Annotated in this window: 102 protein-coding genes (2 of these 102 cut by a window edge); 47 read left to right on the top strand and 55 right to left on the bottom strand. The window is 74.5% G+C overall.

What is annotated here, in order from left to right; translation table 11 throughout:
* On the bottom strand, positions 1-18 hold the 5' end (the start) of the coding sequence (locus BUE45_RS03745) for an SDR family NAD(P)-dependent oxidoreductase (protein ID WP_073374871.1). 639 nt of this gene lie to the left of the window's left edge; 18 of the gene's 657 nt are visible here — the first part of the coding sequence; the start codon lies at positions 16-18; the stop codon falls past the left edge of the window.
* Positions 19-318: 300 nt separating this feature from the next.
* On the opposite strand from BUE45_RS03745, the gene BUE45_RS03740 reads away from it, so the two are divergent.
* Positions 319-1,548 carry a multidrug effflux MFS transporter gene (locus tag BUE45_RS03740; protein WP_073374869.1) on the top strand — a complete coding sequence of 410 codons (1,230 nt, stop codon included), beginning with the start codon at positions 319-321 and terminating at the stop codon, positions 1,546-1,548.
* A 268-nt stretch (positions 1,549-1,816) separates the two neighbouring features.
* Here BUE45_RS03740 and BUE45_RS03735 read toward each other — a convergent pair whose 3' ends face one another.
* The 3 genes from BUE45_RS03735 to BUE45_RS03725 form a co-directional block, all read right to left on the bottom strand.
* The gene (locus BUE45_RS03735; protein WP_073374867.1) at positions 1,817-2,950 is read right to left on the bottom strand and encodes an ABC transporter substrate-binding protein; all 1,134 of its coding nucleotides are present in this window, start codon (positions 2,948-2,950) and stop codon (positions 1,817-1,819) included.
* 298 nt (positions 2,951-3,248) lie between these two features.
* Complete coding sequence (locus tag BUE45_RS03730) at positions 3,249-4,256, bottom strand: LysR family transcriptional regulator (RefSeq protein WP_245832753.1); 1,008 nt, start codon at positions 4,254-4,256, stop codon at positions 3,249-3,251.
* A 270-nt stretch (positions 4,257-4,526) separates the two neighbouring features.
* Positions 4,527-6,008, bottom strand: a complete 1,482-nt coding sequence (locus BUE45_RS03725; protein WP_084736841.1) for a nitronate monooxygenase — start codon at positions 6,006-6,008, stop codon at positions 4,527-4,529.
* A gap of 368 nt (positions 6,009-6,376) precedes the next feature.
* On the opposite strand from BUE45_RS03725, the gene BUE45_RS03720 reads away from it, so the two are divergent.
* From BUE45_RS03720 to BUE45_RS03700, 5 genes are all read left to right on the top strand, one after another.
* Entirely contained in the window at positions 6,377-7,282 is a 906-nt protein-coding gene (locus BUE45_RS03720) for a helix-turn-helix transcriptional regulator (protein ID WP_245832751.1), read from the top strand.
* 401 nt (positions 7,283-7,683) lie between these two features.
* Positions 7,684-8,562, top strand: coding sequence for an ABC transporter ATP-binding protein (locus tag BUE45_RS03715; RefSeq protein ID WP_073374863.1), 879 nt, complete (start codon positions 7,684-7,686; stop codon positions 8,560-8,562).
* Positions 8,559-9,614 carry an iron-siderophore ABC transporter substrate-binding protein gene (locus BUE45_RS03710; RefSeq protein WP_073374861.1) on the top strand — a complete coding sequence of 352 codons (1,056 nt, stop codon included), beginning with the start codon at positions 8,559-8,561 and terminating at the stop codon, positions 9,612-9,614. The genes BUE45_RS03715 and BUE45_RS03710 overlap by 4 nt, the downstream gene beginning before the upstream one ends.
* Positions 9,611-11,740, top strand: a complete 2,130-nt coding sequence (locus tag BUE45_RS03705; RefSeq protein WP_084736839.1) for an iron ABC transporter permease — start codon at positions 9,611-9,613, stop codon at positions 11,738-11,740. The genes BUE45_RS03710 and BUE45_RS03705 overlap by 4 nt, the downstream gene beginning before the upstream one ends.
* Positions 11,741-11,915: 175 nt before the next feature.
* Positions 11,916-12,980 carry a peptidase C39 family protein gene (locus BUE45_RS03700; protein WP_073374859.1) on the top strand — a complete coding sequence of 355 codons (1,065 nt, stop codon included), beginning with the start codon at positions 11,916-11,918 and terminating at the stop codon, positions 12,978-12,980.
* A 20-nt stretch (positions 12,981-13,000) separates the two neighbouring features.
* Here BUE45_RS03700 and BUE45_RS03695 read toward each other — a convergent pair whose 3' ends face one another.
* A complete protein-coding gene (locus BUE45_RS03695; protein ID WP_073374857.1) occupies positions 13,001-14,014 on the bottom strand; it encodes a helix-turn-helix domain-containing protein in 1,014 nt (337 codons plus the stop codon).
* A 119-nt stretch (positions 14,015-14,133) separates the two neighbouring features.
* On the opposite strand from BUE45_RS03695, the gene BUE45_RS03690 reads away from it, so the two are divergent.
* The 5 genes from BUE45_RS03690 (at position 14,134) to BUE45_RS03670 (ending at position 18,258) form a co-directional block, all read left to right on the top strand.
* Positions 14,134-14,709 carry a hypothetical protein gene (locus BUE45_RS03690; protein WP_073374855.1) on the top strand — a complete coding sequence of 192 codons (576 nt, stop codon included), beginning with the start codon at positions 14,134-14,136 and terminating at the stop codon, positions 14,707-14,709.
* 252 nt (positions 14,710-14,961) lie between these two features.
* Positions 14,962-15,558 (top strand): RNA polymerase sigma factor, encoded by a 597-nt coding sequence (locus tag BUE45_RS03685; protein ID WP_084736837.1) that lies wholly within the window; start codon positions 14,962-14,964, stop codon positions 15,556-15,558.
* 125 nt (positions 15,559-15,683) lie between these two features.
* Positions 15,684-16,310 (top strand): SCO family protein, encoded by a 627-nt coding sequence (locus BUE45_RS03680; RefSeq protein WP_073374852.1) that lies wholly within the window; start codon positions 15,684-15,686, stop codon positions 16,308-16,310.
* Positions 16,307-17,566, top strand: coding sequence for a Dyp-type peroxidase (locus BUE45_RS03675; protein WP_073374849.1), 1,260 nt, complete (start codon positions 16,307-16,309; stop codon positions 17,564-17,566). The genes BUE45_RS03680 and BUE45_RS03675 overlap by 4 nt, the downstream gene beginning before the upstream one ends.
* Positions 17,567-17,694: 128 nt before the next feature.
* Positions 17,695-18,258 (top strand): copper chaperone PCu(A)C, encoded by a 564-nt coding sequence (locus BUE45_RS03670; protein ID WP_073375399.1) that lies wholly within the window; start codon positions 17,695-17,697, stop codon positions 18,256-18,258.
* A 374-nt stretch (positions 18,259-18,632) separates the two neighbouring features.
* On the opposite strand, the gene BUE45_RS03665 is transcribed toward BUE45_RS03670, so the two are convergent.
* Together BUE45_RS03665 and BUE45_RS03660 are read right to left on the bottom strand one after the other, a co-directional pair.
* Positions 18,633-20,099, bottom strand: a complete 1,467-nt coding sequence (locus tag BUE45_RS03665) for a PepSY-associated TM helix domain-containing protein (RefSeq protein WP_073374847.1) — start codon at positions 20,097-20,099, stop codon at positions 18,633-18,635.
* 98 nt (positions 20,100-20,197) lie between these two features.
* Complete coding sequence (locus BUE45_RS03660; RefSeq protein ID WP_073374844.1) at positions 20,198-21,247, bottom strand: ferric reductase-like transmembrane domain-containing protein; 1,050 nt, start codon at positions 21,245-21,247, stop codon at positions 20,198-20,200.
* Between the two features lie 157 nt (positions 21,248-21,404).
* On the opposite strand from BUE45_RS03660, the gene BUE45_RS03655 reads away from it, so the two are divergent.
* The 4 genes from BUE45_RS03655 (at position 21,405) to BUE45_RS03640 (ending at position 25,271) form a co-directional block, all read left to right on the top strand.
* Positions 21,405-21,983 (top strand): TetR/AcrR family transcriptional regulator, encoded by a 579-nt coding sequence (locus BUE45_RS03655; RefSeq protein WP_073375397.1) that lies wholly within the window; start codon positions 21,405-21,407, stop codon positions 21,981-21,983.
* A gap of 92 nt (positions 21,984-22,075) precedes the next feature.
* Positions 22,076-23,533 carry a hypothetical protein gene (locus tag BUE45_RS03650; RefSeq protein ID WP_073374842.1) on the top strand — a complete coding sequence of 486 codons (1,458 nt, stop codon included), beginning with the start codon at positions 22,076-22,078 and terminating at the stop codon, positions 23,531-23,533.
* A gap of 332 nt (positions 23,534-23,865) precedes the next feature.
* Positions 23,866-24,282, top strand: a complete 417-nt coding sequence (locus tag BUE45_RS03645) for a (R)-mandelonitrile lyase (protein WP_073374840.1) — start codon at positions 23,866-23,868, stop codon at positions 24,280-24,282.
* A gap of 2 nt (positions 24,283-24,284) precedes the next feature.
* A complete protein-coding gene (locus BUE45_RS03640; RefSeq protein ID WP_073374838.1) occupies positions 24,285-25,271 on the top strand; it encodes an aldo/keto reductase in 987 nt (328 codons plus the stop codon).
* Between the two features lie 115 nt (positions 25,272-25,386).
* Here BUE45_RS03640 and BUE45_RS03635 read toward each other — a convergent pair whose 3' ends face one another.
* Positions 25,387-26,139 (bottom strand): SDR family NAD(P)-dependent oxidoreductase, encoded by a 753-nt coding sequence (locus BUE45_RS03635; RefSeq protein WP_073374836.1) that lies wholly within the window; start codon positions 26,137-26,139, stop codon positions 25,387-25,389.
* 168 nt (positions 26,140-26,307) lie between these two features.
* On the opposite strand from BUE45_RS03635, the gene BUE45_RS03630 reads away from it, so the two are divergent.
* Positions 26,308-27,096 carry a helix-turn-helix domain-containing protein gene (locus BUE45_RS03630; RefSeq protein ID WP_084736922.1) on the top strand — a complete coding sequence of 263 codons (789 nt, stop codon included), beginning with the start codon at positions 26,308-26,310 and terminating at the stop codon, positions 27,094-27,096.
* A gap of 40 nt (positions 27,097-27,136) precedes the next feature.
* Here the strand turns inward: BUE45_RS03630 and BUE45_RS03625 are convergent, their stop codons facing one another.
* Both BUE45_RS03625 and BUE45_RS03620 read right to left on the bottom strand, forming a co-directional pair.
* Complete coding sequence (locus BUE45_RS03625; protein ID WP_073374832.1) at positions 27,137-27,562, bottom strand: alpha/beta fold hydrolase; 426 nt, start codon at positions 27,560-27,562, stop codon at positions 27,137-27,139.
* 570 nt (positions 27,563-28,132) lie between these two features.
* Positions 28,133-29,029, bottom strand: a complete 897-nt coding sequence (locus tag BUE45_RS03620; RefSeq protein ID WP_073374829.1) for a helix-turn-helix domain-containing protein — start codon at positions 29,027-29,029, stop codon at positions 28,133-28,135.
* Positions 29,030-29,180: 151 nt separating this feature from the next.
* Between BUE45_RS03620 and BUE45_RS03615 the strand changes: the two genes are divergently transcribed.
* A complete protein-coding gene (locus tag BUE45_RS03615; RefSeq protein WP_073374827.1) occupies positions 29,181-30,038 on the top strand; it encodes an SDR family NAD(P)-dependent oxidoreductase in 858 nt (285 codons plus the stop codon).
* A gap of 286 nt (positions 30,039-30,324) precedes the next feature.
* On the opposite strand, the gene BUE45_RS03610 is transcribed toward BUE45_RS03615, so the two are convergent.
* Entirely contained in the window at positions 30,325-31,233 is a 909-nt protein-coding gene (locus BUE45_RS03610) for an SMP-30/gluconolactonase/LRE family protein (protein ID WP_073374813.1), read from the bottom strand.
* A 244-nt stretch (positions 31,234-31,477) separates the two neighbouring features.
* Entirely contained in the window at positions 31,478-32,332 is an 855-nt protein-coding gene (locus tag BUE45_RS03605; RefSeq protein WP_073374811.1) for an aldo/keto reductase, read from the bottom strand.
* 549 nt (positions 32,333-32,881) lie between these two features.
* Between BUE45_RS03605 and BUE45_RS03600 the strand changes: the two genes are divergently transcribed.
* From BUE45_RS03600 to BUE45_RS03590, 3 genes are read left to right on the top strand one after another with little or no spacing between them, the layout of a single operon-like run.
* Entirely contained in the window at positions 32,882-33,307 is a 426-nt protein-coding gene (locus BUE45_RS03600) for a hypothetical protein (protein WP_073374809.1), read from the top strand.
* A complete protein-coding gene (locus BUE45_RS03595) occupies positions 33,304-33,642 on the top strand; it encodes a transcriptional regulator (RefSeq protein ID WP_073375395.1) in 339 nt (112 codons plus the stop codon). Before BUE45_RS03600 ends, BUE45_RS03595 begins: the two co-directional genes overlap by 4 nt.
* On the top strand, positions 33,639-34,262 hold the full coding sequence (locus BUE45_RS03590; protein WP_073374807.1) for a GNAT family N-acetyltransferase: 624 nt from the start codon (positions 33,639-33,641) through the stop codon (positions 34,260-34,262). The genes BUE45_RS03595 and BUE45_RS03590 overlap by 4 nt, the downstream gene beginning before the upstream one ends.
* A 24-nt stretch (positions 34,263-34,286) precedes the next feature.
* On the opposite strand, the gene BUE45_RS03585 is transcribed toward BUE45_RS03590, so the two are convergent.
* The gene (locus BUE45_RS03585; RefSeq protein WP_143173249.1) at positions 34,287-34,553 is read right to left on the bottom strand and encodes a hypothetical protein; all 267 of its coding nucleotides are present in this window, start codon (positions 34,551-34,553) and stop codon (positions 34,287-34,289) included.
* Between the two features lie 247 nt (positions 34,554-34,800).
* Here BUE45_RS03585 and BUE45_RS03580 point away from each other — a divergent pair, with 247 nt between their 5' ends.
* From BUE45_RS03580 to BUE45_RS03565, 4 genes are all read left to right on the top strand, one after another.
* Positions 34,801-35,805 (top strand): MerR family transcriptional regulator, encoded by a 1,005-nt coding sequence (locus BUE45_RS03580; RefSeq protein ID WP_073374803.1) that lies wholly within the window; start codon positions 34,801-34,803, stop codon positions 35,803-35,805.
* Positions 35,806-35,901: 96 nt separating this feature from the next.
* Positions 35,902-37,071 carry a sensor histidine kinase gene (locus BUE45_RS03575; protein ID WP_245832749.1) on the top strand — a complete coding sequence of 390 codons (1,170 nt, stop codon included), beginning with the start codon at positions 35,902-35,904 and terminating at the stop codon, positions 37,069-37,071.
* Positions 37,068-37,745 carry a response regulator gene (locus BUE45_RS03570; protein ID WP_073374796.1) on the top strand — a complete coding sequence of 226 codons (678 nt, stop codon included), beginning with the start codon at positions 37,068-37,070 and terminating at the stop codon, positions 37,743-37,745. Before BUE45_RS03575 ends, BUE45_RS03570 begins: the two co-directional genes overlap by 4 nt.
* A 184-nt stretch (positions 37,746-37,929) precedes the next feature.
* Positions 37,930-38,790 (top strand): CPBP family intramembrane glutamic endopeptidase, encoded by an 861-nt coding sequence (locus tag BUE45_RS03565; RefSeq protein ID WP_084736836.1) that lies wholly within the window; start codon positions 37,930-37,932, stop codon positions 38,788-38,790.
* Between the two features lie 196 nt (positions 38,791-38,986).
* Here BUE45_RS03565 and BUE45_RS03560 read toward each other — a convergent pair whose 3' ends face one another.
* Positions 38,987-41,752 carry a helix-turn-helix transcriptional regulator gene (locus tag BUE45_RS03560; RefSeq protein ID WP_073374795.1) on the bottom strand — a complete coding sequence of 922 codons (2,766 nt, stop codon included), beginning with the start codon at positions 41,750-41,752 and terminating at the stop codon, positions 38,987-38,989.
* Between the two features lie 87 nt (positions 41,753-41,839).
* On the opposite strand from BUE45_RS03560, the gene BUE45_RS03555 reads away from it, so the two are divergent.
* The 3 genes from BUE45_RS03555 to BUE45_RS03545 all read left to right on the top strand — a co-directional run bounded on the left by BUE45_RS03555 (position 41,840) and on the right by BUE45_RS03545 (position 45,004).
* Positions 41,840-42,259, top strand: a complete 420-nt coding sequence (locus BUE45_RS03555) for a winged helix-turn-helix transcriptional regulator (protein ID WP_073374793.1) — start codon at positions 41,840-41,842, stop codon at positions 42,257-42,259.
* Positions 42,260-42,738: 479 nt separating this feature from the next.
* Complete coding sequence (locus BUE45_RS03550) at positions 42,739-43,860, top strand: NAD(P)-dependent alcohol dehydrogenase (protein WP_073374791.1); 1,122 nt, start codon at positions 42,739-42,741, stop codon at positions 43,858-43,860.
* Between the two features lie 61 nt (positions 43,861-43,921).
* On the top strand, positions 43,922-45,004 hold the full coding sequence (locus BUE45_RS03545; protein WP_084736835.1) for an MBL fold metallo-hydrolase: 1,083 nt from the start codon (positions 43,922-43,924) through the stop codon (positions 45,002-45,004).
* A 714-nt stretch (positions 45,005-45,718) separates the two neighbouring features.
* Here the strand turns inward: BUE45_RS03545 and BUE45_RS03540 are convergent.
* Positions 45,719-46,150, bottom strand: coding sequence for an ArsI/CadI family heavy metal resistance metalloenzyme (locus tag BUE45_RS03540; RefSeq protein WP_073374789.1), 432 nt, complete (start codon positions 46,148-46,150; stop codon positions 45,719-45,721).
* A 77-nt stretch (positions 46,151-46,227) separates the two neighbouring features.
* On the opposite strand from BUE45_RS03540, the gene BUE45_RS03535 reads away from it, so the two are divergent.
* From BUE45_RS03535 to BUE45_RS03520, 4 genes are all read left to right on the top strand, one after another.
* Positions 46,228-46,617 carry an ArsR/SmtB family transcription factor gene (locus tag BUE45_RS03535; protein WP_073374787.1) on the top strand — a complete coding sequence of 130 codons (390 nt, stop codon included), beginning with the start codon at positions 46,228-46,230 and terminating at the stop codon, positions 46,615-46,617.
* Positions 46,614-47,696, top strand: coding sequence for an ACR3 family arsenite efflux transporter (arsB, locus tag BUE45_RS03530; protein WP_073374784.1), 1,083 nt, complete (start codon positions 46,614-46,616; stop codon positions 47,694-47,696). Before BUE45_RS03535 ends, arsB begins: the two co-directional genes overlap by 4 nt.
* The gene (locus tag BUE45_RS03525) at positions 47,683-48,105 is read left to right on the top strand and encodes an arsenate reductase ArsC (RefSeq protein ID WP_073374782.1); all 423 of its coding nucleotides are present in this window, start codon (positions 47,683-47,685) and stop codon (positions 48,103-48,105) included. Before arsB ends, BUE45_RS03525 begins: the two co-directional genes overlap by 14 nt.
* 551 nt (positions 48,106-48,656) lie before the next feature.
* Complete coding sequence (locus BUE45_RS03520; protein ID WP_073374780.1) at positions 48,657-49,070, top strand: hypothetical protein; 414 nt, start codon at positions 48,657-48,659, stop codon at positions 49,068-49,070.
* A gap of 775 nt (positions 49,071-49,845) precedes the next feature.
* Here BUE45_RS03520 and BUE45_RS03515 read toward each other — a convergent pair.
* The 7 genes from BUE45_RS03515 to BUE45_RS33995 form a co-directional block, all read right to left on the bottom strand.
* Entirely contained in the window at positions 49,846-50,079 is a 234-nt protein-coding gene (locus BUE45_RS03515; RefSeq protein WP_073374778.1) for a hypothetical protein, read from the bottom strand.
* Positions 50,076-50,513 carry a hypothetical protein gene (locus BUE45_RS03510; RefSeq protein WP_073374774.1) on the bottom strand — a complete coding sequence of 146 codons (438 nt, stop codon included), beginning with the start codon at positions 50,511-50,513 and terminating at the stop codon, positions 50,076-50,078. Before BUE45_RS03510 ends, BUE45_RS03515 begins: the two co-directional genes overlap by 4 nt.
* Positions 50,514-50,681: 168 nt before the next feature.
* Positions 50,682-50,918, bottom strand: coding sequence for a hypothetical protein (locus tag BUE45_RS03505; protein WP_073374773.1), 237 nt, complete (start codon positions 50,916-50,918; stop codon positions 50,682-50,684).
* A 201-nt stretch (positions 50,919-51,119) separates the two neighbouring features.
* Complete coding sequence (locus BUE45_RS03500; RefSeq protein WP_073374764.1) at positions 51,120-51,485, bottom strand: hypothetical protein; 366 nt, start codon at positions 51,483-51,485, stop codon at positions 51,120-51,122.
* Between the two features lie 482 nt (positions 51,486-51,967).
* A complete protein-coding gene (locus BUE45_RS03495; RefSeq protein WP_073374763.1) occupies positions 51,968-53,074 on the bottom strand; it encodes a hypothetical protein in 1,107 nt (368 codons plus the stop codon).
* A gap of 2 nt (positions 53,075-53,076) precedes the next feature.
* Positions 53,077-53,997: a TIR domain-containing protein gene (locus BUE45_RS31645; RefSeq protein WP_143173248.1), complete on the bottom strand. Its 921-nt coding sequence runs from the start codon at positions 53,995-53,997 to the stop codon at positions 53,077-53,079.
* A 49-nt stretch (positions 53,998-54,046) separates the two neighbouring features.
* Positions 54,047-54,643, bottom strand: coding sequence for a TIR domain-containing protein (locus BUE45_RS33995; protein WP_342745998.1), 597 nt, complete (start codon positions 54,641-54,643; stop codon positions 54,047-54,049).
* Between the two features lie 788 nt (positions 54,644-55,431).
* Here BUE45_RS33995 and BUE45_RS03480 point away from each other — a divergent pair.
* Positions 55,432-56,640 carry an FxsB family cyclophane-forming radical SAM/SPASM peptide maturase gene (locus BUE45_RS03480; RefSeq protein WP_218619479.1) on the top strand — a complete coding sequence of 403 codons (1,209 nt, stop codon included), beginning with the start codon at positions 55,432-55,434 and terminating at the stop codon, positions 56,638-56,640.
* 581 nt (positions 56,641-57,221) lie between these two features.
* Here BUE45_RS03480 and fxsT read toward each other — a convergent pair.
* Positions 57,222-61,103 carry an FxSxx-COOH system tetratricopeptide repeat protein gene (fxsT, locus tag BUE45_RS03475; RefSeq protein WP_073374754.1) on the bottom strand — a complete coding sequence of 1,294 codons (3,882 nt, stop codon included), beginning with the start codon at positions 61,101-61,103 and terminating at the stop codon, positions 57,222-57,224.
* A gap of 1,259 nt (positions 61,104-62,362) precedes the next feature.
* Between fxsT and BUE45_RS03470 the strand changes: the two genes are divergently transcribed.
* Together BUE45_RS03470 and BUE45_RS03465 are read left to right on the top strand one after the other, a co-directional pair.
* Positions 62,363-63,268: a CPBP family intramembrane glutamic endopeptidase gene (locus tag BUE45_RS03470; RefSeq protein WP_073374753.1), complete on the top strand. Its 906-nt coding sequence runs from the start codon at positions 62,363-62,365 to the stop codon at positions 63,266-63,268.
* Positions 63,269-63,532: 264 nt separating this feature from the next.
* Positions 63,533-63,823 (top strand): hypothetical protein, encoded by a 291-nt coding sequence (locus BUE45_RS03465; protein WP_073374749.1) that lies wholly within the window; start codon positions 63,533-63,535, stop codon positions 63,821-63,823.
* Positions 63,824-63,867: 44 nt separating this feature from the next.
* Here the strand turns inward: BUE45_RS03465 and BUE45_RS03460 are convergent, their stop codons facing one another.
* The 10 genes from BUE45_RS03460 to BUE45_RS03415 form a co-directional block, all read right to left on the bottom strand.
* Positions 63,868-64,785, bottom strand: coding sequence for a CPBP family intramembrane glutamic endopeptidase (locus BUE45_RS03460; RefSeq protein ID WP_073375385.1), 918 nt, complete (start codon positions 64,783-64,785; stop codon positions 63,868-63,870).
* Between the two features lie 599 nt (positions 64,786-65,384).
* Positions 65,385-68,309: a beta-ketoacyl synthase N-terminal-like domain-containing protein gene (locus BUE45_RS03455; protein ID WP_073374747.1), complete on the bottom strand. Its 2,925-nt coding sequence runs from the start codon at positions 68,307-68,309 to the stop codon at positions 65,385-65,387.
* Positions 68,306-69,115 carry a class I SAM-dependent methyltransferase gene (locus BUE45_RS03450; protein ID WP_073374745.1) on the bottom strand — a complete coding sequence of 270 codons (810 nt, stop codon included), beginning with the start codon at positions 69,113-69,115 and terminating at the stop codon, positions 68,306-68,308. Before BUE45_RS03450 ends, BUE45_RS03455 begins: the two co-directional genes overlap by 4 nt.
* Positions 69,116-69,201: 86 nt before the next feature.
* Positions 69,202-70,524 carry a hypothetical protein gene (locus tag BUE45_RS03445; protein WP_073374743.1) on the bottom strand — a complete coding sequence of 441 codons (1,323 nt, stop codon included), beginning with the start codon at positions 70,522-70,524 and terminating at the stop codon, positions 69,202-69,204.
* A gap of 2 nt (positions 70,525-70,526) precedes the next feature.
* On the bottom strand, positions 70,527-71,378 hold the full coding sequence (locus tag BUE45_RS03440) for a helix-turn-helix domain-containing protein (RefSeq protein WP_143173246.1): 852 nt from the start codon (positions 71,376-71,378) through the stop codon (positions 70,527-70,529).
* A 2-nt stretch (positions 71,379-71,380) separates the two neighbouring features.
* Positions 71,381-71,872 carry a hypothetical protein gene (locus tag BUE45_RS03435; protein WP_073374739.1) on the bottom strand — a complete coding sequence of 164 codons (492 nt, stop codon included), beginning with the start codon at positions 71,870-71,872 and terminating at the stop codon, positions 71,381-71,383.
* 167 nt (positions 71,873-72,039) lie between these two features.
* Positions 72,040-73,305, bottom strand: a complete 1,266-nt coding sequence (locus tag BUE45_RS03430) for a helix-turn-helix domain-containing protein (RefSeq protein ID WP_073374737.1) — start codon at positions 73,303-73,305, stop codon at positions 72,040-72,042.
* An 897-nt stretch (positions 73,306-74,202) separates the two neighbouring features.
* Complete coding sequence (locus BUE45_RS32880; RefSeq protein WP_143173244.1) at positions 74,203-74,838, bottom strand: Atu4866 domain-containing protein; 636 nt, start codon at positions 74,836-74,838, stop codon at positions 74,203-74,205.
* Positions 74,839-75,023: 185 nt separating this feature from the next.
* Positions 75,024-76,424: an amidohydrolase family protein gene (locus tag BUE45_RS03420; protein ID WP_073374735.1), complete on the bottom strand. Its 1,401-nt coding sequence runs from the start codon at positions 76,422-76,424 to the stop codon at positions 75,024-75,026.
* A complete protein-coding gene (locus tag BUE45_RS03415; protein WP_218619478.1) occupies positions 76,421-77,158 on the bottom strand; it encodes an Atu4866 domain-containing protein in 738 nt (245 codons plus the stop codon). Before BUE45_RS03415 ends, BUE45_RS03420 begins: the two co-directional genes overlap by 4 nt.
* Before the next feature lie 180 nt (positions 77,159-77,338).
* Here BUE45_RS03415 and BUE45_RS03410 point away from each other — a divergent pair, with 180 nt between their 5' ends.
* A complete protein-coding gene (locus BUE45_RS03410) occupies positions 77,339-78,265 on the top strand; it encodes a cation diffusion facilitator family transporter (protein WP_073374733.1) in 927 nt (308 codons plus the stop codon).
* A gap of 213 nt (positions 78,266-78,478) precedes the next feature.
* On the top strand, positions 78,479-78,982 hold the full coding sequence (locus tag BUE45_RS33990) for a hypothetical protein (RefSeq protein ID WP_073374732.1): 504 nt from the start codon (positions 78,479-78,481) through the stop codon (positions 78,980-78,982).
* Positions 78,983-80,823: 1,841 nt separating this feature from the next.
* Here BUE45_RS33990 and BUE45_RS03400 read toward each other — a convergent pair.
* The 13 genes from BUE45_RS03400 to BUE45_RS03340 form a co-directional block, all read right to left on the bottom strand.
* Positions 80,824-81,426 carry a DUF642 domain-containing protein gene (locus tag BUE45_RS03400; protein ID WP_073374731.1) on the bottom strand — a complete coding sequence of 201 codons (603 nt, stop codon included), beginning with the start codon at positions 81,424-81,426 and terminating at the stop codon, positions 80,824-80,826.
* A gap of 276 nt (positions 81,427-81,702) precedes the next feature.
* Positions 81,703-82,074, bottom strand: a complete 372-nt coding sequence (locus BUE45_RS03395; protein ID WP_073374730.1) for a CU044_2847 family protein — start codon at positions 82,072-82,074, stop codon at positions 81,703-81,705.
* Positions 82,075-82,103: 29 nt separating this feature from the next.
* Positions 82,104-82,598, bottom strand: coding sequence for a hypothetical protein (locus tag BUE45_RS03390; protein ID WP_073374727.1), 495 nt, complete (start codon positions 82,596-82,598; stop codon positions 82,104-82,106).
* A gap of 55 nt (positions 82,599-82,653) precedes the next feature.
* Positions 82,654-83,511 (bottom strand): S1 family peptidase, encoded by an 858-nt coding sequence (locus BUE45_RS03385; protein ID WP_178378433.1) that lies wholly within the window; start codon positions 83,509-83,511, stop codon positions 82,654-82,656.
* Positions 83,512-84,263: 752 nt separating this feature from the next.
* A complete protein-coding gene (locus BUE45_RS03380; protein WP_073374723.1) occupies positions 84,264-85,004 on the bottom strand; it encodes a VOC family protein in 741 nt (246 codons plus the stop codon).
* A 259-nt stretch (positions 85,005-85,263) separates the two neighbouring features.
* Positions 85,264-86,001, bottom strand: coding sequence for a GIDE domain-containing protein (locus BUE45_RS03375; RefSeq protein ID WP_073374721.1), 738 nt, complete (start codon positions 85,999-86,001; stop codon positions 85,264-85,266).
* Positions 86,002-86,055: 54 nt separating this feature from the next.
* Positions 86,056-86,409, bottom strand: a complete 354-nt coding sequence (locus BUE45_RS03370; protein ID WP_073374719.1) for a cation:proton antiporter — start codon at positions 86,407-86,409, stop codon at positions 86,056-86,058.
* Positions 86,406-86,663, bottom strand: a complete 258-nt coding sequence (locus BUE45_RS03365; protein ID WP_073374716.1) for an MrpF/PhaF family protein — start codon at positions 86,661-86,663, stop codon at positions 86,406-86,408. Before BUE45_RS03365 ends, BUE45_RS03370 begins: the two co-directional genes overlap by 4 nt.
* The gene (locus BUE45_RS03360) at positions 86,660-87,040 is read right to left on the bottom strand and encodes a Na+/H+ antiporter subunit E (protein WP_073374714.1); all 381 of its coding nucleotides are present in this window, start codon (positions 87,038-87,040) and stop codon (positions 86,660-86,662) included. The genes BUE45_RS03365 and BUE45_RS03360 overlap by 4 nt, the downstream gene beginning before the upstream one ends.
* On the bottom strand, positions 87,037-88,563 hold the full coding sequence (locus tag BUE45_RS03355) for a monovalent cation/H+ antiporter subunit D family protein (RefSeq protein WP_073374713.1): 1,527 nt from the start codon (positions 88,561-88,563) through the stop codon (positions 87,037-87,039). The genes BUE45_RS03360 and BUE45_RS03355 overlap by 4 nt, the downstream gene beginning before the upstream one ends.
* A complete protein-coding gene (locus tag BUE45_RS03350) occupies positions 88,560-88,868 on the bottom strand; it encodes a sodium:proton antiporter (RefSeq protein WP_073374711.1) in 309 nt (102 codons plus the stop codon). Before BUE45_RS03350 ends, BUE45_RS03355 begins: the two co-directional genes overlap by 4 nt.
* Entirely contained in the window at positions 88,865-91,690 is a 2,826-nt protein-coding gene (locus tag BUE45_RS03345) for a DUF4040 family protein (protein ID WP_073374709.1), read from the bottom strand. Before BUE45_RS03345 ends, BUE45_RS03350 begins: the two co-directional genes overlap by 4 nt.
* A gap of 259 nt (positions 91,691-91,949) precedes the next feature.
* The gene (locus BUE45_RS03340) at positions 91,950-92,192 is read right to left on the bottom strand and encodes a hypothetical protein (RefSeq protein WP_073374707.1); all 243 of its coding nucleotides are present in this window, start codon (positions 92,190-92,192) and stop codon (positions 91,950-91,952) included.
* Between the two features lie 349 nt (positions 92,193-92,541).
* Between BUE45_RS03340 and BUE45_RS03335 the strand changes: the two genes are divergently transcribed.
* Positions 92,542-94,122: an SLC13 family permease gene (locus BUE45_RS03335; protein WP_073374705.1), complete on the top strand. Its 1,581-nt coding sequence runs from the start codon at positions 92,542-92,544 to the stop codon at positions 94,120-94,122.
* 340 nt (positions 94,123-94,462) lie between these two features.
* The gene (locus BUE45_RS03330) at positions 94,463-95,923 is read left to right on the top strand and encodes an alanine/glycine:cation symporter family protein (RefSeq protein WP_084736820.1); all 1,461 of its coding nucleotides are present in this window, start codon (positions 94,463-94,465) and stop codon (positions 95,921-95,923) included.
* Between the two features lie 93 nt (positions 95,924-96,016).
* Here BUE45_RS03330 and putP read toward each other — a convergent pair whose 3' ends face one another.
* Positions 96,017-97,588 (bottom strand): sodium/proline symporter PutP, encoded by a 1,572-nt coding sequence (putP, locus tag BUE45_RS03325; protein ID WP_073375379.1) that lies wholly within the window; start codon positions 97,586-97,588, stop codon positions 96,017-96,019.
* 396 nt (positions 97,589-97,984) lie between these two features.
* Between putP and BUE45_RS03320 the strand changes: the two genes are divergently transcribed.
* The 3 genes from BUE45_RS03320 to BUE45_RS03305 all read left to right on the top strand — a co-directional run bounded on the left by BUE45_RS03320 (position 97,985) and on the right by BUE45_RS03305 (position 101,843).
* Positions 97,985-98,572, top strand: coding sequence for a TetR/AcrR family transcriptional regulator (locus tag BUE45_RS03320; RefSeq protein ID WP_073374702.1), 588 nt, complete (start codon positions 97,985-97,987; stop codon positions 98,570-98,572).
* 83 nt (positions 98,573-98,655) lie between these two features.
* Positions 98,656-99,336: a type 1 glutamine amidotransferase domain-containing protein gene (locus tag BUE45_RS03315; protein ID WP_073374701.1), complete on the top strand. Its 681-nt coding sequence runs from the start codon at positions 98,656-98,658 to the stop codon at positions 99,334-99,336.
* A 710-nt stretch (positions 99,337-100,046) separates the two neighbouring features.
* Complete coding sequence (locus tag BUE45_RS03305; protein WP_245832745.1) at positions 100,047-101,843, top strand: carboxylesterase/lipase family protein; 1,797 nt, start codon at positions 100,047-100,049, stop codon at positions 101,841-101,843.
* Positions 101,844-101,976: 133 nt separating this feature from the next.
* On the opposite strand, the gene BUE45_RS03300 is transcribed toward BUE45_RS03305, so the two are convergent.
* The 4 genes from BUE45_RS03300 to BUE45_RS32375 form a co-directional block, all read right to left on the bottom strand.
* Entirely contained in the window at positions 101,977-102,408 is a 432-nt protein-coding gene (locus BUE45_RS03300; protein ID WP_073374693.1) for a hypothetical protein, read from the bottom strand.
* A gap of 302 nt (positions 102,409-102,710) precedes the next feature.
* On the bottom strand, positions 102,711-102,851 hold the full coding sequence (locus tag BUE45_RS32380; RefSeq protein WP_178378432.1) for a transposase: 141 nt from the start codon (positions 102,849-102,851) through the stop codon (positions 102,711-102,713).
* Positions 102,852-104,051: 1,200 nt separating this feature from the next.
* The gene (locus BUE45_RS03290) at positions 104,052-104,918 is read right to left on the bottom strand and encodes an IS5 family transposase (protein ID WP_073374691.1); all 867 of its coding nucleotides are present in this window, start codon (positions 104,916-104,918) and stop codon (positions 104,052-104,054) included.
* 283 nt (positions 104,919-105,201) lie between these two features.
* Complete coding sequence (locus BUE45_RS32375) at positions 105,202-105,378, bottom strand: hypothetical protein (RefSeq protein ID WP_178378431.1); 177 nt, start codon at positions 105,376-105,378, stop codon at positions 105,202-105,204.
* Between the two features lie 279 nt (positions 105,379-105,657).
* Here BUE45_RS32375 and BUE45_RS03285 point away from each other — a divergent pair, with 279 nt between their 5' ends.
* The 3 genes from BUE45_RS03285 to BUE45_RS03275 all read left to right on the top strand — a co-directional run bounded on the left by BUE45_RS03285 (position 105,658) and on the right by BUE45_RS03275 (position 107,816).
* Entirely contained in the window at positions 105,658-106,767 is a 1,110-nt protein-coding gene (locus BUE45_RS03285; protein ID WP_073374689.1) for an LLM class flavin-dependent oxidoreductase, read from the top strand.
* A complete protein-coding gene (locus BUE45_RS03280) occupies positions 106,764-107,384 on the top strand; it encodes an FMN reductase (protein ID WP_073374688.1) in 621 nt (206 codons plus the stop codon). Before BUE45_RS03285 ends, BUE45_RS03280 begins: the two co-directional genes overlap by 4 nt.
* Positions 107,385-107,459: 75 nt before the next feature.
* Positions 107,460-107,816, top strand: a complete 357-nt coding sequence (locus BUE45_RS03275; protein ID WP_073374686.1) for a hypothetical protein — start codon at positions 107,460-107,462, stop codon at positions 107,814-107,816.
* On the opposite strand, the gene BUE45_RS03270 is transcribed toward BUE45_RS03275, so the two are convergent.
* Complete coding sequence (locus BUE45_RS03270; protein WP_073374684.1) at positions 107,783-108,403, bottom strand: TetR/AcrR family transcriptional regulator; 621 nt, start codon at positions 108,401-108,403, stop codon at positions 107,783-107,785. The genes BUE45_RS03275 and BUE45_RS03270 overlap by 34 nt on opposite strands.
* A gap of 75 nt (positions 108,404-108,478) precedes the next feature.
* Here BUE45_RS03270 and BUE45_RS03265 point away from each other — a divergent pair, with 75 nt between their 5' ends.
* Complete coding sequence (locus BUE45_RS03265) at positions 108,479-109,651, top strand: MFS transporter (protein ID WP_073374681.1); 1,173 nt, start codon at positions 108,479-108,481, stop codon at positions 109,649-109,651.
* Between the two features lie 124 nt (positions 109,652-109,775).
* On the top strand, positions 109,776-110,444 hold the full coding sequence (locus tag BUE45_RS03260) for a maleylpyruvate isomerase family mycothiol-dependent enzyme (protein ID WP_073374679.1): 669 nt from the start codon (positions 109,776-109,778) through the stop codon (positions 110,442-110,444).
* Between the two features lie 19 nt (positions 110,445-110,463).
* Here BUE45_RS03260 and BUE45_RS03255 read toward each other — a convergent pair whose 3' ends face one another.
* The gene (locus BUE45_RS03255) at positions 110,464-111,060 is read right to left on the bottom strand and encodes a flavin reductase family protein (RefSeq protein WP_073374677.1); all 597 of its coding nucleotides are present in this window, start codon (positions 111,058-111,060) and stop codon (positions 110,464-110,466) included.
* 69 nt (positions 111,061-111,129) lie between these two features.
* Between BUE45_RS03255 and BUE45_RS03250 the strand changes: the two genes are divergently transcribed.
* Positions 111,130-112,095: a threonine ammonia-lyase gene (locus BUE45_RS03250; protein ID WP_073374675.1), complete on the top strand. Its 966-nt coding sequence runs from the start codon at positions 111,130-111,132 to the stop codon at positions 112,093-112,095.
* A gap of 226 nt (positions 112,096-112,321) precedes the next feature.
* Here the strand turns inward: BUE45_RS03250 and BUE45_RS31635 are convergent, their stop codons facing one another.
* Both BUE45_RS31635 and BUE45_RS03245 read right to left on the bottom strand, forming a co-directional pair.
* Entirely contained in the window at positions 112,322-112,498 is a 177-nt protein-coding gene (locus tag BUE45_RS31635; RefSeq protein ID WP_143173243.1) for a histidine kinase, read from the bottom strand.
* Between the two features lie 191 nt (positions 112,499-112,689).
* Positions 112,690-113,118 carry the 3' end of an alpha/beta fold hydrolase gene (locus tag BUE45_RS03245; protein WP_073374673.1) on the bottom strand. Its footprint extends 1,053 nt past the window's final position, so 429 of the gene's 1,482 nt are visible here — the last part of the coding sequence; its start codon lies beyond the right edge, outside the window; its stop codon occupies positions 112,690-112,692.

The following is a 113,118-nucleotide window of genomic DNA, read 5'->3' as shown; positions in this document are numbered from 1 at the left end:
GATCGCGATGGTGGGCACGGGTCCCCCTCCTCCGGTGGTGTGCCCGTGCGCCCGGCGGGCGCACGGCGGTGCGGTCGGCCGACCGCACCCGGCGCCCCACGGTAGGCGGGCCGGGACCGGCGTGGGAGTCCCTGCCGGTACCCCCATCGACCGGGACTCCCTCGCCCGCTGCGTCCGTGGTCTCGTGGGGACCGGGGCCGGACCGGGGCCCGCCGCGCGCCGTCCCGGGCGCCCGCGGCGCGCATCCGGCCGTGCTCCGCCGCCCCGCCCGTGCCCCGTGCCCCGGGCCCCGCTCCCCGCACCCACGGAGGACCGCACATGACCGAGACCCAGCCCGGACGCCGCGTCGGACCCGCCCTCGCGCTGCTGCTGATGCTGCTGACGGTGTTCGGCCCCCTCTCCATGGACCTCTACCTGCCCGTGCTGCCGGCGCTGACCGCGGAACTCGGGGCGACGACCTCCGCAGCCCAGCTCACCCTCACCGCCTGCCTCGTGGGCCTCGCCGTCGGCCAGGTCGTCGCGGGCCCGCTCTCGGACCGGTTCGGCCGCCGCGTGCCGCTGTTCGCGGGCATCGCCGCCTACGCCGCCGCCTCGGTGCTGTGCGCGCTCAGCCCCACGGTCGAGACGCTCGTCCTGGCCCGCCTCGTGCAGGGGCTGGCGGGCGCGGTGGGCATCGTCATCGCGCAGGCCGCCGGACGCGACGTGTACGAGGGCGGCGCGCTCATCCGGTTCTACGGCAGGCTCACCGTCCTGGGCGGGCTGGCGGCCGTCGTCGGCCCGGTTGTGGGCGGGCAGCTCGCCCGCGTCACCGACTGGCGCGGCCTGTTCGTGTTCCTGGCCGCGGTGGGCGTGGTGCTGCTGGCCGTGACGGCGGCCGTGTTCCGCGAGACCCTCCCGGCGGAGCGGCGCGCCCGCGGCGGCATGCGCCGGACCGTGCGGGACTTCCGGGTGCTGCTGTCGGACCGGCTGTTCGTCGGCGCGGTGCTGATCTCCGGCCTGGCCCACGCGGCGCTCTTCGCGTACCTGTCCGGGGCGACCTACATCCTCCAGGGAGGCTACGGGCTCTCCCCGCAGGGGTACTCCGCCGCGTTCGGCGCGAACTCCGCGGGGTTCATGGTCTTCGGCTACATCGCGGGGCGCACCGCCGAGCGCGTGTCCGAGCGCGGCACCCTCGCCGCGGGCCTGGCCGTGAGCGCCGCCGGGGCGCTGGGCCTGCTGGCCACCGGCCTGTTCGCCCTGCCGCTGGCGGCGGTGGTCGCCTCGCTGTTCGCGCTCGCCTGCGGCGTGGCGCTCACGGCCCCTCCGACGACCTCGCTCGCCCTGGCCCACCACCCCGAGCGCGCGGGGACCGCGTCCTCGGTGCTGGGCCTGGCCCGCTTCGGGTTCGGCGGAGTGGCCGCCCCGGTCGTCGGCCTCGGCGGGGCGCAGGCGGTCCTCCCGCTGGGCGTCGTCACCGTCGTCTCGATCGCCCTCGCGGTGTGCGTCCAGGCCGCCCTGGTCGGCCGCGCCTCCCGCCCGCAGGCCCCCGCGGCCCCGGTGGCCGGCTGACCGGCCCCGGTGGCCGGACCGGTTCCGGATCTCGAAGTCCGTCGCACTCCCCGGCCGGGGGCTTGCGACGACCACGGGAACCCGGGGCACGCGGACCGAAGGAACGCGCAGGCCCCGGTACCCGTCACGGGTACCGGGGCCTCGCGGGTCCCGGCCGCGGGGGGTGCGGCCGGGACGCCGGCGGGGGGCTCGCGCCGCCCCGGGCTCCGGGGGCGCCGGCCGGTCCGGGGCGGTGTCCCCGGAGCGGCCGGCGCGCGGACGTGTGCGGTCAGACCGCGCAGGACGTCTGGTCGACCTCGCGCAGGAAGGTGTGGTCGCTGCTGATCTGCGCGTCGTCGGGGACCTCGGGCAGGTCCGAGAACAGCTCCGGGTTGTTCTCCTCGACGGCCAGGATGGGCGCCGGGGCGAACAGGTCGTTGATGTCGAAGTCGTACTCGATGACCTCCTGCTCCTCCAGCAGGTTCGCCACCGTGTCCAGGGCGAGGTAGTTGCAGGAGGAGAACCGCGGGTCCAGCTGCTGGATGTTGAACTCCATGGCGGCCGTGGCGGTGTCCAGGTCGGTGCCGGTCAGCCAGCGGGTGGCGGCGTCGGCGGCGTCGTCGGGGTTCTCGCGGATCCACTGGTCGGCGGTGGCGCGGGCGGTGAGGAAGGCCTCGACCAGCTCCGGGTTGTTCTCCACGTAGTCCGGGGTGGTGACGATGTACCCGATGAAGGGGATGTAGCCGCCGCCGCGGACGACCTCGTAGGAGCCCTCGACCTGGTCCTGGATGGTGATCGGCCAGGGGTCCCAGTTGACGATGGCGTCCACGCCGCCGGTCTCCAGCGCCACCGGCATGTCCGGCGGCGGGGTGTTGACCAGCTCCATGTCCTCGACGTCGATGCGCAGGTCCTTGAGCAGGCCCAGCAGGTAGAGGTGGTTGATGGTGCCGAAGCTGGTGGCGATGGTGGCGCCTTCGAGGGTGCTCAGGTCCTCGGGGTCGATCCCGGAGTCCTCGGCGGCCACGATGGCGGCGGTCTCGTCGACGCTGCGCTGGACGGAGGAGCCGGAGTAGTTGCCGATGAAGGACAGCTCGACGCCCTGCTGGGCGGCGGCCACGGCGGGGACGCCGACCTGGATGATGTCGACCTCGCCCGCCTCCAGGGCGTTGATGGCGTCCACACCGGTGGGGAACGGGTCGGCGAGGGTCACGTCCAGACCCAGGTCCTCGAAGTGGCCGAGCTCGGTGGCGAGGGGGAGCCCGAGCTGGTCGATGGCCGAGACGTAGCCGGCGGTCAGGGAGCCGCTTACCGAGTTCACGGCGGCCCCCTCCACCTCCTCGTCGACGGTGGATCCGCCGGAGCAGGCGGTCAGGGCCAGGACGAGGGCGCCGGCGGGAAGGGCGAGCGAGCGTGTTCGGAACATGACGTCTTCCGGTTCACGACCCTACGGCCACACGGTCCCGCCCCTGGAGACCCCGCCTTGTCGTAGAACGGCGCGAAGGCCGGATGAGGGAAAGGCAGGGGGTCCCATGCCGGGGGGCGGAACGGGGGAACGGTACGGGTCAAGGTTCAGAGGAGAGGGATTCACCGGGGCCGTGTGTGGCTGATACCCCGGGTGATGCCTATGAACGTACCGACCCGCGGATGCATCCGTTAATCATCGATCGAAAATGAAAGAATAAGGAAAACTAATACCTCTATGCGCCCGTGGCGGGGGGAAATCATAACGTATGAGAACTTAGATCTCGTTCGTGGTTAAGTGTACTTAATGTGCTAGTTCCTTCCGGTATGTCCGCTTCTGAGATCGCGGTGTGCACGCTCCGTACGGCCGGGGTGAACGGACGGGAGGAGTCCCAGCACAGCGCCACCCGGCGCTCCAGCCCCTCCTCCAGGACCCGGACCCGCACGTCGGAGGTGTCGGCGGTCCGGGTGGCCAGCCAGTTGGTGACCCCCACCCCCAGTCCGGACGCCGCCAGCGACACCAGGGTCTGGGGCTGGTCGGTGGCCTGCACGGGCACCAGGTTCAGGCCGCGTTCCCGGAACACCCGGTAGGCCTCGAAGTCCGCGCTGTCCGCATCCTCCAGTCGGCCGATCGAGATGATGGGGTGCGCCGCGACCTCGGTCAGGGGTACCGGATCGGGGATACGGGACAGCGGGTGGTCCAGGGCGTGCACGATGACCAGTGGTTCACGCCACAGCGGCAGGCTGCCGACGTGCTCGGGCGGCTCCGGGTGCAGGGGCCGCAGGTACAGGTCGACCTCGCCGCGCCTGTTGGCCGCGTCCAGCTCCAGGGTGGAGTGCTCGGTCAGCACCACCTTGACGTCGGGCTCGCGCTCGGCCTGGCGCCGCAGCAGCGCGGGGATGAACGCGGCGCTCACGCTCGGGTAGGAGCCCAGGTGGACCACCCCCTGGGCCCGGGTCCGCCACGGGTCCATCGAGGTCCGGGCGTCCGCCATCACCTCCAGCACCCTGCGGGCCTGGCCGGACAGGGCGCGGCCCGCGTCGGTCGCGCGGATCGGCCGCTTGCTGCGGTCGAACAGCACCACCCCCAGCTCCCGCTCCAGCGCCGCGACCTGCTGGCTGACCCGGGGCTGGGTCAGGCGCAGCCGGTCCGCGGCGGCGACGAAGCTCCCGGTGTCGATCACCGAGAGGAAGGATTTCAGGGAGTCGGGATCGAACACGGGCGACTCCCGTACGGGTTTCTGGTGGGACTGGTGGTTCTGATGCACACCAGATATATACATGCAGCTAAAGAGGCGTGAGAGGCCCGTGTTCGCGCGGCGATCGGGTATCGCGGGTCGGCAATTCCCTTTTCTTATGGTCGCGGACGCCGAATGCGGGCGGGTAATTCGGCGCCGCGCCGTCCCGCGGTGGAGCCGGCCGGGGGAGGGCTCCGCCGCGGGGTCGGGGCGCGGGGAGAGCGGTCCGGGGCAGTGCGCCGCGCCGCCCGGAGGGCGCGTGCGCGTCCTCCGGGCGGGCCCCGCCGGGGCGGCCCCGCGTCACTCCGCCAGCAGGTACCGGACCACGTCGGCGGCGGAGTAGTCGGTACCCGCCTCGCGCACGAGGTCCGCCAGGAAGCCGAGGTCCTGGCCGGCCGTCAGCAGCGGGGGCTCGACGTAGCCGTCGGCGCGGTGCTGGTGCAGCCCCACGTTGGCGGTGAGCGCGTTGCACAGGCAGCGGCGGCCCGCGGCGTCCCCGGCCGCACCGCCCTTGCGCGTGTACAGGTCGACCGGTTCGGCCGGGCAGCGGTAGCCCACCGCGCCGTTCTCCTTGAGGTAGGGGGTGCGCAGGTACCCGAGGTCGCACAGCCGGGGCCGCCGCTCGTACTCCCCGTCCTCGGACAGGGTGCCGGACAGCCGCGCGACCTTGAACGGGAAGCCGGTGGGGGAGGCCAGGGGGTCGTTGCGCACGGGCAGCGACCCCGCCGCTCCCTCGGCCAGCAGCCGTCGCCGCAGCCCGGGTTCGAGCCCCGACTCGCGGGCGAGCGCGAAGGCGGTCCCGGCCTGCACGCCCGCGGCCCCCAGGGCCCGGGCGTCCGCCACGCTCCGCCGCCCGGCCCGGCCGCCCGCGAGCCAGAAGGGCAGGCCCAGCGCGGCCACCTTGGCCGGGTCGATCCGGTCGCGCGGACCGTACACCGGCTCGCCGCCGCCGGGGGCGCGCCTGCCCCGGGGCGGCGCGCTGTGGCCTCCCGCGGTGTGCGACTCCAGCACGAACCCGTCCGGGCGGGTGGCCGGCGACCGGTGCAGGTACACAGCGAGCACCGCCGAGGAGACGATCGCCAGGAGCCGCGGGCGGATCAGGGGCGGTGCCCCGGCCCCGGCCAGCCCGCCGGGGTCGAAGGCGGCGGTGTGCCGCGCGTCCGAGCCCTCCACCGCGACGGTCAGCTCGGTGGCGGAGTGCGTGCTCAGGGCGTCGAGCACGCCCGGGATCTCGCCGGGGATGCCCGCCCCCACCAGCACGTGGTCGACCCCGGCCAGCATCGCCCCGTAGACGGCCGGCTGGGTGGCGAGCTGGATCTTCTCCATGTAGTTGACGCCCACGGGGCCGCCGTGGCCCTCCTTGGCGAGCCACACCTCGGCGAAGTTGCCCGCGGCGGTCAGCTCGTCGCGGTGCCGGTCGGGGCGCAGGCCCGGCCGGGGCACCGGCCGGAACGGCCTGCCCGGCGGTATCCCGCCGGGGACGAAGTAGCGCGCCAGGATGCGCGAGGCCGCCTCGCGGTCGGGGAAGACGGCGAGCGCTCGGCGCAGGTGGCCGCCGGTGTCGCCGAGCTGGAGGCGGCGGGCGAGCTGGGCGTCGAGGGCGACACCCGAGACCACGCCGAGCTGGCCGGCCAGCGAGACGGCGCGCGCGAGCCGCCAGCCGGACACCCCGACGCCCATGCCGCCCTGGATGACGGCCGGGGGAGCGGGGTCGGGCGTGGCGCCGCCCGGCGGGGACGCCCGCGGCACGGGGGAGGCGCTGGCGGCGTGGCCGGTGGGCATGGTGGGCACTCCTGTGCGGTGCGGGGACGCGGTTCCGGGGGGCGTGACCAGGATCGGGCAGTGCCGCCCGGCAGGCCAGGGGGCGGACGCCCCCCGGCACCGGTGCGCAAGGTCCCGCCCGGCCGGGACCCCCGGCGCCGCAGGGGTGCCCCGTCGGCGCGCCCCGGGGGCGGCCGGTCCGGAGCGCGGGGGCGGTCCCGCACCGGTGCGCGCCCGGGGGCGCGGACCCGACGGCAGGGCGGGTGAGGTGCGGGGATACCGTGAGGGGTCGGCGCCGCGGGGTGCGGGGCGCTCCGCCCCGCCGCCCGGGAGGACACGCCGACGGGCGGCCCCGGGGCCGCTTCCGAGAGCCGAGGGGGTGGACCGCCGTGCATCAGGTCAGGACCGCCGGGCGCCGTGCGCCCGCGGGCGCGGCCCCGCGCGAGGGCGCCGGCCGGGGCGCCTGGCGTCGCGAGCCCGACACCACCGTGCGGCGGGCCTCCCCGCTGCCCGGAGGTGCGGCCGTGCCCTTCGTGATCATCGCGGAGTCGCACGTGCTGGGCGCCCCCGCCGAGTGGGAGCCGCACGTGCACCCCGCCCACGAACTGGTGTGGGTGGGGCGCGGGGCGCTGACCTCCCGGGCCGGGGACCGCCTCTTCACCGTCTCGGAGGGGTGCGGGCTGTGGGTGCCCGCGGGGGAGGTGCACGCGGGGCGGCTGACGGCCGGGGCCGAGTTCCACACCGCCTTCTTCGCCCCCGAGCGCAGCCCGGTCGCCTTCGCGGGCCCGACGGCCATCGCCATGACCCCGCTCCTGGAATCGCTGCTGATCCGGCTGGCCCGCACGGACCTCGACGCCGGGGCGCGGGCGCGGGCGGAGGCCGTCGTGTTCGACGTGCTGGAGCCCGCGGAGCCGCAGCCCGCGCTGCACCTGCCCGGCGACGCCCGGGTCGACGCGGTGGTGGAGGCCCTGCTGGCGGACCCCGCCGACGCCCGCTCCCTGGACGAGTGGGCGCGGGAGCTGGGGGTGAGCGCCCGCACCGTCAGCCGCGCGTTCAGATCCGCCACCGGCCTGTCGTTCGCGCAGTGGCGACGGTCACTGCGCGTCCACCGGGCGCTGACGCTGCTCAGCGAGGGGCACGAGGTCCAGGATGCCGCGGAGCTGCTCGGATACGCCCAGACCAGCACGTTCATCGACGCTTTCCGCCGGGTGATGGGCGCGACCCCGGGCGCCTACACCGGCGCCGCGCGGGGCGCCGGTGACCGGAATCCCGTATCGGGTGTCCAGAAGTCCTGATTGCAGCCACAAAGCGGACAAATCTATCCTGAGTGAGTGAAGGCTAACCTAAGCTCCTCTTCGGGTGGCCGTGCCCCGGCACGCCCGGATCCCCTGCGCGACCTGCGCGGACGTCCCGCGCCCGCCGGGGCCGCCGCTCCGGGGGCCCGCGTGCCCGCCGCCGCGGCGCCGTCCGCGCCGGGCGTCGGCGCGCCCGCCCGACCCGGTCCCGCGTCCGCCGCTCCGGGCGGCCGTCCGCACGCGCCCTCCTCGGGGCGTGCGCGTGCCGTGGCCGCTTCTTCCCGCGGCCGCCTGTGCACGTTCCCCGGTCGCGCGTGCGTTCGGCCGGATGCCGCCGCGCACGCGCCCGCCGCCCGGGCGCACCGCCGCCCCGGACACGGCGCCCCGCGCGCCGCCGCGCCGTGACGGGCCGCGCCCTCACCGGGGACGGGCTGGTCCTGCGCTACGGCGGCACCGCGGTCGTCCACGGGGCCTCCCTGGCCCTGGAGCCCGGACGCGTCACCGCCCTGGTGGGACCCAACGGCAGCGGCAAGTCCACGCTCCTGCGCGCCCTCGCCCGGCTGCACCGTGTCGACGGCGGACAGGTGGTGCTCGGCGGCGGCGACGGGAAGCCGGGATACCCGGCCGCGCGGCTCAGCGCCCGCGCCTTCGCCCGCGAGGTCACCCTGTTCTCCCAATCCCGCCCCTCGCCCGAGGGCCTGACGGTGCGCGAGGTCGTGGCCTTCGGCCGCCACCCCCACCGGCGCGGCTTCGGCGGGCCCTCCCCGCGGGACCGCGCCGCCGTCGAGGACGCCATGGCCGCCACCGGCGTGGACGCCATGGCCGACCGGGCCGCCGGGGAGCTCTCCGGCGGCGAGATGCAGCGCGTCTGGCTCGCCGCCTGCCTGGCCCAGGACACCGGCGTCGTCCTGCTGGACGAGCCCACCAACCACCTCGACCTGCGCTACCAGGTCGAGACCCTCGACCTCATCCGCGACCTCGCCGAGGACCACGGCGCCGCCGTCGGCGTCGTGCTGCACGACCTCGACCACGCGGCCCGCGTCGCGGACACGCTGGTGCTGCTCAGCGCCGGCCGCGTCCACGCCGCGGGCGCCCCCGCCGACGTCCTCACCGCGCGCAACCTCGGCGCGGTCTACGGCATCCCGGTCGAGGTCACCCAGGACCCCCGCAGCGGACGGCTGCGCATGGACCCCGTGGGCCGCCACCCGGCGCGCACCCGGTCCGGCGCCCCCGGCCGCACGCACACACCGCGACACCAGAGCAGAGAGAACCACCCATGACCCGGCTCCGCCACCTCGCGACCGCGGCCACCGCCGCCCTCGCCCTCGCCGCCACCGGATGCGGCACCACCAGCGTCGACGAACCCGCGGAGGGCGGCGTCGCCGCGCCCGCGTCGCCGAGCTGCGAGCAGGACGACACCGCCACCTCCACCGGGCCGGTGACCCTCACCGACGGCGTCGGCCGCACGGTGGAGCTGGACGCCCCCGCCGAGCGCGTCGCGGTGCTGGAGTGGCAGCAGGTCGAGGACGCCCTCACCCTGTGCGTCACCCCCGTCGCCGTCTCCGACACCGAGGGCTACAGCACCTGGGTCAGCGCCGAGGAGCTGCCCGAGGGCGTGACCGACATCGGCAGCCGCGAGGAGCCCGACCTCGACACCCTCTACTCCACCGACCCCGACCTCATCGTCGTGGAGGCCTTCGACCCCGACGACGAGATGATCGCCCGCCTGGAGGAGCGCGGCGTGCCGGTGCTGGTCACGCTGGGCGCCGACCCGGCCGACCCCATCGGCAACATGCGCGAGGTCTTCCGGATGATCGGCGAGGCCACCGGCCGCACCGAGCGCGCCGACGCGGTCCTGGCGGAGTTCGACGCCGGGCTCGAACAGGCCCGGGAGGAGGTCGCCGCCGTCGACCTGCCCACCACGGACTTCCTCTACTTCGACGGCTGGCTCCAGGGCGGCAACCTCACCGTGCGCCCCTACGGCGAGGGCGCGCTGTTCACCGCGCTCGGCGAGGAGCTGGGGCTCACCCCGGTCTGGACGGACGAGATCAACGAGGCGTACGGCGACGGCGGCGTGAACGCCTCCTACGGCCTGGCGCAGACCGACGTCGAGGGCCTCACCGCCGTGGGGGAGGCCAACCTCTTCTACGCCAACGACGAGGGTGTGGGCGGCTACGTCGAGGAGCTGGAGAAGAACCCCATCTGGACGTCCCTCCCGGCCGTCCGCGAGGACCGGGCGCACGCCTTCCCCCCGCGGATCTGGGGCGCGGGCGGCCCGCGCTCGACCGCGCAGGCCGTCGACGCCTTCGCCGACGCCCTCACCGGGGAATGAGCGTCCTCCCCGGCACCGGTCCGGCGGGCGCACCGCCCGCCGGACCGCCCCGGCCGACCCCGCCGCCGCGCCTGGGCGTGCGCGGCGGGGCCGCCGGGGCGGCGGTGTCCGCGGCCCTGGCCGCCGCGATCCTCGCGGTGGGCCTGTGGCACCTCACCCAGGGCACGTCCGGCGTGGGCTGGTGGGACCTGGTCCGCTACGCGGCCGGCGCGCGCGAGGAGGTCGGCGGGGTCCCGGTCGGCGATGTGCTGGCGGGCTCGCGGCTGCCCCGGCTGCTGGCCGGCGTGGCCGTGGGCTTCGCCCTGGGCGCCGCCGGGGCCCTGCTCCAGTCCGTCACCCGCAACGCCCTGGCCTCGCCCGACACCCTCGCGGTGACCGCCGGCTCCTACTTCTCCCTCACCCTCGTCGCCGCCCTCGGCCTGGCCGTCCCGCTGTGGGCCTCGGGCCTGGCGGCCTTCACCGGCGGCCTGCTGGCGGCGGCGCTGGTGCTGGGGCTGGCGGGGCGCTCCGCGGGCACCGCGACCACCCGGCTCGTCCTGGCCGGGTCGGTGACGGCGATGGCCCTGGACGCGGCGACCGCCATGCTGCTCATCCTGTTCAAGGAGAACACCACCGGCCTTTTCGCCTGGGGCAGCGGCTCCCTCGCCCAGCTCGACATCAACGCCTCGCTGCGCGCCATGCCGCTCATCGCGCTCGTGCTCTGCGCGGCCCTGCTGCTGGGCCGCAGGCTCGACGTGCTGGGCCTGGGCGACGACACCGCGGCCTCGCTGGGCGTGCCGGTCGCCCGGACCCGGGTCGCGGCCGTGCTCTGCGCGGTGCTCCTGACCGGCGCCTCGGTCACCCTGGCCGGGCCGATCGCGTTCATCGGCCTGGGCGCCCCCGTCCTGGCGCGCCTGCTCGCCGGGCGGGTCCCCCCGCTGCGGCGGCACCTTTTGCTCGTGACGGTCTCCGGGCTCCTGGGCGCGCTGCTGGTGCTGTTCGCGGACGCGTCGCTGCGCGCACTGCTGGGCGCGGAGGGTGCCGCCTCGATCCCCACCGGGGTGCCGACGGCGCTGCTGGGCGGCGTCCTCATCGTGGTCTTGGCCCTGCGCCTGCGCGACGCGGGCCCGGTCCGCAGGCCCCCCGGCGCCCGGTCGGGGCCGCGCTCGCGCGGGCGCTTCCTCGCCGTCCTGCTCACCGCGTCCGCGCTGCTCGCCGGCGCGGTGCTGGCGGGCACGCTCGCTGGCGGCCTGTGGCTGCGCACCGGGGACATCGCGCTCTGGCTCCAGGGCACCGCCCCGGACCTGGTGGGCCGGGCTCTGGACGAGCGGGTGCCCCGGGTGGCAGCCGCCGTGCTGGCCGGGGCGGCGCTCGCCCTGGCCGGGGGCATCGTCCAGGGCGCCGTGCGCAACCCCCTCGCGGAGCCGGGGCTGCTGGGCATCACCGCGGGCGCCGGGCTGGGCGCGGTGGTCGTCGTGACCTCGGGCCCGGACTCCGGGCTCCCGCCGCTGCCGGTCATGGCGGTGCTCGGGGGTCTGGCCGCGTTCGCCCTGATCACGGTGCTGGCCCGGCGGGGCGGACTGCGCCCGGACCGGTTCGTGCTGATCGGTATCGGGTGCGGGTACGCCCTGAGCGCGCTCACCACGTTCCTGCTGCTGCGCGCCGACCCGTGGCAGACCCCGCGCATCTTCACGTGGCTGTCCGGGACGACCTACGGGCGCACCTTCCCCGACGTCGTGCCGGTCGCGGCGGCCCTGCTGGTCGCCGCGCCGGTGGTCATCGGCCTGGCCCGCCACCTCGACCTGCTCGCCGTCGACGAGGACACCCCGCGCGTCCTCGGGATGCGGGTGGAGCGGGTGCGGCCCGCGCTGCTGGCCGGCGCCGCGGTGCTGGCCGCCCTGGGCGTGGTCGCGGTCGGGGTCGTGGGCTTCGTCGGGCTCATCGCCCCGCACCTGGCCCGCGCGCTGGTCGGCGCCCGCAACGGGCGCGCCCTGCCGGTCGCGATGGTGCTGGGCGCGCTGCTGGTCAGCCTCGCCGACACCCTGGGCCGCGCCCTCATCGCGCCCGCGCAGCTGCCCGCCGGGCTCATGGTCGCCCTGATCGGGGCGCCCTACCTGGTCTGGCTGCTGCGCCGCTCCCGTGCCTGACCCCGTCCCGTCCGCATCGCCCGCCCCGCCCGCGGGACCGCACGCCCCGCCGGATCCGTCCGCCGAACCCGCCCGGAGGACCGCATGACCCGCCCCGCCCAGCGGACCGCGCCCGTATGACCGCGGAGCCCGCCCGTCCCGCCCATCCGCCCGCCGAACCCGCCCGGAGGACCGCATGACCGCCCGCCCCGCCGCGACCGCCCCCGTCGTCGTCCCCTTCGACCCGGAGCACCCGCCCGCCGCGCTGGACGCCCTCGCCCCCGCGGCGGTGCTGGAGCGGTGGCGGTCGGCGGACCGCTCCCACCACGGGCCGCGGATCGTGGCCGCCCCCGACGGCGCGGGGACCGGCTGGGCGGGGGCGGCGCTGGTGACGGCGCGCCCCGGGACCGCCTACGGCAAGATCGTCGACGCCGTCGGCGACGTCCCGGCGGCGGTGGACGCGGTCCTGGCCCACGCGCGCGAGCGGGGGCTCGTCCAGGTCAAGTGGGAGGGGTGGACGGTCGGAGCCGCGCAGGCCGCGGCGGCCGGGTTCGCGCCGATGGGGCCGCCGCGCGGGGACGCGCGGGACGCGCGCCACCCCGCCGCAGGCCACGTGCACTGGGTGGCCGGGGGGACGGCGGAGCCCCCGTACTACCGCCAGACCACGGACTTCTCCTGCGGCGCGGTCACCGCCCTGGTCGCCCGGGCGGCGGCCGGGGCGGTGGAGCCCGGGGCCCTGGACCGCGAGGCCGAGCTGACCCTGTGGCGCGCGGCGACCAACTTCCCCGCCTGCGAGCCCGTCGGCCTGGGCACCGCCGTGCGCCGCGCCTGGCCCGACGCCGCCGTCACCGTGCACCTGGACGGCGGGGAGCCCGTCCTGCTGGACACCTACTCCGGGGCCGAGCGCGAGTGGCGCGCCGTCCTCCAGCGCGCCTCGCGGGCGGACGCGGAGCGGGCCGGGGTGCCCGTCGACCCGCGCCGCCCGTCCCCGGCCGACCTGCGCGGCGCCGTCGGCCGCGGGGAGCACGTCCTGCTGCTGGTCTCCCTGGTGGCCATGCAGGGGTTCGACGTGCCGCACTGGGTGCTGTGCCACGGCGCCGTCCCGGGCGCCCTCGTGATCGAGGACCCCTGGACCGGCGCCGCGGCGGGGGACACCTGGGTCGACGCCCACCTGCTGCCCGTGCCCGACGCCTCCCTGGACGCCATGTGGGCGGTCGAGGGGCGGGGCCGCCGCGGCGCCGTGCGCATCGGGCGGCCCTGACCGTCCCGGCCCCGGCGGCCTCAGCCCCCGGCGGGGGCCGCCATGGCGTCGGCGAGCCAGGAGTACAGGAGGGGGTCGCTCTCCTGCTCCTCCCCGGTGCCGTTGATCCGAGCCACCAGGGCCAGGTACCGGCCCTGGGTGTCGTCGTAGACGGGGCCCTCGGAGGCGGCGTCCTCCTCCGCGATCATGCGCTCGATGTCGACGAGCCGCCGGAACCCGTCGGCCATCCGGTCGCGCACCTGCGCGGTGAGCGGCGTGCCCGACAGCCCGTTGGCGGCCTCCATGAAACGGACGACCGCCTCCTGGGCCCGGGGGGAGCGGGGCGGCTCGCCCTCCCGCCGCAGGGCCATCACCTCCTTCATGATCGCGCTGCCGCTCTCGTGGACGAACTCCTGGAAGTCCGGGGAGGCCACGGTGCGCCCGATGTCGGTGGAGTAGGTCAGGCGCAGGTAGTCCCGGACCGCGGTGCGAAACCCCGGGTCCCGCAGCAGGTCGGCCAGCTCGATCCAGGCCTTGAGCTGGTCGGCGGTGGGCTCCGCCGGCAGCACCGGGCGCATCGCCCGCAGCCGGTCCACGAACCCCTCGGGCACGTCGAGGCCCTCGCCGACGCCGTTCCAGAAGTCGTCGACGGTCTGCTCGCGCTCCTCGTCGGTCATGGAGACCAGCCGGTGCATGAGGTCGGCCTGTGCGGCGGTCCCGCCGCCCTGCTCGATCAGGGTCCGCAGCACCGCCCGGCGGGCCCGCAGGGTGTGCTCCTGCCGTTCGACGATCGCCAGGTGGGTGGTGAGCAGGTCGTGCAGGGTGGTGCCCCCTTCGAGCAGGCGGCGGATCTCGTCCAGGTCGGTGTCCAGCTCGCGCAGGGTGCGGACCAGCTCCAGCCGGGCGATGGCGCCGATGTCGTACAGCCGGTGGCCGGTGCCGTTGCGGTCCGTGGGCGTGATGATCCCGGCGTCGGCGTAGAAGCGGACGGCGCTCACGCTCAGGCCGCTGCGCCGGGCGGCGTCTCCGATGGGGTACAGCTCGTGTTCGCTCATGGGGACCACTGTCGTACCTCAAGCCGCTTGAGGCGCAAGTCCTCTGCCCGCCCGGGGAGCGGTGGCCGACCCCGACCCGCTGTACCCCGGCCCGGCGGCGGTGAGACGATGGCGGGGAGATGAGCGAGAACAGAGCGTGCCGCCCGCTGCGCGCCGGGGTGTTCACCCTGGTGTGCGCGAGCCTGTCCGCTCACGGGCACGCGCTCAGCTCCGGGCACGACGTCCCGCTCCTGGGCCTGGTGCTGGGCATGTCCCTGGTCTTCGCCATGGCCTGGGCCGCGACCGGCCGCCGCCAGGGCCCCCTGGCGCTGACCGGGTGGATGCTCTGGGGCCAGTTCGCCCTGCACGTCGCCTTCAGCTACGTCGGCTCGTTCGGGGCGCCGCACACCACGGCGCACCCCGGCCAGGTGGTGTCCGAGGCGGCGATGCCCGCGTGGACGATGATCGGGATGCACGTGGTCTCGGCGCTGGTCAGCGCCTGGTGGCTGCACCGCGGGGAGCGCTCGCTGTTCGCGTTCCTGCGCTTCATGGCGCTGGCGCTGTTCCCGCTGCTGGTGGCCCTGGGCGGCCTGCCCGCCCCGCGCGGCCCGGTCGTGCCCCGCCTGCGCGGCGCCGACGCGCCCGCCCGCATCCGCCTGCCCTACCTGCGGCACAGCCTCATCCTGCGGGGGCCTCCGGCCCCGTCCGCCGCCTGAGACACCGCGTTCGCCCCGTGCCCGGCGGGGCCGGAGCGCGGCCCTTCGCGCCGTGACCCGGTCCCCGCCGCACCGCCCGCCCGCACCCGTGCACCCGCACCGCCGTGCCGGGGGGCGCCGAACGCCGTCCAGGCCTCTTTCCCTCCCCTCCGCGGGGGCGTGCCGTCCGATCGGCCGCCCCCTCGACGAGTGCGCGCGCCCGGGCCGTACCCCGGCCCGGCGAGCGCGCGGACGGCGACAGAAAGAACGGACATGATCTCCCTCCGTGAGGCCCTCCCCGCAGACGGCGCCCCGGCATCCGAGGACCGGCCCGACCCGGGCGGGCACGGCGAACTGACCGTGCTGGCCCTGCGCGCCCGGTCCGGAACCGGCGAGGCGCTCGACTCCCTCTTCGCGCTCACCCGCGACGACGTGGCGCGGTTCATCGCCCGCCGGGTCGACCCGGCGTGGGTCGACGACCTGACCCAGGAGACCTTCTCGCGCGCCCTGCGCGGCCTGGGCCGCTACGCCGGGCGCGCCCCGGTGCGCGCCTGGCTGTTCTCCGTGGCCCGCCACACCGTGGCCGACCGCTACCGCGCCCGCAACCGCACCCCGCGCCACGACCCGGTGGACGCGTGGGCGGGGTCGGCGACCCTGGCCGAGCCCGGCAGGTTCGACGAGTACCTCGCCCTGCTGGACCTGCTGGACGCCCTCCCCGAGGACCGCAGGACGGCCTTCGTCCTCACCCAGCTCCAGGGGGTGCCCTACGCGGAGGCGGCCCTGGCCACCGGCGTGCCGATCGGCACGGTCCGCTCCCGGGTGGCACGCGGCCGCCGCGACCTGGCGCGGATGCTCCGCGAGGTCGCCTGACCCGGCCCGCGCCGGGGCCCTGCCCCGTCCCGGCCCCCGGGGCGCGGCCCGCCCCCGCCCCTTCAGACCCCCCAGACACGCCCGGCCGACCGCGGCCGGGCCACGACCCGGAGTGACGAGAACCGATGACCACCCGCCCGCGCCCCGTGCGCGCCCTCGCGGCCCTGACCGGCGCCGCCGCCCTCGCCCTGGCGGTCGGCTGCACGGCCGCCGACCCCGTCGCCGAGGCCGAGGAGTACTACCTCGACCTGTCCGACGACCCCATGGCCGCCTCCGGCATCGGGCTGACCACGGTCGAGGGAGACCCGTGGTCCTTCACCGACGCCGCCGAGGACCGGCTCACCCTGCTCTTCTTCGGCTACACCAGCTGCCCCGACGTGTGCCCCATGACCATGGCCGAGATCGACCTCGCCCTGGGGCAGGCGGAAGGGGCGGCCGATGCCTACGACGTCGTCATGGTGAGCACCGACCCGGCCCGCGACACCGACGAGCAGCTGCGCTCCTGGCTGGACCGGTTCGACCCCTCCTTCCAGGGGGTGCGCGGGGACATCGACGCCACCGTCGAGGCCGCGCGCGACTACGGCATCCCCATCGACCCGCCGCAGGAGGCCGAGGGGGAGTACCTGGTCACGCACGGCGGGCGCATCGTCGTCCTGCTGCCCGGCGGCGAGGCGGCGGGCATGTTCGACGAGGGCACCGAGGCGGAGCAGATCGCCGCCCTGCTGCCCGCGCTCGCGGACACGCTGCTGTGAGACGCCGTACCGACGCCGCGTCCGGCCCCTCCCGGCGGGGCCTGCTGGCCGCCGCCGGGGCGGCCGGGCTCACCGGCCTGGCCACCGGGGCCGCCGCCGGGCACGCCGCGGCCGGGGCCCGTGCGGAGCCCGACTCCGCGCTCGCCCCCGCCCGGGGACGGGCGGGGGCCCGGGAGGGGCTGCCCCCGGCACTGCTGGCCCCCACGCCCGCGCAGGTCCACCTCATCGCCGTGGACCTGCGCGGCGAGGAGGGGGACGGCGTGCGCGAGGCCGCCCGCCGGGTGCTGCGGACCTGGAGCCGCCAGGCCCGGGACCTGCACGGACACGGGCTGGCCGACCTGGTCGAGGGCGCCCCCAGCCGGGGGCTGCTCCCGGCCTCGCTGGGGGTGACCCTGGGGCTGGGGCCCTCCCTGCTCACCCGCGCGGGACTGGCCGACCGCAGGCCCCCGCAGCTGGAGGACCTGCCCGCGTTCGCCTCGGACCGGCTGGAACCGGAGTGGTGCGGCGGCGACCTGCTGCTGCACGTCGGCGCCGAGGACCCGCTCGTGCTGTCCTCCGCGGTGGGCCATCTGCTGGGGGCGGTCGCCGCCGACGTTCGGGTGCGCTGGTCGCTGCCGGGCTTCCAGCGCTCCGCCGCCGCGGCCCGCGATCCCGCGGCCACCCCGCGCAACCTCATGGGGCAGATCGACGGCACCGTCAACCCGCACCCCTCCGACGCCGTGTTCGGGCCCCAGGTGCTGGCCGCGCACCCCGCGGGCCCGCTGGGCTGGATGGACGGCGGCACCTACCTCGTCGTCCGCCGCATCCGGATGCTGCTCGACGACTGGTTCGCCCTGGACCCCGCCGACCGGGAGGCCGCCGTCGGGCGCCGCCTGTCCGACGGGGCTCCCCTGGGCGGCGCGGCCCCGGACGACCTCGCCGACCTGTCCGCCGCCGGGGACGACGGCGACCCGGTCATCCCCCGGGACGCCCACATCCGGCTGGCCTCGCCGGAGAACACCCTGGGCGCCCGGATGCTGCGCCGCGGGTTCTCCTACGACCTGGGCTGGGACGCCGGGGGAGAGCGCCGGGCCGGGCTGGTCTTCACCGCCTGGCAGGCCGACCCGCGCGCGGGGTTCACCCCCGTGCAGCGGGCCCTGGACGAGGGCGGGGACGCCCTCGGCCCGTTCGTCCGCCACGAGGGCAGCGCGCTGTTCGCCGTCCCGCCGGCCCGGGAGGAGGGGCCGTGGACCGCCCACGACCTGCTCGGCGGATGAGGGCCGCGCCGCCGGGAACCGGGCGCGCCCCGGGGACGACTCCCGTAGCGGGCACCCGCGCGCCCGCCCCGGTCCGCGGACACGACCGCGCCGACCGCCACCACGACCACGAGGAGACCGCGAACACCATGCCGCTCCCACGCGCCCCGCGCCACCGCGCCGCCCGCGCGGCCCCGGCCGCCGCCCTGGCCGCCGTCCTGCTGTCCGCCACCGCCTGCGGGACCGCCGCCGCCGGACCCCCGGTCGGTGCCGCTCCCGCGGAGCCCGCGCGCGGCCACGCCGCGGCCGGGGACCTGGAGGTCTCGGGGGCGTGGGTGCCCGAGCCCGCCAACCCGCGGGTGGCGGTGCTCTACCTGGAGGTGGACAACGCCTCCGCCGAGGACGCGCTGATCACGGACGTGAGCACCGACGCCTCGCCCGACGCGGACCTGTGCAGCACCGAGACCACGGAGTCGGGGGCGTCCCGGATGCGGGTGGTGGAGGAGATCCCGGTGGCGGGGGGAGGGGCGACCGCTCTGGTGGACGGCGGCTACCACATCATGCTCAACGACCTGCCCGATCCCCTGGAGGTCGGGGACGCGGTGGAGGTGGTGCTCACCTTCGACGGCGGGCGCGAGGCGGCGTTCACCGCCCCGGTGGAGCCCATGGCGGCCGGGAGCGCGCCCGCGACCGACCACGGGGGCCACCACTGAGACCCGCGGCCGTCCCCCGCCCGGACGGGGACGGCCGCGCGGGGGACCGCGCCGCTCCCGGCGGCGCGGTCCCTTCTTCGCGGGTGGGGACGCGCCGTCCCGTGCCGGTGCCCGTGCGCCTCCGTCCCGCCCGCCCGGTCGGCCGACCTGCTCGCACTGCGGCGGGGCGGGGGCGTACCTGCCCGTACCGGCACCCGCCCGCCTCCGGCCGCCTGCCCGGTCGGCCGCCCCGCCTGCTCTGCGGTGGGCGGGGAGGCGGGGCGCCTTCGCCCGGCTCCGCCGGGAACGGCGACGGTGCTTCGCCCGGCGGACGGCCGACCCGGCGCCCCCGCCCGGCGCCTCCCCGGCCCGGGGCGGGCCGGGGAGGGGGAGCCTCAGGCCGAGGCGGGGGCCCTGCCGTGTTCGTCCTCCGCGCGGGCCGCCTCCGCGTCCGCCGCCGGGGACGGCCCCGCGGGACCGGAGCGGTCCCGCCGGCGCTCCCGCCACCCCAGCAGGGCGTCCACCGCCAGGAACGCGGCCAGTGACACCCCCAGCAGCGGCACCGCCCAGCCCACCGCCGCCAGGACGGCGACCACCCCGGCCCGCCACGGCCATGCCAGGTCCCGGAAGGACCCGCGCGGGTAGGGGCGCCCCGCGCCCAGGGCGCGGCTCCGCGTCGGCCGCCGCTGCCACCACATCCGGTACCCCCACACGACCACCCCGACCAGCCCCGCGGCCACCGCGGTCAGCACGACCTGGTTGGGCACCCCGAACAGCACCCCCATGTGCGCGTCGATGCCCCAGCGGCTCAGCTTGGCCATCAGCGGGTAGTCGGAGAAGCGGACCACGTCCACCACCTCCCCGGTGTCGGCGGCCACGGCCGCCGCGTCCACGCTGGTCGGCCAGGACCGGTCCACCTGGGTCACCGTGTACGGCGCCGCCGGGTCCCCGGGGAAGGAGACTTCGACCAGCCCGTCCAGGCCCGCCTCCCGGGCGCTCGCCAGGACGGTGTCGATGCCCGCGTCCACGCCCGGCGTCGCGTTCGGCGTCTCGACCGAGACGGCGGGGGTGGTCCAGGCCAGCCGTTCCCTCAGGTCGGCGATGTTGTCCCCGGCGTACTGCGACCACGTCATGCCCGTGGCGGACAGGAACAGCAGCCCCACCAGCAGCCACAGCCCTGTCGCGCCGTGCACCGACACCGACCGGGAGCGGCCGGGGGAGGTGCCCGCCCCGGGCACCAGCAGGCGGCGGGCCGCCCCGGGCCCGCCCGCGCGCCGGCGCCGCAGCGCCGCCGACGCCCACAGGGCGGACCCGCCCAGGGCGACCGCCCACAGCCAGCTCGCCGCGAGTTCGCTGTACAGGCGGCCGGCGTCGCCCAGGTGCAGGTTCCGGTGCAGCGTGTCGACCCAGGTCCGCACCGGCAGCGCGCCGCTGGTGCCGTAGGTCTCCATCACCCCCAGCACCTCGCCGCGGTAGGGGTCGACGAAGACCGTCATCCGGTGGCTCTCCGCGGACCCGGGCAGGTCGAAGAGCACCCGCGTGGAGTCGCGCTCCCCGGTGGCCGGGCGCACCGCGTCGGGCTCGGCGCCCGGCAGCTCCGCCCGGGCGACGCGCACCTGCTCGTGCAGGGGCAGGGGCTCCCCGCCCGGTTCGACGTGCAGCTGCTCGGCGTGCACGGCCTGTTCGAGCTGGGGCGTCCACACGTACAGCAGCCCCGACAGGGCGGCCACCAGGATGAACGGCGCGACGAACACCCCGGCGTAGAAGTGCAGGCGCAGCACGAGCGGGCGCAGGGCGGTCCAGCCGCCGCGCCGTGCGGGCCGGGCGCGGTCCGGTGCGGGGGCGTCGGGTCTCGGTTCCACGTGTCGGTTCTCCTCCGGGGCGCCGGGACTCCATGCCCGGGGACGGGTGTTCTCTCCCTGTGGTCGTCCGCGCCCCCGCCCCGGTTCCCGGCGGTTCCTCAGCCGGTGCGCCCGGCCCCCGCGCGGTCCCGGCGCACCGCGAGGGCCACCGCGCCCATGACGGTCAGCAGTACCGCCAGCGCGCCCCACACCATCGGCTGCGTGACGAGCATCTCGCCGCCCCCGGCGCCGGGCGTGCGGCCGCCGTCCCGGCCGGTGACGGTGACCAGCAGCAGGACCACCACCCCGGCCGCCGCGGTGACGCGCCCGCCCAGGCGCAGCAGGGGGCCGGCGCCGCGCAGGTCCCGCGCCGCCAGGCGCTCCTCCCGCCGCAGCGGTGCCAGCAGCCGGGCCAGGAGCAGCAGCGCCACGGGCAGCTGGAGCGCCCACACCGCCGTGCGGAACCAGCCGTCGAACCAGACGTTGGTGCCGTACAGCAGGGTGTGCCACACGCTGAGCGCGTACACGGCGACGACGAACCGGTGCAGCACCCGCCACATCCGGGTCCCCGTCCAGGACCGCACGTAGAACGACAGGCCCAGCGGGACCGCCAGGTACAGGGCGATGAGCCCGAGCAGGATCGCCACGCGCCCGGTGCCGGAGTCGTAGCCCCCGGGGACGAACACGTCCACGAACGCCGACCACACCAGGGCCGCGGTGCCCAGCCCGTCGGCGTTCTCCCGCAGGAGTTCGACGAAGAACGCGAGGGCGTGCGCGAACATCAGGCCGATGGTGGTGAGCGAGGTGACCCGGTGCCACCGCTCGATCCGGGCGTGGGACACCACGGTCCAGCGCCCCGGGGCGGTGGCGCGCAGCAGCCCGAGCATGACGGTGATCCACGCCCAGAGCAGGCCGGACCACCCGAACGCCTGGCACAGCCAGTAGAGCAGGTACCGGTCGGCGTCGGCGAGGTAGGGCATCACGGCGAGGGTCTGGGAGGTGCCCTCCGCGACGCGGTGGCGCAGCAGGAGGAAGATCAGCGCGGTGACCGCCAGGGCGATCGCGGCGTCCAGGAGGAGGTGGCGCAGGTCGGTGCGCAGGGTGCGGGTGTCCACGCGCGCGGGGCGGCCGGTGGCGGCGGACGGCCCGGGGGAGGGCTGCGGGGGCATGTACGGGTTCCCTGTTCCGGTCGGCGGGTGACCATCAGAGCACTTTCCGTGGCGGTTTGCCCAGACCCCTTCGGGCTCCGCCGCGGGGGCCGTGCGGGCTCCGGGCCGCCGCCCGGCTTTTCTTGAACGATCGATCCAGATGGGCTACGGTGGCCGCATGGCGAGGACGCGGGAGTTCGACACCGAGGCGGCCGTGGGCCGTGCGATGGACCTGTTCTGGGCGCGCGGCTACGAGGCGACCTCGGTCCGCGACCTGACCCGGCACCTGGGGATCGGGCAGGGCTCCCTGTACGCCGCGTTCGGCGACAAGGACGGCCTGTACCGGGCCGCGCTGGAGCACTACCGCGCCACCCTGGCGGCGGACGCCCTGCGCGACCTCAAGGAGGGGGCGGACGTGCGCTCCGCGGTGCGCGCGATGCTCGTGGGGCGGGTCCGGGTGGCGGCCGGTGACGGCGGCCGGGGCTGCCTGATGGTCAACGCCGCCTGCGAGCGCCTGCCGCGGGACCCCTCCGTGCGGCGCCTGGTGCGCGACGTGCAGGACGCGAGCCGCGACGCGCTCGCCGAGGTGCTGGAGGCCGCGGCCGAGCGCGGGGAGATCTCCCGGCGACACGATCCGCGGACCCTGGCCGAGTTCCTCGTCACCTTCCTCAACGGTCTGCTGGTCGCCGCCAAGGTCACGCCCGAGCCCCGCACCCTCGAACCCCTCGTGGAGGTCGCGCTGGCCTGCCTCGACTGATCTTCCCGTGCCCGAAAAATGTATCGAACGATCCAGAAAAGGCGCCGGGCCGCGCCCGCGACCAGGCGCCCCGGCCCGACACCGGAGGCCCCATGACCGCCGCACCCGTCCCGAGCCCGCCCGCCCTGGGCGGCGACCGCTGGAACACCCTCCCTGGGACCGGCACCTCCCTGACCGCCCGGGAGTTCCTCGCCGCCGTCGAGCCGCTGCTCCAGGGCGTCATCGACGACAACGCCCTGACCACGGCCGACGGCCCGGTGCTGGAGACCCAGATCCGCGCCACGCTCGCCCTGGACACCCGGGAGGCCTCCCTGCCCCTGGCCGTCGGGCCCCACGGCGCCCCGGCCGCCCGCGAGATCGCCGGGCAGGCCGAGCGGATCGGTCGCGAACTCGCCTCCTCGGCCGCCGCCTCCCTGGAACGGCTGCTCGCGGAGCGGATCCCGCTGCCCGCGGGCCCGCTGGCGGTGCGCAGCCGCTGCCACGGCCACCTGCTCACGCCGCAGGCCGTGGACCTGCTCATGGTCACCCGCGGCGGACCCGTCACGATCCAGCTGTACAACGAGTGGCTGCACCAGGTCGTCCTGCTGCGCGACGCGCTGCTGCCCTTCGCCAACTGGCGGGAGGTCCCGCTGGCGGTCACCCCGGCCGGACTGCGCCACACCGAGCCGGCGCGCGACGCGTTCCTCACCGAGCTGCTGGTCCGCCGCGTCCGGCACGCCGCCGTCGTGGACTTCGCCCGCGCCGTGGTCACCGGTGACACGGAGCGGCGGGGGCCGCAGGGCTACGGGTTCGCGGCCCGCGGCGGCACCGCCCTGCCCGCCGTCCTGGACCTGCCGGTGCGGGAGGCCCCGCGGTACCTGCTGGCCTGGCGCCCGGACACGGGCGGGGGAGCGCGGCTCACCGGGGGCGGGACCGTCACGTACACGGCCCGGACGTCCGACTACCACGCCGCCCCGCGCACCCGCGTCGAGGAGCTGCCGCCCGCCGCCCCGGCGGCGGACGCCCCGCTCACCGCCCGCGTCGTGCCGGACCCGGCGGCGGACGGGGTCCGCACGGCCTCCATCGAGGTGACGCGTGCGGGCGAGACGGTGCGGGTCGACCTCGGCCAGGCCCTGCGCGGCCACCGCTTCGCCCACCGGACCGGGGACGCGCCGCAGGACGGGCCCCGCGCCCGCGCGGACGGCGTCCGCTCCCGGCCGGCCCCGGGGAGCACTCCCGATGGCGGGACCGCCGGCGGCGCGTCCGGGGCGGCCTCCCCCAGCGATGCGGCGACCGGTCGCGGTGCCGCCGAGGCCGTGGGCGACGGGCCCTCTGCCGGAGCCCCCACCACCGCCGACCCGTGGCGGGTGCTGCGCGCCCCGGGCCTGGTCTGGTCGCAGTCGGGCGCGGTGTCCGTGGACGCCGCGGGCCGCGCCGACCTGGTCGTCCTGGCCCTGCTCGGCAGCCTCTACCCCGAGAACGTCTCCCTGGGCCCGGTCGGCCTCCCCGACCCCGGCACGGCGGGCGGCGCCGGGAGGCCGAGCCCTCTGGCGGTCCTCACCGACCGCTGACCCCGCCGCGTGCCTCCCGGGGCCCGGAGCGGCGCACCGGTCCGGGCCCCGGCCACCCCGCCCGGCCACCGCCGCTCCGTTCGGCGCCGGGCGGCCCCCGGACCCGTCGGCGCCCTGATCCGATCCCCGGCGGACGCCCTTCCGGGCGACGGCCCCGGGGCGTCCGCGCAGGGTTCTCCACCGGTAGGGGTACCGGCAGGGACTCCCACCCGCCGCCCCACCGCCGTAGCGTGGAAGACGTGGGCGGACGGCCGCACGGCACCGCCGGGGGCCTTCCCCGGCGGTGGCACGAGGACGGCGGAGCCCACCGGACACGAGGAGGCGAGGACCGGATGAGACGACTCCCGGAGGCCGCGACCGGCAAGAACCCGCCGGAGCAGTTCACCGGCGACGTGTGGGTCGACCCGATCGCCGTGCCGCAGGAGCCCGGCCAGCGGATGGTCGTCGCCCGGGTGCGGTTCGCGCCCGGGGCCCGCACCGCCTGGCACTCGCACGAGAACGGCCAGACCCTGCACATCACCGACGGGGTCGCCCTCATCGGCACCCGCGACGGGACCGTGGTCCGGGCGACCCCCGGCCAGACGGTCTACACCCCGCCCGGCGAGGAGCACTGGCACGGCGCCGCGCCGGACCGGTTCATGGAGCACCTGGCCATGCTGGAGAACGGCGAGGACCCCGCCGCCACGACGACCTGGCTCGAACACGTCGACGAGGCCGACCACGCCCGCGGTGCGCAAGGGCGGGCCTGAGCATGCACACCAGGACCCTCGGGCAGGGCCTCGAAGTCTCCGCCGTCGGACTCGGCGCCATGGGCATGTCCCAGAGCTACGGCCCCAACCCCGGCGACCGCAACGCCATGATCGCGGTCCTGCGCTCGGCCGCCGACCACGGCGTCACCTTCTACGACACCGCGGAGGTCTACGGCCCCTACGACAACGAGGAGCTCGTGGGCGAGGCCCTCGCGCCCCTGCGGGACCGGGTCGTGATCGCCACCAAGTTCGGATGGGACATCCGGGACGGCCGGAGCGTCGGGCTGGACAGCCGGCCCGAACGGATCCGGCGCGTGGCCGACGCCTCCCTGGCCCGGCTGCGCACCGACGCGATCGACCTGTTCTACCAGCACCGCGTCGACCCGGACGTGCCGATCGAGGACGTCGCGGGCACCGTGGGGGAGCTGGTCGCCGAGGGCAAGGTGCGCCACTTCGGCCTCTCCGAGCCCTCCGCCGCCACCGTCCGGCGCGCCCACGCCGTCCACCCGGTCACCGCCGTCCAGAGCGAGTACTCCCTCTGGACCCGGGACCCCGAGGCGGAGGTGCTGCCCGCCCTGGCCGAGCTGGGCATCGGGTTCGTGCCCTTCAGCCCGCTCGGCAAGGGGTTCCTCACCGGGACGGTCGACACCTCGACCGCCTTCGCCGAGGGCGACATCCGCCTGCGCGTCCCGCGCTTCGAGCGGGACAACCTGGCGGCCAACCGGGCGCTCGTCGACCACGTGAAGGACCTCGCCGCGCGCCGGGGCGCGACGCCGGGGCAGATCGCCCTGGCCTGGCTGCTCGCCCGGGAACCGTGGATCGTGCCGATCCCCGGCACCCGGAGCACCGCCCGCATCGGGGAGAACGCCGGGGCCGCCCGGGTGGCCCTGTCCGCCGACGACATGGCCGACCTCGACTCCCTCGCCCGGCGCGTGGGGGTCCGCGGCGACCGCTACGACGCCGTCCACATGGGCTACGTCGACCGTTAGGGACCGGTGCGGTGGCGGTGGCGGGGGCGCCCCGGGCGCGCCTGCCACCGCACCGGCTCGGGCGGGTTCCCCGCAGGTCTCCGCCCGGGGCTCGGCGGCGGTGCCACCGGGGCGGTCACCAGGGCACGGGGACGCCCTCCCAGAGGGTGAAGGTGGCGCCGGGGCCGTCCGGCCCCAGGCGCGCCACGCGCAGCACCTCGCGGGAGGCGTCCTCCACCGTCTCCGTCCCCTCGAAGCCGACCAGCGCGGTGCGCGCGAACCCCGGCGAGACCAGGTTCACCCTGACGCCCGTCCCCTCCAGCTCGGCCATCATGGCCAGTGTCACGGCGTTGAGCGCCGTCTTGGACGCCGAGTAGACCGGCTCGAAGGCCGCGCGGTAGGGGGAGGACGGGTCCGAGGCGGCCGTCAGCGAGCCCAGCGCGCTCGTCACGTTCACGATCCGCGCGTCCGACGACTCCCGCAGCAGCGGCAGCATCGCCTGGTAGACCGCCAGGACCCCGAAGACGTTCACCTCCCACACGGCCCGCACCTCCTCCAGCGGGACCGTGCTCGGCGCGGCCAGGGCGCGCCGGGCGGCCATGTCGAGTTCGGTGCGCGTGGTGGAGATCGCGGCGTTGTTGACCAGCAGGTCCAGGCGCCCGGCCTCCGCACGGACGCGGTCGGCGGCGGCGGTGACCGAGGCCGCGTCGGTCACGTCGAGCGGCAGCGCGGTGGCGCCGTTCCCGATCCCGGCGGCCGCGGCCTCCCCTCGGGCGAGGTCGCGGCATCCGACGAACACGGCGGCGCCGTCCGAGGCCAGTTCCTTCGCGACGTGGCGACCCATCCCCTGGGTCGCCCCGGTGACGAGAGCGATGCGTTTCGCGGGCACGGGGCCCTCCTTCGTCCTTGCGTGTGCGGTGCGGGAGCGCGCCCGAGCCGACCGGCGCGGGCCGCGCTCCGCGACCACTGTGCGGGGTCCCGCCGGGGGCGGGGAAGATCCGGCCGGACCTGGTACCGGCAGAACCACCCGCCGCACGGCCGGGGCACAATGGTGGCCATGCCTCCCAGGACCAGGATCGACTTCGGCGAGTACCTGCGCCACCGGCGTGCCGGGGCGCGCCCCCCGGACCGGCCGGCCGGCGGGCCGGGCGCGCAGCGCCGGGTCCCGGGCCTGCGCAGGCAGGAGCTGGCCGAGGCCGCCGGGATCTCCGTCGAGTACTACGTCCGCCTGGAGCAGGGGCGGGCGCCCCGGCCCTCGCGCGAGGTCCTCGCCGCGCTGGCCCGGGCCCTGGGCCTCGCCGGTGCGGAGCGGGGCCACCTGTTCCGGCTGGCCGGCGAGCCGCCGCCCGAACCGCCCGCCCCCGAGGACCTGGTCCGGCCGGGGCTGCTCCGGCTGCTCCGGGGGCTCGACGACACCGTCCCGGTCTCCGTCCACAGCGGGCGCCTGGACCTGTTGGCGCGCAACGCCGCCGCCACCGAGATCTTCGGGCGGGAGGACGGCTCCGGCCCGTTCCGCGACAACATCGTCCGGCACGGCTTCACGGAGTCGGCGCCCCTCCTCCTGGGCGAGGAGGGCGCCGACCGGTACGCCCGGTGGGCCGCGGCCGAGCTGCGCGCGGCACTGGCCCGGTACCCCGACGACGACTACCTCCGGTCCCTGCGCGCGGAGCTGGCCGCGACCAGCGCCGACTTCCGCGGCCACTGGGCCCGGGGAGAGGTCGCCTCCGCCCGGTCCGCGGTCAAGCGCCTGCTCCACCCGACCCGGGGCTGGCTGGAGTTCCAGAGCGAGATGCTGCACGACCCCGAGCGGGACCACTGGGTGGTGATCTACGCGTCCGCTCGGTGACCGGCCGCCGGAGCGCCGAGGCGGACCCGTGGACCGCGGTTCAGGGGCGGGTGGAACCCGGCCGACCCCGGTCAGTGCACGGGGTCGAGGGAGGCGGCGAACCGCGCGATCGCCGCGGCCACCCGCCCCGGGGCGCCCTCGGCGCACTCCGCCCCGGCTTTTTCCAGCGCCCCGCCCCCGAGGAGTGGCCGACCAGGAGGACGCGCCCGCCCAGGGAGCGGGCCGCCGCCGCGACGTCCCCCGCCTTCCGGGCCAGCGAGTCGCGCGGGTCCGCCGCCAGGTCCGGCCGGTAGGTCCTCCGGTGCAGGCGCACCACGTGGAACCGCGTGGCGAGCCGGGCGCTCACCCGCTCCCACGAGGTCCCGTCGTCCATCCCGGGGTGCAGCACGAGAACAGGCGGGCCCGAGCCCTCGTCGAAACCGCGGACCTCCGCTCCGTCCGCTGCGGTGGCGATCACGTCCGTCATCGTCGTCTCCCCGTGGCCTCGGCGGTCCGGTGCGTCAGGCGGTCACCTGCCCGGTACGGGGGCCTCCGAACACCGCGCTCCGGGCAGCGCGGCACCGGGACGGACGGAACCCGGAGGCCACCGGTACTCCTGACGGCGCTGGAACGGACACCGCCGCTACGCCGGAGGGAACCCGCGGCGGACCGCCGGACCGGGCACGCGGATCGGGGCGCCCGCTGTGCGGGCCGGCTCCCGCCACCACCTCACCCCGCACGGGATCCAGGGCTTCGCGATCGCCGGCGGCCCCGACCTGTGCCCGGCACTGCGGGCCGGCCTGCGCTACCTGTCGCCGGCCCGGGCCTTCTGCGCCCTGTCCGTGGTGGAGCCGGGCGGGCGCCCCCACCCGCTGCCGCACTCCGACCACCTGCCCGCCGACGTCCGGCGGTTCTTCGTCCACCGTGGACCGGCCCCGGCCACCGCCCTCGGCCGGGAGCCCGAGCCCGTCTTCGCGCCGCCGCGGCGGGCCCTCCGGCCGGGGCGCCCCGCGTCGGCCGGTCCGTCCCTCCTCCCGTCCCCGGAGGACACCCCTCGTCAGGGCACGTCGCCCGGGTGCCGCCCGCCGGCCCCGGACGTCGGAACGCTCCCCGGGCCGACGAGGCCGGCCAGCAGGCCCAGCGCCTCCCGCGAGGCGGGGTCGTCCGCGGCCGTGTAGACGTACAGGACCTGGTCGCCGTCGCCGGGGAGCACGAGCGTTTCGAATCCCACGGTCAGCTCGCCCACCACGGGGTGGCGCAGCCGCTTGTCGCCGAAGGTCCGCCGGTGCACCCGGTGCTCCGCCCACCAACGGCGGAACTCCGGTCCGGCCAGCGACAGCTCCCCCACCAGCTGTCGGGTCCGCGGGTCGTCGGGGGTGCGCCCGGCGTCCAGGCGCAGGCTCTCGACGGCGTTGCGGGCCTGCCGCTCCCAGTCGACGAACAGCGACCGCGCCTCGTCGGAGAGGAGCATCCATCGGGCGTAGTTGCGTTCACGGGGGCGCATCCGCTCGAAGTCGGCGAACAGGGCCCCCGCCAGCCGGTTCGCGGCCAGGACGTCGGTGCGGTGCCCCAGGACGAGCGCGGGCTGGGATTCGAGCCCGTCCAGGAGCCGCCGCAGGCCGGGCCGCACCCGCTGCACCGCCGCCTGGCGCGCCCGGCCCGGCGGCGCGCCGACCGCGTTGACGAGGTCGTGCAGGTGGGCGCGGCCCGCCTCGTCGAGGTCGAGCGCCCGTGCGAGCGCGTCGAGCACCTGGCCGGACGGGACGATCCTGCGGCCCTGCTCCAGCCGCGTGTAGTAGTCGGTGGAGACGCCCGCCAGGAACGCGACCTCCTCCCGGCGCAGCCCGGCGACCCGGCGGATCCGCCCGTCGGAGGGCAGCCCCGGGCGGTGCGGGTCCCCCGCGGCCCGGGCACGGCGCAGGAAGTCCGCGAGCTCGCGGTGCGGATCGGTCATGCCCCCATTGTCGCGAAGACCGCGCCGCCGCGCCTGGGTCTGCGAGTCCTAGGCGGAGGAGGGCCCGGTATCGCCCGTCCGGGCCGCGCCGCGTCGACCAGCCTGGAGGTGCCGGCCTCCCGGGCCGGCGGACACCGAAGGAGAACGCACCATGGACCACCCCACCACCGGCGCCAAGACCTGGTTCGTCACGGGCGCCTCGCGCGGCCTCGGCCTCGCACTGGTCACCCGGCTGCTGGAGCGCGGCGACAACGTCGCCGCCACGACCCGCTCCCCCGAACGCCTGGCCGCCGCCCTGGACGGCGCGGACACGGACCGGCTGCTGCCGCTCCGGGTCGACCTGGCCGACGAGCGGCGGGTCGGCGCGGCGGTCGCGCAGGCCCAGGAGCGCTTCGGCGGGCTGGACGCCGTCGTCAACAACGCCGGCTACGGCTTCCTCGCCGCCGTGGAGGAGGTCACCGACGCCCGGGCACGGGAGATGTTCGACGTGCAGGTCTTCGGCGTCTGGAACGTGCTGCGCGCCGTGCTGCCGGGCATGCGCGCCCGGGGCGGCGGCCACATCGTCAACGTCTCGTCGATCCTCGGGCTCACCTCGTTCCCCGGGTGGGGCCTGTACTGCGCCGGCAAGTACGCGCTGGAGGGGCTGACGGAGTCGCTGGCCGCGGAGGTCGCCGACCACGGCATCAGGGTGAACCTCGTCGAGCCCGGGTACATGCGCACCGACTTCCTCCGGCCGCAGTCGCTGGGCCTGCCGGACGCGGTGCTCGACGCCTATCCCGGGGTCCGGGAGATGACCGAGGCCCACCTCGCCATGCCCGGGACCCAGCCGGGCGACCCCGGCAGGGCCGCGGACGCGGTCATCGCGGTCGTGGACTCCGGCGCCGCCCCGCTGCACCAGCTGCTGGGCTCCGACTCCCTGGGCCTGGCCGAGGTGCGGGTCGCGGCCCTCACGGCGGATATCGGTGCCTCGCGCGCCCTCGCGGCCACCACCGACATCCCGGCGGCCTGACCGCGTCCCCGGGCGGCCCCGGGTTCCGGCGCCACGGCCCCGGGGCCCCGCCGTCCGCCGGGACGCGCCGGTCGGGAGCGGCACCGGGCGCGCCGGCGCCGATCCGCCCGGCCGCCGGGGCGTGCTGTGAACCCGGGCACGGGTGCGGCCCCGCCTTTCGGGCGGCGCGGTGCGCTCCGGGGGCCGGGGGCGGCGGGGAGGGCCCCGGACACCTCCGCGGGGCCCTCCCGCCCGTGTGCCCGGGGCGGTGGGGGAGCGGACCGTGCACCGGGTGGCCGGGCCGCGGCTACGGCAGGCCGCCGTGCGGCACGTCGACCCGCACCGCCAGCAGCCGGGCCTCGCGCGTGTCCCGCCGCTCGTGCTCGGCGAACGAGGGTGCCGTGCACAGGAACAGGGTGCGCCCGTCCTCCCCGCCGAGCATGCAGGCGAAGACCCCCGTGCCGGCCTGGATCTCGTCGACGATCGCGCCTCCCTCGCGGACCCGGATCACGCGGCCGTGCAGCGCGTCGGCGACCCAGACCGCGCCCTCGGCGTCGGCGCAGATGCCGTCGGGCGCGACCTGGAGCAGGCCGATCGCCTCCGCGACGTCCCGGGTCCGGGGGGCCTCCCCGAACCGCGCCCACACCCGGCGGCCGCTCAGGCCGCCGTCCCCGCCGATGTCGAAGGCGGTGATCCGCCCCGCGAACGTCTCGGCGACCAGGAGCACGTTCCCGGGCAGGACCACCATGCCGTTGGAGAAGCCCAGGTCCTCGGCGGCCGTGGTGACCGTGCCGTCCGGGTCCACACGGGTGAGCGCCGCGTAGCGCAGCGGGGCGCCGCCCATGAGGTCGAACCCGAAGTCGCCCACGAAGGCGCGCCCGGCCCCGTCGACGACCATGTCGTTGAGGAACCCCGTCGCGGAGCCGGAGAGGTCGGCGTACTCGGCCAGCCCGCCGGAGTGCTCGCGCACGAGGATCCGGTGGTCGCGCATGGAGACGACGAGGGCGCGACCGTCGGGCAGAAAGCCCAGGCCGGAGGGCTGTCCGGGTACCCGGGCCACGACCTCGGCCCCGCCGCCGGCGTCGGTCGAGACGACCCGGCCGGTGTAGAAGTCCGAGACCCAGAGCCGCCCGTCGCGCCACCGGGGGCACTCCAGGAAGGAGTAGCCCTCCAGGACGACCGAGAGTTCCCGGTCCCGTGCCGATCCGCCCGTCATCGCGGTCCCCTTTCCCGGTGCGGTCCCCGCTCGCGGTCGGGCGGGGCGACCCGGCGCGGGTCCGCGCGCCGGGGAGCGGATCCCGCCCACCGGCCCGTTCCCGCACCCTGGCGGCTCCGCCGACTCAGCGCATGGTCAGCTCCGCACCCCTCCTGTGTCAAGGGTCACACCGGGTGCCCCGGGTTGCGCGGCCTCGGACGGTCCCGCCGCGGCGGTGCCCCGGCCCGGAAACACCCGAGCCCCGCTACCTCCCGCTGTAGACCGGGAACATGCTGTGCTCGCCGTAGTCCCGGGCGTCCAGGTCCCGCAGGGCGTCCATGTCCTCGTCGGAGATGGTGAAGTCCACCTCCGCGTTGCTCCGCATGTGCTCGGGGTTCGCGGTCTTGGGCAGCGACACGGTGCCCAGCTGGAGCGTGTAGCGGATGCACAGCTGCGGGACCGTCACCCTGTACCGCTCGGCCATCGCGCCCACGTCCGGGTTCTTCAGGATCTCCCCGTGCGCGATGGGGGAGTAGGCCTCCACCAGGATGTCCTCGCCCTCGCAGTAGGCGAGCAGCTCGGCCGGGGTGTTGCCCGCGTGGACCAGCAGCTGGTTCACGTGGGGCTTGACGGTGCAGGAGGCGAGGAGGTTCTCGATGTCGCGCCGCTGGAAGTTGGAGACGCCGATGGCGCGGACCGTGCCCGCCGCGTGCGCGTCTTCGAGGGCGCGCCACGCCTCCCGGTTCCCCTCGGCGTAGTCCCCGCCGCGGAAGTCGGCCCAGGGCTGCGGGCTGTGGATCAGCACCAGGTCGACGTACTCCAGGCCCAGGGCCGCCAGCGATCCGTCGACCGCGGCGACCGCCCGGTCGTAGTCCTTGATCTCGGCCGCGAGCTTGGTGGAGACGAACAGCTCGTCCCGGGCGGTGCCCCCGGTGCGCACGCCCTCCCCGACCCCCCGCTCGTTCCCGTAGGCCTGCGCGGTGTCGATGTTGCGGTATCCCAGACCGACGGCGTTGCGGACCGCCTGGGCGGCCCGGTCGTCGTCGATGAACCACGTGCCCAGGCCCAGCTTCGGGATGCGGACGCCGTTCGCCAGCGTGTACGCCTCGTTCAGGATCATGCGGTCCCCCTCCTTCGTCACGGTCCCGCGCCGGGGGCCGTTCCCGGTGCACCGGTCGTCGGGTGCGCCGCCACGGCCGGCCGACGCTGTTCTCCGGTGTGCCGCCCGCGCGGTGCCCGGCCGCCGCCGAAGCGGCCCCGCCCTCCCCGAAAGGCCCGTCCACCTCGACCGATGTAGTAGATCACCCTTCCCGCCGCGAGCCGCGGTAACCGGTCCCGCCGGGCGGGGCGCACCGGCGCCGCGGTCGCCCCGGACACTGTGGGCGGTCGGGCCCCGGCCCGGGAGGCGGCCCCCGCCCGGTGCCGACGGTGCCGCACCGACGCCTTCGGGGCCGCCCGCGCGGCCCGGACGACGCCGGACCACGGCCCCCGCGGGCGTGCGGAGCCGCGCACGGCCGCGAACGCCGAGGGCGGCGCCGGGCCGCGGGCGCCGGGCCGGGTGGAACCGCACACCGTGAGGCCCCTCGCGCCGTCGCCGCTCCGGAGCGCGGGGGAGGCCGCCCGATGCCCCGGGGTGCGCCCATTGCTTTATAAGTGCTAAAGTGCTTTCATGTCGCAGAACAACTTCACTTTCGATGATGCTTCGTCCCGTGTGGCCGAAGGCCGGCGGATCGGAGCCCGGGCACGGCGCGCGGCGCTCTGGTTCCGGTGGTTCGTGGCGTTGCAGGCGGCGTTCGCGCTGGCCTTCACCCTCGCCGTCGACGTGTTCCGGGCCCCGTACTGGATCGCGTTCGCCCTGCTGCTGCTCGCCTCGGCGTTCCTGTGGGCGACCGCGTTCCGCCACCGTCTGTCGGCACCGCGCAACGGGCTGCGCAACGTCGGCATCGCCGTGGCGACGTGGTTCGCGCTGTACACCCTGATGCTCGACCCCTCCCTCCAGCTCGTGGGCGCGTCCTCGCCGTGGTGGTGGGTGCTGGCCGGCGCCGTCGCGGTCAGCCCGATCGCGGCGTGCCTGTGGGCGAGTTCGCGCCGATGAGCCACCCGCGCAAGGACCTGGACGCGCTCATCCACTCGCCGGTCAGGTTCTCGCTCCTGGCCGCGCTGCGGAACCTGGAGGACGTGGACTTCCGGTTCCTCGCGGACCTGCTGGAGGTCAGCGACTCCAGCCTGTCCCAGACCCTCACTGTGCTCGTGGACGCCGGTCTGATCGACGTGCGCAAGGAGGCCGCTGGCAGGCGCACCCGCACCTGGGTCGGGATCACCGACGCGGGCCGTGCCGCCTTCAACCGGCACCTGGCCGTTCTGCAGTCGATCGTCGATTCCGGCCCCGACCACCCTGCCGGCCGAACCCGAGGAGATGATCCCTCATGACCCCTCCCCTGCGACCCGGGACTCCCCAGGACCTGGACGCGGCCGTCGACACCCTGGTCGCGGCCTTCGACGACTACCCGTGGACACGCCACGTCATCCCCGAGCACGACTACACACGCCGGTTGCGCGAACTACAGCGCCTCTACCTGCACCACGCTCTGAACCACGGGTTCGTCGCGGTCAGTGAACGGGCCGAGGGGGTGATCGCCCTCCTGCCACCGGACGCGCCGGAACCGGGCGAGGCGGTCCGCGACCGGATCATCGCCCTGCACGGCGACCGGATCGGCCGGCTGGCGGACACAGGCCGGCACGGGGACCCCCGGGACTGGGGACTGGAGACCCTGGCGGTCCACCCGCACCACCAGGGCGGGGGGCTCGGAGGCGCCCTCATCGGATTCGGCCTCCGGGAGGCCGCGCGGCGCGGCGCAGGGGGAGTGCGGCTGGAGACCTCCGAGGAGCGCAACGTCGGCCTCTACCGGCGGCACGGCTTTCGCGTCGTCGACCGCTCGCACCGTCCCGGCGGGCCACCGGTATGGACGATGCGCGCGGTGCCGGCGGCCGACGGCGGGCGGGACCGGCAGGGGCGGGCGGCGGAGGCCGGCTCCGAGAGCCGGGGGTAGCCGAGGACGGGGACCCGTGGCGCGTCATCCGGCGCGCCGTCGCCTCAGCTCCTCCAACCACCCGCGCACCTGTGCGTCGTCGTGCAGGTACGGCTGCTCCGGGCCCGGCCTCAGGTCGATCCCGTACAGGAGCCCGAGCGCCCAGAGGGACACCCCGTCCCATTCCAGGCCGTCGTCGGTGTACCACCGCCCGGCCCACCGGTCGGCCGCTTCCCTGCTCACGCGCCCTTCGACCACACCGGCCAGGCACGCCTCGACGGCGTCCAGATCCGGCTGCTCGGTGTCCTCCACGGACACACCGTATCCAGGGCGGGGCGGACACCGTCCGGCGCGGGCGCCGGGGCCCCGTTCCGCCCGGGGAAGGGTCCGCGGGCGGGCCGCCCGGCGGGCACGGCCCGTCGGCCCCGGACTCCCCGCCGCAGGAGGCGCGCGGCCCGGTGCCGGACCCCGTACCGGGGCGCCGGGGTGCACCGGCCCCGCACGGGCGGTGCCCGGCAGGGGTTGAGTCTCAAGCGGCTTGAGACCCGATAGTGGCGGTATGCACGACAACGAGCTGTACCCCATCGGGGACGCCGCGCGCCGGTCCGGCCTGAGCGTGAGCGCCGTCCGGTTCTACTCCGACGCCGGGGTCATCGCCCCCACCGGCCTGACCGAGGCCGGCTACCGGCTCTACGACATCCACGCCATCGCGCGGCTGGAGCTGGTCCGGACCCTGCGCGAGCTGGACGCGGGCCTGGAGGACATCCGCCGGGTGCTCGACGGTGAGACGACGCTGCACGACCTCCTCGCCACCCACCTGGAGATCGTCGAACGCCAGGAGCGCGTCCTGCGCGCGAAACGGGCCGTGCTGCGGACCCTGGTCCGGCAGCAGGGGAGCGCGGCCCAGGCGGCGCTCCTGCACAAGCTCGTCTCGATGTCCGACGAGGAGCGCGAACACCTCGTCGACGACTTCTGGAACGAGGTCGGCGCGGACCTCGACGTCCCCTCCGGGTTCGTCGAGCGGCTGCGGCTGCTGCGCCCCCGGCTGCCGCAGGACCCCACCGCCGCCCAGCTCGAAGCCTGGATCGAACTGGCCGACCTGATCCGGGACGGGGAGTTCCGCGACGCGGTCCGCACCTACCTCCTGGACACCTACTCGGCCGGGCCGGGCGCGGTCATGGCCGCCTCACCGGTGCAGGAGTTCATCTACGAGACGGGTGTGCCGCTCATGGAGCGCATCCTCGCCGTCCACCGCGCCGGCGAGCCCCCGGACTCCCCGAACGCCCAGGAGGCGGTCGTCCGCCTGGCCGCGGCCGGCGCCGCGCTGGGCGAGGAAACGTCGACCCCCGCCCACCGGGACAAGCTGGCCTCGTACTTCGCCGAGATCGTCCGGATCACGGAGGAGGAGGGCGAGCCGGAGGACCCGCGGTTCGACGGTACGCACGGCAGGTACATGGAACTGGTGGCGGTGATCAACGGGACCCCGCCCGGCGGTGGGGAGGAGGACCCGGTGCCCTGGCCGTGGATCATCGCGGCCCTGCGCGCGTCCGTCCCCCGGGACTGAGCGGAGTCCGTTCCGGGGCGGGCGGGCGGGGGAGAAGGGGCGGGCGGGGCACCGCACCCGGTCCGCCCCCACCGCGGCGAGGGATAGTCTGCTCGGGTGTTCGAGACAACGGCGTGGCCGGAGCGCCTGCTCCGCCCCGTGCGAAGACCGGGGGCCGTCGACGTCCTGCTCCCCGCGGCCCTCGTCGCCCTGTCCTTCGTCCCCGGCATCGCCCACCAGGGCGTCGACCTGGCGGAACTGCCGGACGACCGCCCCCTGGACGCCTTGGGCCTGGCCCTCATCGCCGCCCAGGCCGCGCCCCTGGTCCTGCGCCGCCGGTTCCCCCTCACCTGCCTGGCCGTGGTCGCCGCCGCGTTCACCGCCTTCCAGCTGCTGCGGTACCCCACCGCCTTCGCCTCCCTCGCGCTGGTCGTGGCCCTGTACACCGCCGGCGCGCACCCGCCGCGCCGCCCCGCACCGGTGGCGGCTGTGGCGGTCGCCGCCTACGCGCTCGTCTGCGCCTGCCTGCACCTGGCGGGCTCGCCCGCCACCGCGGCCGACTACGTGTCCTTCGGCCTCGTCCTGGCCGGGTGCTGCGCCCTCGGCGGGTGGGTGCGCACCCGGGCCCTGGAGTCGGAGGAGCGCCGCCGCCGCACCGCGGCCGACGCCGCCGCGGCCGAGCGCGCCCGCATCGCCCGCGACCTGCACGACGTCGTCACCCACCACGTCACCTCCATGGTGGTCCGGGCCGACACGGCGGCGTACCTGCTGGAGCCCTCCGACCGGACGGGCGACACCCTGACCGGCATCGGGGAGACCGGCCGGCGCGCCCTGGACGACCTGCGCCGCCTGCTCGGCGTCCTGGACCCGCGCGAGGGCTCTCCGGGTCCCGCCCCCGGCGGGCTCGCCGACCTCGTCGAGCGCTCCCGTGCCGCCGGGCAGAGCGTGGACCTGGTCCAGGACGGCGAGCCCCGGCCGATGCGGCCCCAGGCGGAGGAGGTCCTGTACCGCGTCGTGCAGGAGGCCGTCACCAACGCGCTCAAGCACGCGCCCGGCGGTCACGTCACCGTCCGCATCGACCACGGGGACGCGGCGGTCGGCGCCCGGATCACCAGCGGTGGCGGCACGGCCCTGCCTCCCTCGCCCGCGGCGCCCCTCCCCGGCGGCGGTCGCGGCCTGGCCGGCCTGCGGGACAGGGTCGGCGCCCTCGGCGGGGAGCTGCACGCGGGCCCCACCGGCGACGGCGGCTTCGCCGTGCGCACCAGCATCCCCCGGGGGGAGCGGTGAACGGCTCGCCCGTCCGCGTCGTGGTCTGCGAGGACGATGAGTCGGTGCGCGCCGGGTACGCCGCGGTGCTCGACGCCCAGCCGGACATGGTCGTGGTGGGACAGGCCGGCGACGGCGTCCGGGCGCTGCGCCTCATCGGGGACCTGCGGCCCGACGTCGCGGTGGTGGACATCCACATGCCCCGCCTGAACGGCATCGAGGTGACCGCGAGTCTGATGGAGCCGCCCGACCCCCACCCGGTGCGGGTCCTGATCGTGACCACCTTCAACCTGGACGAGTACGTCTACGACGCGCTGCGGGCGGGCGCCAGCGGGTTCCTGCTCAAGGACGCGCCGATCGACGAGCTGATCGCGGGCGTGCGCACGGTCGCCCGCGGGGAGGCCCTGCTGGCGCCGGCGGTGACCCGGCGGCTCATCGGCGAGTACGCCCTGCGCATCCGCCCCGCCGACCCCGCGCCCGCCGCCGTTCCCGCCGAACCGCTGACCGGGCGCGAGCGCGAGGTACTGCTCCTCATGGCGGAGGGGCTGTCCAACGGGGAGATCGCCGAGCGGATGACGGTCGCGCACGAGACCGTCAAGACCCACGTGTCGCGGATCCTCGCCAAGCTCGGCCTGCGCGACCGGGTCCAGGCCGTCGTGTTCGCCTACCGCTCGGGGCTGGTGCGGCAGGGCTGAGGTCCGGACTCGGACGGCGGGCGCGGCCCGGCCGGGTCCGGGACGGTGCGCGGGGCGGCCCGGGTCCCCCCGGAGAGCCACCGGAGTGCGCTCGCGCGGGTGATGCGGCCGGCAGGGCCCCCTTCCTAGCCTGGGAACCGGTCGAAGCGACCCCCTGCCCCGCATCCCTGGAAACGGTCCTCCCATGCCCCACGACGCCGCACCCGCGTCCACCCCCCGCAGGCCCCGGCGCGCGGTCCCGCGCGCGGTCCTGCTCCTGCTGCTGTTCACCGCCCTGGCCGCGCTCCTGCCCGGAGTGACGAACGCGGTGGGCACGTCGGTGTGGGCCCTGCCCGTGGGCGTCGCGGCGGCGGCCCTGGGCCTGTGGGCCTACCGGGCCGCGGTCCGCCGGATCGAGGCCCGGGAGCCGCGGGAGCTCTCCCGCGAGGGCGCGGCCCGCGGCCTCGGGTGGGGGACGGCGGTCGGCGTGGGCCTGTTCGCCGCGACCATCGCCGCCATCGCCGTCCTGGGGGGCTACCGGGTCACCGGCTGGGGATCCTTCGAGGCGTTCCTCGCCGTGTGCGGACTGATGTGCGCGGTCGCGGTCGCGGAGGAGCTGCTGTTGCGCGGGGTGCTCTTGCGGGTGGTGGAGGAGGCCGCCGGGACCTGGGCCGCCCTCGCCCTCAGCTCCGCGGTCTTCGGCGCGCTGCACCTGGTCAACCCCAACGCCACCCTGTGGGGCGCGCTGGCCATCTCCCTGGAGGCCGGCCTGCTGCTCGGCGCCGCCTACGTCGCCACCCGCTCCCTGTGGCTGCCGATCGGCCTGCACCTGGGCTGGAACACGGCGCAGGCCGGGATCTTCGGCACCGCCGTCTCCGGCAGCGAGGACGCCTTCGCCGGTCTGCTCACCGGCGCGACGAGCGGCCCCACGGCGCTCAGCGGCGGAGCGTTCGGCCCCGAGGGCAGCGTCATCGCCGTGCTGCTGTGCGGCGCGGCCACCGTGTACCTGCTGCGCCTGGCCCACCGCCGCGGCCACATCGTGCCCCGGCGCTCCCGCCGGACCTGAGCCCGGCGCGGCCGGGTGCCGGTGTCCGGGTCCGGGCCGGCCGTCCCGGTGGGCCCTCGTGCCTTGTGCGTCTGTTCCCGCGCCCCGGTGTCTCCGCCGGGCCCGAACCCGGTCGGTGTCCGGGTCCGGGCCGGCGGTCCCGGTGGGCCCTCGCGCCCGGTGCGCCCGCTCCCGGGACGCCGGTCCTCGGCCCGGCTCACCCCGGTCCCGGACCGCCGCGGGCGCGCTCCAGCTCGGAACGTGCGGTGATCCCCAGCTTGGCGAACACGTTGCCGAGGTGGTGGCCCACGGTGCGGTGGCTGATCCGCAGCTCCGCGGCGATCTCCCGGTTCGTCAGCCGTTCGGCCGCCAGCCGGGCGATCCGCTGTTCCTGGGGGGTGAGGCGGACGCCCGCCGCGCCGTCGCGATCTCCGCGGCCTCCGCTGCGGCCCGGCGGGCCGGTGAGGTCCCGTTCCCGCCGCGCGCGCCGGCCCAGCGACTCCGCCCCCAGCCGGTCGAACACCTCCAGCGCGCCCCCGAGGTGGAGGCGGGCGTCGGTCCGCCTCCGCTCCCGCCGCAGCCACTCGCCGTAGAGGAGCCGGGCGCGGCCGTACAGGAGCGGCTGCGATCGCGCACCCGGAACCTCCAGCGCGGCCCGGAAGGAGTCCTCGGCGCGGGACCCGCCCAGCAGCGCCTCGGCGGCGCGGGCCGCGGTGCGCGCCCAGGGCGCTCCGGTGCGCCGCGCCCAGCCGCGCAGCAGTTCCACCTGCTCCCCGGCGGCCTCGGGCCGCCCTACACGCACGGCGGCCTCGGCGGTGTCGAGTGCGGCCAGCAGCGCGAAGGTCGGGTGCGCCGCACCGTTTCCCGGCTCGGTCAGGTGCAGCAGGGTGTCCAGGGCCTCCCGGGGGCGCTCCTGGAACAGGTTCGCCATGCCGGCGATCCAGGAGGCCGCCGCGCTCACCGCGCGGCTGCCCTCCGGCAGGGCGGTGTCCAGCACGCGGCCGGCCGCCTCGGCCGCGCGGTGGGCGTCACCGCGCACGGCGGCGAGCCAGCCCAGGCAGTTGCGGCAGTGGGCGGCGATCTGGTCGGCACCCACTTCCTCCGCCAGCCGGAGCCCTTCCACGGCCGCGGACTCGGCCCGGGTCCAGCGGCCGGCGAAGCCGTCGAGCGTCGATGTGTGCGCCAGGGCGTCGGCGAGCCGGGCCGGCTCCGAACGCCGCCGCAGGTGCGGCACCCGGCGGCGCAGCGCGTCCCCCACTGCGGCGTCGATGCCCCAGACGACGGCCAGGGGCGACGGCGGGAGCAGCCGCGGCGCCGTCCTGCGCGCCCGGGCGACGGAGTCGGTGAACCCGGCCGCTCCGGCCGGCGCGGCACCGGTGGCCGGACCGTCCTCCCACCAGGTCAGGAGGAGGGGCAGGTCGGACCGCTCCTCGACGTCCAGTTCCAGCAGTGACGCCAGCGTCCTGGCCGCGAGGTCGCCGCGTCCGGCCGCCCAGCCGGCGCTCAGGGCCGCCGTTCCCAGCTCCAGCGCCGTACCCGGTTCCGCGACCAGTTCCATGTCGGCGGCCAGGTAGTGGTGCGCCAGGTCGGGGGCGCCGCGGGAGTGCTCGATGACGCCCCGCAGGCCCCTGCTGCCGCGCGTGGTGTGGACACCCGGCGACAGCCGCTCCGCGTCGTCGAGCAGGCGCTCCGCGGCGGCCGCGTCCCCGGCGTCCCAGGCGGCCCGCGCCGCCCCGGCGAGCCGCCGGGAGGCGTCCACCGGCGCGGGCGAGAGTTCGGCGGACCTGCGCAGCGCCCGTGCCTCGGCCGCCGGGGCCCCGCGCAGCCGGGAGCGGGCGGCGGCCCGTTCGAGCAGCCCCGCGACGTTCTCGTCGCGGTCGCGGGCCGCGGCGGCGAGGTGCCAGGCGTGCTCGTCCGACTCCTCCGGCAGCGCGGCGGCCAGGGCGCGGTGCGCCCGGCGCCTGGTCGCGGCGTCACAGCACGCGCGGACGGCCCGGCGCACGAGGGGGTGCCGAAAGCCCACGCGGTCGCCCGCCACGCGCAGCAGGCCCGCGGACGCCGCCTCGTCCCAGGCGGTGTCGTCGATCCCCCGGGCGCGGCCCGCCCGCTCCACCGCGAGCAGGTCACCGTGGTCCTCGGCCGCCGCGAGCACGGTGAGCAGCCGGGCCGGAGGGCTCACCGCGTCGAGTGCGGCCCGGAAGGCGCGACGCGTGCGCGGTCCGACGGGCGGGAGCCCCGGCCCGGTGAGCGGCCCGGTGCCACCGGGGCCGCGATCCGCCCCTGCCGCCTCCAGCAGCGCCAGTGGGTTGCCGCCCGCCCCGTCGACCGCGGCCAGCACCGCCGCCTCGTCGGCGTGCGGGGCGACCGCGGCGTGCAGGGCCCGCGCGCTCTCCGGGTCCAGCCCCCCGACCCGCAGGTCGGGGACGCCCTCCCACGGCCGGGCGGCGGGGTCGCCGTGGTCGGCCAGCACGACCGCCAGGGGGTGAGCCGCCGCACGGCGGGCGACGATGCCCAGGCACCGCGCGGTGGCCCCGTCGAGCCACTGCGCGTCGTCCACCAGGACGAGGACGGGCCGTTCCTCGGCGAGCACGCAGAGCAGCGACAATACGGCCGCACCCGCCGACAGCCGGTCCCGCGGCACCGCACCCGAGGCGAGGGCGGCGGCCCACGCCGCACCGCGGTCCGCCGGCAGCGAGGCGATCCGGTCGGCCACCGGCCGCAGCAGTCCGTGCAGCCCGGCGAAGGGCAGGTCCGACTCCGACCGCGCGGCCCGGTGGGGGAGCCGGGTGAAGTCCGCCGCCCGGTCGTGGGCGCGGCGCAGCAGGGCGGACTTGCCGATCCCCGGCTCGCCCCACAGGGCGAGGGCGCCGCCCCGGCCGCCGCGGGCCCCCGCGAGGAGCCCGTCGAGGACCGCCGTCTCCTCCCGGCGGCCGACCGGCTCCGCCCCGCCGGCGCCGTGCGTGTCCAAAGGCGATGGGTGCATGGCCCCAGAGTGCCCAACGGCCCGCGGCGCGGCCAAAGCCGACATGACCCGGTCAGTGATCCTGACCGGCTCCGTTATCCTGGCCGTATGGCCGATCCCCGCCCGGACGACGAACGCACCGCCCCGGTCCCTCCGGCCGCTCCGGGCGGTGCGGACGAGGACTTCGAGCACATCGACGACTCCGTGTGCCGCAGCTTCCAGCGCGCGGTGGAGGTCGTGGGCGGGAAGTGGACCGCCTCGGTGCTCCTGGCCTCCATGCGCGGTGCCCGCAGGTTCGTCGAGTACCGGGCGCGCATCCCCGGGATCTCGAACCAGCTGCTGTCCCAGCGCCTGCGCGAACTGCAATCCCGGGGGCTCATCGACCGGACGGTCGTGCCGACCACGCCGGTGCAGATCCTGTACCGGCCCACCGAGCGCGGCGCCGGACTCATGCGCGTCCTGCACCCGCTCATCGAGTGGAGCGTCGAGAACGACGCCGGGCGGCGGACCGCGGCCGACGACAGATGAGCCCGCGCCCGCCGCCGGTCCCGGAACCGGCGGCGGAGCCGCCCGCGGGGCGTGCCCGGCGGTCCGCCGCCTGCCCGGCGGCCGGTGACCGGTGACCGGCGTTCCCGAGCCGGCACCGGACCGCCCGGATCCGGTGTCGGCCACTGCCCTTTCGGCGCGGTCCGGCAGTGTGCCCCTGCGGTGGGGTCTGTCGGCCGGATTCCCGCAGGGGCCCCTGACACGTCCCGGAGCCGCCACCGCCGCCCGGTGACCGGTCGTGTTCCCGCCCCCGCCCCGGCCGCCCGGATCGCGGCAGCGTGTCGGCGGTGCGCCTCCCGTGACCGATACGGCGACCGATCCGCCGCCCCGGACGGCTGCCGTAGGTTCGGTTCCGCTCAAGGGCCCCCGCGGCCCGCACCACACCGATTCCGGGAGCCGTCGGTGAACGCCGTCCTCGGCCGCCTCGGTGCCGACGGCTCCCCGTGAGAGGGCGCATCCGTATGACCACAACCGCGCGGGCCGCCGTGATCGAGAAGCAGGACGGGCCGTTCGAGTTCCGCGACATCGAGATCGAGGAGCCCCGGCCCGACGAGGTCCTCGTCCGCATGGTCGCGACCGGGATATGCGCGACCGACGCCCACGTCCGCTCCCAGCGGATGGCGACGCCGCTGCCCGCGGTGCTGGGACACGAGGGCGCGGGGGTCGTCGAACGCGTGGGCGGCGCCGTCACCACCGTCGCGCCCGGCGACCACGTCGTGCTCTCCTACCACTCGTGCGGAAGGTGCGGGCCCTGCCTGTCCGGGCACGCGGCCTACTGCGACGACGTGTGGGCGGCCAACTTCGCGGGGGCCCGCCTGGACGGTTCCAACGGGCTGCGCGCCCCCGGCGGCCCCGGCGCCGGCCCCCGCGGACACTTCTTCGGGCAGTCCTCCTTCGCCACCCACGCCCTGGCCCACCGGCGCAACACCGTCAAGGTGCCGAGCGACCTGCCCCTGGAGGTCCTGGCCCCCCTGGGCTGCGGCTTCCAGACGGGTGCCGGGGCCGTGCTCACGTCCCTCGCCGTCCCGGTGGGCGCGTCCCTGGCCGTGTTCGGGGTGGGCGCCGTGGGCATGGCGGCGGTCATGGCCGCCCGCGTCGCGGGTGCGGCCACCATCGTGGCCGTCGACGTCGATCCCGCCCGGCTCGAACTCGCCCGGGAGCTGGGGGCGACCCACACTGTCGACCCCTCGGAGGTCGACGACCCGGCGCTCGCGCTCCGCGCGATCGCCGGGCGCGGACTGGAGTACGTGCTGGACACCAGCGGCCGGCCCGGGAACCTCGACGCCGGGATCGGCGCGCTGGCCTCCCGGGGGTGCTTCGGCTTCGTGGCGTTCCAGGAGGGGGCGGGCGCGGTGGTCGACGCGGGCCGGCTCGCGATGGGCCGCTCGCTGCACGGCATCATCCAGGGCGACGCCGTCTCGCCGCTGCTGGTCAACGAGCTGGCCGAGCTCTACCGGGCGGGGCGGTTCCCGATCGACCGGCTGCTGACCTTCTACGACTTCGCCGACATCGGCGCCGCGTTCGACGACGCGGGGGCCGGCCGCGCCACCAAGGCGGTCCTGCGGTTCGCGCCGCCGCGGTAGCCCGCCCGCGCTCCGTGCCCGACACCCCACGTCCCCCAAGAACGAGAAAGGCATCTCCTCGATGTGCCCCAGCGAACAGAGACCCATCACGGTCGACAGCACTCCGGGCTTCTACGGAATCGACCACTACGGGTTCCCCCGGGTCGGTGCCGACGACCCCCCGGACCCCGAGGGCTACTACCCCGCGTACCTGGGCAGTGAGCGCTTCCAGAAGTACGGCTACCACGTGGAGGAGCTGCGCGGCGGCTTCTACTGGGTCACCAGCGCCGGCTACGACGCCGCGTTCGTGGTGACCGGCGAGGGCGTGGTCGCCATCGACGCGCCGCCGACCCTGGGCGAGAACATGCTGGCGGCGATCGAAGAGGTCACCGAACAGCCGGTCACCCATGTGATCTACAGCCACTGGCACGCCGACCACATCGGCGCCGCCTCCGTGTACGGCCCCGACGTCGAGATCGTCGCCCACCGCATCACCCGGGAACTCCTGGAGCGGTTCCCCGACCCCAAGCGCCCGCTTCCGACCCTGACGTTCGAGGACGACCACGTCCTCACCGTGGGCGGCGTGGAGCTGCACCTGTCCTACAAGGGCGAGAACCACTGCCCGGGGAACATCTTCATCCACGCCCCGCAGCAGCGGGTGCTCACCGCCGTGGACATCCTCAGCCCGGGCTCCGTCACGTTCATGCACTGCGACGCCTCGCAGAACATCTCCGGATGGTACGAGGCGCACTCCCAGATCCTCGGCTACGACTTCGACTTCTTCGTCGGCGGCCACCACATGCACTACGGCACCTACGAGCAGGTGAAGGAGTGCGTGGAGTACTTCGCGGACGTGCTCGAAGGGGCCACCGCGGCGGTCGAGCGGTTCAGCCGCTCCGACGCGCTGGTCGACATCCTCGCCGCCACCGGCCCGGACCGGGTCTTCGTCGGGACGGAGAACTGGATCAACTCCATGGCCAACCACGCCACCAGGCATGTCCTGGAGAAGAGGACCGGCGACGGCCGGCTGTGGTGGGAGCGCCTGGCGGGTGCCACCACCCAGACCAAGTACCACGCCTACACCGTGCTGGAGTCGATCCGGTTGGAGCGGGCCCGGCCGGACTACCGCCTGCGGGGGACCGACCCCCCTCCCTTCCAGACCTGACCGGGAGCGGGCGGCGGGCGGCGGGCGGGGTGCGCCCCGCCCGCCGCCCGGCTCCCTGCGGCGGGGTCCGCACCGTGCCCCGGCCTTTCCGTCGGGGCAGGTTCCCGGCCCGCCGCCGCAGGGCCGCACGGTGCCCAGGCGTTTCCGCCGCACCCCGGGGGCGGTTCTGGTGGAGGCCGGTGATCGAGTAGTCGGTATTCGCCTCTGGCCGCCCCGTGTGGTCATTCTGCGTGGTCGTCGGGGTTGTAGTGAGACCACGGGCTTCCCGCCTCGGCGGCCGACGCGGTGATGTGTTCGGGGTGGTGGCCGGGCATCCGGGCGATGACCGGTGCCGGGGCCTGGAGCACGAGCCGGCGGATGGCCGCGGTGCGGCCGTGGAAGACGGATGGGGAGTCGATGAGGGCCTCGCAGCTCCGGCACCTCAGCTACCGCTCCTCCCGGCGGAGCTGTTCCACCCGCCGGTACAGGGTGGAGCGGTCCGCGTCGTAGTCGGCGGCGACCTCGCCCGGCGAGGCCCCGGCGTTCAGGGCGGCCTTGGCCCGGGAGACGAGGGCTGGGGAACATCGGAACAGGATTCAGCGCTAAGCCCGGGCCCCCTTCCGAGGGCGCTTCTACTTCTGGAAACGAGGGTTTCCAGAAGTAGAGGCCTTCCGGATGGCGGGGTCGGTTCCGGCCCGCGCCTGCACGCTGCGGCGGGGCCGGAACCGTCAGGGCTCAGCTGCCGCAGCAACCTCCGGCCCGGGCGGGCGCCGGCGCGTCCCCGGTCCTGCCGCGCCGGTCGCTGTCGGCCTTGACCACGTACACCTCCCACGGCTCCCGGCCCGGACCGTGGACCCACACCTTGTCCTGCACCGCGTAGCAGCAGGAGGTGTCGTTCTCCTCGAACGTGGCCAGCCCGGCCTCCTTGAGGCGGTCGGCGGCGGCCTCGACCCTGCCGGTGTCCTCCACCTCCACCCCCAGGTGGTCCAGCCGGGTCTCCTGGCCCGGCTCGCCCTCGATGAGGACGAGCTTGAGCGGGGGCTCGGCGATCGCGAAGTTGGCGTAGCCCGGCCGCCGCTTGGCGGGCTCTGTGCCGAAGAGCGTGGAGTAGAAGGCGACCGAGGCTTCGAGGTCGGCGACGTTGAGGGCGAGCTGGACACGGGACACGGGGGCCTCCGAGAGGTTGGATCGAAGTATGTCGATGCAAGGTTGCGCCCTGTTTCGAGGTTTGTCAATATAGACGCATGTCGAATCAACAGAGGGCGGGCGGCGCCGCCACGGCGGCCCCCGACACGGCCTCGGGCTGCTGCCCGACCCTGCTCACCACCCCGCTCGACCAGGAGGAGGCCGTCGAACTCGCCCGGGTCTTCAAGGCCCTGGGCGACCCCGTGCGCCTGCGGCTGCTGTCGATGATCGCCTCCCAGGCGGGCGGCGAGGTGTGCGTCTGCGACCTGACCCCGGCCTTCGACCTGGCCCAGCCCACCATCTCCCACCACCTCAAACTCCTGCGCGAGGCCGGCCTCATCGCCGCCGAGCGGCGCGGCACCTGGGTGTACTACCGGCTGCTGCCCGCCGCCACCGACCGCCTGGCCGCGGTCCTCACCCGCCGCACCGCGCCGGCGGCCCGAACGTGACCACCCGCGTTCGGCCCGCCACCGGCGCCCCGCGCCTGCCGGTCCTGGACCGCTACCTGACCGTGTGGATCCTGGCCGCCATGGCCGCCGGCCTGGCCCTGGGACGGCTCGTGCCCGGCCTGGGCCAGGCCCTGGCCGGACTGGGCGTGGCCGGGGTGTCCCTGCCCATCGCCGCCGGGCTGCTCGTGATGATGTACCCGCCGCTGGCCAGGGTCCGCTACGACCGCCTGGGCGCCGTCACCGGCGACCGGCGGCTGCTCATCGCCTCGCTGGCGGTGAACTGGATCGCCGGTCCGGCGGTGATGTTCGCGCTGGCCTGGCTGTTCCTGGCAGACCTGCCCGAGTACCGCACCGGGCTGATCATCGTCGGCCTGGCCCGCTGCATCGCGATGGTCATCGTCTGGAACGACCTGGCCTGCGGGGACCGCGAGGCCGCCGCCGTGCTGGTCGCGCTGAACTCGGTGTTCCAGGTGGTGGCCTTCGGCGCGCTGGGCTGGTTCTACCTGGTGGGCCTGCCCGGGTGGCTGGGCTGGGAGCAGGCGGCGCTGGAGGTCTCCTTCACCGACATCTCCGTCTCGGTCCTGGTCTTTCTCGGGGTGCCGCTGCTGGCCGGGTACCTGACCCGCCGCCTGGGCGAGCGGGCCCGCGGACGGGACTGGTACGAGACCCGACTGCTGCCGAAGCTGGGCCCGTGGGGCCTGTACGGGCTGCTGTTCACCATCGTGGCGCTGTTCGCCCTCCAGGGGGAGGCGATCACCGCCCGCCCCTGGGACGTGGTGCGCATCGCCGTGCCGCTGCTGGTCTACTTCGTGCTCATGTGGGCCGGGACCCTGCTGTTGGGCCGCCTGCTGGGGTTGGGCTATCCCCGGGCGGTCACGCTGGCCTTCACCGCGGCGGGCAACAACTTCGAGCTCGCCATCGCCGTGGCCATCGCCTCCTTCGGCGCCGCCTCCGGCCAGGCCCTGGCCGGGGTGGTGGGCCCGCTCATCGAGGTGCCCGTCCTGATCGGCCTGGTGCACGTGGCCCTGGCCGCCCGCCGCTTCTTCCCCGACGAGAGGACCCGCCGTGCCCGGCACTGAGATCCCGCAGGTGCTGTTCGTGTGCGTGCACAACGCCGGACGCTCCCAGATGGCCGCCGCGTTCCTGCAGCACCTGGGCGTGGGGCGGGTGCGGGTGCGCTCGGCCGGGTCCGCGCCGGCCGACGCGGTCAACCCCGCGGTCGTGGAGGCCATGGCCGAGGTCGGCATCGACATCGCCGCGAACGTCCCCAAGGTCCTGACCGCGGACGCGGTGCGTGCCTCGGACGTGGTGGTGACCATGGGGTGCGGGGACGCCTGCCCGTTCTACCCGGGCAAGCGCTACCTGGACTGGGTCCTGCCCGACCCCGCCGGACAGGGCGTGGAGGCGGTGCGCCCCATCCGCGACCGCATCCGCACCCACGTCGAAGGGCTCTTGCAGGAGCTCGCACCCGCCCCGGGCGGCGCTTAGCCGCGGCACGACCGTCGAGGCCCCCGCGCAACCGCGGGTCGCGCGGGGGCCGGTGTGCCGGCGCGCGGGGATGGACTCCTCGAAGGCGAAGGCGAGGTCGCCGAACCCGGTCGGCGCGCCCCTGCGCTCGGTGCCGGGCTGGGCCGGCCCGGACCGCCCCCTTCTACCGGCGCGTCACGGTGCCCGGCCGTGTGCCGCCCGCGTGGCTGAGGCGGGCGGCGCACCACCTGCCCGCTCGCGTCGCCCTCGGGGCGGTCGAACCCCGGCGAGGCGCTGTCGGCCTTCCACGGCCCACCCGCCGTTGCCGACGGAAAGCCCGTGAACCCCCGCTCCCTGCCCCGCCTGCCCTCCGCCGCCGCCCACGTGCTGGAGATGGCCGGACGACTCCCGCCGCTGACCGCGGACATGGCGCCCGGAAGCAGGGCAGGTGCCTCGTGAGTGGCCCCATGTCCACCCCGGTCGGCCGGACCCTGTTTTCTGCAGTACGCTCGCGGTCGGTTCTGCGCACTGCCCGGGAGCCGCCCCTCATCCCCGAACCGTGAAGGCCTGCCGTGGACCTCACCGCCTCCCTCTTCCTGCTCGCCTTCGTCGTCGTGATCGTCGGCGCCATGGTGTACGCCGCCTATCGGACCAACGCCGAGGCGAGGCCGCCCGGTGCTCCGCGCAAGGGGAATCGCCTGGCGCGGCGGGTCGTCTGGGTGGGGTACGGCCTGGCCGTGGTGCTGTTGGTGACGGACCCTGCGTTCCTCCTGGTGTTCCTCAGCAGCGAGGTGAGACCCCCCGGGTGCTATCCGGTCATCGGGGGGCTCCTCTGGGGGCTCCTCTGGGGCGAGGGGGCGTATCTGAGCGAGGAAGTCTGCTTGGCGCTGGCCGTCAACCGGCTGGGGTGGGCCCTGGTGCTGTCCGTGGTCGCGACGGGCAGCCTGGTCTACCTGGTTCGGAAGGACATCCACGCCGACCGCTGACCACACCGCCCCCGCAACCTCCGTTGCGGGGGTTTTCCCGCGCCCGCCCCGCGAGGCCGTGCCGAGGCGTTCCTCGCCCGCCGTCCCGCCCGGAAGTTCCCGCCCCGGGCCATGGCCACGCGGTTGATGCCGCGTTCGAAGATCCCGCACCGCGACACGGCGAACCCCGCCCCCATCGGTCTCGACAGGCGGATGGAGCCGCCGCGCTCGGCTGACGAGGACGAGGAGCCGGGCCTGCTGGACCGGGTGCCCGTGGTGCCGGCGTGGTTGTTCGCCCAACCCTTCAGCCGGATCTGTCGGCTGCCCCCGGACGACCTGGATGACCTGGACGACCTGGTCGAGCAGGACGGGCGGCCCAGCCTCCGGTTCGGTGACCCGTCGACCCCGTTCCCCGAACCGTTCGCCGAGCTGCTTCGCATCTTCGCCGCCCGACGGGCGAACCCGACCACGGCGGGCCCCGGAGCCCGCTTGCTCTTCCACGGCCGCACCGCGGCCATCCGCCGGCTCGTGCTCCGATCCCCGACCCGCCGCCGGCCTACGGCCGCGGTGACCGGCGTCCTTCCGGCGGAGCTGGCGATCATCGTGCTGGGCGCGCCTGTACCCGACCCTGCTGGGGTCCATCGAGGACCTCCGGCGGCGGATGGTCCTGCTGGAGCAGGTGGGCTCGGACCTGCTGACCGAGTGGCCGCCGGGCCCCTGACACGCGAAAAGCCCCGTCCCCGGGTGGCGCCGGGGAGCGGGGCTTCGTGGCGTGGTTGCTCGGTCAGGGCGGGTGTCAGGAATCGGTGCGCGCCCGGGTGGTGGGCGGCTTCGGGTTCTGTTCGGCGGCCACCATCGTGGCGGCCGCCAACGCGAGGGTGGCGTGCACCTGGGCGGCCGCGGCCAGAGCGCAGGCCACGTCAGGTTGGTCGGCCGCGTAGCCCTGCGCTTGCAGCGACAGGTTCTCCGCTGCCCGGTGGGCCATGTCGTACTCGTGCCGGTGGCTCATCTGGCCGTCCTCTTCCCTCATCGGTGGGCGGTCTTGATCGTGCGGATCCAGTCCGTGCACGCCTGGTCGACCTGCTCCTCGGACGGGTTCTCCACCAGCACCTCGAAGGCCGCGGTGCGCAGCTGCTGCACCCATAGCCGCCCGGCCACGGTGCCGGGGAAGCCGGGGTGGACGTGGGAGGCGATGGCCGCGACGAGATCGTCGCTGGGGTCGGCGAAGAAGTACAGGCCGTACCGGGCCAGGTTCGCGCGCGGGACGGCCTGTGTCCGGCCCGGGCCCAGGAGGATCTGGTGCAAGGGCCCGGCGATGTTCCTCTGGACGTAGTGCAGGTCGACGTGGTGCTCCTGGGCGACCTGGTCCCAGAACATGCGGTAGGGCGGGCTCTGGGGGGTGGGCAGCATCATCAGGAGCCGGATCAGGCGGTCGATGTGGGCGGGGCCGGTCTCGTGGGTCATGGACACCTTTCGAGAGAGGAGCGCCGGGCGCGGTCACGGTACAGCCGGTTCGGGGCCGGGGCGGTGTGAAGGCCGCATGCGGCCACACGAGCGCCTGCCACTGGATCCTGCAGCAGTCCTCCTCCGCTCCGGCTGCCGTGACAAGGGGCTTGGTGGTGGTGTGCGGGGTCAGGTGGTGCCGGTGAGGGCCGCCACCCGCCCCAGCGGGGCCTGCCAGGGCGTGCTGGAGTCCGTGGCCTCGACGTCGTGGCGGTGCAGCCACAGGTGGTGGTCGCTGTAGTCGAGCAGCAGGCCGGTCACGACCTGGCCGTCAGCGGTTTCCACGGTGATGCGGTCTTGGAGCGCCCGGGCCTGTAGGAGCTCCAGCGCGTACTCGCGCCGGGCCAGGGCCGTCGTGGTGTCCATTCGGTCCTCCTTCGGTCAGGGGTGGATCTGCTCTGCCAGCGCGGCCGCGGCGCTGTCCGACCTGCGCAGCGCCCAGGCGATCTCCTCCAGGTCTCCCTCGCTGGTGAGCGCCTGGCGGGCCAGGTGCCCGGGGTCCTGCCAGTCGGCGCGCTCCCGCCCGGCGACCGCGAGCGTCCGGCTCCGGAGCCGTTCCAGGACCTCTTACTCCTGGTCGATGGCGGCCGGGTTGACCTTGCCGAGCCGGTTGATCTGGTGCTGACGGTCGGTCCCGGGCAGGTAGGGGTCGGCGGGCAGCCGGGCGTGGGTGTGGGCCAGGCCGGCCTGGCGGCTGAGGGGCTTGAGCTGGCGGATCAGCTCGGCGATGAGGTCGGCGGTGCGCTGGCCGTCCACTTCCAGGGCCAGGGTGGGGTCGGTACGCAGCGCGGCGGCCACCCTGGCCGGTGCCTCGCGCACGCGTCCATCGGCGCGCCCCTGCCGGGCACGGTGCAGGGTCTGGTGGGCGCGGCGCACCTCGGGGTGGTCGTGGATCGCCCGGGCCGGGCCGGTCTGCGTGGTCGTGGGGGTCATCGTCGGTCGCCCTCCCGGGGTGCGGTGTAGCGGGGGTCGGGCTCGTGGCGTTAGGGATGCTCCACACAAGCGGGCGGCGTCCTGGCCGGTGCTGGGCACGGGCCGCACGCCCTGGCGGGCAAGTTCGGCCTCCCATTCCGAGGAGCGGGCGAGCTTGTCGGCGGTGACTCTCGGCTTGGGCACGGGCCCTCTTTCGGGGACCAGGGCGGCCGCAGGGCTACCAGGGTCGGCTGTGGTGGGAGCGCCTGGCGGGTGCCACCACTCAGACCAAGTACCACGCCTACACCGTGCTGGAGTCGATCCGGTTGGAGAGGCCCCGGCCGGACTACCGCCTCCGGGGGACCGATCCCCCTCCCTTCCAGACCTGACCCGGTGGCGGGCGGCGGTGCGGGGCGGCGAGCGGCCCCGCGCCGCACGGCGGGGCGCGTCCGGCCCCGGGCGGGGTGGTGGCTCACCCCGGCCCGCCGCGGGGCGGGAGCCGGTCAGGACGGGGGTGCCGCTCCCGCGTCCTGTTGTTGCTGGTGAGGGGCGGCCAGTTCCGGCGGTCGCAGCAGTTCCGCGCGGCGCAGCCGGTCGAAGACGAGGTCGAAGGTGAATCCGGCTGTGAATCCGACGGGGATCAGGAAGAAGGAGAGCCGCAGCAGCGCCACGTTCTCCTGGAGGGCCTCGGGGTTCAGCAGCAGTTGCGCCGAGAGGAAGAGCAGGACGGAGACGACGCCCGCGCCCAGCCCGCGCACCACCGCCTTGAGCGCTTCCTGCTCGGCACCGAAGGAGTCGCGGATGAGCGCACCCGCCATGGCCGCGAACATCGGTCCCGCCACCATGGCCGCGAAGCCCACGGGGCCGTCGGGGGCCGCGGAGATCCCGACGAGGCAGGCCAGCGACGCGATCAGGAACGCCGCCGCCGTCAACAGACCGGAGCGCTCCGGGAACCGCGCCCGGCGCTCCGCCCTGCGCCTTCGGGCCGCCTCCCGGGCACGCTCGCCCGCCTGGCGCAGCAGGCCGTCGACGAGGTCGCCGGCCGAGGTGTCCGTCCACGGCCCCCCGAGGAGGGCGAGGTCCTCGTCGGTCGCCCGGTTGCGGGTCCTGTCCAGGTGGACCCACACCTGTTCGGCAGCGGCGCCGAACACCGACACGGGAGCGACCGGGATTTCCTGGGCGAGGGCGAGGATGCCGGTGACACGGGTGGAGCGCCCTCCACCGGCCAGGACGATGCCGTCCGTTTCCATCAGGGCGCGGTAGTAGGGCACCTCCCATTCCCCGCTGGGATCGCGGACCACCCGTATCCGGGCACCGGACTCCGGCCCCGGCTCCAGCGTGTACTGCTGGTGCCTGGCCAGTCGCGCGACGACCGTGCGGGGACCGGCTTCGGAGGCCGCCAGGAAACCCCGGGCCGCGGCCGTTTCCGCGTACTTCTCCTTGCCGGAGAAGACGAGCAGGTCGCAGCCGCGGCGGGCGATCTCCCCGCCGATCTCCTCACAGGCGTTGCGAAGACCGCCGGGGTCGGTGAGCGGGGGCCGGTAGTCGCGTTCCGCGGAGAAGCTGCCGACCACCGCGATGAGGGGGCGGTGGTCGTTCGTTCCACTCATTTTCACCCTGTCCGTGGAGTGTAGGAGTGCTCGTCGACGACCTGCGCCAGAGCCCTCGCACCCTCGGCCGTGAGTGGTGCGAGGGCCTCCTCCAGGAGGCGGTACGCCCGGACCCGCCCGTGCCTCTGCTCCAGGTGTTCTACGAGGCTCCGGTACCCGGGCTCGACCGGATCGGTCAACGCCCACTGCCGGGGGGCCAGCATCCCCTCCCGCAGGGCGCTCAACCGCCCGAGGAAGCCTGTCCACTCGGCGACGTGGGAGAGGCGCGGGGCTCCGGCCAGCACGAGGACGACCTTTTCCAGGGGATCGAGACGCTCCCACTCCCCGGGGCGGCCCATCGCCTTCGGGGGAGTCCATGCCCCCGGCGCGTCCGGTGTGGTGTTCCAGGCCTGCGTCAGGGACTCGCGCGTCTCGGGCGGGAGCGGGGGCAGGTGTCCCCGGCGACCCCGGACGGCTTCGGCCACCAGCCCGGCGAGAAGGTGGCATGCCTCGTGGTAAGGCTGTAGGTCCTTCCTGTACATCAGCCCGAGGATGCCTTCGGATGCGGCGCCCGACGACAGGTACCAGTCCGTCCTCTGCCGGTTCCCGATCACCTTCGGGATCGGTCTCTCCATGGGCTGCCAGACCACGGGAAGGAGCAGGGAAGGAGCGGGGCCGTCACCGAAGTCGTGTCGGCGCAGGCGTTCCTCGAAGATCCACCATTCCCGCGAACACCACGTGCTCTCTCCATACCGGTCGTTGAGCAGTGCCACGAACGCGCGTGCCGTCGCGCAGGCACGGGGAATCTCCCCACGCCACATATCTCCGGGAGCCACGTAGGGTCCCGAAACCCCGCGGCACGATTCGTCGTTCAGCCGTATTCTGACGTGTCTCTCGAGATCTCGGTGGAATCGGAGGACATCGTCCGTTCCGCTCTTGCTCACGGAATAGCTGGTGAAGAAGGACGGCGGGAGCGCCGCATTCCCGCGGCCGTCAGCCCCCACGCCGCCACCAGGCCAGCCTGTCGGCGGGGGAGCGTACCGCGGAGAGCAGCCGGTCCACGGTTCCGTCGTCGAGGCCGTAGAGGTGAATGGGATGCAACTCGTCGAAGGAGGACAGCTCGTCCTTTTCGACGTTCACGCAGACGAATTTCCCCTCGGTGGAATCCTCGTCCGGACTGCCTCGGAATACGGGGGGAGGCGAGGAGAGGGGATCGGTCCCTTCTCTTTCGCGCAGAAAATTGTGCGAGAGTACCACGACGACTTTGTCGGTGTGTTGCTCTTGTCCGATTTCGCAGCTTGTGGTGGATGATGCCCCTGTTGTGTGTGGCATCGGCTGGACCTCGTACCCCTTCCTTCGCAAGAGTCGTTGTATCCACTCGGCCCAGGGGCTGTCCGCCTGAACGTAACTGACGCCGATGCGCTCCGGTTCGCTCCGGTGGTCGGTCTCACCGAAAGCCGGAGGGGCGTGTTCGGGGTCGTCCTGGCACCACCGCGCCCGGGGCCGGTGCTGGCGCCGGAGAATCCCCTCGGCGAGACGGCGGACGCGTGCCTTATAGGAACCCCGTGAATCCCTGCCGCTGAGCCTCATCATTTCGCTCAGGGCCGGTTCCCTCGGCGGCCAGTGGGCGGGAAGGGCGATGCCCGAGGGGAGGGCGTGACGGAGGGGGCTCCAGAGCACGGGGAGGATCTCCGCAACGGGGGATTCGTGTTCCAAGGGCGGCCATAGCGGATGTCGTGAGGTGAAAACACTCCACTGGCGTCCGCACTTGCGGTCGGCGAAGTAGGCGTCGGACAGCAGGACGACCATCGCTGAAACAGTGGATGCGGACCGCACGGCCTCGCCTTGCTCCCCGGGTTCGGTGTCGATCATCCCGCACACCCTTCGCCCCAGGCGCAGGCTCAACTCGAACTCCAGATCGGCGTGGAAGGACCGTATCCAGGAACTCTGATCGGCAAGCGTGTAACTGGTCAGGAAAAGGCGGTCCACGGTATCCGTCTCCTCTACCAGGGCCCTCTCGGTGCGCGGCCTCCACTCCAGCGCCGGCGGCCTTCGGGGCCGTCTCCCGAACAACCAAACCACCGTCCGAGCATAACTCCAAAGAAGACTTCCTGTCGCCGGTTCGAAGGCATCAAATCGAAAAAGACAGGAATGAACCGAGTACGGGATGGAACGGGGACAATGACCGATCCGTAATGAGAACGATCTGCTCAGAGGGGCACCAAGCTCACGCGGCGCCCCAAGGATCGTTAAATGATCATCTGCAAAGCGGCCATAAATCATTATAAGGAATGAAATACTCATTGAGGCACGCAAAGCAACAAAACATCGCAAATGAGACTTACGGATACGTCGGTGACCTGGGCTTCAAGGCGTCCGTGCCCGCCACCCCGATCCTGGTCCGCTCACGCCGCCTGCACGCCGAACGAAACCGGCGACGCACCCCGCCGCCCCACCCGGTGGGCCCGCCCGGGCCGGGAGTCCCCCACCACTTCGTGGTCAAGGTGCACAGCCGGTGCAACCTGGCCTGCCATTACTGCTATGTCTACCGTTCCCCGGACACCAGCTGGAGAACGCGGCCCAGGGCTCTGTCCTCCCCCGTCACCCACCATCTGTCGCGGCGCCTGGTCGAGCACGGAGAACGCCACCGCCTGTCCGACATCGCGGTCACGCTGCACGGGGGAGAACCCCTGCTGGTCGGACACCGGCGCCTCGACGCCATCGCAGGAACACTCAGGCGGGCCTTCCACCGGTCGCCGACCGCGCTGCACCTCTCCGTCCAGACCAACGGGGTACTGCTCGACACCGCCTTCCTCGAAATCCTGGCACGTCACCGGGTCGCCGTCGGTGTGAGTCTCGACGGGGACGCGGAGGCGCACGACCGGTACCGCCGCCACGCATCGGGCAGGGGGAGCCACCGGCAGGTGGGTGAGGCTCTGGCACTCCTGAACCGTCCGCGCTTCAGGGGGCTGTACGGCGGACTCCTGTGCAGGGTCGACCTGGCGAACGACCCGGTGCGGACCTACGAGGCCCTCCGAGCCCACGCTCCCCCCATGGTCGACTTCCTGCTGCCCCACGCCACCTGGGACAGGCCGCCTCCGGGCACGTCACCGGCACGGGCCCCCTACGCGGACTGGCTCATCGAGGCTTTCGACCACTGGCACGCGCGCGCCCAGCGGCCTCGGGTGCGCACCTTTGACTCCCTGGTCCGCTTGGTGCAAGGGGAGGCCAGCCTCACCGAGGACCTGGGCGAGCCCCCCAGCCCGGTTCTGGTCGTCGAGACCGACGGGGCCATCGAGCTGCACGACAGCCTCAAGATCGCCTACGAGGGGGCGGGGGCCACCGGGCTCAACGTCTCCGAGCACGGTTTCGACCGTGTCCGTCCCACCGGGGACTCTCCCTGTTCGACCTGTGTCGACTGCCCGCTGTTCGGCGTCTGCGGCGGCGGCATGCGCGCCCACCGCCACCGGGCGGACAGCGGGTTCGCCAACCCCTCCGTCTACTGCCGAGACCTCCAGAAGCTCATCCGACACGTCGACCGGCGGGTGGGATCGAACTCCACTCCAGCACGGCCCACGGAGCACTGACCCGCCTGTCGACCTCTTTGCCGAGGTCCTCGTCGGGAGCGATTCCGAGCAGCTGTATCCCCCGTTCGCAGCGCGGTGGCAGGCGGTGGTGTCGCCTGATTCCAAGGCCGTTTTCACGGAGGGATTCCCGAGCGGACTCGGCGGCGTGGAGCCCATCCTCGCGGTGGGCGTGAACGACACGCGGTGCGGGTGCGTCCACGGCCGCTGCCCGCCCTCCGTGCCGGAGGGCGCCCCCTTCCGCTGGGCCCGGTGGCTCCAGCACGTCCGTTGAGAACCGGGCGCTCTGCTCGACGGTGTGGTGTCCCGGTACCGCTCGCACGGCCTCGCGGTACGGCTCTTCGGCTCCGGCGGTGTCCCTCTGTGAACGGCCGGGGCCGCGGGCATCCGTGCCGACCCGTTCGTGGGCGGCGCTGACGCCCGCGGCCTCCGTCGCGGCCCTGCGACCGGTCCGAGCGCGCGGGCGCGCTCGTCGAGCGGTCGCCCTGTCTCGCCGGCCCCTCCCGGTCCCGGTTCCCCGGTACGGCGATCACGGACCCGTCCCGCCGTACGTGCCTGGAGGAGACGGTCATGCTCCGCGGCGGTCAGATCTCCGGAATGGTCGCATCGACGTAGTTTCGGGGAGTGCTCACGGCCATGTTCTCGGGGGCCTGCTTCCTGTCCATGGTCGCGCGCTGGTTCTGTTGTGCGATCTCGGCGAGCGGATGCTTGGCCAAATCCTTCGGCAGCTTCAGCAGGGCGTCCGCCTCCAGGCTGCCGGCAAGGTTCAGACTCTCGTCCCCTCCCAGGGAATGGGCGTTGGCGAGGTTGAGCTTGGCCCCGATCATGAGAGGGTGCTCCTCATTCACCCCTTCGTTCTCCGACAGGTGCTCACAGGCGTTCTTCCCGTGCTCCAGAGCGGCTCCCTCGTCCCCGTCCAGCCAGGCGTGGGCCGACAGGTTGGACTCGACCACCGCCGTGAAGAGGTGGCCCTCCCCGAAGCGCTTCTGGTAAGAGGCGAGGTTCGCCAGCGACTGCTCATGGGCGCCCCGGGCGTCACCGGACACGGCGAGGCAGGCGGCGAGTTCGACCTCCATGGACAGGGTGCGCTCGTGGTCGTCGCCGTACCCGTCGGCGTGGGCCCGCCGGATCTCCTCTATGAGTGAGGGCAGTCGGCTCACCATGTCCTGGTTCCTCTGGAGCCGCCATACGGTGACCAGTTCCTTGTGGGCGTTGAGCGCGTCGGAGTCGTGCTCTCCCATGATCGCGGTGAGAAGCTGGTGTCCCCTGGTCACGATGCCCTCCGCGCGCTTGTGATGGCCCAGGTACCTGTAGTGGGAGCCCATCGTGGTCTCGGTCACCAGTGTCCACGGGTCACGCGGGCCGAGTACGGACTCCCTGCTCTGGATCTCGTAAGCCGCGATGGACTCCTGGAGAGCGTCCTCGTACTTGCCCGCTCCGGCCAGGGACAGGGAGAGGTTGTGGCGGGAGATGGAGACGTCGAGTTCGTTGGTTCCTCCGAGCTCCTGGTAGCCGTCCACGGCTGCGTTGTCCTTCTTCCCGGCCTCGACGTACCTGCCCTGGAGCCGGAGGTCGGCCGCGTGGCTCCGGAGGGTGCTGAGGGTGAACGGGTGCGGTGTGTCGTACAGCCTCTGCTGGTGGTCCAGAGTCGCCTCGGTCAGACGCGACGCCTCCTCATACCGCCCCAGGGCCCGGTAGGAGTTGGCCAGCTGGGTGTTCAACCGCAACAGCAGGTCGTCCACTTCCCCGAACAGCTTCTGCCAGCGCGGACGGAGACGCTCCCCGATCTCCACGGCCCTGGGGTGCTCTGAGTTCCGGTAGTGGAAACGCACCTGGTTGACCAGCCAGCGGCGCACCCCCGCCACGTCGCTCTCCACCGCGCCGGAGGCCTCGACCTGCCTGCCGAGCCATGTGTAGCGGGCGTTGTGCCGCCGGTCGTCCATCTCGGCGTCGGACGGGGCGTACTCGGAGAGGATGCGGTGGACCAGTTCCCTCGCCCGGGCCCCGTTCTCTTCACCGGCGTGGTCCAGCACGGTGGACTGCACCCGGGGGGAGACCCGCAGGAGTTCCCTGCTCCCCTTCTCCAACAGGGAATTCAGCGTCGCCTGGTAGAGGACGCTGCCGAAGTGGTACTTCTCGCCGAACATCGCATCGGCCTCCCCGTAGGCACGGGTGGCCGACTCCGTCTGGAGAGCCTCCATGGGAATGCCGTGGGGATGCAGGTGGGCGCAGATCCGGAGCAGACGCAGGCTCGCGGGGTGGAACCTCTCCAACTGGTCGAGGACCGTCACCAGGCTCTTGTCCTTCGTCACCGTCGCCAGATAGTCGTCGAGCTCCCGCGTGAGGCCCTGTTCCCGGTAGGTGTGGACGGTCTCTACGATCCGGTTGAGAGTGCGAGGGTCGTGGCCGACACGCTCGGCGACGTGGTCCACCTCTTCTTCGCTAAGCCGGACCTTGCGCCGCCTGAAGAGCGCGCGGCTCTCCCCGGGATCGAACGCTGTGACGGGAACGACGGTCACGCCCCTGACGGCGGTCCATGACTGGTCGCTCGAAGTGATGATGGTGTGGTGCAGGCTCCTGTCCGGTATCCGCTCCAGGATGTCACCGGGTGCGCCGGCGTTCACGTAGACCAGGAGCCACCGGTGCCGGGGCGCGCCATCGTCCTCCGGCGGGCGGGAGACCGCCTCCCGGAGGTCGGAGAGCGGCCCCTCCCCCTGTTTCGTCCTCTGCCGGATCTGTTCGAGCAGGCTTGCGTGGGCTTGCGTGATCCCGTCCGGGTGGTCGGCCTGGATCCAGTGGATGACGTCGTAGTCGGTCGCGAACCGGTGCACGTACTCGGCTGCGATAGAGGCCTTTCCGACACCGGTGCCGCCGGTCAGGACAATGGGAGCCGCGGTCCTGCTGCCGTATCCGAGGTGCCGGCGCATCTCGTCGAGCCGCCTCTCCCGGCCGACGAAGTGCGGGTTGCTCTCGGGCACCTCACCGATACGGGGCATCGTGTGCCCGGGGAAACGCGGTCCGTCGGCCGAGGCGTCACCCGGGGACCGCAACTCGAAGTGGCCCAGCAGGGCCTCGCGGGCCTCCTGCTCCGGACTGTAGGCGAGGTGGATCTGTCGGGAGACCCCGAAACCGCCGTGGCCCGGGTCGCCGAGGTCGGCAGGGGTGTCGGTGTGGTCGACGTGCACGGGCACGAGTTCCAGCCCCTCCTGCCGTCCCTGAGCCAGCCTGGTCGCGATGCCGACGGCGGTGCGGAGGGAACGGCTGCCCCGGAGGTGCTTGGAGACGACCAGGAGGACGGTCCCCTCGGCCTGCTCCGCCTCCGCCCGCACCCTGTCGGCAGAGGAGAGGTCGGCCCGCTCGACGCGCAGGCCGGCCCGGCGCAGCTGGACCGCGATCCAATCGGCCCACGGCCGGTCGGCGCACGTGGACAGGAGCGTCACCCTGCCACCGTTGGCGGCGCGCGCTCCGCGCATGAGATTGCCGATGGTGATCCTGGTGGTCGGGGACAGGGGCCCGACCCTGCCGACCTCTCCGTCGGTGAGGATCGCGGTCAGCTTCTCGTACTGTTCCAGGCAGGGGGTGGCCGTCGTTGGCTCCTCCGCGAAGTGCGCGATGGTGTACCGGTCCACGTAACGCTCGACCTGGGGGATCTGGACGAGGACCTCGGCGCCGTTCAGCTTCGGCAGCTCGAACTCCTCCCTGATCCTCTCGTAGGCGTCCCTCCTCGCCTGTTCACTGCCGAAGGCCTTGCCCACGAAGGGGATCACGGGGTGGCGGTTCGTGTCGCCCATCTGCGTTCGGAGGTCGCCATAGGCCTTGATCGCCTCACTCAGATGCTCCCCGCGGTCGAAGGGGAGGGACCAGGCGATGACGTCGGGAAGCAGGACCATGCTGCTGCGGATGAGGGGCGGGGTCTCGCCTGCGGCGGTGTCCACCAGGACGTAGTCGTATCCCTGTGAGCGCAGCGACGTCCGGAACTCTCCTATGAAGTGCTCCGCGGCGTCCTGCTGACCGAAGGCCTCAAGGTATCCGCCGTGCTTGGGAAAGAGCTTGGTGCCCGGGCCTAGGTAGTCGATTCGGCCCTGGAGCGCGTTGGGCAGCTTGGGAGACGGCAGAACATATGTGAACTTCTTGCTCACATCTGCATGATCACGGCATATGTCTTTGATGCCGATTCCCTGCCGTTCCTTCACGGTCTGGCATACCTGCTGGATCATGTCGGTGATCCCGGCGATGCCGTCCAGGGGGAACGGGGAGAAGGGCTCCAGGTAGCGGCGGACCCGGCAGTCCATTCGTGCGGCCCAGAGGTTGAGGTCGACGACGAGGACGTTCTTCTTCTCGAAGGCCAGGTTCCAGGCGACGTTGGCCAGGGCTTGGGTGGACCCGTTGAACGCGGTGTGGGTGTGAAAGGTGATGATCCTGGTTTCCCGGGCTCGGTCGGCCACGCCGCCGGTCTCTAGGGGCACGGCACCTCCTGTTCGGCTGCTTGGTCATCGTCCGGTCGCCACAGGGAAACGCCGTTCCGCCCGGTCGGAGGTAGACCGTAATGCGGTCATGTGATGCGTTTTGAGGTGGGTGTGGCTGTCGGAGTGAAGACATTCTATGCGTTGGCTCCGTCCTTATCCTCACATTCTTGTCGCACTCGAAGAAACCCCTGCATAGGGGGCGTGGGTCACTAGGGGGGCGGTTCGCGCTGACAGCGGTGCCAGCATTGGTCGTACCATTGGGTTCGGATTCAGTCTGATTGAAATCTGAAATCCAGACATTTACCACAAAAGATACATGCACGAATGGGGAATGGGGGATTCTTGGGTAGTGGAAAACGTCCGCTCTCCGGGGGGCCGACCATGGATCCGTGTGCACGTCCGTGAGGTGGTGCGCGTCCAGGGCGATCGGCGGTGGACCTGTGTGCGATTTTCGGCGGCTGCGCATCCCCGTGTCCTGAGGGGTCGCCGCCGGTGCCCCGCGCCCCTGTCCCTGGACGATGCCGTCCGGTACATCACCGGTACGTCTGCCGCCCGTACTCCGTCCGGGGTCGGACGCGGATCGTTTTCCGCCGGGTGGTGCGGCTTTTCCGGTCCCGCCCTGAGGGATGAGCGTCGGCTGTCGTCCTCCGGGCCGGTCCGCCGCTGAGGCCGGTGCCGGGCGGGACGGCATCGTGCGCCGGCGCCGGGCGGGGGCCGGCGTCCGGACTCGAGTCGGCCGTCCCGTCACCCGCGCGCCTGCTCCCGTGCGCCGGGCTCGGGCTCCGCCGGGCGGGACCGCCGCGCCCCCCGGGCCGTGGTGCGCCGCAGCGCCGCCGACGGCCGAACGGGTTCCCGGGGCGGCGCCCATGACGATTCCGCCGGGAGTCCTCCGGGAGGACGCCGGCGTTCTGGCCGACGGTTCCGGCGAAGGTCGGCCGCGTGGCCGGGGGGGGACGTGAAGGGCCCGGTGGTTCCCGGGGCGGGGCGGTCACCGGAGCCCGCCTGTCGGCCGAGCCCTGCCTGCGTCCGCCGGTCGTGCCCTCCGGTGCCGGCCGGCCCCGGCGCTTCCGTCGCACCCGGTCCCGGCCGCATGTCCGCGACCGGCCTCCACGGTGCGCCAATACACTGTATTGGAAACTGTGCTACCTTCGTGTGCGCCAGGGCAATACGCCGTATTGGTGCGTGTCTCGAATCCGGGTCCCGCACCGCTCCCGCGCCGCCTCCACCGGGCCCGGACCGTTCGCGAAGGGACCGCACCCATGCCCCGCCCCACGGACACCCTCCCGCCCGAAGTCGAGTACCACCGGGTGCTCGCCGACGGGAAGCGCCGCATCGGCCGCGGGATCCTCGCGATCGCGCTCCTGACCGGCGGGCTGGCGCTCTTCACCGTCGTCTTCAGCGCCGCCGCCGCGGCGGCGGACCGCGCGCTCGGCACCGGGGGCGGCTCCGTGTACACGCCCCTGATGCACACCGCGGGCATGGTCGCCATCGCGCTGCTGATCCCCTGGAGCATGTTCATCCAGCGGTGGCTCTACGGAGTGCGGGGCGCCTCGCTGCACTCGGTGGTCTCGCGGTTCCGGTTCGACGTCTTCGGGCGGGCGCTGCTCCTCGTCACACCGGCCTGGATCGCCGTCCTGGCCGTCCAGTACTGGACGCCGCTGCCGCAGACCGTCTGGGCGTACACGGACGTGCTGTGGATGCTGGCGGCCACGTTCCTGCTCACACCGTTCCAGGCCGCGGCCGAGGAGTACGGGTTCCGCGGACTCGTCTTCCGCGTCGCCGGGGGCTGGACGCGCGGAGCGCGCGCGGGCCTCGTGGTCGGCGTGCTCGTCTCCAGCGCGGCCTTCGCGGCCATCCACCTGTCGACCGACATCCGGCTGAACATCTGGTACCTGACCTTCGCCGTCGGCACCGCGCTGGTCACCTGGCGCACCGGGGGCATCGAGATCGCGGTGGTGCTGCACGCGTCGTTCAACACGCTGACCTTCGTGTTCGACGCGGCGCTGCGCACCGACTTCTCCGCGGCCCTGGCGGACCCCTCGTCGAGCGGGACGGTGGGCATACTCGTCCCCGGGGTGGTCATCGTCATCACGGCCCTGGTGGTGTGGCTGCGCACCCGGCGCACCGGACCGGTGCGGACGCCGGGAACCGCGACCGCCCCCTGAGCCCCCGCACCGGCGGCGGACGTCCGGGAGAGGGCGGGGGAGGGCGCCGGACGGGACCCCGGCCCTCCCGCGGGTCCCGGTGGCCGCGCGGGGGTTCTCCGGGCCGCCGCCACGGCACCGGGGGAGGAGCCCGCGACGGCGCCGGGGTTCGGGCGGTCGCGGCGCGACCCCCGCCGGGCTCCGGCGCGCACCCACCGGCCCGGGCCGGACGGGGGCTGCTAGGGTGTGCCTCCCCCGTTCGGCCCGTTCAGGCGGAGGTCCCCCGTGCTGCACGTCACCAAGATCCTCGTCGTCGTGGGTGTCGCGATCGCCCTGTGCGGCCTGGCGCTGGCGATGAGCCCCGACGAGAGGCCCGGGATGGAGTGCGAGGCCGTGTACTCCCCGGCCCGGCCGGACTCCGACGGGTACCTGATGTGCGTGGAACGCGCGGCGGGCCACCTGGTGTGGCCGGGGCCGCTGATGCTCGCCGGGGGCGCCCTGGCGATGGGCGCGGTCCTGGTGGACCCGGCCTTCGCGGCCAGGGCACGGCCGCGCCGCCGCACCGGCACCTCCTGACCCGCGGCCCGGACGGCCGCCGCGGGCGGGCACCGGGGCGCCCGCTACAGGGTGGGCGGGAAGGCGATGGTCATCAGTCCCATCCGGGTGATGACGTTGACCCAGGTGTTCCTGAAGCAGCTCCACAGGTAGCCGCAGAGCAGGCCGAGGGGGGCGTAGGTGAGCAGGGCCAGGCCCGCCCGGTAGAGCGCCTCGTCGGAGGGCAGCGCGGCGAGCGAGATGGTCGGCTGCACGGCCCCGTAGAACAGCGCGAAGAGCCCGGACGCCCCGATGATCCCGGGCCAGCGCCCCAGCATCAGCTCCAGCCGGGTCTGCACCATGCCCCGGAAGAACACCTCCTCGCTCACCGTGATGAGCAGGTACGAGAACAGCACGCCGAAGACCACCGGCGGGGAGGCCCACGGGCTGGAGGGCGCCGGCACCAGCGCGGCCAGCAGCGCCATCGTCACCAGGGCGGGCACGAGCCCCGACCACCGCCACCCCTCGGTCACCTTGAGCGCGATGGGCGGCATCCGCGTCCCCCGGCCGTCCAGGACCACACCGGAGCGGTCCATCACCAGGACCGGCAGCGCCAGCAGGAACAGCAGCCGTGCCGCCAGGTCCGCCGGCGCCGTGAGCGCGGTCCCCATCTCCAGGGACAGGTCCGAGAGCACCCGTTCCATCACCGCCATCAGGGCCACGCAGCAGCACAGGAACACCCCCAGCGACAGCAGCTGCCGCTGGAGGGGGTGCGCCGCCAACGCGGTGCGCACCCTGGCGTCGAGCGCCCGGCGGTCCCCGAACCGCCCGGTGAGGACCCGGGTGGCCACCACCCCGAACACCGGCAGCGACCAGGAGACCAGGACCACCGAGGCCAGGTAGTCCACCCCCACCGACTCCGGCCGCAGGGCCCATACCAGGAGGCCGCCGGCGAGGAGTGACAGGACTCCCGCACCGATGACGGCAAGCGGCAAGCGACCCATCGACACAAGCGCCCCTCTCGTTCACGTGAGCACATCTTGTTCACGTGCACGCGCCGATGTCATGGAACACGTGCGCATGTCGTACGGGGGCGGTCGCTGTTGGCCGTGCGCAGGGGAACACATGACGCCCCGATGGGGTGAGAGGGAGGTGGGGTGAGCCGGGGCGGATCCCGTACCGGCCTCCGGCGGGGTCGCGGAGCCTTGAAGGGACGCGGCCGGGCGGGCGTCCACCGGCGGGGCGGCGGCGCCGGGGGAGGGAACGCGCCCGGCCGGGGCCCCGGCGGCCGTACGCGGGATGCCCGATGGGGTGGAAGGGGGGCGGTGCGAGCCGGGCCGGGCACCCTACCGGGCCCCGGCGGGGCCGAGGTGCAGGGGAGGGGAGTGGCCGGGCCGAGCGCCCCCGGCTGCCCACCGGGGGCACCCGCCGGGGCGGGACGCCGGAGCACCCCCAGGGGACTCCCGGACCCCCCGGGCCGCGACGGTCCGGCCGCCGTCCCGCCACCCGCGCGCACGAACCCCGGCGGGCCCGCGGGCGCAGCCCGCCCGGAGAAAGCCCCGCGGGGCGCACCGTGGTCCCGGCGCGCCCCGCGGGCCCCGGGTCAGCGGCCCGCCGGGCCCGGGCCGTCCACCAGTCCCGCGAGCCCCTCGGCGATCGAGGCGATGGTGGGCTCGTGCGGGGGCAGGTCCGCGGGACCCTGCTCCAGCGGGGACAGCAGCAGGTGCCGGAGGGCGAGCCGGTCGAAGCTGTGCAGGCCCAGCTCGCCCAGGTCGCGTTCGTGGTCGGCGTCCGTCACCGGGGTCGGGGACAGGGACGCCACCGCGGTCGCGACCACCCCGCGCAGCGCCCGGAGCAGCGCGTCGCCGCGCAGCCCGGCCGCCAGGTCGGGCCAGTGCTCGCCCCGCGACGGCGGCGCCTCCCAGGCGGCGGGCGCCGTGTCCACCGGCAGGTCGGGCGCGTAGGGCCAGGCGACCGGCAGGTGGTGGGTGTACGCGTGCGCCGCGACCAGGGCCGGGCCGCGGCGCTCGTCGTCGGGGGTGCCCGCGCAGACGGTGTCGATGTCCAGGCCGTGCCGGGCGCGGACGCGCGCCGTGGGCTGGGACAGCACCGGCTTGGGGGAGACCTCCACCAGCAGGACCGCCCCCCGGCCGCCGATGCGGGTGAGGGTCGGCTCCCACTCCACGGTGGAGGCGAGCTGGTCCGCCCAGTACCCGGCGTCCAGTTCCGTTCCGGCCCGGGTGGTCCCGGTGACCGTGGAAACGAACTCCACGTCCCCGGGACGGGGGGACAGGCCCTCGAGCCCGGCCCTCAGCGCGGGCAGCAGGGGCAGCACGTGGCGCCCGTGGGCGGGAGGGGCCCCGTCCAGGGGGCGCGGGTCGGCACCGATCTCCTCCAGGCGGGGGACCAGGGCGCGCAGCGCCGCCCCGTCCCCGGAGAACACCGTGTGCTCGGGGCTGTTGGAGCAGGCGATGTCCACCGGGTGCGCCGCCGCGACGTCCTGCGCGGCGGCCCGGTCCAGGCGCGCCAGGACCATGCCCCCCGCGGGGGCGACGCCGTGCAGCAGGTCGGACCGCACCGAGACCAGGCGGGCCGCGTCGGACAGGGAGAGGATCCCCGCCACGGTGGCCGCGGCCACCTCCCCCAGGGAGTGGCCGACCACGGTGTCGGGCCGCAGCCCCCACCGGTCCGTGAGCGTGGACGCCAGGGCGACCTGCACCGCCCACGTCGCGCGCTGCACCTGGGCCAGGTCCCGCGGCGCCGTGCCCGGACGCCACGGGGCGCCCGCGGTGTGGGGCTCCAGGGCGTGCAGCGCCCGGTCCAAGTGGGCGGCGAACACCGGGTCCCGCCCGTACAGCGACGCCGCCATGGCGGGGTGCGCCGCCCCGTGCCCGCCGAACGCCCAGACCTGGCGCCAGGGCCCGGGATGGGAGGCGGGCCCGACGAGGTCGGGGTGGTGGTCGCCGTGGGCGAGCGCCTTCCAGGCGGGGTGCGCGTTGGAGCGGTCCCCCTCGGTGGCGATGACGGCCGCCCGCACCGGCAGGTCCGGCCGGTTGCGGCGGGTGAGGTGGTCGCCCACCCGGTGCGGGCCGGGCGGGCGCGCCCCGGCGCCCACGGCTTCTGCCAGGACCTGCGCCCGGGCGCGCAGGCGCTCCGCGGTGCGGGCGGACAGGGGCCAGGCGGCGGCGCCCCCCAGGTCGGCGGGGGCCTGCCCCCGGGACCGGGACCGCCGCGGCGCCGGGCGCAGCAGCGCGTAGGCGGTCGCCCCGCTGAAACCGAGCGCCGTGACGCCGACGCGGGTCCGGGCGCGCACGGGCAGGCGCTCGTCCGGTCCGGCGGGCACCCGGAGCCCGTACCGGTCCAGCCAGCCGGGCGGGGTGGTGTGCCCGGCGGTGGGCGGTATCCGTCCGCCGTGGTGCAGCACCAGCGCTCCGGCGAGGAGGTTGGTGAGCCCCGCCGCGGCCTCGGAGTGCCCCCACAGCCCCTTGACCGAGCCGATCCTCAGCGGGTTGCGCCCGTCCCTGGCGAACGCCCGGCCCATGGCCCGGGCCTCGGCCCTCGCTCCGGCCGCGGTCCCCGGGCCGTGGGTGAGCACGAACTCGACGTCGCCGGGGTCGGTCGCGGACTCGGTGTGGGCGCGCTCCATGAGTTCCGCCAGCGCGTCGGCCGAGGGCATGCCCACCCCGGCCGAGCGGCCGTCGGCGCCCACCGCGGTGTGCTCGACCAGGGCGTACACGCGGTCCCGGCCCCGCGACGCCCGCTCGTGGGTGCGCAGCACCGCGGCGACCACGGCCTCGCCGCGCACGTATCCGTGGGCGTCCGCGTCGAAGGGGCGCACGTCCCCGTCCCGGGCGAGCACGCCGCCGGAGTCGAACGCCCGGGTGGGCACGGGGTGGGACAGGACGCTGGCGCCGATGACGACCGCGGTGGTGACCGTGCCGTCGGCCAGGTCCCGGCGCGCGGCGTGCAGCGCGTACATCGACGCGGAGCAGCTGCTGTCGTACGTGACGAGGGGCCCACGGGAGTCCAGCCACCGGGCGATCGGGGTGGCGACCATCCCCGCGCCCCCGGCGGGCAGGTCCGGCAGGGCCGGGCGGCGGCCGTCGGCGAACAGGTCCAGGGCCTCGTCCGGGGAGGCGAAGCCGAGGTAGACGCCGGTGCGGGGCCCCGCGAGCGTGTCGGCCCGGATGCCGGCGTCGGCCAGCGCCTCGGCGGCGACCTGGAGCACCAGGGTCTGGGTGGGGGACAGGTGGGCGGTGTCGGAGGGCCGCAGCCCGAAGGCCTTCGCGTCCACGCCCGCGGGCCAGTGCACCAGCGCCGCGGGCCAGGGGTCGGCGCCCCGGTCCTCGGGGTGCAGCCGTTCCTGCATGGCGGCCCACCGGTCGGCCGGGTAGCCGCCGATGGAGGTCGCGCCCGAGCGCAGGGCCTCCCACATCCGGGCCGGGCCGCGCACGTCGGCCCCGCCGGCCCCGGGGAGCCGGGCGCCGATCCCGACCAGGGCGGCGGACCGGGGTGAGGGTCTGCTCACCGGACCACCTCCCACACCAGGGTGGCCCCGACCGTGCGCACCCGCGTCTGGGCCGAGTCCCCGAAGGCCTCCCCGAGCAGGGACTCGAACTGCGCCGCCGTGTCGCCGGTGTTGTGGAAGATGTTCTCGCGGGTGTTGTAGACCCGGCGCATCCGCTCCCCCGACCGGGAGATGGGCGCGGGGTCGCGTTCTCCCAGCACGGTGCAGCCGAAGAAGCTCCCCCCGGGCCGCAGCACCCGGGCCGCCTCGGTGAGGACGGCGGCCTTGGCCGGGAAGCCGCGCCCGTCCTCGTCGGGCAGGCAGTGCAGCATCATCGTGGTCCCGACCGAGTCGACGCTCGCGTCCGGCAGCGGCCAGGCGGCGAGCGCGTCGCACCGGCGCGCGTCCACCTCCAGGCCCGTCCCCCGCGTGTTGCGCAGGACCCGCCGGGAGGTGGCGTTCAGCGAGGAGGGGGAGTTGTCGAGCAGGTGCAGCCGCCGGCCCGCCAGGTCCTCCCGCCGGCGGCGCAGGGCGCCGCGGAGGAAGTGGCCGGTGCCCACGCCGACGTCGGCGTGGACCCGGCCCAGGTGGGTGTCGTACAGCTCGTGGATGACCTTGTTGGAGATGCCCCAGAAGTGTTCGTGGGACCAGCCGATGACGAAGGCGTCGTACACCGGACCCATGGTCAGGGGGTTGTAGACCCAGCGGTTGGTCGGCTCCGCGGCGGCCGGGGAGGGGCCGGCCGCCGTCTCGGGGCCGGGGACCGGTCCCGGGGTGTGCTCGCCGGAGGCGTCGCCGGTCGTGCGGGATTCGGGGGTGAAGGACATGGGGTGCTCGCAGGGTTCTCGCAGGGACAGGGTGAGAGGCGGTGGTTCCGGGGGAGCTGCGGTGCGGGAGGTGAAGGGGATTCCCGCTAGGAGAGGAGGGCCGCCATGAGGGCGGGCTGGTCGATGCCCTGGCCCCACGCGGCGGCCTGTTCGGGCATGAGCTCCAGCGCGGCGACCATCTGCCGCACCGAGGGGTGCAGGGGGTGGCGGGGGTCCCAGTAGGCGTTGACGAACCCGCCGAAGCCGTTGGCGTGCCTGCCGTGGGACTCGTCGAAGGCGTCCCAGGCCCCGGTCAGGAACCGGGCGTCCGGCGGCTCGGCGGTCTGCGCCCGGCGTGAGCGCACCTGGTCGCGGATGGTGGTGGCGACCAGCGCCGACACGGCGGCGCCCTGCCCGGAGGCCGGGTCGACGGTCATGGTGATGCCGCCGATGCCCAGGACGGGGATGCCGCTCAGGACGGTCACCGGGCGGCGCACCTGCGGGGTCACCCCCTGGATCAGCTCCGACCCCTCGACGCGGGGCAGGTCGCGGTAGCGCGCGGCCAGCTCCGGGGCCACCCGCTCCAGCGCGTCCATGGCCTTGGCCCACGCGGACCGGAAGCGCTCGGCGGGGGAGATCCGCTGGCCGGCGGGGACCGGCTCGGGGGCGAACGCCCCGCCGGGGCGGGCGATGATCTGCACGCACACGGCCCAGAACGGGTCGATCTTCAAGTTGCGGGCCGCCTCGCCCTGGTCCACGACGGACAGGGCGCGCACCTGGTCCTGGGAGATGCGCTCGTAGGCCAGGACGGGCGAGACGAGGATCTCGGCGTCGGGGGTGCTGACCATGATCAGCCGCGGTTCGTCGCCGCCCCAGTCGGTGGTCTCCACGTGCGCCTGGACGATGGTGCGCTCGCTGGCGCCGACGGTGCGGGAGTGGTCGACCTCGAACACGGTCGCCAGGTCGCTCTGGGAGCCCGCGGCGATCACGGCCAGGTCGTAGGGGCGGGCCCGGAGCAGGTACTCCACCACGGTGGGCGTCGTGTTCTGCACCAGGGGCACCACCCCCTGGTTCTCCAGCGCCTGGAGCCAGAGCGCGGTGGCCAGCCGGCGGTCGACCGCGGTGGCCAGCCCGGGCAGGCGGGTCCGGATCGTGGTCCGCTCGCCCTCCGGCGAGGCCAGGATCATCTCGATCAGGTCCATCTGGGGGGCGTTGTCGCCCCACACGTCCAGGCCCAGGGTGCGCTCCTCCGAGCGCGCGAAGGGCAGGAAGGGGCGGGTGGTGCGGGCGGCCCCGCCCAGGATCTCCCCCAGGGTGTGGCGGGTGGTCAGCTCGACCCGCCAGCCGTCCGTGGCCAGGCCCATCGCCAGGGCGAGCCCGGAGTGTCCGCTCCCCACGATGAGCGCGTCATCGCGGTCGTTGTTCCTCATGGTTACCGTTCCTCCAGCCGGCGCACGGCTTCGTCGATGTCGCTGCGGGCGATCGCGCTCCCGTACACGACGGGTGTGGTGTCCGGCAGGCCCAGGCGGTGGCACACCCGACGGGCGGACGTGTCGGGGTCCTCGCCGTCGGTCTCCACGAGCACCACGGTGGGCACGCGGTGCCGGGCCGGGAGGACCTCCTGCGGGCGGTCGCCCCTGGTGACGACCAGGGCGCCGCTGGCCATCCGGGCCAGCCACTCCCAGTGCGGGCTCTCGTTCTCCAGGCCGCACACGGCGATCATGGAGGTGAAGGCCAGCGCGTCCAGGGCGGCGCCGTACCAGAGGGTGCCGCCGGTGTCGGTCGCCGGCAGGGGCATCGGCCCGATCGGGGCCAGGGGCCCCAGGGAGTACCGCGCCGACTCGTCGGCCGACACCACCAGCCACACGTCGTGGTGGAGTGTCGGTCCGGGGAACCCGGCGGGGGCGGTCCACGCCCTCCAGCGCGTCGCCGGGGCGGGGGAGGGCGCGTACACCTGCCGGACCGGGGCGGGGGCGCCCCCGGTGCCGCCGGGGCGTCCCCGGGGGTCCGGGGCCGGCACGACGACGAGTTCGGCCACGGACAGGGCCGTCACGACGGGGAGCTGGTTGAGCCGGGCGGCCAGCTCCAGGACGCTCACGGGCCGCCCGCTGCGGCGGATCAGGTCGAGCGCCGCCTCGGCCAGCTCGGACAGGCCGACGGGCTCGGGCGTGTCCGCCACGGCGGTGACCAGGGACGTCACGTACACCCCGCGCAGGGGGGACACGCGCAGGCCGGACGCGGCGCGGCGCGGCGGCACCGCCACCGGGCCGGACGGGGCGGCCACGGTCACCCGGCCCTTCGGTGCGCCTCGGCGAGGGCCTGGGAGACCCGCTCCGCGCACTCCGCCAGCGGCCCCAGCACCTGCTGGGGCGCGACCGCGGCGTCGGGGATCTCCGTCACCAGGCCGCCGCTGTCCGCGATCGGTACGATCACCACCCACCAGGGGCTCGATCCGGGGCGCGCGTCGGCGGGGCGGTGGCGCAGCAGCAGGTGGTCGGCCGCGGCGGTTTCTCCCCCGGGCAGGGCCGACACCCGCAGGGAGGAGACGCCCGTGGTGAGGGAGGCCAGCATGTAGCAGGAGGACGCGTTCTGCTCCGCGCGCGCCTGCGCCCCGGTGTCCCCGTCGCCGCCCGCGTGGCCCAGCAGGACGCCGTCGGGTCCGAACGCCGCGGTGTGGCGGGTGCCGGGGTGGTCCTGTTCGAAGGCGGTCAGCAGGCGGCCGACCGCCGCGGGGCGTTCGTGGCGGACCCCGGGAGGGACGCGAGCCGAGATGATCATGCGCTACAGGGTCGCCACACCTCGTGAGCACACCAAGGCCACCGCGTGCTCATTCGTGAGCACGTCCGTACTCGCAGTTCACGGCCGGGGTGTTCGCGGACTCGTTACCGCGCCGCGCCGGAAGGCGGGGGCGGGGCGGGTGGTGGCGCGGTCGACGGGTCCGGGGCTCACAGGTCGGTGAACGCGCGGATCCGCTCCCGTACGGCGGCGGTCGCCTCCCCGCCGGGGAGGAGGCGTCCGAACCGCTCCAGGCGCAGTACCAGGGGGCGCACCCGCAGGGAGGGGGCCAGCGTCAGCAGGGGCTCGACCGCCTCCACGGCCTCGTCGATCCGGCCCGACGCCGCCAGCCCCATCGCCAGGTGCACCGTGAGCATGCGCTCCGGCCCCGGGGCGCGCACCAGCGACTCCCGGGAGGCCTCCAGCCCCTCGCGGGCGCACCGCACCGCGGAGGGGTGGTCGCCGAGGTCGAGGAAGGCCTCGGACCAGTACCCGCTGGCGCGGGGCAGCCCACAGGACAGGGGGCCGCCGAGATCGCTGTCCTGCGTGGGCTTGGACTCCAGGGCGCGCCGTGCCTGGCTGATCAGGGACTTCGCCCGGTCGCCGCTGCCGCGCACGGCCAGGTCCTGGGCCAGGGCGCTGGCGCTGATCACGGCGGCGCCGCCGCCGACCGCCTGGGCCCTCTGCCAGGCCTGTTCGGCGTACTGCGCCGCGCGGGAGCGGTTGCGCTGCCAGTAGGAGATGTTGCGCCGGCAGATCAGCGCCCACACGGTGATGCCGTCGTGAGCGCTCTCCTCGGCGGCGACCTGGGCCGCGCGGGCGTGGGCGAGGGCGTCGCCGGGGCGGGTCGCGTCCACGCTCATCCACGAGGCCAGCGCCGACCTCCAGCCGGAGAGGACCCACAGGCTCCGGGCCACTGTCAGAGGTACCTTCTGGCCCCGCCACGCCTCCAACTGGGCGGAGAGCTCGGCCAGCGCGGACAGGATGTCCGCGGCCGGGTCGGCGAGGTAGCGTTCCGCCAGGTCGCGCAGCCTCTCGTCGGCCAGGGTCATCGACCGTGCCCCCACCGGTCCCGCGTCCGCGTGCCGTACCAGGCCGGCCGAGTGCCGTCCCAGGGCCGCCAGCGGGTCGTGGTCCGGCGTGCCGGCGGCCGGCTCGGCGACGTCGGCGGCCCCGTGCGCCGCGTGGTCGGCCGGCGGGTTCGGCGCTGGGGTGCGCAGTCCGGCCAGGGCCTGGTCGATGAGGTGGTTGCTGGTGAGCGCCCGGCGGCCCTTCATGATCGCGCCGACCGTGGTCTGCCCCAGCCCCGTCAGGGCGGCCAGGGTGCGCTGGGACAGCCCCCGGTTGTTCAGCTCCCGGAACAGGGTGCGCAGGTCGCGCTCGCCGGCGGCCCGGAGCATCCGGGAGGAGGACCAGAACCCCTCGGGGATGCACACGCACCGGTTCCGCCCGCAGGCGGGGCACATCCGCGGCTCTGCCGGGTCGGTGGCGGGAGGCGTGCTTCTCACCTGCGGGCCCGCCTCCCGGCCGGGGAGGGGGACCGGGGCGGGCGCGCGCTCTCACGCGGCGCGACGGTGGCGGTCACCGCTGTCCTCGCTCTCATCACGTACGGGACCGGAGGGAGGAGAGGTGAAGGCGGGCTCCCCCCCGTGCCCGGTGCCGTCTGCCGAAGTCCCGGCGATGTCGCCGGTACGGGGGCGCGGGGGTTCTCCGAGGCCGCGGGCCCCGCCGCCGGTTGGTTTCGCGATGGGACCATATCGCGTTTCCCGGCGTGACCAGTACACACGCGGTGACGGTGGGGGGCCGGCGCCGGGCCGCCGGGCGGAATGTTCCTCTGCGGAGGTCTCTGTCCGCCGGGGTCCGGATCATCCCGGGGGCTCCGACCTGCGGTTCCGGTCCGCGCCGCGGGGGAGCGCGGACCGTGCCCGCCCCCGGGGGCGGTGTGACGGTGTTCACAGGGGGTGCCGGTGTCGGCGGCGGGGGCCGTGGAGCCTGGTGGGACCGCGTGTCCGGGGGAACGGAGGGCGCGCCGCCTCCCCGGGCGGCCCGGTGGCCGGACGCCGGAACGGGCGCGGATCCGGGCCCCGGCGGGTCGGCGGCGCGGTGGAGGGAACGCGTCCGGCGGGAGCGGGCGGGGCGCCGCCCGCACGCCCGGCGGTGTGCAGGTCCGGGTGGGCGGCCCGGACCTCGCAGGGCCGCCGCCCGTACCCCCGGGGGCGAGCAGGTCCGGATCAGTGCTTTCCGGACCGACCGGGGGCGCCGCCCGCACCGCGCCCGTGTCCCGCGGCCCCGCGGACCGGCGCCCGGGGAGCATCCCCCCGGGCGCCGGCCCCTCACCGGTGCATCACGAAGCCCGCGTGGTGCAGCGTGGTGCCGACCAGCTCCCCGAAGGCCCAGAACCCCGAGTCGTCCAGGTACGTGATGCGGTCCGCGCGCACCCAGTACCGGCCGGTGTAGGCGTCGGCCCGCCCTCCCCGGGTCTCGGAGTACCGACCGTCCGCGGCGAGGTGCTGGAGCAGGTCCCGGGCCGGGTCCTCCCACGTGCCGACCCACCGCGCCCGCGTCCCGGCGTCCGCCAGGTCCCGCCCGGCGGGGCGCACCGGCTCCCCCCGCCAGGCCTCCCGGTGCCCGTCGACGTACACCGCCCTCAGGTCCGCGGGGGAGACGACGAGCATCCGCCGGATCCGGGACTCGGCGACCGGCCCTCGCACCAGGGCGAAGGTGGCGGGGTTGCCGGGGACCAGGTCGTGCACCCCCCTCTCGTGCTCCGGGCGCTGCGCCACGGCGCTGTCCACCGTGAGCGGCACCGCGTGGAACCCGTGCGCGTCGACCGTCCCGGCGCCCGGGCCGGGCGCCTCCCGGGCGAGCACGCCGTCCCGGACGTGCAGGTCGCGGACGTCGCCGTGCTCCGGCGTGCGCATGACGTGCGCCCCGGTGACGGTGAAGGGGGTCCCGGTGTGTTCGGCCATCGGCTCTTCCCGTGTTCGGTCGGTGGCCGCCGGGGTCGGCCCGGCGGGAGCGGCGCCCGGTGCGCCGGGGTGGGCGCAGGCGGGCAGGAGTGACAGCAGGAGGGCGGCGGCGCAGGTCCGTGAGGCCCGGCGCCGCACGGACCCGGGGCCGGCGGGGCCGCGGGCGCCCTCCGCGGTACGGGCCCTCACCGGTCCCGGGCGTCGGCGTCGGCGAGCCGCGCGGCGATCGCCGCGACGGAGTTGTGCACGCTGCTGCGCAGGGCGTCGACGTCCACGTCCACCAGCGCCCCGTCCCACTTGCGCACCCGGCCGGCGACCCAGACGGAGGTGATGTTCGCGCGGTCCGCCCCCAGCACCAGCGTGCCGACGGCGTCGTGCAGCGGCATCGTGTTGACCGCCTCGGCGTCGACGACGATGAGGTCGGCCTGCTTGCCGGGGGTGAGGGACCCGGTGCGGTCGTCCAGGCGCAGGGTGCGCGCCCCCGCCAGGGTGGCGAAGTCGAGCACGTCGCGCGTCGTGATCCGGGACGGCTCCTCCGACGTGCCGTACGCGGCGTGGACCGCGCGCATCCGCTGGATCGTCAGCAGGGCCCGCATCTGCGTGAACATGTCGGACGCCAGGGCGACCTCCACGTCCACCGACAGCCCCGGGCGGATGCCGTGGGCCAGGGCCTCGTCCACCGGGGGCACCGCGTCCTCCAGCCCGATCTGGGCGTCGGAGGTGGGCGCCAGCGACACCGTCGCCCCGTGGTCGCGCAGGGCGGCCCACGCCTCGGGCGACAGGGCGGTGCAGTGGATCGCCTCGACGTGCGGTCCCAGCAGTCCCTGGCGCCCCCAGGAGACGACGGCGTCGGAGGCGGCCGGGCCGAACACCGCGTCCAGGCTCACGCCGATGTCCAGGTCCCCGGCCACCCGTGCCAGTTCGGCCCCGTAGGCCAGGCGCGCACCGGCGACGTCGGGCGTGGCCAGGGCCGCCAGGCGCAGGGTGAGGAGCCCGTCGTCGGTCGGCGCGTAGGTCGAGCGCAGCCGCTCCAGGTCCCGCGGCCACTGCCCCTCCCACTCCCCGAAGTGCGGAGCCATGGACGCGTGCACCCCGCGGATGCCGGTGTCCGCCAGGGCCGTGATCGCGGCGTCCGCGTGGGCCCCGCTGCGGGAGTTGTGCGAGAAGTCGAGCATCGTGGTGATGCCGCCGTCCAGCGCGGTCAGCGCGGCCAGCCGTGTTCCGAGGTGGACGTCCTCCGGGGTGTAGGCGGGCGCCACCCGTACCAGCGTGGACCGCAGGTAGCCCGCCAGGTCGTCGACGTCGGGGATGGTGCGCCGCATCTGCGCCTGCCACGCGTGCCGGTGGGTGTCCACCAGGCCCGGGGCGACGATGGAGCCGGTCGTGTCGACGACCAGCGCGCCGTCGGAGGGCAGCCCGTGCCCGACCGCGGCGATGCGGTCGCCCCGGAGCAGGACGTCGCCCCGGTCCAGGACCCCCGTCCGGGGGTCCATGGTCACCACGGTGCCCCCGGTGAGCAGGACGCGGCGGTCGGGGTCGGCGGCCGGGCGCCGCAGCGCGTCCGGGAGCGGGGTGGCGGGGCTCATCGGGCCTCTCCCAGGTGCAGGGTGTAGCCGGCGTGGTGGAGGGTGTCGCCGTCGAACGTGCCGAAGGCCCAGAAGCCCAGGTCGTCCAGGTAGTCGATGCGGTCGCCGTCCGTCCAGAAGCGGCCCTGGAAGGCGTGCGGGCGCCCGCCGCGCGTCTCGTCGTAGCGGCCGTCGGCCCCGAGTTCCTGGTGCAGGAAGCCCCCGGTGTCGATCCACACCCCCACCCGGTCCGGGTCCACCGCGGCCTCCTCCGGCCGCGGCCGTGCCGGGGCCCCGGTCCCGTCGCCGAGGGGGAGCCCGGCCCAGTGCACGGGTACCCCGTCCGCCAGGGCGGCCCGGATGCGCCCGGGCGAGGCCAGGGCGAGTCCGACGGCCGCGGCCGGGTCGGCGGCGTCCCCGTCGACCACGACGAGGTCCGCCCGCGCACCCGGCGCCAGGGTGCCCGCCCCGCCGCGCCCGCCGCTCCCGTGGACCAGGGCCGGACGGGAGGGCAGGACGGTCGTTCCGTGCGCGTCGACGACGATCGCCCCGTCGTCCTCGGCGGCGGTGACGATCCCCGGACCCACGCCGACGACCACCTCCCCGACGACGAGGAGGTCGGCGCCGCGCACCGTTCCGATCAGCGGGTCGAGGGTGTGCACCGTCGCGCCGGTGAGCAGCAGCGGCCGTTCGGCGCCGGCCCGCACGGCGGCCAGCGCGGCATCGGTGAAACCGGGAAAAGAGGTGGAGTTCATGGGCATCAGCCTGCCCGCGTCGGCGGCGCCGCAGAAGGCCGTGGCACACCCGGGGTGCGCCGCACCCACGCTCCCGCCGGGCCCGGACCCGGGCGCGCGGCGGCGCTCCACGCCCACCGGCCCCCGACACGGCCGCGGGGGTGCTTGCGCGGACGCGGGGGCGCCCCGCAACCTGGGGCGGTGAGCACCGAGGACAGTACGAAAGCCGTGGTCATGGCGCTGGCGGCCAACCTCGGGATCGCCGTGACCAAGTTCGTCGCCTACCTCCTGACCGCCTCCTCGGCCATGCTCGCCGAGTCGGTGCACTCGGTGGCCGACTCCGGCAACCAGCTCCTGCTCCTGTTCGGCGGGCGCCGGTCGCGGCGCACGGCCACCCCGGAGCACCCCTTCGGCTTCGGCCACGAGCGCTACTTCTACGCCTTCCTGGTGGCGATCGTGCTGTTCACCCTCGGCGGGCTGTTCGCCCTGTACGAGGCGTGGGAGAAGATCCGCGACCCCCACCCGATCACCTCCTGGCAGTGGGTCCCCGTCGTGGTGCTGCTGGTGGCCGCCGCCATGGAGGGGACGGCGCTGCGCACCGCGCTGCGCCAGTCCAGGGCGGCGCGTTCCCGCGTGGGCTGGTTCGGGTTCATCCGCCGGACCAAGGCCCCGGAGCTGCCGGTGATCCTGCTGGAGGACACCGGCGCCCTCATCGGCCTGGCCTTCGCCCTGCTCGGCGTCGGCCTGACCCTGATCACCGGCAACGGCGTCTGGGACGGCCTGGGATCGGGGGCCATCGGCCTGCTGCTCGTGGTGTTCGCGGTGGTCCTGGCCCTGGAGATGAAGAGCCTGCTCATCGGGGAGTCGGCCAGCAGGGAGAACATCCGCCTCATCCGCGAGGCCATCCTGGCGTGCGCGGACATCGACGCGATCATCCACATGCGCACGATGCACCTGGGCCCCGAGGAGCTGCTCGTCGGGGTCAAGGTGGCGGTGGACGCCGAGGACGACGCCCGCCGGGTCACCGCCGCCATCGACGAGGCGGAACGGCGCATCCGCGAGGTGGTGCCCATCGCCACGGTCATCTACATCGAGCCCGACCTGCCCCGGTCCCCGGTCGTGGAGTGAGTCGGCCGTGGGCTCCTCGTGGGGTGGTCCCCGCCGCGCTTTCCGCTGGGCAGACAGAGTGCCGGACGTGCCACGTGCGGCTCCGGTGTGCTTCTCGCCGCCCGGGGCCGAGCCGGTCCGTGACCGCTGCGGCCGGGCACGCGGATCCGGTACGCGTGCCGCCGCCCGCACGGCGCGACCGGCCTCCGGGCCGCGACACCTAGACTCCCCTGTGTGAGCGAGAGGCGACATTACGTCACGGACGACGGCCGCTACATCGTGGTCGACGGTCGGCGCTGGCGGGCCACGGACCCGAGCGTCCCTGAGGACCTCAGGGACGAACTCGTCCGCGAGCTGATGCGGGCCCGGCGGCTGATCAAGAACGGCGACACCTCCGCACGGGCCCGGGTCCACGACGCCAAGACCGCCCTGGGCGAACGCGGCGAGCCCTGGTGGGAGGCGACCGGCGACGGAGTCCGCGCACGCGTGGCGGCCGGGGTCGACGCCCTGCTCCGCGCACGTGAGGGAGGGCCGGTGCTCCTCGGCGAGGCCGCCCGCATCGTGGGAGAGGCCGGGTGGCGGTCCCGGCTGGAGGCGGTGCGGGACGTGGCCCGGTCGCGCCGGCGGTCCGGGGACTGGGACCTCCCGGACGGGGACGGACCCGATGCGGAGGCCTCGTCGGAAGAGCTGCGCATCCTCCCCGGCCCGGAGTTCGACGCCGGTACCGGCCGGGCGTGAACCCGGCACGGCCCCGGGCACCTTCTCCGCCGCGCTCCAGGGGGTCGTCCACCCGCCCGGAGTGCTCGGCCACGGCCGGAGGGTGTCGCTGCCACGCCGGATCGCGCGGGGTGGGCCGTGGGTACCTGCCCGGCCCTCCTTTAACGCTGTGGGGGGTTGAACGTGCGCTGTCTTCGGGCTTCCAGCACAGCCGGTGGACATTGATCGGCACCCCGGCCCCAAGGGGTCGGGGAGGGCGTACTTCCCTCCGCGGACCCAGGGGGGTGAAGGCCGCGCGTACCTGCCCCGCCGCTCCCTGGGGGTTGTCCACCCGCCTGGAGCCCTCAGCCGTAGCCGGAGGGTGCCGCTCCCAGGCCGGGTCGCGCGGGGTAAGGCCGCGGGTACCTTCCCCGCCCGGCAGTGGGGGTTGTCCACCCGCCTGGAGCCCTCAGCCGTAGCCGGAGGGTGTCGCTTCCACGCCGGGTCGCGCGGGGTGGGGCCGCAGATGCCCGCTCGGCCCGCCGCAGGGGGTGTCGGGGCACGCTCCCGCCTGCTCCGCCCGAGGGGGTGAGACGAACTCCGAGGTCTCCAGAACGGTCACCCGTTGGGAACGGCGGTCTGTGGTCGCGCCCGGCCAGAACCTTTGGTTTCCAAGACGCCCGCCGCTTGGGAAGGTACAGACCGGCGGAGCCGGATCCGCCCCCACGATACGAGGGGCGGCAGACGGACAGGCGAGAGCGTGGGTCGCACGTCCTTGGTGGCGGGGGTGTTCTCCGGGGGCGGGTCCGGGCGAGGCCTGCCCCGCCCGACCACCTGCAAAGGGAGGAAGGGTCCGACCGAGAGCGCGCGGTTGCTCCCGACCTCGCTTGGAACACCAACCACAGACGCAGTAACCCGCACCCAAGCACCCTCCCGCACCACGACGCACCGAGGCCGCCAGCACGCAGGTGCGCGCCGCCCTCACCCCCGCGCGGTCGGGTAAGCAGGTACGCGCGGCCCTACCCCGCGCGACCTGAGCTGGGAGCGACACCCTCCGGCTATGGTCGGGGGCTCCAGGCGGGTGGACAACCACCATTGGCTGAGCGGAGCAGGTACGCGCGGCCTTCACCCCCCGTGTCCGCGGAGCCGAGTACGCCCTCCCGAAACCCCTTGGTGTCGGGGTGTCGATCAATGCTCACGGGCTGTGTCCGGGTCCCAGGACAGTGCACGTTCCACCCCCTATGGCGTTGGGAGGGCATGGGTGGGCTCTACGTTCGGGCCGCTTGTCGCGCCCACCACCGTTTTCAGGGGGCATTCCTCCCGCCACAAGCGGCCGGGCTGGGATCGCCTCGCTTGACCCAGCCCCGGATGACACCCCCACCACTGACGACGTGCATCCAACGCACAGCACTGAAAATCTGCCGCCCGCCGACTGCGCCGGGGCCAGGTCCACGCTCCGCTGGCCGCCGTTTCCAGATGGCTGAGCTTTTGGAACAACTCCGTTTGAGCTCTCACCCCCGCGACCTGAGCTGGGAGCGATGCCCTCCGGCTGGGGTCGGGGGCTCCAGGCGGGTGGACAACCCCCAGTGCCGCGGCCGACAGGTACCCGCGGCCTTCACCCCCATGCGCCTGGGGAGCCGAGTACGCCCTCCCGAAACCCCTTGGTGTCGGGATGGCGATCAACGCTCACCGGCTGTGCTGAAGGCCCAAAGACAGCGCACGCTCAACCCCCCCATTGCGTTGAGGAGGGCATGGGTGTCCTCTACGTACGGGCCGCTCCTCGCGCCCTCACCCTTTGCAGGGGGCATTCCTCCCGCCCTGGATGGCTGAGCTGGGAGCGACACCCTCCGGCTGGGGTCGGGGCCGCCGCGCTGCTCGGCCGCTCAGCCGGACCGCGGGACCAGCCGCACGTCGTCCAGGTGGACGCCGGGCCCCGGTGCGTCCCGGGTGGTGTCCTGGAAGCCGATCCGCGTGTCCTCGTTCGCCGCGGTGAAGACGACGCGCCCGCCCCGCCACCCGGGGTCGCCCCCGTCGGCTTGCGGCGCCAGCACGGTCCGGGTCTGGAACACCCCGTCCTGGCCGGTGGCGGAGGTGTTGACCGCGATCTCCAGCCTGCGGGTCCGGGAGGAGTCCGGGCGTGCCGTGGCGGCGAAGGAGAGTTCGTAGCTCTGTCCCGGGGTGGTGGCCACCGTCTGCTCGATGCCGCCGGACTCGCCCAGCACCACGAACTGCTCGCCCTCGGCGGCCGGCAGCTGCGCGGTGCCCCGCACCAGGGCCACCTCGCCGTCCGTCACCCTCCACGCCCCGAGGCCGTCCCCCGCCTGGAAGGAGAGCTCCCCGCCGCCGTCGGGCAGCTGGGCCGATTCGAAGCCGCCGTCCTGCAACGGCGCGCCCGGTTCGCTCCCGGGGGCCGCGTGGGCGTTGCCGGAGAGGCCGGCCAGCAGGGCGGCGGTCAGGACGGGGACGAGCAGGAAAGGACGCGGCATCAGGGCTCCCGTTCGGTGGCTCGGACCGGCGGGCCGCCTCTGCGGCCCCGAACACCGAGTATGACTCTGCGTGACCGTGTTGCCGCGGAGAAACACACGGGAGGTGCCCGCCCCGCCCGCCCGTATGCGGAACCCGGCCCTTTCCACCCACCGGCGGGGCGACGTTCGCCACCGCGTCGCCCGCGTGCCCGCTGGCCCCCGGGCAGGGCGCTACGCCACCGAAACGGAGTCCCCTCCCGGTCCGGTGCCCTCAGGCACCGGACCGGGAGGGCACTGTCAGCCCTGCGGCGCGTCCTCCCGGTCGGGGGCGGGGACCGGGTAGGTCAGGGTGACGGCCACCGAGGCCTCGGCCGAGCCGCTGAACACGATGAGCGAGCCCTCGGCGGCGATCGTGATGCCGAACTCCACCGACAGTGACTCCGGCCGGACGGCCTGCCGCGCGAGTTCGCGCACCGTGCCGCCGAACCGGGCGGCCATGGACCGCACCACGTCCTCGACGTGGTCGACGGCCTCGGCCGCCTTCTTCGTCACGGCGGCGGAGCGGCCGGAGGTCATCGGCTCCGCCCCGGGCAACTGCTGGACGGCGACGTACACCTCGACGTCCACACCGTCGACGTCGAGCGGTACGAACTTCTTGGGAAGGGTCACGCACACACCTTTCACGGGGTCGAGCGGTGTCACAGGTGGCAGAGGCCGCGGATCAGGCAGGTGCCGTCGGACTGGCTGTAGTAGCCCGAGTTCTCCGGGGCCCCGTTCCAGTTGTGCACGACACAGACGGCGGCCTCACGGATGGCCTGGCCGGTCTCGGTGTGTCGCAGCACGAAGCCGATGCCTTTTTTGACGATGTTGGCCGGGGTCGGATTCGTGATCATCTTCCAGACGGTGTGCGCGTCCATGGCCAGATGTCCGGCGCCGGTGTTGTGCTCGCCCTGGCCCAGGTGGCCGGGGTGGTCCAGGGCGAAGAACTCCGTCGAGCCGTTCGTGTACCTGAGAAAGAAGCCCAGGATCAGCCCGCTCTCCGGAAGGATGTAGGCCTCCCCGGGGTCGATGTAGAAGTGCTTCGTGCTGCCGTTCGGGCCGGTCGGGGTGAGTTCGATGGCCGGGGTGTCGGTGGAGGCGACGTTCTGGAGCCAGGTCTGGTAGCCGAAGGCTCGGGGACTCAGGAGGAACAACGTCGTGCACCCTTCGTGTGGGCGTGCGGAACAGAGGCGCGTGGGCGGTGGCGGTTTACCAGAACAGGTCGACGATCGTTTTGACGGCTTTCCTGACCACCCCCTCCGAGGCCTGGGCGACCACCTCCTCTGTGACGGCGTCCGCGAGACCGGAGGCCTCCGGGACGGGGGCCGCGGAGGCCGCCCCGGCCAGGGCGCCGGAGGGTTCGGGGGAGACGCCGTCGCCGCGGTGGGCGTACTCCGCGAGGGCGTAGCCGGCCGCGGTGCCGGCGGCCCCGGCCGACGCGACCCCGAGCCACCGCCCCTCCCGCACCGGCACGTGCCCCTTGCACAGCCGGAGCAGGTCCTCGGTGCGGGACACCCACACGCTGTTGACCATCGACTGGTCACCGGAGTGGTGGCGGGAGGAGAGGACCCCGAGCACGGTGTCGTCGCGCAGGCGGCGCACGGGTGCCCCGCTCATGCCCGGCACGACGTCGCGGGAGAAGATCCGGGCCATGCGCAGGCCGTTGCCGCGGTCGGTCTCGCCCTGCCAGCGGCCCAGGGCCTCGACCGACCGCGGCGGCGGTACGTCGCCCCTCTCCTCGATGACGGCGTGGCCGACCAGGGTGACCTCCTCGCCCTGCTCCGCCGACTCCGAGGCGCGCAGCAGGCGCGCGCTGTCGGGCAGGGGCGTGTTGGTCTTGAGCAGGGCCAGGTCGGCGGGGATGTCCCTGGCCAAGAGCCAGGCCCGGACCGGCTTGACGTCCCGGTCGCCGAGGCTGTCCACCGTGACCTCGGTGGTCTCCAGGGGCACGCCCTCGGCCTGGACCGTGCCCTGGACGACGTGCCAGGCGGTCACGAGGTATCCGCCCGGGTCGATCTGAAAGCAGGTGCCCTGCGGGGAGCCCCCGGAGGTGAGAATTCTTCCCATGTACCGCGGAAACTTCGAAGGCTCGGTCACCCCGGTATTCCTTTCGCTCGGAACCGGAAAAGAAAGGGTGGCGGCGAGCGCGGGCGGGGCCGGGTGACCCTTTTCTCGTCGCGGGGAAAGAGCGTCGATCCGGGCTTGGAGGAAGCCCGGCAAACCACCCATACCCTGGCGTTATCGAGGTCAAACGAGTCAGGAAGTGAGTTGCCGATGTGGCTCGTGTGAAGAATGGTGTTCGCTTCATTTTCCCGCGCGGCGGTGTTCTCCAGGGGTATTCGCGACAGGAGGGAAAAGGCGTAAAGGTGGAGAAGGGTCGATCGAGGTGGAAAACCGGATCGTCCGGTATGCGTGCCGTCGCCGAATGCGCACGCCCCGTTATCAGGGCCGGGGGGATTTTCTCGGGAGGCGGCGCGGAAACCCGCCCGGGGTCACGGTCCGGCCACGTCCGTTCCCGCGCGGGGGAGGACGTGGCCGGGGCCGTTCGTACGGTGGCCGTCCCGTGGGAGGCGGCCCGGGACGCCGGGCCGTGCCTCCCGCCCCGGGCGGTCCGGTGAACGGGCCGTGTACGCCCGGACCACCTCACGGCCGGCCGCCGCGTGCGGCGACGCCGGGGGCCGACGCGGGGGGCGCGTGTCCCCGCGTCCCCCGGAGGCCGCGGACGGGCTCGTCATCGACGTGAGCGGCCACGTCGCCCGCCGGGGCGGGGAAGGCCCGGGCCCGCCGCCGGGCGGCCGTTCCCCGGGCGGCCCCGTGCGTCAGCCCGGGGTGAGGACGCAGAACTCGTTGCCCTCCGGGTCGGCCAGCACCGTCCACGGCGCGTCGCCCTGCCCGAGGTCGACGTCGGTGGCGCCCAGGGTCCGCAGCCGGTCCACCTCCGCCGCCTGGTCGTCCCCGGGGTAGGGCCGCAGGTCCAGATGGGTGCGGTTCTTCACGGTCTTCGCCTCGGCGGAGCGGACGAACTCCAGGAAGGGGCCGACCTTCTCCGGGGAGCGCAGGAGCGCGTGCCCGTCGGTCGCCTCGTACACGGTCCAGTCCGTCGCCTCGCCCCAGAACCGGGCCATGGCCCGCGGGTCGGCGCAGTCGAGCACGACCGCGGCCATCGGGCCGGTGTCCCGGTAGAGCTCCCGGGGCTCCAGCACACGGAACTCGTTGCCCTCGGGGTCGGCCAGAGCGGTCCCGGGGGCGTCCTCTGGCCCCCGCCGGTCGGCGGGGGTCGCGCCGAGGTCCTTCAGCCGCGCGACCAGCTCGGCCCGGTGGCCGTCGGACGCGGTGGCGAGGTGCACGCGTACGCGGGTGCGCCCCGTCGCGGGCTCGGGCACGCGCAGCACGTCGACGAAGAGTGCGGCGGGGTCGGGGTAGGGCAGGCCCGCGGGTTCGAGGTTGACGACGCCGGGTCCCTCGCTGGAGGACTCCCAGCCGAGCGCCTGTTCCCAGAAGCTCCCGAGTGCGACCTCGTCCTGGGCGTTCATCGCGATCTGCACGATTCGAGTTGCCATGGCGCCGATCCTAGGCCCACAAGGTCCGGGTCGCCCACGCCTTTTCTCCCGGCCCGGAGCCGCTCGCGTCCCGGTCTTCGCCCACGTCGCCCGCCCACGTCACCGGCCCGCGGCCGCGACCGCAGCCCCGACCCGGGGGCGGGACAAGGTCCCGCGCCCCGCGACCGGAGCGCGGGCCCCCGGCCCGGCACCGCGGCCCGGACCGGAAACGTCCCGGGGGCGCGGGCCGCCGGCGGGCCCCCGCCCCCTTCCGCCGCCTTCATCCCAGGACCGACCACGCCAGCGCCCCCAGAGCCCCCAGGAAGGCCGCCCAGCCGACGGTCTCCCGGAGGCCGTGGGCCTCGCGCACCTGCGGTGCGGTCCGGGTGGACAGCAGCAGGCGCCCGTCGGGTGCGCTGGCGATCACCGGCGACCCGTCCCAGGTGTACACGGTCGCGTGCACGACCACCCGCGTGCCCGGTGCCAGGGCCCATTCGCGGAAGGCGCGCCCGGGCCGACCCTCGGGGGAGGCCCAGGCGTGGCCGTGGTGCACCCTCCAGGGTTCCTCCCGCGCCTCGGGCTCGAAGGAGTCGTGCGTCGCCGGGATCCTGTCGGCGGCGGCGCCGCGGGGATAGCACCGAACCGAGCCCGTGCGGTCCCGGATCACGAAGGGCGTACGGCTCTGCCGGACCCCCACCAGGGTGGCCCGCGCCCGCCCGTAGCGGCCGCCGGCGGAGGTCCGGTACTCCCACTCCTCGGTGCGGTACCACACGCACCTCGCCCCGGAGTAGGGGGCGCGCAGCCGGCCGGAGGGCCCCGCCGCCACGGTGCCGCCGACCAGCACCGCGGCACCGGGAGGGGGGAGGTCCCGCAGCGGCGGCGCCAGCGCTTCGCGCAGCTCCCTCAACCGGGGCCGCCCCCGCAGGGTGCGCCGCAGCAGGAACCCGCTCAGGGCCGTGGCCAGCAGCGACAGGAGCTGGAACGCGGTGCGGGCCTCTCCCACGAATGCGTCGTCCATCGTCCTCGCCTTCCTGCGCCGGCTCCGGCGGCACCGGCCGCCGGAGCCGGCGCCTCAGTCCCCGCTCCCGTGGCGCTCCGGGTCGGCCGCGGCCAGGTCGTCGCGCCGGGTGTCGGCGGTGACCGGGGTCCGGTCCAGGTATCCGGCCCGGGCCAGGGCGTTGCCGCCCACGGCCGCGGTGGCCAGCTGCACGAGCAGGGCCAGGCCGATCTTCAGCGCGTTGGCCGGTGAGGGGAACCAGAGCAGGAGCCCCAGGAGCAGCAGCGCCGTGCCCAGGGCGGCGGAGATGGAGATGCCGTGCAGGCGGGCGTAGAAGTCGCGCAGGCGGACCAGGCCGAGCGCGCCCACGGCGAAGACGGCGGAGCCCGCCACCGCGCAGGCGACGGCGATCACTTCGAGAGGGGTCATCGTTCGCCTCCGGAGACGAGCCGGGCCAGGGACAGCGCCGCCAGGAAGCCCACGAGGGTGCAGACGAGCACGACGTCGACGAGCGCGTCGGAGTCCAGCCGCAGGCCCAGCAGGGCGACGATCCCGACGAAGCCGAAGAAGACGACGTCGGAGCCGGCCCCCCGGTCGGCCTTGGTGGGTCCCACGAGGATGCGGCCGACGGCGACGACCATGGACGCGCCCAGGAGCAGCAGGGCGATGTCGACGGGGTTCACGGGGACACCTCCCCGTCCGCGGTGCGTGCCGGCGCGCCCCCGCGCCGGGTGATGCCGAGCAGGTAGTCCTCCATGCGGTGGATGTCCGCGAAGAAGGCGTGCTCGTCGGCCGTGTAGAGGCCGTGCACCCACAGGGTCGGCGGTTCGGTGCGGACGGCCACGGTGACCGTTCCGGGTGTCAGGGTGACCATGTTCGCGATGGCCGTGATCTCCAGTTCCGTTCGTGCCTGTAGCGGTACCTCGATGAACGCCGGCGAGGCGGCGCTGCCCGGGGTGAGGACGTCCCGGGCCACCTGGAAGGACGAGGCCACCACCCTGGCCCCGTAGAAGAAGGGGAACCACGTGATGCGCAGGGCCCTGCGCAGCGGACCGGTCATCGGTTCGTCACCGCCTCGACGTAGGTGGAGGTGTCCAGCAGGTGGGCCGCGGCCTGGGCCGACAGGTCCAGCAGGACCTCGGCTCCCAGGCCGACGCACAGCGTGACGGCGGTCAGGGCGACCGCGGGGAGTACGAGCGCGGTGCGCAGCCGCGGCGGGGCGGTGCGCACGGCGGTGGCCGTCGCCGCGGTACCGGTCCCGGCACCGCTCTCCGCGCCGGTCTCGGTCTCGGGCTCGGGGGGACGGCCCCAGAAGACCGAGCCCCAGATCTTGAGCATCGACATCAGCGTGATGAGGCTGACCGCGATGGCGACGGCCGCGACGGTCCACCGCCCCGCGTCGAAGGCCGCGGTGACCAGGGTCAGCTTGGCGACGAACCCGGAGAAGGGCGGCAGGCCGGCCAGGGACAGGGCGGCTCCCAGGAAGGCCAGGGCCAGCAGGGGCTCCCCCCGGGCCCGGCCGCGCAGCCGTTCCAGGTCCCCGGTCCCGTACACGTGCTCGACGGCCCCGGTCGACAGGAACAGGGAGGCCTTGACCACCATGTGGTGGACCAGGTAGAAGATCCCGGCCATGAGGCCGAGCTCGGTGAACAGGGCGACGCCCAGCAGGATGTACCCGATCTGGCTGACCATGTGGAACACCAGGATCGACCGGGTCGTGGTCTCGCCCACCGCGCCCAGCACGCCGACGGCCATGGTCGCGGTGAACACCACCAGGCCGATCCACAGCAGCGACGCCTGGCCCTCGAAGACGACCGCGTACAGGCGGTAGACCGCGTAGATGGCGACCTTGGTGTGCAGCCCCGAGAACAGGGCGGTCACCGCGGGGGAGGGCGCGGTGTAGGTGCGCACCAGCCACCCGTGCACCGGCACCACCGCGGACTTGACCGCCATGGCCAGCAGCACCAGCCCCATGGCCGCCGCCACCGCCGGAGAGCGCTGGGCGGCGCCGGCCAGCTCGCCCAGCTGCACGGTCCCGGCGGTCCCGTACACCAGGGCCACACCCGCCAGGAAGATGGTCGAGGTCAGCAGGTTGACGGTGACGTAGGTCCGTCCGCCGCGCAGGCCGCGCAGGGTGCCCGCGATGGCCATCAGCCCGTAGGAGGGCAGCAGCATCACCTCGACGAACACGAACAGGTTGAACAGGTCGCCGGTGAGCAGTGCCCCGTACACCCCGGCCGACAGGACCAGGACCAGCGGGGCGAAGTAGCGCCGCTCCGCCTCCCCGGTGGCCAGCGCGAAGAGCGAGCACACCAGGACCAGCAGGGCGGTCGTGGTCACCATGAGCGCGCTGAAGGCGTCGGCGGCCAGGGGGATCGACACCCCCGCGGGCCACAGCCCCACCTGGTGGACCAGGATCCCGCCGCCGCCGGTGGCCCCGAGCAGGGCCAGGCCGCCGGCCAGGCCCAGGGCCGCGGTGGCGGGCAGCAGCAGCCGGACCGCGGTGCGGGAGGTGAACACGGCCAGCAGCGCGGCGCCCGTCAGGGGCAGGGCGACCAGGAGCGGTAGGAGCACGGGGTTCATGAGGCGTCCTCGGTCTCGTCGCCGGTACCGGTGGCGGCCAGGGTGAGCATGTAGACGGTGATGGAGAAGGCGATGACGATCGCGGTGAGCACGAACGCCTGCGGGAGCGGGTCGGCCAGGGCCTCCGTCGCGCTCCGCCCCAGCAGGGGCGCGCCGCGGTGGAAGACACCCCCCGCGGACATCAGCAGGAGGTTGGCGGCGTGGCTGAGCAGGACGAAGCCCAGGACGATGCGGACCATGCCGCGCTGCAGGATCAGGTAGACGGCACCGGCGGTCAGGACGCCGATGGTGAGGGCCAGGGTCATCGGGTGCCTCCGGTGGCGGTGGAGCGGCCGGCGGTCGGGGACGCCTCCGCGGCGTCGGCGCCGGGCCGCGGCAGGCCCAGCTGGTTGAGCGCGGTCAGCATCACGCCGACCACGGCCAGGTAGACGCCGACGTCGAAGACCAGCGCGGTGGTGAAGTGGTAGTGGCCGCCCCAGGGCAGCGGCACGTCCGCGTGCAGGGGACGCAGGAACGAGCCGTCCGCGAGGCCCAGGAGCCCGGACAGCAGCGCGGTGAGCACCCCCGCGGCGATGACGGCGGGATAGGCCAGGCGGATGCGGGCCACCGAGGCGCTGGGCGCGGCGAGGTAGGCCAGGGCGAAGGCCGAGCCGCCGACGAGGCCGGCGATGAACCCGCCGCCGGGGGCGCTGTGGCCGCGCATCAGCAGGTAGAGCGACCACACCACCAGTAGCGGGATCAGCACGCGGGCCACCGTGCGCATGATGACGGTGTTGGAGTCGGCGTCCCAGACCGGGTTGGTGCGCGACACGGCGGGCCTCTCACCGGCGTCGGCGGTCAGCCCCGCCGAGTGCAGGACGGCGATGATGATCAGCCCGGCCACGCCCAGGACGGTGAGCTCGCCCAGGGTGTCCAGGGCCCGGTAGTCCACCAGGACGGTGTTGACGACGTTGGTCCCGCCGGTGTCGGCGGGGGCGTTGTCCAGCAGGTGCGCGCTCACCGCCGAGGGCTCCCGGCGGCCGGTGAGCGCGTAGGCGCCCGCGGTGGCCGCCGCGCCGGCCAGGACCGCGATGACCGCGGTGGCGGCGGTGCGCGAGGGCCGGACCCGGTGGAACCCGGCGGGCAGCCTGCGCAGCACCAGCACGGCCACCACGACGGTCAGGATCTCCACCAGCAGCTGGGTGAGCGCCACGTCGACGGCTCCCAGGAACAGGAACCACACGGCGGTGGCGAACCCGGCCAGGCCCACGAGCGCCAGGGCGGCCATCTTGGACCGGGTCGTCACGGCGGTGAGGACGGCCGCGGCGACCAGCACCACGGGCAGCCAGTCCAGGGGGCGTGAGGTGGGCCCGGCCGGCGGCCCGAAGTCGGGCCCCGCCAGGGCGACCACGGCGGCGAAACCGATGATCAGCACGAAGGGGACGGCCAGGTGGCGCGTGGGGGAGTCCGTGCGGGTGGCGTCCCCCGTCCGAACGCCGGCCGAGATCACGGCGGCGTGCACGCGCTCGAACACCGCGGTCCCCCGCACCGGGGGGAGGCGGTATCGGGCCAGGCGTTCGCCGGAGGAGGTGAAGCGGACCAGCAGGGCGCCCAGCAGCAGGGCCGCCGCCGACATGCCCAGGGCGGGGTTGAGCCCGTGCCACAGGGCCAGGTGGGGTTCGGCCGTCCGACCGGTCGCGTCGCCCGCGGCCCGGGCGGCCATCGGGTTCAGCAGCGCCACACCCAGCCCCAGGACCAGACCGGACAGGGCGGAGACCACCGGAGCCGCCAGGAACAGCGCGCCCGCCTCCCGAGGGCGGTCGTCACCGGTGCGCGTGGGACGGCCGCCCCAGAACGCCCCGTACACGAACCGCACGGAGTAGGCGACGGTCAGCGCCGCCGCCGCGACCGCGACCGCGGCGGCGAGCGGCCCCGCCCAGGGGGCGTGCGGGATGTCCAGCAGCGCCTCGAAGACGTTCTCCTTGCTGACGAACCCCAGCAGCGGAGGCACCCCGGCCATGGACAGCGCCGCCAGTGCGCTGAGGGCGGCGGTGACGGGCATGGCCCGGGCCAGGCCGCCCAGCTCACGCAGGTCCCGGGTGCCGGTCCGGTCGTCGATGACGCCGACCGCCATGAACAGCGTGGCCTTGAACAGGGCGTGCGCCAGGGTGTGCACGGCGGCGGCGATCAGCGCCTGCGGGGTGCCCACGCTGATGACGGCGATGAGGAACCCCAGCTGGCTGACCGTGGAGTAGGCGGTGAGTTCCTTGAGGTCGTGGCGCCGCAGCGCCAGCAGTGCCCCCAGCACCGCGGTGGTCAGGCCCGCGGTGATCAGGACGGGTCCCCACAGGGGGTTGTCCGTGAAGGCCGGCGTGAAGCGCATCGCCAGGTAGACGCCGGCCTTGACCATGGCCGCGGCGTGCAGGTACGCGCTGACCGGGGTGCTGGCGGCCATGGCGTCGGGCAGCCAGTAGTGGAAGGGGAACTGGGCCGACTTGGTGAACACCGCCAGGACGACCAGCGCCGCGACGACCGTGGTGAAGGCGGTGTCCTGGGTCCAGGCCGTGTCCCCCAGGATCTCGCTCAGGCGGGTGGTGCCGGTGCGCACCCACAGCAGCACCACCGCCGCGAGCAGGGCGAGCCCGCCCAGGGCGGTGAGCAGGAAGGTGCGCACGGCCGGGCGTGAGGCCCCGGGGCCCGAGAGGCCGATCAGGGAGAAGGAGCAGATCGTGGTCAGCTCCCAGAACACGAAGAGCAGGACGAGGTCGTCCGCCAGGACCAGGCCCGTCATCGCCAGGGCGAAGGCGCTCATCAGGAAGTAGAACCCGGTCCGCCTGCCCGGCGGGAAGTAGCCCGCGGAATAGGCCGTGACCAGGGCGCCCACCCCCAGCACCAGGGCGCAGAACAGCCAGGCCAGGCCGTCCATGCGCAGGTGGAGGCCCACCCCCAGGGAGGGCATCCAGGGCAGGTGCGCCTCGACCGGGGCGCCCCCGGCCCACAGGCCCGGGCCCGCGGCCAGGACCGGAACGGCGGCCAGGGCGAGCACGGCGGCGAGGGTCCAGCCGGTCCACCGCCCGGGGAGGCGGTCGATCACGGGAACGGCGGCGGTGGTGACGGTGAGTACGGCAAGGAGAAGGAGCAGCAGCAAGCCGCCGGCCTTTCGGGTTCTCTCGCCCCGCCCCGGGCGCACGGGGGCGCGCCGCGGCGGCCGTGTCCGGGGACACGGCGGGCGAACGGTGAACGGGGATGTCTCAGGGACCGCGCAGCGGGTCCGGCGCACGACGGACGGGTGGAGGACCCGGGGGTCCGCTACGGAAGCGGGCGTGCCGGGTACTCCACCGGGTTCCGCGCACAGCGGCGGAACTCAGGTCGTACGTGAAGGAGGGGCTCCCCGAAGGAGGGAGCGGTCAGCCGCGTCCCGGCGGGCACGCGCTGAGCTCACCGTGGGCGTTGGTACCCCACGAGGTGGAGTAGCCGTTGGTGCCCAGGGGAAGGGGGTTGCGGACGATGATCCGCTGCCGCTCGGCGAAACGCAGGCGGCGGCTGCGGGCGTGGGCGGGCAGTACCCGGAAGGACGCCCCTCGCAGCGGTGCGACGACGGCGGGAGGCGGCGCGGCCGGAGCGGCGGCCGTGTGCACGGACCGGACCATGGGCGACACCTCCTCTGCACGTCTCGTACCCCTGCGAACGTGGGCCACTGTACCAGGCGGTGTCCCTGATACCCGGAAGGCACCGAGTCCGTTGTGGGAGCGCTCACTCCCACGGGTGACCGGGACATCCCCCACCGGTGACACGCGTCACCCAAGGTCGCCGCATCCGACCTCTCGGTGACCGAATGTCAGGAGAACCTTAATTCTTCACCGCCGAGGTGGACGGATCCCGCTGATCATGATCAACCTCCGACGAAAAGGGCAGGACACACGCCGGTGACCGAAGCCCAACGCACAGGAGACCTCCGCCGGCCCTCCCCACCCCCGCCCCCCACGACGAAGGGTCACGATGTCGGCTCCCCGCGAAGAACGACAGGAGAAACAACAGGAGACCGGTCCGGCGCAGCCGGGGCGGGACGAACGCACGGAGGGGGCTTTCACGCGCTCCCGGGTGATCGGCCTCATCGCCGGACCGCTCGTCGGCCTGATCATCTACCTCCTGATGCCCGACATGCCGCTGCCGCTCGCCGAGGGCGAGGACGAGGCCGTCCTGTCGGCCAACGGCCGCACCGTCGCCGCGGTCACCGCCTTCATCGCTATCTGGTGGGCGACCGAGGCGATCCCGATCCCGGTCACCTCGCTGCTCCCGCTGGTGCTCTTCCCCGTGATGCTGGAGGGGACGCCGATCGGGGACGTCTCCTCGTCCTACGGCTCGGACACCATCTTCCTCTTCATGGGCGGCTTCATGCTCGCCCTGGCCATGCAGAAGTGGAACCTGCACAAGCGCATCGCGCTGACCATCGTCTCCAAGGTGGGCTCCAACAGCGCCGGGCTGATCGGCGGCTTCATGATCGCCACCGGGTTCATCACCATGTGGGTGAGCAACACCGCCACCGCCGTGATGATGCTGCCCGTGGGCCTGTCGGTGGTCACCGTCCTCACCCAGTTCCGCAAGGGCCGCACCGACGCCAACTTCGCCACCGCCCTGATGCTCGGCATCGCCTACGCGTCCTCCATCGGCTCGGTCGCCACCATCATCGGCACCCCGCCCAACGTGCTGATGGTCGGCTACCTCTCCGAGGCCCACGACATCACCATCGGCTTCGGCCAGTGGATGCTGGCGGGGGTCCCGCTGGCGGCGGTCTTCCTGTTCCTGGCCTGGTTCGTGCTCATCAAGGTGTTCCCGCCCGAGGCCAAGCGGGTGGAGGGCGCCCAGGAGCTGATCCGCACCGAACTCACCGGCCTGGGCGCGATGTCCCGCGGCGAGAAGGGCGTCTCGCTGGTGTTCGCCCTGGCCGCCCTGTCCTGGATCTTCATCCCGGTGCTGGCCCGCAGCGAGGGCATCGGCGGCGCCCTGCCGTGGCTGGCCGGCATCAGCGACGCCGGGATCGCCATGACGGTCGCGGTCGTCCTCTTCCTGGTCCCCATCGACCGGCAGGGCACCCGCCTGCTCGACTGGGCGACCGCCGTCGGGCTCCCCTGGGGCGTGCTGCTGCTGTTCGGCGGCGGCCTGGCCATCTCCGGGCAGTTCACCGCCAGCGGGCTCAGCACCTGGATCGGCGGGCAGGTCTCGGTCCTGGCCGGGATCCCGCTGTGGGTGCTGATCCTCGTGGTGACCGCACTGGTGCTGTTCCTGACCGAGCTCACCAGCAACACCGCGACGGCGGCGACGTTCCTGCCCATCCTGGGCGGTGTCGCCCTGGGCATGGGCATGGACGTGATGACCCTGGTGGTGCCCGTGGCGCTGGCCGCCACCATGGCGTTCATGCTGCCGGTCGCCACCCCGCCCAACGCGATCGTGTTCGGGTCCGGGTACGTGCGGATCGGCCAGATGATCCGCGGCGGCCTCTGGCTCAACCTCATCGCCCTGGTCCTCATCCTCGGCGCGATGTACGGCCTGTTCAGCTGGGCCATCGGCATCACGCTCTGACCCCGGACCCGACCGCCGGCCCGGGACGCGACACCCGTCCCGGGCCGGCTGCCTTCGGGCCCGGAAGACGGGGCGCGACACAAAGCCCGCCCCCTGCGTGACCGGACACGCCGACTCGTGCATGATCGTGCCCGGCAGGGGAGGCGCAAGCGGCGGGCGGGGGACGGGCCGCCGCGCGCGAGCCCGCGGTACCGGCGGGGCGCGGAGTGGCTCCTAGTGACAGGAGTGGCGAAAAAATGTAACACCGCTGTGACTGCCGGCTGTGACGCTTCCGTACAGGTTTCCGGCTCCCCCATCACCCCTCGGATACCGAGCCTTCAATTCAGAGAGACCCGACTCCATGACAGACATGATCCAGGCGGTCCTGGATTCCATCGTTTCCTTCGTATGGGGGCCGTACTTCCTCATACCCCTGCTCCTCATCGTGGGCGTCTACCTCACCGTCCGGCTCGGAGGGCTCCAGTTCCGCGTCCTGGGACACGCCCTGTGGCTGGCCCTGGTCCGCCGCACCGAGAGCGACAAGGGCGACACCAAGGGTGACATCTCGCACTACCAGGCCCTGAGCACGGCCCTGGCGGCGACCGTCGGCGTCGGCAACATCGCCGGCGTGGCCCTGGCCATCGGCGTCGGCGGCCCCGGCGCGCTGTTCTGGATGTGGGTCACCGGCATCCTGGGCATGGCCACCAAGTACAGCGAGGCCCTGCTCGGCGTGAAGTACCGCCGCCCGGACACCAAGGGCGAGATGAGCGGCGGCCCGATGTTCTACCTGCGGCACGGCTTCGCCGAGAAGTTCGGCCCCGGCAGCGGCGGCGCCAAGATCGGCCTGGTGCTGGGCTTCCTGTTCGCGATCTTCGGCGCGATCGCCTCGTTCGGCATCGGCAACATGACCCAGGCCAACGCGGTCGCCGGCCAGCTGGAGTCCACCTTCTCGGTGCCGACCTGGCTCTCCGGCGCCGTGATGGTGGCGCTGGTCGCCGCCGTCATCCTGGGCGGCATCAAGAGCATCGGCCGGTTCGCCGCCGGCGTCGTGCCGTTCATGATCATCGCCTACGTGCTGGCCTCGCTCCTGGTGCTGGCCCTGTACGTCACCTCGATCCCCAGCGCGATCGCGCTGGTCTTCACCGACGCCTTCACCGGCACCGCCGCGGTCGGCGGCTTCCTGGGCTCGGCGTTCATCATCGCCATGCAGCAGGGCATGGCCCGCGGCATGTTCTCCAACGAGTCCGGCCTGGGCACCGGCGGCATCGCGGCCGCCGCCGCCAAGACCGCCCACCCGGTCCGCCAGGCCATGGTCTCCATGACCCAGACCTTCATCGACACCATCATCGTGGTGACCATGACCGGCCTGGTCATCATCGTCACCGGCGCCTGGTACACCGAGAACACCGGCGACGGCGCCCTGATGACCAACTGGGCGATGAGCGAGGCGTTCGGCTCCCTGTCGCCGGGCCTGGCGCCCTTCGGCGGCTACATCGTGGCGATCAGCCTCATGTTCTTCGCCTTCACCACCCTGGTGGGCTGGTCCTACTACGGCGAGCGGTGCATGGACTTCCTGGTGGGCCGCTGGGCGGTGCTCCCCTTCCGCCTGCTGTTCGTCGCGGTGGTGTTCGTGGGCGCCACCACGGACCTCACCGTCGTCTGGGCGTTCAGCGACGCGGCCAACGGCCTGATGGCGGTGCCCAACCTCATCGGCCTGCTGGTGCTGTCCGGGGTCATCACGGCCGAGACGAAGAAGTACTTCTCCGACCCGGACTGGCGCAAACCGGACCTGGTCGACGCGCGCCGGGGAACGGATTCCTGACCCGCGGTACACACACGGGAGCGGGGGCGCCGGTCGCATCGACCGGCGCCCCCGCCGTGTTCCGCCCTCCCGAGGCACGGGAGGCGGGGTGCGTCAGACCGCGGCGTCCTCGGCCGCGGCGGGACCGCCGCCCCGGCCCGAGCGGATCTCGGCCTCGACCCGGTCGAAGTCGGCGGCCTGCTGCTCGCCGACCTTGGCCAGCCCGTTGAACAGGAAGATCGCGGCGAAGCTGAGCGCCGCCGCCGGGACCATCGCGTACAGGCCCGTGTTGAAGACGGCCGCGTCGAGGATGTCCCACAGGATCGCGGTGGTACCCCCGGCGACCATCCCGGCCAGCGCGCTGGCCCAGGTCATCCGCTTCCAGAACACCGACAGCAGCAGGATGGGCCCGAACCCGGCGCCGAACCCGGCCCAGGCGTAGCCCACCAGGTCCATCACCGACTGGTTCCCCCACAGTGCGATGCCCGCGGCGCCCAGCGCGACGGCGACCACCGTGATCCGGCTGATCCACAGCAGCGTGCCGGGGGCGGCGTCGCGGTCGACGAAGGCCCGGTAGCCGTCCTCGGTGAGGGCGGAGGAGGCCACCAGCAGCTGGGAGTCGGCCGTGCTCATGACGGCGGCGAGGATGGCGGCCAGCAGCAGACCGGCCACCAGCGGGTGCGCCAGCGCCTCGATCAGCAGCGGGAAGGCCTGCTCGGGGGAGGACAGCGGGGTGTCGAAGTAGGCGATGGCGATGAAGCCGACCGCGACGGCCAGCGCCATGGCGCTGATAGCCCAGGTGACGCTGATGGTCGCGGCGGCCGGGATGTCCTTGACCGAGCGGATGCCCATGTAGCGGGCCAGGATGTGCGGCTGGCCGAAGTAGCCCAGGCCCCAGGCCAGGCCGGAGACGATGACCACCCAGCCCAGCGTCTCGGTGGACACCCACTGCCCGAGGTCGGCGTCCAGGGAGGTGCCGCCCACCGCGGAGAGCAGCCCGTCGCTCTTGGCCGACACCCCGTCGGCCAGGCCCGCGAAGCCGCCCAGCGCGGTGATCGCCAGGACCGGGACGATGAGCAGGGCCAGCCACATCATGGCGGCCTGCACGACGTCGGTGTAGGAGACCGCGAGGAAGCCGCCCAGGACGGTGTAGAGCACCACGATGCCCACGCCGATGGCGATCGCCGGGGCGGGGTCGAGCCCGAAGACCTGGTCGAAGAGGGCGGCCATGGCGACCAGGCCCGAGGCGACGTAGAAGAAGTAGAAGACGATGATGAGCAGTGAGGAGACCCCGCGCAGCAGGCGGGTGGGGTCGTTGAACCGGTTCTCCAGGAAGGAGGACAGGGTCAGCGAGTCGGAGTCCCCGCCCGCGCGGGCGTCGGTGACCCGCTCGGTGTAGACCCGCAGGCGGGGGGCCAGCAGGATCCAGCTCCCGGCGAAGCCGCAGGCCAGGCCCACGGCGATCCACGCCTCACCCAGGCCGGAGACGTAGATGGCCCCGGGCAGGCCCAGCAGCAGCCAGCCGCTGAAGTCGCTGGCGTTGGCGCTCAGCGCCGCCACCCAGGGGTTGAGCTGGCGACCGCCCAGGACGAAGTCCGACTGGGAGACGGTCTTCTTGTAGGCCCACAGGCCGATGGCGACCATGGCGACGAGGTAGACGCCGAAGGTCCCGATCGACCAGAGCATGGACTCGGTCAAGTCCGTTCTCCTTTCGTTGCGAAGGCGCGAGGGGGTTCTTGCGCCTCCGTGGTGTCACAGACGGGGATCATCGCCTCCCGCTCCGTGAGCCACAACACCTGACGCCGGAATAACACCGCTTCGAGATTTTTCGGCGGATGTCGTGTTCGAATCGAGACTTCGTGTCCCTTTGCCGACCGCGGCGCAAGGGAAGAGCAGGGCACGGCGTGCCCTCGCCGACCGCTCCGCGGCGGCGGGTCCGCTCCGTCCCTCCGGTGCACCCGGCGCCGGACAGGCCGGGTCGTGCCGGGGGCCGAGGCAGGCCGGGTGGTCGTGTCCGCGGCGCCCGGGGGTCGGGGCGGACCGCTCTAGACGACTGGTCTAATTCGGTGTTAGCCTGGCTCCATGAGCACCTCCGCCGACACCCGCCAGCGCATCCTGGACACCGCGCAGGGCATCATGGCGCGCAAGGGGTGGTCGGCCGTCGGCATCAACGAGGTGCTCACCGCCGCCGGTGTTCCGAAGGGTTCGTTCTACCACTGGTTCAGCTCCAAGGACGCCTTCGGCGAGGCCATGCTACAGAGCTACTTCGCCGACTACCTGAGCGAGATGGACGCGGTCTTCGCGGCCACCGGCGCATCGGCGGCCGAGCGGCTCATGGCCTACTGGCGGAACTGGCGCGACACGCAGAGCCTGGAGGACTGCCGGGGCAAGTGCCTGGCGGTCAAGCTCGGCGCCGAGGTCTCCGACCTCTCCGAGCCGATGCGGCTGGCGCTGAAAGAGGGCACGACCGGAATTGTCGACCGCCTCCAGCGCATGATCGAGGCCGGCGTCTCCGACGGGTCGCTGTCCGTCGACGCAAGCCCGGGGGACGTGGCCCGGGCCCTCTACGACATGTGGCTCGGAGCCAGCGTCATGGCCAAGATCCACCGCGACCCGGCCGCGATGGACAACGCCCTCGCATCGACCACGCGCGTGCTTCACTTGGCGTGACGGGCCCTGCGGGCCCCTGGTCCCGCGGTACGGGGATCCGAACCATCGACAAGACGACCAGTCTACTAGAACAGGGGAACACCATGAAGGTCCTCATCGTCCTCACCTCCCACGACCGGCTCGGCGACACCGGGAAGAAGACCGGCTTCTGGCTTGAGGAGCTCGCCGCACCGTACCGGCGCTTCATCGAGGCCGGCCACGACATCACCCTCGCCTCGCCGGCCGGCGGCCGGCCGCCGCTGGACCCCAAGAGCAACGAGCCCGGCTTCCAGACCGACGACACCCACTGGTTCGAGGCGAACGCCGAGGCGACCGCGGCGCTGGCGAACACGGTGCGCCTGGACTCGGTCTCCGCCGACGACTACGACACCGTCTTCTACCCCGGCGGCCACGGCCCGCTGTGGGACCTCGCGGAGGACCCCGCCTCCGTCCGCCTGATCGAGAGCACGCTCCGCTCGGGCAAGCCGGTCGCGCTGGTCTGCCACGCGCCGGGCGTGCTGCGCCACGTCACCGCCGAGGACGGCACCCCGCTCGTGCGGGGCAGGAGGGTCACCGGCTTCACCAACACGGAGGAGGCCGCGGTCGAACTGGTCGACGTGGTCCCCTTCCTCGTCGAGGACGAGTTGATCGGGCTCGGCGGGGACTACTCCAAGGGCGCGGACTGGGGCTCCTACGTGGTCGAGGACGGACTGCTGATCACGGGGCAGAACCCCGCCTCGTCGGCGGAGGCGGCCGACGCGCTCATCGCCAGGTTCGCGGGATGAACACCTCTGCCGTGCTGCCGCGTGCGCGGGGCGCGGACCCCGCCGGGTCCGGCGTCCGCGCGGCGGCGGCCCGGAGGGCCCGGGCGGGGAACCCGGTCGGCCCCGCCGCCGGACACGGGCGGACCGCCGCTCCTGAGGGGCCGCCGGTCGACCGGTTCCCGGACGTCGAAGACGGCGTCCACCGCACGCGGTGAGCCCAGGTCCCCGGGCCGCGCCGGTCCGTGCCGGTCCGACCGGCGACGGCCCCGCGGAGCGGCCCGGGGTGCGGGGGCCTTGCTCGAACATGGCCTCACCAGGGGCGGCGGACGCGGCGGTGACACCACGTCACGCCCTCGCCCCCGGGAACGTCATGCCGAGCCGCTGACGTGGCGGCACTGCCCGGCGCACGCCTGGACGGCTTGAATCGCAGTGCACCCGATCAGCGACGACGCCGCAGAGGCAAGGACCGGAGAACAAGGCACTTCCCAGGCTCCACACTGTCGGGGACCTTTGCGACTCCCCACGGCGCACCAATGCGTCGATCTCCCCGGACGGCACCCGCACGGCCTTCCTCGCGCCCCGGGGGAACCGGCTCGACTGTGCCGTCGAAGCGTGACGTGAGAATGTTCGAGCCGGGGCCCGGCCCTGGAAACGGAGAGCGGGAGATGGGAACCGACAGGCGAAAGCCACGACCGGCCGGCCCCCGGCGAGGGCTCGGGCTCGCGCGGTACGTGCTGCCATGGGCGGCCGTCGCGGTGGCCGCCGGCGTGGTCCTGTGGCTCAACCGGAGCCCCTGGTGGGGGTGGGCTCTGATCGCGCTGCTGCTGGTGGCCCTGGGCGCGACGGCCCGCTGGTGGCTGCGGGGCCGCCGCCTGCTGCGGACCGGGGCGTGGCTGCTCGCGGGCGTGCTCGTCTGCGCCACGGCGCTGGCGGCCCATCCGGCGCCGCAGCACCGTCTTGCGGGCGGGCAGGACCGCACCCCCACCGAACTCGTCCACACGCGGGAGGGACCCGTCCAGGGGGTCCTCAACGACCCCGGCACGGTGGAGGTCTTCGCGGGCATCCCCTACGCCCGGCCTCCGGAGGGAGAGCTGCGCTGGAGGGCGCCCCGGCCGCCCCTGCCGCGCACGGAGGTGTTCACCGCCGACCGCTTCTCCGACGTCCCCGTCCAGGGAGAGTCCTCCTTCATCACCCGGGCTCTCTCTCAGGTCATCGACGTCCCGCTGGCGGAGACCCTCCTCAACCCGTATCCGGTCGGCGAGGACAGCCTCTCCCTCAACGTCTGGCGGGCGACCCAGCGCGGTGCGGAGCGGCTGCCCGTCCTCGTCTACATCCCCGGCGGCGGCTTCACGACCGGCTCCGGTGCGCTGCCGCTCTACGACGGCGCGGCCCTCGCCTCCCGGGGCGAGGTGATCACCGTGACCCTCAACTACCGGCTGGGCGTCCTCGGCTTCCTCGCCCACCCCGACCTCGCCGACGAGTCCGGGAGCGAGGCCTCCGGCAATTACGGGCTCCAGGACCAGATCGCCGCCCTGGAATGGATCCGCGACAACATCGCCGCCTTCGGCGGCGACCCCGACCGGGTGACCGTCGCCGGGGAGTCGGCCGGCGGCGAGAGCGTGTGCGTCCTGGGCGCGACCCCGCTGGCCGAGGACCTCGTGGACGGCATCATCGCGGGCAGCGGAGCGTGCATGGGAACCGCCGGGAACACGGAGGACGGCGACCAGTACGACACGGGGGAGGCCGCCGCGGACGCCGGGCTCCGCCTGAGCGAGGCGCTGGGCGGGGCCACCCTGGAGGAGATGCGGGCGATGCCCCTCGACCGCGTTCTGGAGGCCGCGGAGCCGCTGGCGGGCCACTGGCGGCCCTTCATCGACGGTCACGTGCTCAGCGCCCCGCCCGCGGACGTCTACGCGGCGGGGGACCAGCTGGACGTGCCGACGCTGCTCGGCAGCAACGCGGACGAGGCCTCCCTGGCCCTGGCCCTGCCACCGGACACCGACGTCGACGAGTACCACGCCACGGTGCGGGCCGACCACGGCGGGGACGCGGAGCGGTTCCTGGAGCTCTACCCCGGACGGACGGAGGAACAGGTGCTCGACTCGCTCCTGCAGGCCCGGACCGACATGGTCATGACCAGGGCGATGCACCGCTGGGCCCGCCTACAGACACGGACCGGAGCATCGGGCGCCTACCTCTACCATTTCTCACACGTCCCCCCGGAGGACGGGCTGGAGAAGTACGGCGCCTACCACGGCGCGGAGGTGGCCTACGCCTACGCCAACCTCGGCGCGGACGGCGACGCAGAGTACACCGAGACCGACTACCGGCTCCGCGACCAGATGAGCGCCTACTGGAGCAACTTCGCGCGCACCGGCGACCCCAACGGCCCCGGACTCCCCGCCTGGCCGACGGTGCGGGAAGCCCCCGAACAGGTCATGGAGTTCGACGGCGGCAGCTCGGTGGCGCCCCGCCCGCGCCCGGAGGCCGTCGACTTCTGGATGGACTACGACGGACCGATTGCTTAGGGCCCGTCCCCTTCGGTGGGGCGGCGGTGTCCGGCCGGTCGGGCCGTGGCGCGCTCCACCCGCCACCGGCGCCCCTCCGGCGAGGGCCGGAAGGGCACCGGCCCGGTCGGTGCCGTGTCCGCGGCTGCGTATCTCAGGAGCCGGTGCGGTCCCGTCCCAGGCGGTCCAGCCAGGCGGCCACCCGCTCCCGCAGGGAGCGCAGGAGGGAGTGCCTGCGGGGAGCCCGCAGGAGGGGCCGGACCGGCACGGGGGAGCGGTGTGCCTCGGGGGCCCGGACCGTGAGGAGCCCTCCGGTGTACCGGACCTCCATGCGGTCCCACGCCACCGGCCCGGGGAACGCGATCTCGCGCAGCAGTGCCCCGTCGGGGCGCGAGACCATCAGCAGCCTGTGCCCGTCCCGAACCAGCGCCAACTGTGAGGCGTCCGTCCAGAGGCCGAAACGCACCTCGACCAGATGGGAGCCGTCCTCGCTTCCCTGGTCCACCCGGACCACTTCCGGGGGAGCGTGGACGGGCCGGGCCCCGGCCCGGGGAGCCCCGGTGAACACCGACGACGCGAACGGCATCAGACCACCTCCTGGGTTGAGTCTATGAAGCTCAATTTAGATGATTCGACCCGGATCGGGCAACTGGGGGCGGTGGCTTCGCTCCGGGTGAACTGCTTTTCCACGACACCGGCAGCGGCCCGGCCCCCTTCCACGTCACCATGTACATCGACGACGGCCAGATCACGACGTCGAGGGCCCGGCGGTGGAGGTGCTGACCGGCTCATCTCCGCTCGCGCGGAGAGCGCGTCCTCGCCGTCGGCCCCGCCGTGCACGGTGACGGCTCACCTCCGCTCGTGCAGAGAGCATGGTAGAAGCCAAAGTCACCGCCAGGCGTAGATCGTCTCGGTGCTGATGTCCAGATCGTTTGCCACGTCCGCGACGTTGCGTCCGGCCTGGACCAGGTTCAGGACCTTGCGGCGGAACTGGTCGGGGTATCCACGATGTGCTCCTTCAAGGGTCACGTGGTCCCAGGATCCAGAAGTCCGACTCCGAAAGACGCAGGACACACCAATGCGGTCCACGATCGCAGGAGTCAGCAATCGCTGTTGGCTGGGTTTCGGCCAGACTCAAACTGTCAAGCTTTTGACCGAACCCGGTCACTGCCCAGACGAGTCGTGAACTGGCGACTATCTTGGTTATCTGAATTCGGCCCCAAGGAGTACGATTGACTTCCAATATAAGGCGAGGCTTTCGCTATGCCGCAATGATGTTCGCCGTGATGGTGAGCGCCGTTTTTCTGTCAGCATCCCCTGCTTCCGCGCACACACTCGACGAAGCGGTACGGTCAGCTGACGGTTGCAAGTGGTACAGCGGAAGCTACACCCTTCAGCACTCGAACGGCATCATCCTCAGGAACGGGACAACCCGCCTGGGTACCGCATACCTGCTGTGGAGCCCGACTTACCAGCAGAACTGCGCGATCGCATTGAAGACACACTCTTCCGTCCACGGTGTGAGCACGTGGACAGAGATCCACCTTTACGTCTACCCCAGCACCGGATATTTCCGAGACGGGGGTTACTACGGCCACTTCGCGGCCGCTTACGGCTCAACGCGAGGAAGTTGCGTGTCTTACCAGGGTGAAATCCGAACCACGAGCGGGCAGTCTGCCATTAGCTCACGTGTGGACCCGTCGTGGTGCGACTGACCTCGCAGGCGTAGCTCCCCAGGTTCGGTCCGAATTTCCCTGGCCTTTTCGGTAGGGGAAAATGAACTGGGTTCATTTCCCAAGATTCCTCACGTGAAAATCAACCTCGGCTGCCGCCAAGGCGGGGAGGCCGGCCCGAAAACGCTGGAGGGCCGGGTCAGGGAGGTCTTCTCCACCCCACGAGCAGGCTACTCCCGACCTGGCCCAAGAGCTCCATCCTCTGTTCCAGTACCCGCGGGTCTTCCATCCCCTCCGGGTACAACCGGGCCCGGCGGACCAGCGCCGCCGGCTCCTCCGGGAGCACCCCGCCAGGACCTCGGGCCGGATCACGTCCCCCACCACCAGCACCTTGTCACTGAGACCGATCCGCCGCATCAGCATCGGCAGCGCCCCTTATTCGACTACCCAGGCGGACCGCGCCTCCTGATACCTCGCAGCCCACGCCGAGACGGTTCGCTCACCCAAGGCCTGATCACGCCAGGCCGGCCTGAGTGACTGTCGGATATGCGGGTGATTACACGCTCTGGTCGGTGGAGCGGTTGCTCCACCGCTGGCTCTGACCGGCCAGGCGTGTGGCCATCAATCGGATCATCGCGATCTTGACCATGGCCTCGGAGTTGATGGTGAGGCGTTCGTAGTCGCGGGCCAGACGGCGGTTGCGCACCAGCCATCCGAAGGTGCGCTCGACCACCCACCGGCGGGGCAGCACCTGGAACCCCCGGGCGTCGTCGCTGCGCCGCACGATCTCCACCACCAGCTTGAACCTGTCGTACGCCCAGGTGAGCAGGCCGCTGTCGACCTTGTAGGCGTACCCCGCGTCGGCCCATACCAGCCCCACCGTCGGGAACCGGGCCGCCAGCGCTCGGAGGACCCGGTGCCCGCCGGCCCGGTCCTGGACCGAGGCCGAGGTCACCGCGACCACCAGCACCAGCCCCAGGGTGTCCACGACCAGGTGGCGTTTGCGGCCCTTGGTGCGCTTGCCCGCGTCGTAGCCCCGGTCGGTGCCGCCCTCCCCGGTCAGGATCGACTGGGAGTCCGGCACCGCCGCCGCGGGTGCCCGGTCGCGGCCCGCCTCCTGGCGCACCCGGGCGCGCAGGGTGTCGTGGACGCGGTCGAGGGTGCCGTCAGAGGTCCAGGCGCGGTACCACCGGTAGGCGGCGTCCCAGGGCAGCAGGTCGCGGGGGATCATCCGCCACGGGCAGCCCGAGCGCAGCACGAAGAAGAGCGCGTCCCACATCCGCCGGTCGTCGTATTTGCGGGGTGCTCCGCCTTGGGACCGGTCACGGACGGGCAGGAAGGGCTCGATCACCTCCCAGACGGTGTCGGAGAGGCTGGAGGGGTAGCATGGGCGGGCGTCCCCGCCGGGCTTGCATCTGCACACACAGCGCAATTCTGGCGGGGACGTTCTGTTTTCTGATCAGCGAACCTGACCGGTCACCGCACGCAACCACCCACATACCAAACAGTCACTCAGAGGGGCGGCCAGTTGCGGAGGGCGGCGCCGGCCACCCGCTGGAGTTCGGCGCGGGAGGCCCCGCCCGCGGCCGGCCCCGGGCGGTCGCCGCGTGGGCGCCCGACCCCGGGACGGGGCCGGCGGGGGCCGTGCGTGCGGCCGTGGCGACGGCGCCGCCACAGCCGCCACGGCCGCGGGTGTGTCGGGGGTGTCAGGCCCGGCCGTGGCGGGGCCGGGGGGCCAGGTCGGGGTCCGCGCTGCTCAGCGCGGTCACGACGTCGGCCAGCGCGTCGGCCAGGACCACCGGCTGGCGGGTGGCCTCGTGGTCGTCGGTGCGGTCGTCGGGTCGCTGGTGGGGAAGCCGCCGGGGATCGAGGGTGACGGACATGTGGTTTCGGGCGCGGGGGTGAGGGGGCGCCCTTCTCCTTCCGGTGTGTTCGACGTCCTCGTGTCCGGCCGACCATGACGCCGGGTGACCGGGTCGGTATCGGCTTTACCAGGCATAGCAGGTCCGGGTGACATTCTGTGGATACGGAGCGTGCCTGTGGATGAACGGGGTCCGGCCGGGGGAGCGGGGCCGGCGGGGAATACCCGGGACGTGTCCACCGTTCGGGCATGATAGTTTCTCAGGAAACTACTTCTTGGAAAGCTAGTTCGGGAGCGGGCCATGCAGTTCGGAATCTTCTCTGTCGGCGATGTGACCACCGACCCCACCACCGGTCGGACGCCGACCGAGCACGAGCGCATCAAGGCCATGGTCGAGATCGCGCTCAAGGCGGAGGAGGTCGGTCTCGACGTCTTCGCGACCGGCGAGCACCACAACCCGCCGTTCGTGCCGTCCTCGCCGACCACCCTGCTCGGCTACATCGCGGCCAAGACCGAGCGGATCGTCCTGTCCACCGCGACCACCCTCATCACCACCAACGACCCGGTGAAGATCGCCGAGGACTACGCCTCCCTCCAGCACCTCGCCGACGGCCGGGTGGACCTGATGATGGGCCGCGGCAACACCGGGCCGGTCTACCCCTGGTTCGGCTACGACATCCGCGAGGGCATCCCCATGGCCCTGGAGCACTACAACCTGCTCCACCGCCTCTGGCGCGAGGACGTCGTGAACTGGGAGGGCAAGTTCCGGACCCCGCTCCAGGGCTTCACCGCCACCCCGCGCCCGCTCGACGGCATCCCGCCGTTCGTGTGGCACGGGTCCATCCGCAGCCCGGAGATCGCCGAGCAGGCCGCCTACTACGGCGACGGCTTCTTCCACAACAACATCTTCTGGCCCGCCACCCACACCAAGAAGCTCATCTCGCTGTACCGCCGCCGGTACGAGCACTACGGCCACGGCAAGGCCGAGCAGGCGATCGTCGGCCTGGGCGGACAGGTGTTCATGCGCAAGAACTCCCAGGACGCGGTCAAGGAGTTCCGGCCCTACTTCGACCACGCGCCCGTCTACGGCGGCGGTCCCTCGCTGGAGGAGTTCACCCGCGAGACGCCGCTGACCGTCGGCAGCCCGCAGCAGGTCATCGACCGCACCCTGACCTTCCGCGAGATGTTCGGCGACTACCAGCGCCAGCTCTTCCTCATGGATCACGCGGGCCTGCCGCTCAAGACCGTCCTGGAGCAGCTGGACCTGCTGGGCGAGGAGGTCGTCCCGGTGCTGCGCAAGGAGTTCGCCGCCGGCCGCCCCGCACACGTACCCGACGCACCCGTCCACGCCTCGATGCTCGCCGCCCGGCGGGCCGGGGACCACGACCAGGACACGGAGGTCCGCGCATGAGCGTCCGCCGCATCGTCACCGTCTCGGCGGGGCTGAGCACCCCGTCCTCGTCCCGGCTGCTCGCCGACCGGCTGACCGCCGCCACCGAGCGCTCCCTGGGGGACCGGGGCATCCGGGCCCGGGTGCGCACGGTGGAGCTGCGCGACCTGGCCCACGACGTCATGAACGCCATGGTCACCCAGGTGCCCACCGGAGAGCTGCCGGGCGTGCTGTCCGACCTGGCGGAGGCGGACGGGGTCATCGCGGTGACCCCGGTGTTCAACGCCTCCTACAGCGGGCTGTTCAAGTCGTTCTTCGACGTGGTCGACCAGGGCGCCCTGGACGCGGTCCCGGTGCTCGTCGGCGCCACCGGCGGCAGCCCGCGCCACTCGCTGGTCCTGGAGCACGCCCTGCGCCCGCTGTTCTCCTACTCCCGCGCGCTGGTCGTCCCGACCGGCGTCTACGCGGCCTCGGAGGACTGGGGTGCGGACGACGAGGGCGCCCGCGAGCTCAACGAGCGCATCGAGCGGGCGGGCCGCCAGCTGGCGCTGCTCGCGGCCGACCACGAGCGGAGCGGGCGGGACCCCTACGACGAGCCGGTCGCCTTCGAGGACCTGATGTCCGGCCTGGGCACCTGACCCGTCCCCGCGACGGCCCCGGACACCCATCGGTGTCCGGGGCCGTGCCGTGCCCGGGGGCGCTACCCTGCCCCCATGATGCCGAGCACCGCTCTCCTCGACCGTTTCCGCGGGTACGCCGAGATCGCCTCCTGGGATGCCGGGCGACAGCTCGCCTGGGCGCGGCGCAGCGGCGTCGACGTCGATGAGATCGCCCTTCAGATCGACGACTTCCACGGCTACGCCGTGACGCGGACGGAGGTCTTCCCCGAGAGCGTCCTGAGCCCCCTCTCCGAGCTGAACGCGCTGTTCGGCGCCATGGCCCGGGACGACTGGGAACCCGCCGCCGTACGCCTCTCCCCGCGCTGGGCCGCCTCCCGTGTCCTGGCCGCGTCCGTCGCCGAGCAGATGGGCGACTGCTACCGGCTCCTGCCGGACGAGGCCTGGGACTGACCCCGGCCGCCGCTCCCGGTGCGGGCGTCGAGCCAGGCGCACAGGTCCTCCAGCGCGGCCCCGGTGCGGTCGCCGTCACCGGTCGTCAGCAGGTCGGTCTCCAGGCCGGAGAAGGCGGCGTTGAGCAGGGTCGCGGTCCGCAGGGCCTCGGGCCCGGACAGCCCCCGCAGCACCAGGCAGGAGGCGACGAACTCGGCGCGACCGCGTACGAACCCCGGCACCTCCACGGGCAGCCGGCCCGCCGCGGCCAGCCCCTCGATCTCCCGGATGAGCCGGGTCACCGCCAGCTCCGGCTCCGCGAGGGTGCGCCGCCAGGCGTCGCGCACGACGGTTCCCACAGGGACCCCCGGGTCGTCCCAGCCGGGGGTGGCGCGCAGCGCCGCGTGCTGGACCTCGTCCAGCCGCTGGAGCACGGCCACGAGCAGGGCCTCCTTGTCGGAGAAGTGGTGGGTGAGGACCCGGGTGCTCCGGCCCAGGCCGCGGGCGAGGTCGCGCAGCGAGAAGTCGGCGGCGCCGATGCGGGCCAGCTCGGCGATGACGGCGTCCAGGACCTCGCGGCGGCGCTCGGGGTCGGCGGTTCGGGGCATGGGGCGCGATCACCTCTTCTTCCTCGGTGCCCACATTCGCACACCCATTAGGGAAACAGTTGTTACCCTAATCGGATGCGCGCACCCCGGTGGCTCCCCGCCCTCACCCTCACCGCCTTCGCGGTCCAGACCGACGACTTCGTCATCATCGGCGTGCTGCCCGGCCTGGCCGCGGATCTGGGGGTCACCGCGGTCGCCGCCGGCCAGCTCGTCACCCTGTACTCCCTGGGCTACGCGCTCACCGCGCCGCTGTGGGCGCTCCTGCTCGCCCGGGTCCCGCCCCGGGCCGTGCTCACCCGGTCCCTGGCCGTCTTCACGGCGGCCAACCTCGCCGTCCCGCTCCTGGACGGACTCGGCCCGCTGCTCGCCCTGCGCCTGCTGGCCGCGCTGTCCGCCGCGGCGGCCCTGCCCTGCGCGCTCGCCCTGACCGCCGCCCAGGCCCCGCCCGAGCGGCGCGGGCGCCACCTGGCCACCGTGATGACCGGCCTGACCGGCGCTGTCCTGCTGGGCGTCCCGCTGGGCACCTGGGCCGGCGGCCTCTTCGGCTGGCGGGCCGCCTTCGTGCTGGGCGGGCTGCTGGGCGCCGCGGCCCTGGCCGCGTCGGCGGCCACCGTGCCCGCCTCCGGCCCGGCGGGTGAACGGCGCGGTGCCGCGGACCTGCTCCGCCCCCTGGCCTCCCGGGCCGTCGCCGCGGTCCTGGCGGCCACCGTGCTCACCGTCGCGGGCAACCTCGCCTTCCAGACCTACCTCGCGGTGTTCCTGGCCGGTCTCGCGGGCGTCGGGCCGGCCGCGCTGGGCGCGCTGCTGGTCGCCGCGGGGGTCGGCGGGCTGGCGGGAACCCGTGCCTCGGGGAGCCTCGCGGACCGCGTCGGGCCGGGCCGGGCGTTCGCCGCGGCCGGCGCGGTGTTCTGCGCGGCCATGGCCGCGTTCGCCCTGCTGTGGTGGCTGCGCCCGGTGCCGGTCGCGGCGGTGGCGGCCCTGCTCGTGACCTGGTCGGCCGCCGCCTGGGCGGTGCCCCCGGCGCTCCAAGCGCTGATGGTCGCCCGGGTCGGCCCGGAGGCCGCGGGCCGGGCGCTGGCGGTGCACAGCTCCTCGGTGCACGTCGGCGCGGCCCTGGGCGCCGTGCTGGGCGGTGCGGCCGTCGCCGCGGGCGCGGGCCTGGCCCCGGCCGCGGCCGGCCTCGCCGCGGCGCTGGGCCTGGCAGCCGCCGCCCTCGCCCGCCGGAGCCGCGGCCTCCCGCGTTCCTGAGACCCGGCCCCGCGCGTGCGGCTTGGCCCGGTCGCGGCCGGTCGCCCGCTCACCGGGTCGGCCCCGTGCGCGACCGGGCCTCCCGGCCCACTCTTTCCGAACGGTGTTCGGTAAGGTGGCGCGCATGGATTCCGCGCGCATCTACAGCGAGGCCCAGGAGCGACTGCTCGCCCTGGCCGAGGGGCTCGGCCCCGCCGCCCTGGACACCACCGTCCCCGCCTGCCCCGACTGGACCGTCCACCGGACCTACGCACACCTCGCCGGGCTGTGCGCCGACGTGGTCGCCGGAACCGTCACCCCGCCCGCCTCCGACGAGGTCACCGCCCGCCAGGTCGCCGAGCGCGAGGGCCGCGGCATCGCCGAGGTCTGCGACGAGTGGCGCGCCGCCGCCCCCGCCCTGCTCGACCTGCTGCGCACGCAGACCCGGCTCCGCTACCGGCTGCCCGCGATCGACGTCTGGACCCACGACAACGACATCCGCGGCGCCCTGGGGCTGGAGCCCGTCACGGAGCACGCCGACACCCTGCTCGACTTCGCCCTCTCCGGCCTGGCCCGCGCCTGGCCCGAGCAGGCGACCGGCCCGGTGGTCACCGCCACCGACACCGGCCGCTCCTGGACCCTGGGCGCGCAGGGCGGCCCGCACTGGCGGGGCACCTCCTTCGAGCTGTACCGCGCCCTCATGGGGCGGCGCACCGCCGACCAGATCGCCGCCATGGACTGGACCGGCGACCCCGGCCCCTACCTGACCGCGCTCTCCCTGATGCCCGCCGCCCGCGAGCCCCTGTCCGTCTGAGGCCCGGGCGGCCGGGGCCTCAGGGCCGGTAGGGGACGCGGTCGACCGCGCGCACCTCGCCCAGGGTCGACCACTCGTTGCGGCCCAGCCGCGCCAGCGGCCGCAGCAGCTCCGCCACCGGCAGACCGTCCCCGCCCAGCACCCCGGCGTCCACCGCCACGTGCACCACCCGGCCGAACACCACGGTCGAGGAGCCGAACCCCACCGTCGAGTGCAGCACGCACTCCAGCGCCACCGGTGAGGCCGCCACCCGGGGCGGGCGCACCGCCGTGCTCCGCTCCCGCGCGATCCCCAGGGCGTCGAACTCGTCCACGTCCGGCGGGTAGGGGGTCCCGGAGGCGTTGACCTCGTCCCACAGCGGTTCGGGTGCCAGGTTGACCACGAACTCGCCGGTCGCCTCCGCGTTGCGCAGGGAGTCCTTGCGCCCGGTGGAGGTGAACTGCACGACCGCCGGATCGGAGCTGGCGATGGTGAAGAACGAGTGCGGGGCCAGGTTGTCCACCCCGTCGGCGGAGGTGGTGGAGACCCACGCGATGGGCCGCGGCACCACCACCGCGGTCATCATCCGGTAGAAGGCCCGGCCGGGCAGGTCCTCGGGAGTCCATTCGGTGCGCATGGCCACCGATTATCCACGGGAGGGGCGCCGATCGGTGACGGCGCCCGGGGCGGCGGGCATACCCCGGGCATGGAACTGGTCTCAGCAGACGATATCCGCGCCGCGGGCGCCCGCCTCCAGGGCGCGGTCGTGCGCACCCCCCTCACCGCCGGACCGCCCGGGGGACCGGCGTTCCTCGTCAAGCCCGAGAGCCTCCAGCCCACCGGCGCGTTCAAGCTGCGCGGCGCCACCAACGCCGTCGCCCTGCTCAACCCCGTCCAGCGCGCCTCGGGGGTCATCACCCACTCCTCCGGCAACCACGGCCAGGCCCTGGCCTACGCCGCCGCCCGCCTGGGCGTGCCCTGCACGGTGGTGGTCCCCGACAACGCGCCGAAGGTCAAGGTGGACCGGATGCGCGACCGCGGCGCGCGGGTGGTCCTCGTGCCGCCTGCCGAGCGGGCCGCGGTCGCGGAGGAGATCTCGCGCGCCGAACTCCTCGCCCTGGTCCCGCCCTTCGACGACCCCGCCGTCATCGCCGGGCAGGGCACGGTGGGCCTGGAGATCCTGGAGCAGTCGCCGGAGGTGACCACGGTCGTCGTCCCGGTCGGCGGGGGCGGGCTGGCCTCGGGCGTGGCCACGGCGGCGTGGACCGTCCACCCGCGCCGGGTGCGGGTGATCGGGGTGGAACCGGAGCTGGCGGCCGACGCCGCCGAGAGCCTGGACCGGGGCCGCCGCGTCCCCTGGGAGCCCGAGCGCACGCACCGCACCATGGCCGACGGGGTACGGGTGTGCCTGTCGGACCTCACCTTCGAGCACCTGCGCCGCCGCCTGGACGGGATCGTCACCGTCACGGAGGACGAGATCGCCCGGGCGGTCGCCCACCTGGCCCTGGGGGCTCGGGTGGTGGCCGAGCCCAGCGGGGCGCTGGCCGCCGCGGCGGTGCTGGCCGGGCGGGTGCCCACGGTGCGGGGACGGCCCGAGGCCACGGTCGCGGTGGTCTCCGGGGGCAACGTCGACCCGGACCTGTTCTCCCGCCTCCTCGCGGAGCACCGCTGATCAGCCCGGACGCGGCGGGACGCCGCCCGGTGCGCCGGCGGCACGCCCCCGCCGACACGGTGGTGCCGTACGGGGCCGCCGGGCACACGGCCCGGCTCGTCCCGGGCGCGGTCCTCCACGGGGACGCCGACCGCGACCGCGACCGCGTCTCCGGTCCGGGGACGGTCGCGGTCGCCCCCGCGTTCCCGCGTTCCCGCGGGACCGGGGACGCCGGGCGGGCGCGGGGTCAGGGGGCGCTCTCGGAGTGCTCCCGGCCCTCGGCCCCGCGGCGGTCCCGCTCCTCGCGGTCCTCGCGGCGGCGCAGCGCCATGTCGCTCAGGGCCGCCGTGCCGAAGGCCAGGATGATCCCGGTGATCAGCAGCAGGGTCCACAGGGCGGTGCCGAAGGAGTCGGGGTCGGTCAACGGGGCCTCCAAGGGGTGCGGAACGCCGACCCCACAACCGTAATAGGCGTTAACTTCCGGACCCACTGTTCGCGGGTGTGGGCTGCGTCATGCCCGCCGGGCCGGCGCGGGCGACCGACGCGGATGCCCGGTGCGCCCTCCCGGAGGACGGGAGGGCGCACCGGGCCGGGCGTGTCCGCCCCGCCGCGGGCTCAGGTACCCGGGACGGGCGGCTCGGTGCCGGGGCAGGTGTCGGTGACCGCCGTGCGGGTCGCGAAGAACTCCACCGCCGTCCCGGCGCAGGGCAGGTCGGACAGGGTGCCGTGGCCGTCGTCCGCCACGCTCAGCACCCGCCCGCCGACCGCGTCGCGCATGTCCAGGGCCCAGCGATGGGGGGTGACCATCTCCCGGGTGTGGCCGACCAGCTGGAGGGGGCTCTCGCCCCGGACCAGCTCCGGCGCGCGGCCGGGCGTGGGCCAGCCCACGCACAGGTGCTCGTAGAAGCCCAGGGTGCCCATGGCGGGCAGCCGCTCGGCCCGCTCGGTCCGGTGCCGCCAGACCTGGTCGAAGTCGCGGGGGCTCTCGGAGTCGTTGCACAGCAGCGCCATCTGGGCGAAGAACGTGGCGCCGTCGGTCTCGTC

The sequence above is a fragment of the Nocardiopsis flavescens genome (assembly GCF_900141985.1).
GTDB classification, from domain to species: Bacteria; Actinomycetota; Actinomycetes; order Streptosporangiales; family Streptosporangiaceae; genus Nocardiopsis; species Nocardiopsis flavescens.
Note: the sequence above shows the minus strand (reverse complement) of the source record. Positions and strands in the feature narration are given on the sequence as shown.

Bases quoted from the DNA above. Each gene is read 5' to 3' on its own strand.
- BUE45_RS03740 (WP_073374869.1), top strand. From the start codon at position 319: ATGACCGAGACCCAGCCCGGACGCCGCGTCGGACCCGCCCTCGCGCTG.
- BUE45_RS03735 (WP_073374867.1), bottom strand. From the start codon at position 2,950: ATGTTCCGAACACGCTCGCTCGCCCTTCCCGCCGGCGCCCTCGTCCTG.
- BUE45_RS03725 (WP_084736841.1), bottom strand. From the start codon at position 6,008: ATGCCCACCGGCCACGCCGCCAGCGCCTCCCCCGTGCCGCGGGCGTCC.
- BUE45_RS03710 (WP_073374861.1), top strand. From the start codon at position 8,559: ATGACCCGGCTCCGCCACCTCGCGACCGCGGCCACCGCCGCCCTCGCC.
- BUE45_RS03705 (WP_084736839.1), top strand. From the start codon at position 9,611: ATGAGCGTCCTCCCCGGCACCGGTCCGGCGGGCGCACCGCCCGCCGGA.
- BUE45_RS03700 (WP_073374859.1), top strand. From the start codon at position 11,916: ATGACCGCCCGCCCCGCCGCGACCGCCCCCGTCGTCGTCCCCTTCGAC.
- BUE45_RS03695 (WP_073374857.1), bottom strand. From the start codon at position 14,014: ATGAGCGAACACGAGCTGTACCCCATCGGAGACGCCGCCCGGCGCAGC.
- BUE45_RS03690 (WP_073374855.1), top strand. From the start codon at position 14,134: ATGAGCGAGAACAGAGCGTGCCGCCCGCTGCGCGCCGGGGTGTTCACC.
- BUE45_RS03685 (WP_084736837.1), top strand. From the start codon at position 14,962: ATGATCTCCCTCCGTGAGGCCCTCCCCGCAGACGGCGCCCCGGCATCC.
- BUE45_RS03680 (WP_073374852.1), top strand. From the start codon at position 15,684: ATGACCACCCGCCCGCGCCCCGTGCGCGCCCTCGCGGCCCTGACCGGC.
- BUE45_RS03670 (WP_073375399.1), top strand. From the start codon at position 17,695: ATGCCGCTCCCACGCGCCCCGCGCCACCGCGCCGCCCGCGCGGCCCCG.
- BUE45_RS03660 (WP_073374844.1), bottom strand. From the start codon at position 21,247: ATGCCCCCGCAGCCCTCCCCCGGGCCGTCCGCCGCCACCGGCCGCCCC.
- BUE45_RS03655 (WP_073375397.1), top strand. From the start codon at position 21,405: ATGGCGAGGACGCGGGAGTTCGACACCGAGGCGGCCGTGGGCCGTGCG.
- BUE45_RS03650 (WP_073374842.1), top strand. From the start codon at position 22,076: ATGACCGCCGCACCCGTCCCGAGCCCGCCCGCCCTGGGCGGCGACCGC.
- BUE45_RS03645 (WP_073374840.1), top strand. From the start codon at position 23,866: ATGAGACGACTCCCGGAGGCCGCGACCGGCAAGAACCCGCCGGAGCAG.
- BUE45_RS03640 (WP_073374838.1), top strand. From the start codon at position 24,285: ATGCACACCAGGACCCTCGGGCAGGGCCTCGAAGTCTCCGCCGTCGGA.
- BUE45_RS03630 (WP_084736922.1), top strand. From the start codon at position 26,308: ATGCCTCCCAGGACCAGGATCGACTTCGGCGAGTACCTGCGCCACCGG.
- BUE45_RS03625 (WP_073374832.1), bottom strand. From the start codon at position 27,562: ATGACGGACGTGATCGCCACCGCAGCGGACGGAGCGGAGGTCCGCGGT.
- BUE45_RS03620 (WP_073374829.1), bottom strand. From the start codon at position 29,029: ATGACCGATCCGCACCGCGAGCTCGCGGACTTCCTGCGCCGTGCCCGG.
- BUE45_RS03615 (WP_073374827.1), top strand. From the start codon at position 29,181: ATGGACCACCCCACCACCGGCGCCAAGACCTGGTTCGTCACGGGCGCC.
- BUE45_RS03610 (WP_073374813.1), bottom strand. From the start codon at position 31,233: ATGACGGGCGGATCGGCACGGGACCGGGAACTCTCGGTCGTCCTGGAG.
- BUE45_RS03605 (WP_073374811.1), bottom strand. From the start codon at position 32,332: ATGATCCTGAACGAGGCGTACACGCTGGCGAACGGCGTCCGCATCCCG.
- BUE45_RS03600 (WP_073374809.1), top strand. From the start codon at position 32,882: ATGTCGCAGAACAACTTCACTTTCGATGATGCTTCGTCCCGTGTGGCC.
- BUE45_RS03595 (WP_073375395.1), top strand. From the start codon at position 33,304: ATGAGCCACCCGCGCAAGGACCTGGACGCGCTCATCCACTCGCCGGTC.
- BUE45_RS03590 (WP_073374807.1), top strand. From the start codon at position 33,639: ATGACCCCTCCCCTGCGACCCGGGACTCCCCAGGACCTGGACGCGGCC.
- BUE45_RS03580 (WP_073374803.1), top strand. From the start codon at position 34,801: ATGCACGACAACGAGCTGTACCCCATCGGGGACGCCGCGCGCCGGTCC.
- BUE45_RS03565 (WP_084736836.1), top strand. From the start codon at position 37,930: ATGCCCCACGACGCCGCACCCGCGTCCACCCCCCGCAGGCCCCGGCGC.
- BUE45_RS03560 (WP_073374795.1), bottom strand. From the start codon at position 41,752: ATGCACCCATCGCCTTTGGACACGCACGGCGCCGGCGGGGCGGAGCCG.
- BUE45_RS03555 (WP_073374793.1), top strand. From the start codon at position 41,840: ATGGCCGATCCCCGCCCGGACGACGAACGCACCGCCCCGGTCCCTCCG.
- BUE45_RS03550 (WP_073374791.1), top strand. From the start codon at position 42,739: ATGACCACAACCGCGCGGGCCGCCGTGATCGAGAAGCAGGACGGGCCG.
- BUE45_RS03545 (WP_084736835.1), top strand. From the start codon at position 43,922: ATGTGCCCCAGCGAACAGAGACCCATCACGGTCGACAGCACTCCGGGC.
- BUE45_RS03535 (WP_073374787.1), top strand. From the start codon at position 46,228: ATGTCGAATCAACAGAGGGCGGGCGGCGCCGCCACGGCGGCCCCCGAC.
- BUE45_RS03515 (WP_073374778.1), bottom strand. From the start codon at position 50,079: ATGAGGGAAGAGGACGGCCAGATGAGCCACCGGCACGAGTACGACATG.
- BUE45_RS03510 (WP_073374774.1), bottom strand. From the start codon at position 50,513: ATGACCCACGAGACCGGCCCCGCCCACATCGACCGCCTGATCCGGCTC.
- BUE45_RS03505 (WP_073374773.1), bottom strand. From the start codon at position 50,918: ATGGACACCACGACGGCCCTGGCCCGGCGCGAGTACGCGCTGGAGCTC.
- BUE45_RS03500 (WP_073374764.1), bottom strand. From the start codon at position 51,485: ATGACCCCCACGACCACGCAGACCGGCCCGGCCCGGGCGATCCACGAC.
- BUE45_RS03495 (WP_073374763.1), bottom strand. From the start codon at position 53,074: ATGAGTGGAACGAACGACCACCGCCCCCTCATCGCGGTGGTCGGCAGC.
- BUE45_RS33995 (WP_342745998.1), bottom strand. From the start codon at position 54,643: ATGAGGCTCAGCGGCAGGGATTCACGGGGTTCCTATAAGGCACGCGTC.
- BUE45_RS03470 (WP_073374753.1), top strand. From the start codon at position 62,363: ATGCCCCGCCCCACGGACACCCTCCCGCCCGAAGTCGAGTACCACCGG.
- BUE45_RS03460 (WP_073375385.1), bottom strand. From the start codon at position 64,785: ATGGGTCGCTTGCCGCTTGCCGTCATCGGTGCGGGAGTCCTGTCACTC.
- BUE45_RS03450 (WP_073374745.1), bottom strand. From the start codon at position 69,115: ATGTCCTTCACCCCCGAATCCCGCACGACCGGCGACGCCTCCGGCGAG.
- BUE45_RS03445 (WP_073374743.1), bottom strand. From the start codon at position 70,524: ATGAGGAACAACGACCGCGATGACGCGCTCATCGTGGGGAGCGGACAC.
- BUE45_RS03435 (WP_073374739.1), bottom strand. From the start codon at position 71,872: ATGATCATCTCGGCTCGCGTCCCTCCCGGGGTCCGCCACGAACGCCCC.
- BUE45_RS32880 (WP_143173244.1), bottom strand. From the start codon at position 74,838: ATGGCCGAACACACCGGGACCCCCTTCACCGTCACCGGGGCGCACGTC.
- BUE45_RS03420 (WP_073374735.1), bottom strand. From the start codon at position 76,424: ATGAGCCCCGCCACCCCGCTCCCGGACGCGCTGCGGCGCCCGGCCGCC.
- BUE45_RS03415 (WP_218619478.1), bottom strand. From the start codon at position 77,158: ATGAACTCCACCTCTTTTCCCGGTTTCACCGATGCCGCGCTGGCCGCC.
- BUE45_RS03400 (WP_073374731.1), bottom strand. From the start codon at position 81,426: ATGCCGCGTCCTTTCCTGCTCGTCCCCGTCCTGACCGCCGCCCTGCTG.
- BUE45_RS03385 (WP_178378433.1), bottom strand. From the start codon at position 83,511: ATGGGAAGAATTCTCACCTCCGGGGGCTCCCCGCAGGGCACCTGCTTT.
- BUE45_RS03380 (WP_073374723.1), bottom strand. From the start codon at position 85,004: ATGGCAACTCGAATCGTGCAGATCGCGATGAACGCCCAGGACGAGGTC.
- BUE45_RS03375 (WP_073374721.1), bottom strand. From the start codon at position 86,001: ATGGACGACGCATTCGTGGGAGAGGCCCGCACCGCGTTCCAGCTCCTG.
- BUE45_RS03370 (WP_073374719.1), bottom strand. From the start codon at position 86,409: ATGACCCCTCTCGAAGTGATCGCCGTCGCCTGCGCGGTGGCGGGCTCC.
- BUE45_RS03360 (WP_073374714.1), bottom strand. From the start codon at position 87,040: ATGACCGGTCCGCTGCGCAGGGCCCTGCGCATCACGTGGTTCCCCTTC.
- BUE45_RS03355 (WP_073374713.1), bottom strand. From the start codon at position 88,563: ATGAACCCCGTGCTCCTACCGCTCCTGGTCGCCCTGCCCCTGACGGGC.
- BUE45_RS03350 (WP_073374711.1), bottom strand. From the start codon at position 88,868: ATGACCCTGGCCCTCACCATCGGCGTCCTGACCGCCGGTGCCGTCTAC.
- BUE45_RS03340 (WP_073374707.1), bottom strand. From the start codon at position 92,192: ATGGTCCGGTCCGTGCACACGGCCGCCGCTCCGGCCGCGCCGCCTCCC.
- BUE45_RS03335 (WP_073374705.1), top strand. From the start codon at position 92,542: ATGTCGGCTCCCCGCGAAGAACGACAGGAGAAACAACAGGAGACCGGT.
- BUE45_RS03330 (WP_084736820.1), top strand. From the start codon at position 94,463: ATGACAGACATGATCCAGGCGGTCCTGGATTCCATCGTTTCCTTCGTA.
- putP (WP_073375379.1), bottom strand. From the start codon at position 97,588: ATGCTCTGGTCGATCGGGACCTTCGGCGTCTACCTCGTCGCCATGGTC.
- BUE45_RS03320 (WP_073374702.1), top strand. From the start codon at position 97,985: ATGAGCACCTCCGCCGACACCCGCCAGCGCATCCTGGACACCGCGCAG.
- BUE45_RS03315 (WP_073374701.1), top strand. From the start codon at position 98,656: ATGAAGGTCCTCATCGTCCTCACCTCCCACGACCGGCTCGGCGACACC.
- BUE45_RS03300 (WP_073374693.1), bottom strand. From the start codon at position 102,408: ATGCCGTTCGCGTCGTCGGTGTTCACCGGGGCTCCCCGGGCCGGGGCC.
- BUE45_RS32375 (WP_178378431.1), bottom strand. From the start codon at position 105,378: ATGTCCGTCACCCTCGATCCCCGGCGGCTTCCCCACCAGCGACCCGAC.
- BUE45_RS03285 (WP_073374689.1), top strand. From the start codon at position 105,658: ATGCAGTTCGGAATCTTCTCTGTCGGCGATGTGACCACCGACCCCACC.
- BUE45_RS03280 (WP_073374688.1), top strand. From the start codon at position 106,764: ATGAGCGTCCGCCGCATCGTCACCGTCTCGGCGGGGCTGAGCACCCCG.
- BUE45_RS03275 (WP_073374686.1), top strand. From the start codon at position 107,460: ATGATGCCGAGCACCGCTCTCCTCGACCGTTTCCGCGGGTACGCCGAG.
- BUE45_RS03270 (WP_073374684.1), bottom strand. From the start codon at position 108,403: ATGCCCCGAACCGCCGACCCCGAGCGCCGCCGCGAGGTCCTGGACGCC.
- BUE45_RS03265 (WP_073374681.1), top strand. From the start codon at position 108,479: ATGCGCGCACCCCGGTGGCTCCCCGCCCTCACCCTCACCGCCTTCGCG.
- BUE45_RS03260 (WP_073374679.1), top strand. From the start codon at position 109,776: ATGGATTCCGCGCGCATCTACAGCGAGGCCCAGGAGCGACTGCTCGCC.
- BUE45_RS03255 (WP_073374677.1), bottom strand. From the start codon at position 111,060: ATGCGCACCGAATGGACTCCCGAGGACCTGCCCGGCCGGGCCTTCTAC.
- BUE45_RS03250 (WP_073374675.1), top strand. From the start codon at position 111,130: ATGGAACTGGTCTCAGCAGACGATATCCGCGCCGCGGGCGCCCGCCTC.